This window comes from Arenibacter sp. P308M17 (assembly GCF_003426735.1).
GTDB lineage: Bacteria > Bacteroidota > Bacteroidia > Flavobacteriales > Flavobacteriaceae > Arenibacter.
Window position 1 is genome coordinate 173015 of sequence record NZ_QVON01000005.1, and the last position, 115343, is coordinate 288357.

The 115343-nt window shown below is 42.0% G+C and carries 88 protein-coding genes and 1 tRNA gene (2 of these 89 running past the window's edge); 78 read left to right on the forward strand and 11 right to left on the reverse strand.

Annotated features, from left to right (window positions below):
- The 19 genes from D0S24_RS13460 to D0S24_RS13550 form a co-directional block, all read left to right on the forward strand.
- Nucleotides 1-264, forward strand: partial view of an HAD family phosphatase gene (locus D0S24_RS13460; RefSeq protein WP_117020394.1) — the 3' end only. 468 nt of this gene lie to the left of the window's left edge; the window shows 264 of its 732 coding nt (coding positions 469-732); its start codon lies off the left edge, out of view; it ends in the stop codon at nt 262-264.
- 260 nt (nt 265-524) lie between these two features.
- Nucleotides 525-598 (forward strand) — tRNA-Arg (locus D0S24_RS13465).
- Between the two features lie 840 nt (nt 599-1438).
- Complete coding sequence (locus tag D0S24_RS13470; RefSeq protein WP_117020395.1) at nt 1439-2242, forward strand: IclR family transcriptional regulator; 804 nt, start codon at nt 1439-1441, stop codon at nt 2240-2242.
- Nucleotides 2243-2444: 202 nt separating this feature from the next.
- A complete protein-coding gene (locus D0S24_RS13475; RefSeq protein ID WP_117020396.1) occupies nt 2445-5579 on the forward strand; it encodes a TonB-dependent receptor in 3135 nt (1044 codons plus the stop codon).
- A 10-nt stretch (nt 5580-5589) separates the two neighbouring features.
- A complete protein-coding gene (locus tag D0S24_RS13480; protein WP_117020397.1) occupies nt 5590-7068 on the forward strand; it encodes a RagB/SusD family nutrient uptake outer membrane protein in 1479 nt (492 codons plus the stop codon).
- 257 nt (nt 7069-7325) lie between these two features.
- Complete coding sequence (locus D0S24_RS13485) at nt 7326-8120, forward strand: hypothetical protein (RefSeq protein WP_117020398.1); 795 nt, start codon at nt 7326-7328, stop codon at nt 8118-8120.
- 68 nt (nt 8121-8188) lie between these two features.
- Nucleotides 8189-9430: a hypothetical protein gene (locus D0S24_RS13490; RefSeq protein WP_117020399.1), complete on the forward strand. Its 1242-nt coding sequence runs from the start codon at nt 8189-8191 to the stop codon at nt 9428-9430.
- Nucleotides 9431-9683: 253 nt separating this feature from the next.
- On the forward strand, nt 9684-11540 hold the full coding sequence (locus tag D0S24_RS13495; RefSeq protein ID WP_117020400.1) for a right-handed parallel beta-helix repeat-containing protein: 1857 nt from the start codon (nt 9684-9686) through the stop codon (nt 11538-11540).
- 49 nt (nt 11541-11589) lie between these two features.
- Nucleotides 11590-12972, forward strand: a complete 1383-nt coding sequence (locus D0S24_RS13500) for a sulfatase (protein WP_181938097.1) — start codon at nt 11590-11592, stop codon at nt 12970-12972.
- 26 nt (nt 12973-12998) lie between these two features.
- Entirely contained in the window at nt 12999-13838 is an 840-nt protein-coding gene (locus D0S24_RS13505; RefSeq protein ID WP_117020402.1) for a sugar phosphate isomerase/epimerase, read from the forward strand.
- 82 nt (nt 13839-13920) lie between these two features.
- Nucleotides 13921-14673: an SDR family oxidoreductase gene (locus D0S24_RS13510; RefSeq protein ID WP_220377765.1), complete on the forward strand. Its 753-nt coding sequence runs from the start codon at nt 13921-13923 to the stop codon at nt 14671-14673.
- A gap of 86 nt (nt 14674-14759) precedes the next feature.
- Complete coding sequence (locus tag D0S24_RS13515) at nt 14760-15491, forward strand: SDR family oxidoreductase (RefSeq protein WP_117020404.1); 732 nt, start codon at nt 14760-14762, stop codon at nt 15489-15491.
- A 12-nt stretch (nt 15492-15503) separates the two neighbouring features.
- Nucleotides 15504-16955, forward strand: coding sequence for an FAD-dependent oxidoreductase (locus D0S24_RS13520; protein ID WP_117020405.1), 1452 nt, complete (start codon nt 15504-15506; stop codon nt 16953-16955).
- A gap of 15 nt (nt 16956-16970) precedes the next feature.
- Nucleotides 16971-18551 carry an SLC5 family protein gene (locus tag D0S24_RS13525; RefSeq protein ID WP_181938098.1) on the forward strand — a complete coding sequence of 527 codons (1581 nt, stop codon included), beginning with the start codon at nt 16971-16973 and terminating at the stop codon, nt 18549-18551.
- A 78-nt stretch (nt 18552-18629) separates the two neighbouring features.
- Nucleotides 18630-20324: a glycerol-3-phosphate dehydrogenase/oxidase gene (locus D0S24_RS13530; protein WP_117020407.1), complete on the forward strand. Its 1695-nt coding sequence runs from the start codon at nt 18630-18632 to the stop codon at nt 20322-20324.
- An 8-nt stretch (nt 20325-20332) separates the two neighbouring features.
- Nucleotides 20333-21190, forward strand: coding sequence for a class I fructose-bisphosphate aldolase (locus D0S24_RS13535; RefSeq protein ID WP_117020408.1), 858 nt, complete (start codon nt 20333-20335; stop codon nt 21188-21190).
- Nucleotide 21191: 1 nt separating this feature from the next.
- Nucleotides 21192-22685 carry a CoA-acylating methylmalonate-semialdehyde dehydrogenase gene (locus D0S24_RS13540; protein WP_117020409.1) on the forward strand — a complete coding sequence of 498 codons (1494 nt, stop codon included), beginning with the start codon at nt 21192-21194 and terminating at the stop codon, nt 22683-22685.
- Nucleotides 22686-22696: 11 nt separating this feature from the next.
- The gene (locus D0S24_RS13545) at nt 22697-23857 is read left to right on the forward strand and encodes an iron-containing alcohol dehydrogenase (protein WP_117020410.1); all 1161 of its coding nucleotides are present in this window, start codon (nt 22697-22699) and stop codon (nt 23855-23857) included.
- 36 nt (nt 23858-23893) lie between these two features.
- Nucleotides 23894-25417 (forward strand): FGGY-family carbohydrate kinase, encoded by a 1524-nt coding sequence (locus D0S24_RS13550; RefSeq protein ID WP_117020411.1) that lies wholly within the window; start codon nt 23894-23896, stop codon nt 25415-25417.
- Nucleotides 25418-25529: 112 nt separating this feature from the next.
- On the opposite strand, the gene D0S24_RS13555 is transcribed toward D0S24_RS13550, so the two are convergent.
- The 3 genes from D0S24_RS13555 to D0S24_RS13565 all read right to left on the reverse strand — a co-directional run bounded on the left by D0S24_RS13555 (nt 25530) and on the right by D0S24_RS13565 (nt 28648).
- The gene (locus tag D0S24_RS13555) at nt 25530-26786 is read right to left on the reverse strand and encodes a site-specific integrase (protein ID WP_117020412.1); all 1257 of its coding nucleotides are present in this window, start codon (nt 26784-26786) and stop codon (nt 25530-25532) included.
- 343 nt (nt 26787-27129) lie between these two features.
- Entirely contained in the window at nt 27130-28107 is a 978-nt protein-coding gene (locus tag D0S24_RS13560) for a GlxA family transcriptional regulator (RefSeq protein WP_117020413.1), read from the reverse strand.
- Between the two features lies 1 nt (nt 28108).
- A complete protein-coding gene (locus D0S24_RS13565; protein ID WP_117020414.1) occupies nt 28109-28648 on the reverse strand; it encodes a DUF1697 domain-containing protein in 540 nt (179 codons plus the stop codon).
- Nucleotides 28649-28809: 161 nt separating this feature from the next.
- Here D0S24_RS13565 and D0S24_RS13570 point away from each other — a divergent pair, with 161 nt between their 5' ends.
- From D0S24_RS13570 to D0S24_RS13585, 4 genes are all read left to right on the forward strand, one after another.
- Nucleotides 28810-29226, forward strand: coding sequence for a VOC family protein (locus tag D0S24_RS13570; RefSeq protein WP_117020415.1), 417 nt, complete (start codon nt 28810-28812; stop codon nt 29224-29226).
- Between the two features lie 19 nt (nt 29227-29245).
- Nucleotides 29246-30121, forward strand: a complete 876-nt coding sequence (locus D0S24_RS13575; protein ID WP_117020416.1) for an alpha/beta fold hydrolase — start codon at nt 29246-29248, stop codon at nt 30119-30121.
- Nucleotides 30122-30217: 96 nt separating this feature from the next.
- On the forward strand, nt 30218-30985 hold the full coding sequence (locus D0S24_RS13580; protein ID WP_117020417.1) for a helix-turn-helix transcriptional regulator: 768 nt from the start codon (nt 30218-30220) through the stop codon (nt 30983-30985).
- Nucleotides 30986-31071: 86 nt separating this feature from the next.
- Nucleotides 31072-31497 (forward strand): VOC family protein, encoded by a 426-nt coding sequence (locus D0S24_RS13585; RefSeq protein WP_117020418.1) that lies wholly within the window; start codon nt 31072-31074, stop codon nt 31495-31497.
- A gap of 441 nt (nt 31498-31938) precedes the next feature.
- Here D0S24_RS13585 and D0S24_RS13590 read toward each other — a convergent pair whose 3' ends face one another.
- Nucleotides 31939-32397: an SRPBCC domain-containing protein gene (locus D0S24_RS13590; protein WP_117020419.1), complete on the reverse strand. Its 459-nt coding sequence runs from the start codon at nt 32395-32397 to the stop codon at nt 31939-31941.
- A 184-nt stretch (nt 32398-32581) separates the two neighbouring features.
- On the opposite strand from D0S24_RS13590, the gene D0S24_RS13595 reads away from it, so the two are divergent.
- The 30 genes from D0S24_RS13595 to map all read left to right on the forward strand — a co-directional run bounded on the left by D0S24_RS13595 (nt 32582) and on the right by map (nt 61955).
- Nucleotides 32582-33568, forward strand: coding sequence for a GlxA family transcriptional regulator (locus D0S24_RS13595; RefSeq protein WP_117020420.1), 987 nt, complete (start codon nt 32582-32584; stop codon nt 33566-33568).
- A gap of 255 nt (nt 33569-33823) precedes the next feature.
- Nucleotides 33824-34333: a DinB family protein gene (locus D0S24_RS13600; RefSeq protein ID WP_117020421.1), complete on the forward strand. Its 510-nt coding sequence runs from the start codon at nt 33824-33826 to the stop codon at nt 34331-34333.
- 13 nt (nt 34334-34346) lie between these two features.
- Nucleotides 34347-35435: an adenylate/guanylate cyclase domain-containing protein gene (locus D0S24_RS13605; protein ID WP_117020576.1), complete on the forward strand. Its 1089-nt coding sequence runs from the start codon at nt 34347-34349 to the stop codon at nt 35433-35435.
- Between the two features lie 226 nt (nt 35436-35661).
- Nucleotides 35662-36036, forward strand: coding sequence for a DoxX family protein (locus D0S24_RS13610; RefSeq protein ID WP_117020577.1), 375 nt, complete (start codon nt 35662-35664; stop codon nt 36034-36036).
- Nucleotides 36029-36391 carry an iron chaperone gene (locus D0S24_RS13615; protein ID WP_117020422.1) on the forward strand — a complete coding sequence of 121 codons (363 nt, stop codon included), beginning with the start codon at nt 36029-36031 and terminating at the stop codon, nt 36389-36391. The genes D0S24_RS13610 and D0S24_RS13615 overlap by 8 nt, the downstream gene beginning before the upstream one ends.
- Before the next feature lie 11 nt (nt 36392-36402).
- Complete coding sequence (locus tag D0S24_RS13620) at nt 36403-36780, forward strand: DoxX family protein (RefSeq protein ID WP_117020423.1); 378 nt, start codon at nt 36403-36405, stop codon at nt 36778-36780.
- A gap of 54 nt (nt 36781-36834) precedes the next feature.
- Complete coding sequence (locus D0S24_RS13625; protein WP_117020424.1) at nt 36835-37284, forward strand: SRPBCC family protein; 450 nt, start codon at nt 36835-36837, stop codon at nt 37282-37284.
- Between the two features lie 57 nt (nt 37285-37341).
- Nucleotides 37342-37953, forward strand: coding sequence for a YdeI family protein (locus D0S24_RS13630; protein WP_117020425.1), 612 nt, complete (start codon nt 37342-37344; stop codon nt 37951-37953).
- A complete protein-coding gene (locus D0S24_RS13635) occupies nt 37953-38243 on the forward strand; it encodes an RNA polymerase alpha subunit C-terminal domain-containing protein (RefSeq protein WP_117020426.1) in 291 nt (96 codons plus the stop codon). The genes D0S24_RS13630 and D0S24_RS13635 overlap by 1 nt, the downstream gene beginning before the upstream one ends.
- Before the next feature lie 36 nt (nt 38244-38279).
- Complete coding sequence (locus D0S24_RS13640) at nt 38280-38762, forward strand: YdeI/OmpD-associated family protein (RefSeq protein ID WP_117020427.1); 483 nt, start codon at nt 38280-38282, stop codon at nt 38760-38762.
- A gap of 131 nt (nt 38763-38893) precedes the next feature.
- The gene (locus tag D0S24_RS13645) at nt 38894-39295 is read left to right on the forward strand and encodes a hypothetical protein (RefSeq protein ID WP_147321459.1); all 402 of its coding nucleotides are present in this window, start codon (nt 38894-38896) and stop codon (nt 39293-39295) included.
- Complete coding sequence (locus D0S24_RS13650) at nt 39288-39488, forward strand: helix-turn-helix transcriptional regulator (RefSeq protein ID WP_117020429.1); 201 nt, start codon at nt 39288-39290, stop codon at nt 39486-39488. Before D0S24_RS13645 ends, D0S24_RS13650 begins: the two co-directional genes overlap by 8 nt.
- 141 nt (nt 39489-39629) lie before the next feature.
- Nucleotides 39630-40193, forward strand: a complete 564-nt coding sequence (locus D0S24_RS13655) for a hypothetical protein (protein WP_117020430.1) — start codon at nt 39630-39632, stop codon at nt 40191-40193.
- 56 nt (nt 40194-40249) lie between these two features.
- A complete protein-coding gene (locus D0S24_RS13660) occupies nt 40250-40687 on the forward strand; it encodes a cytochrome c oxidase assembly factor Coa1 family protein (RefSeq protein ID WP_117020431.1) in 438 nt (145 codons plus the stop codon).
- Between the two features lie 261 nt (nt 40688-40948).
- Nucleotides 40949-42661 carry an arylsulfatase gene (locus D0S24_RS13665; RefSeq protein ID WP_117020432.1) on the forward strand — a complete coding sequence of 571 codons (1713 nt, stop codon included), beginning with the start codon at nt 40949-40951 and terminating at the stop codon, nt 42659-42661.
- Between the two features lie 65 nt (nt 42662-42726).
- The gene (locus D0S24_RS13670; RefSeq protein WP_117020433.1) at nt 42727-43701 is read left to right on the forward strand and encodes a glycoside hydrolase family 43 protein; all 975 of its coding nucleotides are present in this window, start codon (nt 42727-42729) and stop codon (nt 43699-43701) included.
- A 60-nt stretch (nt 43702-43761) separates the two neighbouring features.
- Nucleotides 43762-45159 (forward strand): sulfatase, encoded by a 1398-nt coding sequence (locus D0S24_RS13675; RefSeq protein ID WP_117020578.1) that lies wholly within the window; start codon nt 43762-43764, stop codon nt 45157-45159.
- An 807-nt stretch (nt 45160-45966) separates the two neighbouring features.
- Nucleotides 45967-46326: a BlaI/MecI/CopY family transcriptional regulator gene (locus D0S24_RS13690; protein ID WP_117020579.1), complete on the forward strand. Its 360-nt coding sequence runs from the start codon at nt 45967-45969 to the stop codon at nt 46324-46326.
- 1 nt (nt 46327) lies between these two features.
- A complete protein-coding gene (locus D0S24_RS13695) occupies nt 46328-48574 on the forward strand; it encodes a M56 family metallopeptidase (protein WP_117020436.1) in 2247 nt (748 codons plus the stop codon).
- Nucleotides 48575-48944: 370 nt separating this feature from the next.
- Nucleotides 48945-51692 (forward strand): hypothetical protein, encoded by a 2748-nt coding sequence (locus D0S24_RS13700; RefSeq protein WP_117020437.1) that lies wholly within the window; start codon nt 48945-48947, stop codon nt 51690-51692.
- 388 nt (nt 51693-52080) lie between these two features.
- The gene (locus D0S24_RS13710; protein WP_117020439.1) at nt 52081-57321 is read left to right on the forward strand and encodes a PAS domain S-box protein; all 5241 of its coding nucleotides are present in this window, start codon (nt 52081-52083) and stop codon (nt 57319-57321) included.
- 11 nt (nt 57322-57332) lie between these two features.
- Nucleotides 57333-57713 (forward strand): response regulator, encoded by a 381-nt coding sequence (locus D0S24_RS13715; RefSeq protein ID WP_117020440.1) that lies wholly within the window; start codon nt 57333-57335, stop codon nt 57711-57713.
- Nucleotides 57714-57782: 69 nt separating this feature from the next.
- Nucleotides 57783-58307: a hypothetical protein gene (locus D0S24_RS13720; RefSeq protein WP_117020441.1), complete on the forward strand. Its 525-nt coding sequence runs from the start codon at nt 57783-57785 to the stop codon at nt 58305-58307.
- 219 nt (nt 58308-58526) lie between these two features.
- On the forward strand, nt 58527-58919 hold the full coding sequence (locus D0S24_RS13725) for a DUF1398 domain-containing protein (RefSeq protein WP_117020442.1): 393 nt from the start codon (nt 58527-58529) through the stop codon (nt 58917-58919).
- Between the two features lie 272 nt (nt 58920-59191).
- Nucleotides 59192-59515 (forward strand): helix-turn-helix transcriptional regulator, encoded by a 324-nt coding sequence (locus D0S24_RS13730; protein ID WP_117020443.1) that lies wholly within the window; start codon nt 59192-59194, stop codon nt 59513-59515.
- Between the two features lie 2 nt (nt 59516-59517).
- Entirely contained in the window at nt 59518-59982 is a 465-nt protein-coding gene (locus tag D0S24_RS13735; RefSeq protein ID WP_117020444.1) for an SRPBCC domain-containing protein, read from the forward strand.
- Between the two features lie 6 nt (nt 59983-59988).
- Nucleotides 59989-60366: a DoxX family protein gene (locus tag D0S24_RS13740; protein ID WP_117020445.1), complete on the forward strand. Its 378-nt coding sequence runs from the start codon at nt 59989-59991 to the stop codon at nt 60364-60366.
- Between the two features lies 1 nt (nt 60367).
- On the forward strand, nt 60368-60724 hold the full coding sequence (locus D0S24_RS13745) for an iron chaperone (RefSeq protein ID WP_117020446.1): 357 nt from the start codon (nt 60368-60370) through the stop codon (nt 60722-60724).
- Nucleotides 60725-60764: 40 nt separating this feature from the next.
- Nucleotides 60765-61112, forward strand: a complete 348-nt coding sequence (locus D0S24_RS13750; protein WP_117020447.1) for a DUF4180 domain-containing protein — start codon at nt 60765-60767, stop codon at nt 61110-61112.
- 78 nt (nt 61113-61190) lie between these two features.
- A complete protein-coding gene (gene map, locus D0S24_RS13755; RefSeq protein ID WP_117020448.1) occupies nt 61191-61955 on the forward strand; it encodes a type I methionyl aminopeptidase in 765 nt (254 codons plus the stop codon).
- Between the two features lie 105 nt (nt 61956-62060).
- Here the strand turns inward: map and D0S24_RS13760 are convergent, their stop codons facing one another.
- Nucleotides 62061-66014, reverse strand: coding sequence for a hybrid sensor histidine kinase/response regulator transcription factor (locus D0S24_RS13760; protein WP_251795790.1), 3954 nt, complete (start codon nt 66012-66014; stop codon nt 62061-62063).
- 417 nt (nt 66015-66431) lie between these two features.
- Between D0S24_RS13760 and D0S24_RS13765 the strand changes: the two genes are divergently transcribed.
- The 12 genes from D0S24_RS13765 (at nt 66432) to D0S24_RS13820 (ending at nt 85569) form a co-directional block, all read left to right on the forward strand.
- Entirely contained in the window at nt 66432-69575 is a 3144-nt protein-coding gene (locus tag D0S24_RS13765) for a TonB-dependent receptor (RefSeq protein ID WP_117020449.1), read from the forward strand.
- Nucleotides 69576-69595: 20 nt separating this feature from the next.
- Entirely contained in the window at nt 69596-71485 is a 1890-nt protein-coding gene (locus D0S24_RS13770; RefSeq protein ID WP_117020450.1) for a RagB/SusD family nutrient uptake outer membrane protein, read from the forward strand.
- 19 nt (nt 71486-71504) lie between these two features.
- The gene (locus tag D0S24_RS13775) at nt 71505-72197 is read left to right on the forward strand and encodes a DUF3823 domain-containing protein (protein WP_117020451.1); all 693 of its coding nucleotides are present in this window, start codon (nt 71505-71507) and stop codon (nt 72195-72197) included.
- A 228-nt stretch (nt 72198-72425) separates the two neighbouring features.
- A complete protein-coding gene (locus D0S24_RS13780) occupies nt 72426-73463 on the forward strand; it encodes a family 43 glycosylhydrolase (protein ID WP_117020452.1) in 1038 nt (345 codons plus the stop codon).
- A gap of 431 nt (nt 73464-73894) precedes the next feature.
- On the forward strand, nt 73895-74968 hold the full coding sequence (locus D0S24_RS13785; RefSeq protein WP_117020453.1) for a cellulase family glycosylhydrolase: 1074 nt from the start codon (nt 73895-73897) through the stop codon (nt 74966-74968).
- A gap of 55 nt (nt 74969-75023) precedes the next feature.
- Nucleotides 75024-76205 (forward strand): aldose epimerase family protein, encoded by a 1182-nt coding sequence (locus D0S24_RS13790; protein WP_117020454.1) that lies wholly within the window; start codon nt 75024-75026, stop codon nt 76203-76205.
- Between the two features lie 102 nt (nt 76206-76307).
- Nucleotides 76308-77531 (forward strand): Tm-1-like ATP-binding domain-containing protein, encoded by a 1224-nt coding sequence (locus D0S24_RS13795; protein ID WP_220377766.1) that lies wholly within the window; start codon nt 76308-76310, stop codon nt 77529-77531.
- 269 nt (nt 77532-77800) lie between these two features.
- Nucleotides 77801-78661, forward strand: coding sequence for a phosphoenolpyruvate hydrolase family protein (locus D0S24_RS13800; protein WP_117020456.1), 861 nt, complete (start codon nt 77801-77803; stop codon nt 78659-78661).
- Between the two features lie 46 nt (nt 78662-78707).
- Nucleotides 78708-79079, forward strand: a complete 372-nt coding sequence (locus tag D0S24_RS13805) for a cupin domain-containing protein (RefSeq protein ID WP_181938099.1) — start codon at nt 78708-78710, stop codon at nt 79077-79079.
- Nucleotides 79080-79151: 72 nt separating this feature from the next.
- Complete coding sequence (locus D0S24_RS13810; protein WP_181938100.1) at nt 79152-82487, forward strand: PVC-type heme-binding CxxCH protein; 3336 nt, start codon at nt 79152-79154, stop codon at nt 82485-82487.
- Between the two features lie 19 nt (nt 82488-82506).
- Nucleotides 82507-83226 (forward strand): ThuA domain-containing protein, encoded by a 720-nt coding sequence (locus tag D0S24_RS13815; protein ID WP_147321460.1) that lies wholly within the window; start codon nt 82507-82509, stop codon nt 83224-83226.
- Between the two features lie 267 nt (nt 83227-83493).
- Entirely contained in the window at nt 83494-85569 is a 2076-nt protein-coding gene (locus tag D0S24_RS13820; RefSeq protein ID WP_117020460.1) for a hypothetical protein, read from the forward strand.
- Between the two features lie 29 nt (nt 85570-85598).
- Here D0S24_RS13820 and D0S24_RS13825 read toward each other — a convergent pair whose 3' ends face one another.
- Together D0S24_RS13825 and D0S24_RS13830 are read right to left on the reverse strand one after the other, a co-directional pair.
- Nucleotides 85599-86921 (reverse strand): vanadium-dependent haloperoxidase, encoded by a 1323-nt coding sequence (locus D0S24_RS13825; RefSeq protein WP_117020461.1) that lies wholly within the window; start codon nt 86919-86921, stop codon nt 85599-85601.
- The gene (locus D0S24_RS13830) at nt 86918-90463 is read right to left on the reverse strand and encodes a VCBS repeat-containing protein (protein ID WP_181938101.1); all 3546 of its coding nucleotides are present in this window, start codon (nt 90461-90463) and stop codon (nt 86918-86920) included. Before D0S24_RS13830 ends, D0S24_RS13825 begins: the two co-directional genes overlap by 4 nt.
- A gap of 437 nt (nt 90464-90900) precedes the next feature.
- On the opposite strand from D0S24_RS13830, the gene D0S24_RS13835 reads away from it, so the two are divergent.
- From D0S24_RS13835 to D0S24_RS13905, 13 genes are all read left to right on the forward strand, one after another.
- Nucleotides 90901-93234: a TonB-dependent receptor gene (locus D0S24_RS13835; RefSeq protein ID WP_117020463.1), complete on the forward strand. Its 2334-nt coding sequence runs from the start codon at nt 90901-90903 to the stop codon at nt 93232-93234.
- Nucleotides 93235-93586: 352 nt separating this feature from the next.
- The gene (locus D0S24_RS13840; protein ID WP_117020464.1) at nt 93587-93859 is read left to right on the forward strand and encodes a hypothetical protein; all 273 of its coding nucleotides are present in this window, start codon (nt 93587-93589) and stop codon (nt 93857-93859) included.
- 4 nt (nt 93860-93863) lie between these two features.
- The gene (locus tag D0S24_RS13845; protein WP_117020465.1) at nt 93864-94166 is read left to right on the forward strand and encodes a hypothetical protein; all 303 of its coding nucleotides are present in this window, start codon (nt 93864-93866) and stop codon (nt 94164-94166) included.
- 3 nt (nt 94167-94169) lie between these two features.
- Nucleotides 94170-95738, forward strand: a complete 1569-nt coding sequence (locus D0S24_RS13850; protein WP_117020466.1) for a PepSY domain-containing protein — start codon at nt 94170-94172, stop codon at nt 95736-95738.
- Nucleotides 95739-96026: 288 nt separating this feature from the next.
- Nucleotides 96027-97250: an efflux RND transporter periplasmic adaptor subunit gene (locus D0S24_RS13860; RefSeq protein ID WP_117020580.1), complete on the forward strand. Its 1224-nt coding sequence runs from the start codon at nt 96027-96029 to the stop codon at nt 97248-97250.
- A 125-nt stretch (nt 97251-97375) separates the two neighbouring features.
- Complete coding sequence (locus D0S24_RS13865; RefSeq protein ID WP_117020468.1) at nt 97376-100564, forward strand: efflux RND transporter permease subunit; 3189 nt, start codon at nt 97376-97378, stop codon at nt 100562-100564.
- A gap of 11 nt (nt 100565-100575) precedes the next feature.
- Nucleotides 100576-102042, forward strand: a complete 1467-nt coding sequence (locus tag D0S24_RS13870; protein WP_117020469.1) for an efflux transporter outer membrane subunit — start codon at nt 100576-100578, stop codon at nt 102040-102042.
- Between the two features lie 408 nt (nt 102043-102450).
- Nucleotides 102451-103344: an AraC family transcriptional regulator gene (locus D0S24_RS13875; protein WP_251795791.1), complete on the forward strand. Its 894-nt coding sequence runs from the start codon at nt 102451-102453 to the stop codon at nt 103342-103344.
- A gap of 130 nt (nt 103345-103474) precedes the next feature.
- On the forward strand, nt 103475-104155 hold the full coding sequence (locus tag D0S24_RS13880; RefSeq protein WP_117020471.1) for an SDR family NAD(P)-dependent oxidoreductase: 681 nt from the start codon (nt 103475-103477) through the stop codon (nt 104153-104155).
- Nucleotides 104156-104594: 439 nt separating this feature from the next.
- Nucleotides 104595-105431, forward strand: coding sequence for a lipopolysaccharide assembly protein LapB (locus D0S24_RS13885; protein ID WP_117020472.1), 837 nt, complete (start codon nt 104595-104597; stop codon nt 105429-105431).
- Nucleotides 105428-107098, forward strand: coding sequence for a metallophosphoesterase (locus tag D0S24_RS13890; RefSeq protein ID WP_117020473.1), 1671 nt, complete (start codon nt 105428-105430; stop codon nt 107096-107098). Before D0S24_RS13885 ends, D0S24_RS13890 begins: the two co-directional genes overlap by 4 nt.
- A gap of 308 nt (nt 107099-107406) precedes the next feature.
- The gene (locus tag D0S24_RS13900) at nt 107407-109293 is read left to right on the forward strand and encodes a cytochrome-c peroxidase (protein ID WP_117020475.1); all 1887 of its coding nucleotides are present in this window, start codon (nt 107407-107409) and stop codon (nt 109291-109293) included.
- A gap of 393 nt (nt 109294-109686) precedes the next feature.
- Nucleotides 109687-111126 carry a sulfatase gene (locus D0S24_RS13905; RefSeq protein ID WP_117020476.1) on the forward strand — a complete coding sequence of 480 codons (1440 nt, stop codon included), beginning with the start codon at nt 109687-109689 and terminating at the stop codon, nt 111124-111126.
- 54 nt (nt 111127-111180) lie between these two features.
- Here D0S24_RS13905 and D0S24_RS13910 read toward each other — a convergent pair whose 3' ends face one another.
- From D0S24_RS13910 to D0S24_RS13925, 4 genes are all read right to left on the reverse strand, one after another.
- Complete coding sequence (locus D0S24_RS13910) at nt 111181-112923, reverse strand: sulfatase (protein ID WP_117020477.1); 1743 nt, start codon at nt 112921-112923, stop codon at nt 111181-111183.
- Between the two features lie 380 nt (nt 112924-113303).
- Nucleotides 113304-114107, reverse strand: a complete 804-nt coding sequence (locus tag D0S24_RS13915; RefSeq protein WP_117020478.1) for a DUF1080 domain-containing protein — start codon at nt 114105-114107, stop codon at nt 113304-113306.
- A 2-nt stretch (nt 114108-114109) separates the two neighbouring features.
- Entirely contained in the window at nt 114110-114331 is a 222-nt protein-coding gene (locus tag D0S24_RS13920) for a hypothetical protein (protein WP_147321461.1), read from the reverse strand.
- 59 nt (nt 114332-114390) lie between these two features.
- Nucleotides 114391-115343, reverse strand: partial view of a c-type cytochrome gene (locus D0S24_RS13925; protein WP_117020480.1) — the 3' end only. Its footprint extends 1729 nt past the window's final position; the window shows 953 of its 2682 coding nt (coding positions 1730-2682); the start codon falls outside the window, past its right edge; the stop codon is at nt 114391-114393.

Consider the following 115343-nt stretch of genomic DNA (forward strand, 5'->3'; position numbering starts at 1 on the left):
ATTGTACAGGGAAAGCCACATCCGGAGATTTACCTTAAAGTGAAAGAGTTCCTCAAAATGGAATTCAATGAATGTTTGGTTATTGAAGATTCGGTCCACGGAATTAAGGCCGGACTTGCCGCAGGTATGCACGTCTTTGCCGTAACCAACCATATCACCAGGGATCAAGTGCATTCCGCAAATATACTTGCCCCTTCTTTTATAGTGGACCAACCCAAGGAACTTATACATAGGGTTTACCATTTTTTAGAGAAAAGTAAATAGGGAAGCCGCTGCCGGTTTGGTAAGAGGATCGAGGCCGAATGATTTGGCCAACAAGGTTTATGGCCAGGGGAAGTTTTTCTGTAGGACTTCTTTGGTGGAATGTAGTTTAAGCTGTTTCCAAAACGATGTGTAAACAATGGGTTTTTATCGTTCACTTGTTGCATTTTCTTTATTTTTTTTTATGAATTAAATTGCGCAGTAATTAATGATAATTGTATATTTGCAGCCGCTAAAGATAAAACCTATCGCAATTAGCGAATGGTCGCGTAGCTCAGCTGGATAGAGCATCTGCCTTCTAAGCAGACGGTCACACGTTCGAATCGTGTCGCGATCACATCAACAAACACGGGGCTTCCAAGAGATTGGAGGCTTTTTGTTTTTTAATTGGAAAGCCCACTTTAGGCTCACTTTTTTCCAAATCAATTGAAACTTACGGATTGAATAAATAGCTAAATACTTCATAAGTTATTGATAATCAAATAAGTATGATTTATGGTTTTTAGGACGGCTTCTATTTGATAAGTTAAAAAGCAGGGGGTCATTATTATGGATAAAGGAAAAATATGCTAGTTCTCAAGTCCATGCTAATGGAAACCCAGTTGCTTGTCTAGGTGTTTTGCCGGGGTTAGGGTATTTATTCAATTGGGAGGAGGTGAAACATAGTATGAGGAGGGAGAGTATAAGGGGGGGTATGTGATGGTTGTTTTGGATGAAATATTTGATTGTTTGAAGGGATGAAAGATTTGTATTTGTCAGTTATTAGATAAGGTTAATGGATATTGTGTATTACGAAGTTTTGGATGAAATTGAAGTTAGGAAATGGAAATGATTATAAAAAAACTACTATTATCATAATTGACTTTATCTGTAAAAAAGACAAATCGAAAAGGTTTTGTTCATATTTTTAATTTCAAAGGTCTCGGAATTCAGATTGAACTTATATATGAAATTTCAAAGGGGAAAACAGCTATTCTTAAAAAATGCCTTAATTTTATGCCTTGTGCTTTACGCATAAAGGTTTTTTGAATTTACATGTTTACTTATTTATTAATTTTCAAACTATAAATTTTTAGATTTTGAAGATCTTAGAAAGTTTCAGCAGATTTGAGTTATCATTAGCCTTGAATCAAATAAATAACATTGGGGTTTTACCCTGTTAATTATTCATCATCCAATGAAAGTTAAAAAGGAGAAAGAAGAAAATAAAGGGTCTAAACATAGTGTTCCCAATTTGGAGCGGGCCCTTAAAATACTGGAGTTACTTACCAAATATCCTGAAGGGTTGAATATTACGGATATAAGTAATCATTTGGATATACCTATGAATAGTACATTTAGGATAACTTCTACCTTGTTGGATTTTGGGTATCTTTATAGAAACGAGGGTTCAAAAGCTTTTACAATTACTGGTAAATTGTTGTCGCTTGGATATTCTGTGTTGAATGAGCAAACCTTAATTGAAAAATCTATCGATGTTATGCGATTATTAAGAGATGATATTAAGGAAACTGTATTGTTGGGAATAATGGTCAATCATGAGGGAATAGTATTGGAATTAATACCAGGTTTGCATTCTATAAAGTTTTGGGTGGATATTGGTACCGTTTTTCCTTCGAATGTTGCGGCCCCTAGTAAAGCTATGATTGCGTTTATGCCACTTAATCAGCAGAAGGAAATATTGGATAAAATGGATTTTAAGAAGTATACAAAGCAGACAATTACCAACATTACGGACTATAAAAAGGTATTAAAAGAGGTTCGAACCAATGGATTTTCTACGGACAGGGGAGAGGAAGTCACCGGAGTCCATTGTGTCGGAGCTCCAATTTTTAATAGAAATGGTTCCCCTATCGCGGCAATATGGGTTACTGGCCCCGAGGAAAGGTTACCGGAAAAATCATTTAATGCAATAGGTGTGAAAGTTAAGGAGCATGCTAAGTTGATATCGGAGCGTTTTGGCTTTTATTCGGAGTTATAACTAGGGAAATAGTTTATATTCTATTTAGGTAAAAAGGAGTTTTCATACTTGAGAAAACTCCTTTTTTTATTTTCTTAGTTTAAACATCATCATTTTAGGGTATAATTTGTTTTTTGTTAAAATATTAAAGTTTTATCAGTAACTCCTTGTTTGTAAAATTTATTATTCTATATTTGGAATAAATAACCATATATAGAATAATATGAAAAATAAAATGTTACATGTTTTTGCCTTGTTGTTCCTGTGCAGTAGCTTGGCAAATAGAGTCCATGGAAAGGTCGGAGGGAATCCTTTGTTTGAGCCTGATTATTTATCAAATAGCCAGATAGTTGTTACAGGACAGGTGTTTTCAAAAACAGATGGTAGCCCGCTGCCTGGAGTGAACATTGTTGAGAAAGGAACTACCAACGGAGTTGTTACCGACTTTGATGGTAACTTCTCCATTAATGTCAATGATGGTAATGCGGTATTGGTAGTTTCCTATATTGGCCATGCAACTTTGGAAGTTCCGATAAACGGAAGGACATCAGTGACCGTTTCTTTGGAAGAGAGTGCTACAGGATTGGATGAGGTTATAGTTTTGGGATACGGTTCGTCCAAAAAAAGTGATCTTACCGGTTCTGTTGGGCAAGTAAGTGGCGCCGAACTTACGAAAAGCTCCGGTGCTGTGCTACAACAAGCACTACAGGGTAAGGTGGCTGGTGCCCAAATTACCCAGACCAGTGGTTCTCCAGGAGCTGATTTACGAGTAAGGATCCGGGGCAGTAACTCTGTTTATTACGGTAATGATCCATTATATGTTATTGATGGGGTGCCGGTTTCGGACGGATCACTTTCTTATATAAATCCGAACGATGTAGAATCAATCTCTGTACTTAAGGATGCTTCCGCTACGGCAATTTATGGAGCCAGGGGAGCAAATGGAGTAGTCATGGTAACGACCAAAAAAGGCCGTGCTGGCATCACTGAAGTAAGTATTGATTATTATTCAGGTGTTCAAAATGTTGCCAAAAAATTGGATGTGCTAAATGCACAGGAATGGGCCACCACAGCTCGATTGTTTTGGACCCGATTTCGCGATGGAGGCCTACTAAGTAGGGCATATTCAGAAGAAGAAATAGCAAACATGGGGGAAGGTACCAATTGGCAAGATGAAATTTATAGAACGGCACCGATTCAAAATTATGACATAAGTGTGCGGGGAGGAAGTGATAAAACTAAATTTTTTGTTTCGGGAAATTATTTTGATCAACAGGGAATAGCAATAAATTCCAGATTTCAGAAAGGAACTTTAAGGGTAAACTTGGATCACACCATTAATGATAAATTTTCTATAGGGCTTCATTTGACCCCAAGCTACATCGTAAATAGGCCAATTGATTCCGATATCATTTATCAAGGGATAATTCAGAACCCGGTATTGCCGGTAAGAAATGAAGATGGCTCCTATTCATCTCAGGCTGAAATTTGGAGGACTACCGGTATATACATGTCGCCTGAACATCAAAACCCGGTTCAAATGGCCTATGAAAGGGAGAATGTAGTGGAGCGCAGCCGTTTGTTAAGCGATTTATCTATTACTTATAATATTTTGGAAGGGTTGACATATAAATCAACTTTTGGTCTATATCTGGATAATAGGACCGGTAGTTCCTTTACTCCATCCTATTTTGAATCAGAGATAACCAGAGGATCCAACGGTTCTGCAAGTCGCAATCAAACAAACAAATTTAACTGGTTACATGAGAGTATTATAAATTATACAAAGGACGTTGATAAACACCATTTTGATGCTACTGCCGGATTCACGGCCCAATCGGACAGGGATGATTATTTTTCTACTACAACTTGGGAATTCGCCAATAATAGTACCGGATATTACAATTTAGGCGCTGGTAATGATCCTCAAAATCCTAGTTCATATAGGAATCGATCTTCATTAGCCTCAGTACTTGGGAGGATAAATTACACTTTTGATCAGAAATATTTGTTGACAGTTTCTGGGCGTTATGACGGGTCAAGTAGATTTGGAGGCAATAATCAGTTCGGATTTTTCCCTTCAGCGGCATTGGCCTGGAGAGTAAATAAAGAATCCTTTTTAGAGGATGTAGAGGTAATAAGTAATATGAAACTAAGGTTAAGCGCTGGGCAAACAGGTAATCAAAGCATTCCTCTATATCAAAATGTTCAGACCTATGGTATAGGTTCCCCGGTAATCTTTGGAAATACGGAATATACAAGTATAGTGCCAGGTTCTTTGGTAAACAACGATTTACGATGGGAAAAAACCGACCAATTTGATCTGGGTCTTGATCTTGGATTTTTTGGTTGGGGCAGTAATTTTGATTTCACAGTAGACTATTACTACAAAAAGACAACTGATCTTTTATTGAATGTCCAAATCCCTAGGCAGGGCGGTTATTCATCACTTTTGAAAAATATAGGCAGTGTAGAGAACCAAGGATTGGAATTTTCTACAGGTTTGGGCTTGGATTTTGGGGAGTTGAACTGGAATTTAAACGGTAATATTTCATTTAATAAAAACAAGGTACTTCAACTTTCCGGCTCGGACAAATATTTTGGAAGTAGTATAAACCAACGTAGGGTTGGTGTTATCGGTAAAAATGGTGGTGCCGCAAGTGTCGTGATGGAAGGGCAGCCTTTGGGTGTTTTTTGGGGCAACATTTTTGATGGCCTGTGGCAGACCCAAGAGGAGTATGATAATGGACATATGGCCAATGATTCCAACTCGGGCCCTGGCTTTGAAAACTGGCGGGATATCGATGGGAATGGTGTCTTTGAAGAGGGTATAGATGAAACGGTTATAGGCGATCCAAATCCGGATTATACCTTTTCCCTTTCAAGTGACTTAATGTATAAAGATTTTGATTTTAGTTTTTCCTTTTACGGTACACAGGGTAATGATATTTTGAATGCCTATAAAATAGAAGGGCTATCACAGGTGAACAATCAAAATGTAATCACCTTGCTAAAGGAGGCTTGGGACGGTCCAGGAACTGGGAACCTTATTCCCAAAATAGATAGACCAGCAGGGCGCAGTGGGACATATCCCAATAGGGCCGCCACCAATTATATTGAGGATGGTTCTTTCATCCGCTTACAAAATGTCACCTTGGGTTATACTTTTAAAAATCTAAACTTTTTGAAAAATGCAAGGCTATACATTAGTGGTGAAAACTTATTTGTCGTGACCGGTTATTCAGGATATGATCCGGAAGTCAACTCCAGAGGAAATGACAATACCGTTTTGGGAGTGGATGATGGAGTCTATCCAAAATCCAGAACAATTCGAATTGGCGCACAATTAAAATTTTAATATAAAGATTATGAAAAATTGTTATAAAACATTTATTGGCTTTACGGTAATTATATTTTTCAATTACTCTTGCTCCGATTTTCTTGAGGAAGCACCATTTTCCAGTATAAATAGTGCTAATTTCTATAATACAAAAGACGATGCCAGTGCAGGTCTAAATGCTGTTTATAGTGGATTTAGGAGTTACTATAACTCGTCCATCTATCAACATGGCGATGTATCCGCCGATCTGGCTTCCAGTGGTGAAGGGACTGGTGGTATTAATGAATTGGATATCAATCCCACCCAATTTCAGGGAACGTGGGGATCCCTTTACACTACCATTAACTTTGCAAATACACTGATAAATAATATTGCATCCATAGAAATGGATGATGACTTAAAAACGAGGTATATAGCTGAAGCTAAGGTGCTAAGGGCCATGACCTATTTTATTTTGGTTCAATCTTTTGGGGATGTGCCATTAATTACTACCCCTACAACGGATGAGGAAAATAATTTTCTTCCCAGAACAGATAAAGAGCAAGTATATAATTTTATTATCGGGGAGATGACCGAATCCATAGGGAATTTGCCTATAGAATATCCCCCTAGTGATATTGGAAGGGTGACAAAAGGAGCGGTTCAGTCTCTTTTGGCAAGAATATACTTATTTCGCAAGGACTTTCCAGCAGCTAGGGATATGGCCCTAACGGTAATGGATTCGGAAATTTATGGATTGGAAACCAATTTAAAGGACCTTTATGATGTGGATCGGGAAAATGGTGAAGAGCACATTTTTTCCATTCAATATTCGGCGGGAACAAGGGTTCCAAGTACCTTCACCCAAAATTATGCCTCTAGAAACCCTGTTATTATTACAGGAGGGATTGGTCAACAGGCAGGAGCATCAATAGCAGCGGAACGGGATTTTTATGAAAGTTTCCCCGATCATTATCGTAAGAAGGTTATTTTGCTTGACTCTATTCCCGATCCTTTTTGGCCACAAATAATCCCGGAAAACGGAACTGGAACCGGTAAGTTGCAAGTAGGGCCAAGTTGTATGAAATTTTACGACCCGAATTTGGAGGCCATTTCTGATGGGGATGCCAATTGGCCGGTAATCAGATATGCAGAAGTAGTCTTGATATTTGCAGAGGCGGAAAATGAGGTGAACGGTCCAACGGTTGAAGCCTATAATGCTATAAATTCTATCCGTAAAAGAGCTAGGGATTCCAATGGGGACGGAATAGACGACCCTAATGATCTTCTTGAGCTGCCCGACCTTCAAGATCTTTCCAAGGACGAATTTAGGGTTGCCGTTTGGAGGGAACGGGAATTGGAACTTTGTTTTGAAGGACATCAGCGTTGGGATCTATTGCGTCAAGATCGTTTTATCCAGGCCATGACAGATAATGGAAAGAATGTTGAGGAAAAACATAAATTATTCCCAATTCCTATGCTCGAAATTGCGGCCAATCCAAATTTGACACAAAACCCAGGCTACTAAACCTATATATATATATTAATACAAAATTGTCCTGGCCAACTTACTTTCTCCCAGGCCAGGACATTATTTATGGTTAAATATTAATACTTTTTTATTTAGTGTGCGAAATTGTAAGTATTCATATGATACGATTTTTGGTTCCGATCGGTACTTATAGTTACTCAAAATAAAATTTTACCTAAATGATAGGATCGGCCTTTTAGAAATTTTTACTACTAGTAGATTTTTGAGTTGGGGTAAATGCTATAAAAAGACTAATGAAAAAATTTGATAGAGAATTCATTGTAGCCGAGCATGACACCAGACATAATAGAATAATTCATTTTGGTAATGGCAGATTGATAAAATCATTCAGTGTTGAACTTCCACTCGACATAGATTTGTTGCGGAATGGAAATCTATTACTGAGTTCCAATAGGGCCATTGTTGAAATCGATAAAAATTGGAAAGAAGTTTGGAAATTAGAGTCTGCCCGTCTGGCCTTTTTTTCTTGCCAAGAAATGCGGAACGGGAATATCTTATTTGGAGATGCGTCCAAAGCCATGATTTTAGAAGTTGACCGAAACAAAAAAATAATTAGATCCTTCGATTTTCCATATGTGAAGGAACCTTCCGATTACTTGTATGCTTTTAGACTAATACGTGAGGTAGCCGAGAATAGAATTTTGATAGCATGTTATAATTTGAAAAAGTTGGCCGTATTCGACTGGGACGGTAATGTTCATTGGGAATGTGATTTACCGGGGAGTCCTTATATGCCAGTTCAACTCGGCAATAGTAATATTTTGGTCAGTCTCGGAGAATACGGAAAAATAGTAGAGATAAATACCGATAAGGAAATAGTTTGGGAGTATGATATGGTCAGGGATAATCAGCTGTCTTTAGGGTGGATTGCCGGTATTTCTATTTTGGAGAACGGAAATATCGTCTATTCCGATTCAAAATATGATCGGTTAATAGAAATAACCAAGGACAAAGGACTAGTGAGTATTTTTAAAGATAGGAATGTACTCCTTCATCCTTCGACCCATATTATTTGTAGGATGCCATAAGTGGTTTAATGCGTCTATTGACGTTCATCAAAAATATCATAATTAATGGGTGGTTTTAAAAATGAAATATGGATATGAAGACGTTTGCTTCATTGGTTATAATCTGGAATATGGGGATTTGGCAGATACAAAGTCAATATTATGAAGCCTCCATTCAACCAAATAAACAAGACTTATATATTTCTGCAATATATCGCATTTGGATACCGGAACAGATAAAAAAAATACGTGGTATTATTATCCGGCAACATGGCTGTGGTATAAATGCAAAGGATAATGGCCTTAACCATGCGAATGATCTGCAATGGCAAGCCTTGGCCAAAAAATATAATATGGCATTACTCGGAACTGAATTGATTGGAAAGGAGGCCTGCTCGGAATGGTTCAATATTGAGGGCGGTTCTGGAAAGGCTTTATTAAAGGCCCTAAAAAAGTTGGCTAAAATGAGTAATCATTCAGAATTGGAGGAGGTGCCCTGGGCTCTGTGGGGACATTCGGGCGGAGCTTATTGGTGTACGGATATATTATTTGAATATCCTGGGAAGGTGTTATGTGCTATTCCTCGATCAGGAGGCCTGGCGTTTACCAAGCTTTGGAATCCTTTGGTTAAACAGGTGCCAGTTTTGTGGATGGCGGGTGAAAATGATCTTGTGGACGGATTTGATTATGTTCGGGAAATGACCAAGAAATCTTTTTACTCCTATAGACGGTATGGTGCCATTTGGAGTATAGCTATCGATCTAAAAGCCGATCACGGAAATAGGAAGGGTAGGAGTTTTGCCATTCGATGGATGGACGCTGTTCTTAGTATGAGATTATCCAATAATGGGAACAATCCGATCCAATTGGATTCTCATGATCATTGGCTGGGTAATTTGGAAACTAATGAAGTGAAGACAGCTCTTGAAGTCAAAAATGAACTTTCTGATTGGGGCTGGTTACCTAATGAAGATATAGCAAAAAACTGGCAAGAATTTGTTCAAACAGGTTGGGTATCAGATAGTACCCCACCACCTATTCCCTTTCAGTTAAAAATAGAAAGATCGGAAGGCAGGTGTATTTTGAGCTGGAAGTCGGAAATAGACATTGAGAGTGGAATAAAGCAATTCAATATCTATAGAGATAATGAATTGATGGGAATTGTTCATGGTCAAGAACATAATTTCCATGATGCACCTGAACCGGTGGATATTAAATTTGAATTTATTCATGATTTAGAAAATAAAGACGGCCAAATAACCATAGAATCAGAGAATTTTCAAGGAATAAAGGGCTTTAGGAGCCAAGGGGTTTATGACCATCATAACTAATTGCATTATGTCCATAAAACTGGCACTCTTATTTAAGCATCATTTTAATCCTTTTGAATTGGAATCAAAATATTTATATTCTATATTTGGAATTATTATCTATATATAGAATTATATAAAAATTATGAATGCCTTTAATGCAGATGGTAGCAAAGATACAAGTCAATCGAGAGTGAGAAATTTAAAAGGCAACAGCTAAGGGCATATTTAGATATATACAATTAAGTAATAATTAAGGTAAATAGAAAATAAAATGACTCACATAAAGAATTTAATGGTTATGGTAAAAGGGATTCTCCCAAAGTCTGACACTAAAAAAATATCATATTTTGTTTCGGCCAAGGTCTTGGCCCTGTATGTAACATTTAGTTTGCTTACTGCCTGTCAAAGTGGACAGGAATTGCATACACTTTATGTCTCTCCCAGCGGGGACGACAATGGTAAGGGAATATCTATGGATAACCCCCTTCGAACTTTGGAAAAGGCTGTGGAAATAATTCAGAACGGTTCTTCAAAGGAGAGTTACGGTTCATTTGAAATTGTACTAGGTGAAGGTAGATACGAACTATCCAAATCTATAGTCATTGATAATGGACATAATCTAAAATCTTTAAGGATAAAGGCCTATAAGGACGAGGAAGTCATTCTTAGTGGGGGTAGAATTATAGACGGCACATGGATATCCAGAGGTGATAATATTTGGGAAATACCCTTTCAGGGGCAAACCAATCAAGTGTTTGTCGAGAATAAAAGAATGACAAGGGCCCGCTGGCCAAATCTTGATGAATATCTACACCCGGAGGAGGTAGACGTGGCTAAAAAATGGATGTCCTTTGCCGATTCTATTCCTGTGGACTTTACGGTAACGGACCAAACAGAACTATTGGCTACGGGTGCCTGGCATTTTATTAGACAGAAACTTGAAAATATTGATTCAAAAAGCAATTCAATCACTACGAACACTGAGATAGGTCCGGAATGCAGTAGTACCAAGGTTAAGACATTTGATAGGATTTATTTTGAAAATAATAAAGATTTTTTGGATAGTGAAGGAGAGTGGTTCCTGAATGAAGATTCTAAAGTTTTGTCTCTTTTTACCTCTTCCAATCCAAATGATACCGTGTTTCACTATCCTGTTCTGGAAACACTTTTTGAAATTAAAGGAGATAAATCAAAACCAATCACCAATATTACTTTCGAAGGACTAACCTTTCAACATACTACTTGGAAGTTCCCTGATGAAGAGCGTAAAGGAATACAAGCTGGATTTTGGGGCACTCGGATCGGTGAACCTGTATTCTCACCAGTTGCAGCCATAATGATGTCCTATGCCGAGAACTGTGAAATAGTTGATTGCAATTTTGTCAATTTGGGTGAAGGGGCCATAGCATTGGAGAACGGTGTAAGCCATATAAATATTGGAAACAATACTTTTCAGGATATTGGTTCGAATGTAATTCAAATAGGACGAATTAGTAATTATATAGGCGAAGGCCATCCGCTTCACCTAGATTATAAGGATGAACAGGATGCCCCTGCATTCAATTCGGTGAACAATAATCATTTAAAAAATATTGCTACTGTCGATAAAGGAGGAGTGGGGGTATTGATTGCCTATTCCAACAATAATAAAATAAAAAATAATTTGATAGAGGAAGCCCCATATACGGGTATCAGCGTTGGCTGGCGATGGGGGGATGACGGTTTATTGACCAATGCCCATCATAATGAAATATCATATAATGAAATTAGAAAATGTATGCAATACCTCAGTGATGGTGGAGCAATATATACGGTAAGCAATCAGCCAGGTACCGTAATCAATAACAACTGGATCTATGACATTGGAGGTGGAGAATTAATGGCCGAAGGTATCTATGCGGATGAAGGGAGTGGAAGTATGGTTATAAGCCATAATTATGTCCATGATATTCAAGATCATGATTATAAAGGGCATCGAAACCTTTGGGAAACAATGACCGTTGAGAACAATGGATGTGATCAATGTCCAAATACACTCACAAAAAGGGACGAAAGAGTGAAATATTCTGATTTTCCGGATAATAAACCCTCAAATACGAATATTTATGGAGTGCAAAACAAAAAATAAAAACTCCGGTACCATTTTGTTATGTTGGCCAATTGCAATATTAATATTAGTGGTATTAGGTTCAACTATAATGTACGGTCAGCATAATGATAGGCCCAATGTAATATTAATTTTTGCGGATGATTTGGGATGGGGAGATTTGGGAAGCTATGGACATCGCCAATTGAAAACTCCGGCATTGGACCAATTGGCCAAGGAAGGAAAATTGTTTACGCAGTTCTATGTCAATAGTCCGGTTTGTTCACCAAGTAGGGCTTCGCTAATGACTGGGAGATTTCCTGCGGAGTTAGGTATTCATGGCCATTTCGCCACGCCGGAATCCAATAGCGATCGTGGAATGCCCAACTTTTTAGACCCAAAGACAAATACAATTACCAAAATCTTTAAGGACAATGGGTACGCTGTGGGTCATTTTGGAAAATGGCATCTAGGTCATAGTCCCGATGCTCCATTGCCAAACGAATATGGAATAGATGTAGCCAAAACAAATACCAGTAATAGTAGGGATGATTTTAAATTATGGTACCCTACAAAGAGATCTAAGGCTACAAAATTGGTGCTGGATGAAGCTACAGGGTTTATAGAGGAGAATAAGGGGAGTCCCTTTTATGTTAATGCTTGGTTGGTGGATCCCCATGCAGTACTCAATCCTTCGGAAAGACAAATGAAGAAGTATGAATCCTTGTCCCCCAATTCATATGCAACAAAGCATTATGGACAAAAGGTGAAATTTCATGGCGCGCCACAAGTTTATTATGCAACCGTTACCGAGATGGATCGTCAGATCGGAATTTTCCTAGACAAGCTCGATGCCTTGGGATTGAAGGAAAATACCATCGTAATTTTTACAAGCGATAATGGTCCGGAAGTAATGCAGATATCAAATGCGGCACATAGTGCTGCTGGGAGCTCGGGTCCATTTAGGGGTGTCAAGCGGAGCTTGTACGAAGGAGGGATCCGGGTACCATTATTGGTTAGATGGCCCAATCACATAAAGGAGAATTCCTTGGATAGTGTTTCTGTGGTAAGTTCAGTTGATTTTATCCCAACACTTGTCACAATGTGCGGTCTATCAAGTAATAATTTGGAATTGGATGGAGAAGATATGTCAAGTGCTTGGTTGGAATTTCCAAAGAAACGGTCCAAACCTTTGTTTTGGGAATGGAGGTTTGGAATTTTTGGAAGGCCTTTGGATAAAAGTCCTATGCTGGCGATGAGGAGGGATAGGTGGAAATTGTTAATGAATCCGGACAAGAGTAGGGTCGAGTTATACGATCTTATCAATGATCCGTCCGAGCTTGATAATAAAGTGTTGGATGAACCCGAATTGACCAAGTTTATGTCTGCCGAACTTCTTTCCTGGAAATCAAAATTGCCGGATGGCCCTTCGGATAAAAACGCCGGAACCAATAAGTATAACTGGCCAAAATAAAATTGTAAATAAAAATATATTAGTATATGAAAATAGGCCTTGGTTGGTGGGGATTTAGGGAAATGCCCTTTGAGGAACACTTGAATATTTGTAATCAATTTGGATTTAAGATTTTGGAAATAGGTTTAGGGGACGAATTGCCTTCAACTTTTTCAATAGGATTGGATGAAACGGCAATAGGAAAAGAAATATCTCTTGCGAGTCGGTTTGGTATAAAGTTGCCTTTTGCAACAGTGGAAAACGATTTTACCCTGACCAATTTGGAAGACCATAATAATATGATCGAACATGTTCACAACGCTATAGAACAAGCAGCATTATTTAAGGTATCGCATATTAGGATATTTGTTGGATTTATGCCAGCTGAAGATGTTACCAATAAAATATATTTTCAAGTAATCGATGCTATGAAAAGGTGTAGCCAAATCTGCAGTGAACATGATATTTCCATTTCTATTGAAACCCATGGGGGAATTATCCATAAAAATGGTATCGCATTCCATTATAATACGATGAGTACCGATCCCAAATTTCTTGAAAGACTGATGAAGGATCTGCCAGGTAATGTCGGCTTTAATTATGATCCCGGTAATATAAAGGCAGTGCGGCCTTCTGATAAAAGCTATTGCTTGGATATAATTAATGAGCGGATCAATTATTGTCATTTAAAGGATTGGAAACGGAAACAGGGGGGGTGGGAAGCAGTGGCCATCGGGGATGATGATCTGGACTTTTCGCGAATTTTTGAGAAGATGAAATTTGATGGCATTTACTTAATAGAATATGAACCCTTACATGATCTGGAAAGCGGTATAGGCAGAAGCTTAAATTACCTAAGGAGCATTGGGGTCGATTATAGTATGTAAAATAGTTAAGACTATGCTTTAATTATAAGTGGAACATGGTTCCAACGGCTTGGCATAGAACTTTTTTGAAATGTATAAAAACGTGAAGAATTTAAACAATAAGGTAGTTTTGGTTACTGGTGCCTCTAAGGGACTTGGCGCTTCAATTGCCATGTGCCTGGCGAAAAACGGCGCCAAGGTTGCTATGAATTATCTGTCGGATCATTCGAGGGCAAAAAAGGTGAAATCCACCATAGAAGCAAAAGGTGGTATAGTTAGATCCTACGCCTATGATATTACGGAGGTAACAGCCGTTTTCAAAATGGTAGATGAAATTGAAAGGGATTTCGGACCGATCGATGTAATAGTCAACAATGCCACAGGTCCACAGCCTCTTATTAAACTGGAAGATCAGATTTGGGATGACTATTTGGGACAAATGAATTTTTTTGTAAAGGCCCCTCTGTTTTTACTTAAAGCCAACCTCAAAAAAATGCAGCAAAGAAAGGTAGGTAGAATTATAAATATTGGAAGTGAGGTTGTAGAATTGGGCAACAAGGAATTTGGCCATTATGTTGCTGCAAAAGGTGCCATGCTTGCACTTACGCGCAGTTGGGCAACCGAATTGGGTCCCTTTGGAATAACATGCAATTTAGTAGCACCAGGATGGATTCCTGTTGAAAGGCACTTAGGTACTTCAGAAGAAGACCATAACTTATATACAAGTAATCTACCTCTTGGTCACCAGGGTTCCCCAAATGATATAGGGGAAGTGGTTGCCTTTTTGGCCAGCGACTCATCGAAATTTATCACCGGGCAAAAAATAGCGGTTAATGGCGGTAAGACTTTTTTATAAGAAATGTATAGGCAAACCCATTACTGACCTATTTATTTTAAAATGAAACAAGAGGAAATAAAAAGAATAAAAATACATAATAGAATATGACAAAATTACTATTGAACAAAACGGCCGTTGTAACGGGAGGTTCCAATGGATATGGATTTGGAATTGCCAAAAAATTAAAGGAAGCCGGGGCCAATGTTTGGATTACGGGTAGAAGCATTGAAAAACTTAAATTGGTCGCTTCCGAATTGAAAATAAACTACATAAAAGCCGATGTAACTAATCCTGGAGATTGGGATGATTTGGTGAAAACTATTCTTAATGAACATGGCCAATTGGATATTCTTATAAACAATGCTGGGGGTGGAATTGCTATTGCAGATATAACGGACCAGTCGGATTTGGATATTAAATCATCCATTGATTTAAACTTATTGGGAGCAATCTACGGGAGCAAAAGAGCTGCGGAAATTATGGTGAAGCAGAAGTCGGGTACAATTGTAAATATCTCTTCCATTTGTTCCACCCAAGCATGGCCGGGATTCAGTATTTATGCAGCAGCAAAGGCAGGTCTGGAACAATTTAGTAGGTCATTGTATGTAGATTTAAGGCCTCATAATGTCAGAGCCATGTGTATCACTCCATCTTGGGGAAACACTTCGTTTAATGAGGCTACCGGTCTACAAGGATTAGATGAAGAAGTAGCGAAAAAAGCGATTCAACCAGAAGACATGGGAAAAGTGGTGGTTGATGCATGTTCGTTGCCTGAACATTTAATCATCCCCGAGCTTACAATAATACCAATGGTTCAAGAAATTATCCCATTTTAAAAGTAAAAGCATATGCTCGATTACGATGTTGTTGTTATTGGGGCGGGAAGTGGTGGAATTGGAGCCGCACTGTCGGCTGGAAAGTATGGGCTTCGAACCCTTCTTGTGGAAAAAAATAATGAAATAGGCGGTAATGCTGCGGTCAGTGGTGTTTCCGTCTGGGAAATGGGCGCAGGGGGAACAGGGGTTCCTTTTGATATTTACAAAAGGCTGAAAAAGGTTAAAAATGCAGTTGGTATATATGAATTCAATCGTCATTGCGCTTGGAAAAATGAATCTGGGGAATCACAATTTCCTGCCGGGGCAGATCTAACTATAGCGCCCAATTTAAAATATATCGATAGCCTAAGAAGATTTGGGTCGGGACCATTGGCTTCCAGTGAGGAGTTCGTTCGAAAGTACTGGCATGGTGTGCCATTCGAGCCCAATATTTATCAGCATATTGTTGAGGAAATGATAAAAGAGTACCCAAAGATCGATTTGTTGAAAAATACATCATTTGTAAAAGCCGATTATGTAGATGGTCAAGTAATTTCCATTAAACTATCCAACCAAAAGGATATTAGGGCTTCTTATTATATAGATGCCACTGATGACGGCCATTTAAGTAGGGCCTGTGGGGGAGAAATACTTTTCGGTCAGGAATCAAGGAGTATGTTCAAAGAACCTAGTGCACCTTTAAATCCCACTAAAAAACTAAATGGCGTTAGTCTTATTTTTAGAATTTCTTCAATAGATAGAAATGAGGTACAACCTCTACCGGACGAAATTCCATCAGAATGTTGGTGGGCTTCAAAATTTCCACTTACTAGTCTGGTACAATATCCCAATGGCGATTATAACGTAAATATGTTGCCCACTATGTCCGGGGAAGACTTTTATAATTGGTCCAATAAAGACTTAACCGTTTATGAAGAATGTATAAGAAGAAGTCTGGCCCATTGGCACAATTTACAGACCAATTATCCAATGTTCCGATCCTTTAAAATTATATCACGTTTCATTTCATTGGGAGTCAGGGAAACGCATCGTGTAAGGGGGGAGTATGTCCTTACGGAAAACGACTTGGCCAAAGGGCTGGAACAGCAGGGCGATCCCGATATTATTGCTATCTCCGACCACCCTATGGATGTCCATGAAGAAGGTAGGTCTGGATGTACTGAATTGGATTTTCCTTATGGGATACCTTACAGGTGTTTGGTTCCCAAAGGATTTAAAAATATGCTAATGGCCTCTAGGGCAGCAAGTTTTAGTTCTATTGCTGCATCAAGCTGTAGGTTGTCCAGGACGATGATGCAATTGGGACAAGCTGCAGGTACTGCAATTTATCTGGCCAATAGGGACAAAGTGAATGTAATGGCCGTTGCATTTGAAGAACTCCGTTCGGAATTAAAGAAAAACCATGTTCAGTTGGAATGGCCAATGTCCAATGATTTAAGGGAATATATAGAAAAAGAACAGTAATAAAAAAAATAGATTTTGCAGACAAATTTAAACGGATTCGATTTTACAGTTATATTTCTTTATTTATTGGGATTGGTTATTTTGGGATTTTGGGTAGGTAGTAATCGCAAAAGTTCTGAGGATTATTTCCTTGCAGGTAGGGATTTAAATTGGAAAATTATTGGATTGTCCATTTTTGGGACTAATATAAGCCCAATGATGTTGATCAGTTCTTCGGGGGTTGCCTATGCCTATGGGATGGTGGCAAATAATTTCGAATGGCTTGCTTTTATATTTCTCATACTTATGGCGATGGTTTTTCTGCCCCACTATTTGTCAACAAGAATCAGCACCATGCCGGAATTTATTTTTAAGAGGTTTGGGGCACCAAGTAGAAACATTCTTTCCTGGATAATCTTTGTACAGATTACTATTGGTGTAGGAGCAGTATTGTTTGCCGGGTCTATATTAATGGGGCAATTGATGCAATGGCCACTTTGGGGATCCTTATTATTAATGACCTTTATTTCGGCCAGTTTCACTATTACGGGAGGGTTAAAAGCAGTTGCGATTACCGATGCCTTTCAATCATTATTGATGATTGTGGCATGCGCTCTATTGACCGGAATCGGCATCAACGAAATTGGCGGTTTTGGAAAATTGTATGATTTAGTTCCTGAAGACCATTGGAAATTGTTTAGGTCTTCTGATGATCTGGCTTATCCATGGCCTGCCATTGTATTCGGATATCCGGTAATGGCAATTTGGTATTGGTGTACCAATCAAACTATTGTGCAGAGGGCGTTAGGGGCCAAAAACCTTGAAGAGGCTCAAAAAGGGATATTATTTACCGGTTACCTCAAAATTTTAGTGCCAATTATCTTTTTTCTTCCTGGCATAATATGTCTTGCTTTACACCCTGATCTGAAAGATTCCGATGATGCCTTTATGACCATGGTGGACAATTATTTGCCCAATGGCATGATAGGATTAATTGTAGCCATGTTGATGGCGGCACTGATCAGTACGGTAAATTCAATGCTGAATTCGGCCAGTACCATTTTTACCTTGGATATTTATCAGAAGAAAATTAATAGGGAAGCAAGTGATAAGCAATTAAAAAAAACAGGACAATTGGTCACCGGGTTGGTGGCTGCTGTTGCCGTTTTCATTGCTTACGGTCTTGATTCCGTTGAAGGCATGAACCTTTTCGACCTTGTTAATTCAATTTTCTCCTTTTTAAGCCCATCCTTGGCAGCAGTATTCATCTTGGGGATATTTTGGAAGGGTGCTACCCCCAAGGCTGCCTTTTACACATTAATTATTGGCAATATTCCAAGCGTGTTCATTGGATTTTGCTATTTATCGGGTTGGCCCTCCAAGGAATACTGGCCCCACTTTTTATTAATAGCATTTTATCTTTTTGCTTTTTTAATGGTGTTCATGATCGTTATATCAATACTTACAAAGAAAACCTCTCCATCATCTCCATTACCTACTTTATTGGAAGCTTATGCATCTTTCGGAGCCAAGAACAATAAAAATATCTGGAGGGGCTGGGCTGTGTTGTCGGTAATTATGATCGGGTTATATCTCTTTTTTGAATTGATATTGTAAAAATAAAGCAGTAGGGCCTTGGCCCTGATAATTTTACCATCCAAGTTGTGTAAAGGGTGAAATTAATAAAGATAATTAATGATGGATCGTAAAGACATTCTAAATAACATAAGAAATATAAAAGAAATATCCGTTCTCATCGTAGGAGCTGGAATTAATGGTGCGGGACTTTATCGGGAACTTACACTTCAAGGTATTCCTACAATATTGATAGATAAGCATGATTTTTCATCGGGAGCAAGTGCAGCTTCTTCCCGAATGATTCATGGGGGACTTCGTTATCTGGAGAATAATGAAGCACAACTTGTAAAGGAGAGTCTAATGGAACGTAATAGGTTAATTCTTAATGCAGCCCATTATGTTAAGCCATTACCGACTACGATACCTATATTTAGTTGGTTTTCAGGGACTTTAAGTGCTTTGCCAAAATTCTTCGGTAGGCCCACAAGGAATGTTGGCCGGGGTGCTTTAATTGTTAAATTAGGCTTGAGCCTATACGATTTCTATACCCGGAAACAACGAATTTTGCCAAAACACATATTTACATCAAGAAAGAAGGCGCTTGGAAAAAGGCCTGAACTAAACCCTGGTATTATTGGTACGGCCACTTATTTTGACGCATGGATATCCTATCCCGAACGCTTGTGTCTAGAACTAATAAAGGATTCCAATTTGCTTGAGCACAACTCCTTGGCGATCAATTATATGAGCTTGGAAAAAAGCAGTTATGACACTGTTGTTGTTAAGGATAAGACAACTGGAGAATGCTTAACTCTAAAACCGGATATTGTTGTTAATGCAACGGGAGCTTGGATTGATTTAACAAATATGGCCTTAGGGAAAAAATCCCAGTTTATTGGCGGCACAAAGGGTTCCCATTTGGTTATAGATAATAAAGAGCTTATAAAGGCCACACAAGGTCAAATGTTATTTTACGAAAATGAGGATGGACGAATTTGTATACTTTTTCCATTTCAGGGTAAAGTTTTGGTTGGTTCAACAGATATTAAAATTGATAATCCTGAAGAAGCGATCTGTCACAATGATGAGGTGGAATATATGTTAAATGCCGTAAAGCAGATCTTTCCAAATATTAAAATTTCAAACTCGGATGTGGTATTTCAATTTTGTGGTGTCAGACCATTACCTAATTCCAATTCAGATGTCACAGCACAGATAAGCCGCAACCATAGTATAGAGATTATACCACCCTCAAAGGCCAATAAGTATCCTATATATAGCTTGGTTGGGGGGAAATGGACAACCTTTAGGGCTTTTTCGGAAAAGACAGCTGATGACATCTTTGCAATATTGAATGTTTCAAGAAGGATGTACACTAGGGATATTTCCATTGGAGGGGGGAAGAATTTTCCAAAGGATATGTTGGAACGAAAAAAATGGATCGATAAAATGCATAGTCAATCAGGGCTTTCACTAGGCAAACTGGAGACATTATTGGAACGTTACGGGACCGAGGCAGAACCAGTAGTTGCTTATATGGTTAAAGATAATGATCAACCCCTTGAATTTCATAAGGAATACACTTGCAGGGAAATAATGTATTTGGTACGCAATGAATATGTTGTCCATTTAGATGATCTTATCCTAAGGCGAACTACGATTGCTTTACTTGGTGAGCTTACTTATTCACTATTAAAAGAGATCGGATCCATCGTGGGCAAATTGAATAATTGGTCAGAAAACACAGTGGAAAAAGAAATAAATAGAACTGTAGAAATATTAAGCCATAAACACAATTTAAAACTTAAATAACAAATATTATGTATATATCTCCTAAGGTCAGATTAAAGAGAATGTTCAATGAATCAGGAAAATGTTTGGACGTTGCTATAGATCACGGAATTTTTAATGAATATAGTTTTTTGGACGGACTTGAAAATGTAGAAAAGGTTATTGGACAATTAGTCTTGGCCGGTCCGGATGCTATTCAAACCAATTATGGTCAAAGTGACATACTTCAGAACATCCCGGGCAAGGATAAACCGGCATTGGTCATGAGGGTGGACGTGGGGAACCCGTACAATGCTGAGGTACATAAGGTTATGTATAGTGCCCTTCAAAATGAAAATGAACCTATACTTGAAGCTCTCAAAATGGACGCTGCTTGTGTTGTCTGTAATTTATTGCTTCTTCCCGGGGAACCGGATTTACATCGCCTAAGCATTAAAAATATTAGTAAGATCAGATCGGAATGTGATAAATATGGAATGCCATTGATGATCGAGCCGTTGGTTATGAAAAGTAATGATGTTCGTGGAGGTTATCAAGTAGATGGTAATAAGAAATTAATAGTTCCACTTGTGAGACAAGCACGGGAACTGGGAGCGGATATTATAAAAGCAGATCCAACAGAACACGTGGAGGATTATCACGAGGTAGTGGAGGCTGCACGTTGTCCTGTATTGGTCCGTGGTGGGGGTAAAGAGGAATTAAATGAAATCTTTATAAAAAGTTATGGTTTTCTTCAACAAGGAACCAAGGGATTGGTTTATGGAAGAAATATTTATCAGCACCCTAATCCAGCGCAGATTGTAAAAGCGTTTATGGCTATGATTCACAACAATGCTACACCAGAGGAAGCAATGGAAATTTATCACAATAACAAAGCAAATTTGTAGTATGAAGAATTTTATTAATAATATTCCCGAGTTTGTACCCTCGTTATTCGGTGGTAAATGGAGGGTTTCGCAAGCAGATAAATATCAAAACGTTTATAACCCGGCTACCGAAGAGGTTATCAGTAAAACCCCAATGGGTAGTTCCGAAGACGTGGATGTGGCAGTGAAAAGTGCTGAAAATGCATTTAAAACATGGTCTGAAACCCCTGCAACTCGGCGTGCGGACATTTTGTTTAAATATCGTTCCTTATTGGAAGATAGATTCGAGGAACTAAGCGAATTGATTTCTCTGGAAAATGGCAAGACTTTGGATGAGGCTAGGGGCGATATGCGAAGAGGCTTCGAAGTAGTAGAATTTGCATGCGGTATAGCACATCTTAGTAAAGGTGAAAGTTTAGGGCAAGTGGCCAACCATATAGATGGGGTTACCATAAGGGAACCATTAGGTGTTTGTGCAGGAATAAGTCCATTTAACTTTCCTGCCATGGTGCCTATGTGGATGTTTCCTTTGGCCATTGCTTGTGGCAATACATTTATATTAAAACCAAGTGAAAAGGTTCCTTTAACCGTGGTAAGACTAGCGGAAATTTTTATGGAAGCCGGTTTACCTGATGGGGTTTTGAATATTGTTCATGGAGGAAAGGAAATTGTTGATGCCTTTTGTACACATCCTAAAATTGCGGCTATTAGTTTTGTTGGATCTTCCTATGTTGCGAAATATGTTTATTCTTTGGGGACAAGTCATGGCAAACGGGTGCAAGCCGGAGGTGCTGCCAAGAATGTTCTTCTGGTTATGCCCGATGCGGAGCAAGATGCAACTCTTAGGGCAATTATGGGATCCGCATTTGGTTGTGCAGGTCAACGCTGTATGGCCGGTTCATTGCTAATGGGTATTGGTGAAAGTGCCGAATTTTTAAAAGAAGGTGTAATCAATGCAATGGATGGACTTGAATTGGGCGATCCGTTGCGTCATGAAGCTACTCAAATGGGCCCGGTTATAGATTATAATAGTAAGGAACGGATTACCAAAATTATAGAGAATACAGAAAAAACGGGTGCTAAATTGGCTAGGGACGGTCGCATTGGAATTCCTGAGAAAGGTTTTTTTGTCGGCCCTACTTTATTCGAACAAGTTACACCCAATATGTCAATTTTCAGTGAGGAAATTTTTGGACCTGTCCTATCAATGCTTAATCCCAAAAATTTAGATGAAGCTATTCAATGGCTCAATAGCCTAAATTATGGAAACGGCGCTACTATTTTTACCAGTAATGGCGGTGCGGCCAGAAAGTTTATGAGGGACATTAAATGTGGTATGGTGGGCGTTAATGTCGGTGTGCCGGCACCCATGTCATTATTTCCTTTTTCTGGATGGAATGATTCCTTTTACGGAGATCTTCATATGCAAGGTACGGAAGGAATAATGTTTTACACTCGTCAAAAAGTAGTGCTTTCAAGGTGGGATAACATGTATCAAAGACAATCAGGTTGGTAAACGCATTGAAGATGGTAAATACTTTTAGTACCGCAAATAGAATAATTTCAGGGGCGGGTGCCAGCGGCCACCTTTTGGAAGAAATAAACCGAATAGGGGCAACAAGGGTTCTTTTCATTACGGATCCCTTTATGGATAAAATTGGTTTGATCGACAAATTGTCCGTTGGACTTAAGGAGGCAGGAATAACAAGTGAAACCTTTAGCAAGGTGCAACCCGATCCTACCGTTCATAATGTAGAGGAAGGATTAAAGAAACTTATTGAATCGAAATCCGATTTAATAGTAGCTGTTGGTGGAGGAAGCCCAATTGATGCAGCCAAGGCAATATCAATTGCTGTCAATAATGAATTGCCCCTTTCGCTATATATGGGTTACCAAAAAATAAGGAAATCCGGAATTCCTGTAATAGCGATACCGACAACGGCTGGAACCGGAAGTGAGGTTACCAAGGTTACGGTGATATCGGATACGAAAACTGATGTGAAGATGATGATTTTTGACGATCACTTATTGCCTGAGGTAGCATTAATTGATTATGAACTAACACTTACTATGCCAGCTGGGCTAACGGCACATGTTGGTATAGATACCTTAACTCATGGTATAGAGGCCTACGTGTCAAAAAAATCAAGTGCAATGACCGATGGTCTCGCCCTTTCTTGCATTCGACTTGTAGCCGAAAATTTGGAAAATGCATGGAACGATTTAAAAAATAAAACTGCGAGGGAAGCAATGGCAATGGCCGCCTGTCACGGAGGTATGGCGTTTACTAATAGCAGTGTATGCTTGGTTCATGGTATGAGCCGCCCTTTAGGAGTACAATTCCATTTGCCACATGGACTTTCCAATGCAGTGCTATTGCCCACTGTAACAAAGTTTTCAATTTCTGGAGCTGCAAATAAATACGCTCAAATATCCAAAGAAATGGGATTTGCCCAAAATACAGATTCTGATGAAGCTGCCAATCATAATTTGATCAAAGGGTTGGAAGCATTGAACAGGCGCTTAAAAGTACCTCGTTTAAGGGATTGTAAGGGGATGGATGAAGTAAGATTTCATGAAGTACTACATAAAATGGCCGACGATGCCTTAGCCTCTGGAAGCCCTCAGAACAATCCTATGGTTCCTAGCAAAGATGAAATAATAAAACTTTATCTGGAAGCTTGGTAAACGAAGAGAAGATCATAAAAGAATAATTTTAAGGACATGGAAAAGTTTCTTTTGGGTATAGATAACGGTAACACTGTATGCAAAGCGGTTATTTTTGATTTTACTGGACGCATGGTAGCACAGTATTCCCAAAAGATAAGAACTATTTATCCAATGCCTGGCTTTAGTGAAAGAAACTTGGAAGAGCTTTGGAAAGCTAATACGGAGACGATAAGACAAGTCATTAAAAAGTCTAAAATACATCCTAAACAGATTGTAGGAGTTGGATCAACGGGTCATGGTAATGGGCTATATGTTTTGGACAAAAAAGGCCGACCATTAAAAGGAATACAATCATTGGACACCAGAGCCCAGTCTATATGTGAGGAATGGAATAAAAATGGTTTGGATAAACGGGTAAAGCCCTTTACCTATCAAAAATTTTGGGCATCCCAGACCAATACTTTATTAAAGTGGATACAACAATTTGAACCGGTATTATATCAAGAGATAGGTACAGTATTACTTTGCAAAGATTATATCAATTACTGTCTTACGGGTGCAATAGGCTCCGATTATACAGATATGGGTGCAACTAATTTATTGGATATCAACAAAGTAACATACAATTCAGAAATTTTTGATTTATATGGAATAAAAGATATAATTTCTAGATTGCCACAATTACAAAGTTGTGAACAGGTTTTGGGCAAAATTTCCAAAAATAGTGCGGTATGCACTGGTTTGTTGGAAGGGACACCTGTCGTGACCGGCATGTTGGATGTAGATGCCTGTATGATAGGGTCTGGGGTGACAAGAACGGGACAGGCCAGTATTATAGCTGGAAGTTGGAGCGTAAATACAGTTGTCACCAAATTACCTGTTTTTAACGCCGATTTGGGAATGTCAACTACCTTTGCAGTTCCAAATTTGTGGAAATCAGTGGAGGCGAGTGCAACATCGGTTTCCAATTTAGAATGGTTTATTCGAGAATTTTGTTATAAGGAACAAATGGAAGCCAAAAGGAGAGGTGTATCTGTTCACGTATTATGTGATGAAATGGTCAATACCGTTTTGGACGATGATAAGCCTTTAATATTTCATCCTTATTTGCACGGGTCTGGAGATAGTGGGAATGCAAGGGCAGGGTTTTATGGGCTAGCAGGTTGGCATACCAAAGCGGATATGTTAAATGCAATTTATAAAGGTATCGTTTTAGGTCATTTGGAACATATCAATAAATTAAGGTATAGTGGTTCCATTTTTGAAAAAATTAGGTTAACAGGGGGTGGTTCTAGAAGCCCTGTATTGTGCCAAATGTTTGCTGATGCATTAAATTTGATAGTTGAAGTTCCCCATAGTCAAGAAACTGGAACCTGGGGAGTTGCCATGGCCGCAGGAATCGGAGTGGGTGTCTTTTTGGACTTTGAAAAAGCTAGCGATGCAACGGTAATAATTGAAAAAGTTTATACCCCCAGTACCCAAAATGCTTCATCATTTTTATCCCTTTATCAAGAGTACACACATCTTCAGACTAATTTAAATGAGTTTTGGTGTCAAAGAGAGAACATAAGAAACTAGATCATTAAGTATCATTTATCTCCTATTCATCAAAAAAGATTTGAAAGCTTAACCTATTCATTAACCCTTCACTACTTCTCTGGTTCCTTTGTGAATTTGAGATATATTGTAACTATGAAACAACAAGTTCATTAGCCTCATCTAGCACAGTATTGGTAAAGCTCCGTAAATAGATCTGGGTCGTTTTAAGGGAATTGTGGCCAAGGCCTTCACTGATGACCTCTGTGGATATTCCCATATACTTGGCGATGGTTGCCCAGGAATGGCGGATGGTATAAGTGGTAAAATTACCTTCTATACCGGCATCCCTGGCAATGGTCTTGAGGTGGCCGTTCATCCTGCGTCTAAGGGTCTTGTACTTTTCATAATGGGTCGTACTGCCATCATAATTTGCCGGGAACAGGTAATCGTCCTTTGATTTGCCCATGGTGTAATAATCCAATATATCCGCGAGTTCTTCCGTAATACGGACGGATAGCTGGTCACCGGTCTTGCTGCGGCCATAAAATATACGGTCTTGGTGTATGTCGCCCATCTTCAGTTTTACCAGATCAACAAAATTCATTCCCCTACAGTTGAACATGACCAGGGCATAATTTTTGGCATGCCATACGGGACTGCCCATGGTATAGTGTACATCCCTGATTTTTATAAAGTCGGTCTTTTCGATGGCCTTTTTCTTGGTACGCCTGGAAGTTGGTATCTTATAATGTTCGAACGGGTTCTTTTTCGTGCAGAATTGGTCCTCCTTAATGGCGCTGTTGTATACCGCCCTTATGGCCCTCAAATAGGAGCTTACCCCATTTTTGGAGTTTCCCTTCGCCTCCTGTGCAATCTGGAAATCGGTCAAAAAGGTAACGGTAATCTGGTTCAATCGCGGGTCTTTTCCCTTGTTGAATTTGGTAAGTGTCCTAATGGCCCCGGCATACCAGGCCGCGGTGCTGGGCTTGTTGGACATTCGTTTTCTTTCAATGATCACTTTTCCCCACTCCCCCAAGGTGATGCCGTTATCAACATCATCCCGTATCTTGGTATCCACTTTTTTGTCCCATGCCAACCTTAAGTATTGGACCAGGGTGCCCGCATCCACGGAGTCGATGCTGTCTCCTATATCTGTGATAATTTTATGGGCAATATGTAGTTGGTCATATATTTTTTCATTGGCCTTGTCACAATCGATATGGCTATTTTTGAAAGCGGACTTTTTCATTCGCATATACCTGTCGTCCCATCCTGATTTGGGACAATGATAGGGGAGGCGAATGATCTTTGCTTTTTTATGAAATAATCGGATGGCCACCGGGTACAGTCCATTGATCGAGCTTTTTGCCGATTTTCTGGTGTCCAATATTAACCTGACCTTTGCCATTTTCTCCTTAATTTTACTTAAATTTAATAAAAAACAAGGCTCACTTTAGGCTCACTTTTATTGGATATCATTTGATATCAAATGATATCCAATTTTATTGAAACCTAATTAAATATCTGTAAATCAATAAATTATGATGTATTTTGTATTGATTTGTAGGATGAAATTTGGGTCTTCTAAGCAGACGGTCACACGTTCGAATCGTGTCGCGATCACTTAAAACAAAAGGTCCGTTCCCCACAGGGAACGGACCTTTTGTTTTTGTGGAAATTGCAAAATGCAGTTTTGGTATTTGGAACAAAACATATTGAATTCCGTAATATATCACAATGATTGGCCATGGTTACACGGCCAGGTCCTTATTATACTTGTTTCGGTATTCAACGGGGGTTAGTCCCGTTATTTTTTTGAACACATTACGGAATGCCTTGGTGTCCGAATAGCCAACATCGAACATCACTTCATTTATGTTCCTCCGAGTGGATTCAAAACTACGTTTTGCGGCCTCTACCTTTACCCGTTGCAGGTACTCTATGACCGTGTTATCGGTAGCCTGTTTAAATCGGCGTTCAAAGCTTCTGCGGCTTATAGCCACCATTTCTGCCAGTTCCTCCACGTTGATCCTGTCCTGATAATTTTCCTCGATATATTCCTGTGCTTTTTTGACTTCCTCGTCGTTATGGTCCTTCTGTCCCGTAAACATCATAAAAGCAGCCTGACTTTCCCTATCGATATCTATGGCAAAATACTTGGATGCCAATATGGCCGTGTCCCTGTCCGTATATTTTTCTAATATATATAGTAATAGGTTCCAGAACGAGTTGGCCCCACCGCTGGAATATATGCCGTTTTCCTCGGTAATGACACCACCATCCACAATTTCCACTTCGGGAAACCGCTCCTTGAACTCATTATAGTATGCCCAATGTGTTGAACATTTCTTTCCATTGAGCAATCCTGCGGAAGCCAATAAAAAAGCGCCCACACAAAGGGAAGCTACTTCGGCCCCATTTTTATATTGGTCCGTTATCCAAGGAAAGCTGGCCTCGTTCAGCATAATGGAATTCTTCATATCCCCAAAAATGGGAGGTACGATGACTAGGTCGGTTTGCCCCGTTTCTTCCAGTAGTACGTCCGTGGCAATGGAATAGACCCCATCCTGAACCTTTATATTTTTCTGCGTGCCGACCAATTTCACATTGAACAAAGGTTCCTTGCCGGCAGCTTGCAAAAACTGGTTGGCGGTGGTGAAAAGGTAACGGGGTCCGGTAACGCCCTCCGCTACGGCGGTTTCTGGAACCAATATGGCTATGTTTTTCATTCTACGTAAGTTTTTTTCCAATTCGTTCTATCGTTTTCCAATTGCGGGTGGTCATATCCCTTCCATAATATTTTTCCAGGGCTTCCATCGCTTTTGGGGTTTTTGACACCGAAAGATCCAAAACACTAAATATAGTTTTGTCTCTCTTTTCGATAATTTCAAAGGAATCGTCAAGGCTTCTCCATGGCAGTTTTAATTTGGCATCGTGATCTTTATACAAAAATGAAACATACAATCGAATATCCTTGGTGATCTTTAGGTCTTTGAACGGATTGTTATTAAGCAATTCGCTAATTGTTCCAAATTCTATGATGACTGTTGGAATTGGAAATCCAAAGGCTTTTCCCAGGCAATCCGTTATTTTTTCTTCGAGCTGGTCTTGGTCGGTATCGAAAATAACGTTTCCAGAATTAAGTATCGTTTCTATATTCCCAAAACCGAGCTTCGCCATTTCGTTGCGCAAGTCGGCCATGGGAACCTTATGATGTCCACCAACGTTGATGCCTCGAAGAAATGCGATATATGTTTCCTTTGATTTCATTTAATTGAGCGCTTTTGCCACTGTCAACTTCCTATTATAGTTCATTTCACATTCCAAATATAATAAAATCGTTTGGCGGAATCAACCCTTTTAACTGCCGTTATTACACCCTAGATATTAACCGTTTCCTTCCCACCTTTGTATAAACCAAAAACAAAGGAATGAACCAAATCATTACATACCTGACGTTTAACGGAAATTGTAGGGAGGCGATGGGGTTTTATCATAGCTGTCTCGGTGGAGAGCTTGAAGTACAGACATTGGCGGAAACACCTGAAGGCGACAAATTTCCCCATGATTATAAAGAACTTGTCGTGAATGCCCGTCTGAAAAAAGATAATATGCTTTTGATGGGTACCGATTTACGCGACGATGAACTTGTAAGTGGCAATGCAGTGTCCATTCTAGTGGATGGCCATGATGAATCCCAAATTAGGGACTATTATACAAAATTGGGAGAAGGTGGTACGGCTACCCATCCGTTGGATAAGAACCATTGGGGCAATCTCTATGGTGGCTTGACCGATAAATTTGGCCATCAATGGCTGTTCCATTGTAGAAAACAGGATATAAAATAAACTCGAAAAATTAAAATTCATGAAGCGAATATTATTAGCAGTATTAATCCTATCTACTTTGACAATAGGCCAGGCCCAAGAGAAAATAAAGCCATTGAAATCGGGCTACGCCCCTGTGAACGGGTTGCAATTATATTATGAGGTCTATGGAGAAGGCAAGCCCATTGTTCTGATCCACGGTTCTTACATGAACATACCCTTGAACTGGTCGCATATTATACCTCTTTTGGCCCAAGACCGAAAAGTAGTTGTAGCCGAAATGCAAGGCCATGGGCGCACGAAAGATATCGGCCGTAAGTTTAGTTATGAAAATATGGCGGACGATGTATCCGGACTGCTCAAGCACCTAAAAATGGAAAAAACGGATATCCTGGGGTATAGCATGGGAGGCGGAGTAGCCTTCCAGATTGCCGTACGCCATCCTGAACAGCTGCGTAGGCTGGTGATATTGTCCGGTACCTATGCGCATGACGGCTGGTTGCCCGATGTAGAGGCCATGTACCCAACATTCAATGCAGATATGTTCAAGGGCACGCCTATTGAGGAACAGTACCTAAGCTACGGCAATGAAGTAAAGGATTTTCCTAGCTTTGTAAAAAAGGTCATTAGTATCGACTTGGAACCCTATGATTGGTCGGAAGGGGTAAAAAACATTAAAGCACCTATTTTCATGGCCATTGGCGATGCCGATGGGGTTCGGTACGAACATGCGCTTGACCTGTTCCGTGCTAAGGGCGGTGGCAAAATGGGCGATATACACGGACTACCAAAGTCTAGGTTGGCCATTCTGCCCGGTACCACCCACATTGGTATGATGCAAAAAACGGATTTGCTCATACCCATGGTTACGGACTTTTTGGATTCAGACCTCAATGCACCGCCCCCTACATTCTGATGCCATTCATAGGGATTTTAACCAATAGCATATGAATCCGTCGATGGGTACAAATGCTGCCCGATAGCAACTAAAGATATCAGTACATTGAAAGTAATGAATCCGATACCCGACGAGAAAATTTCCGACTTTGTTCAGAGTATATTGGTTATTGAGAATTTTAAAGTAAGCACTCCGTTCGTTCTGCCCTTATTCGCTAATGGGACGCCAACCTTACTGTTCCAAACGACCAAAGGAAAGATCAAAGGCAATTCAAACAACCTGACCTTGTTTGGGCAAACCGTATTTCCAGAAACATTGACCCTTGATGACAATTTCACTTTGATAGCCTATTTTTTCAAATCGTTCCCATTGTTCGCTTTGTTCGGATTATCGGCGCAGGAGCTGACCGACCGTCCCATTGACCTGAATTTATTGGAATCATCAAAAAGATTGAATTTACAGGAACAGTTGCTGAACGCCCAATCGACCAAAGACATGATGAACCTGCTTAACCATTATATTTTTACTCTGATCAAAAAAGTAAAGGTGGAGACACAACGGATACAATTTGCTACCTCCAAACTTGCGGATAACCCTTGTGAAGAAACCTTGAAAAAGATACAGGACGAACTTTATGTAACGGAAAGAACATTCCAAAGGATGTTCAAAAAACATATTGGAATCCCGCCCGATAAGTTCCGAAGAATCAGTCAGTTTAGCGCCGCATTACGGCAATTACAATACAATCGATTCAAAAATTTATCCGACATCGCCTATGATAATGCGTATGCGGACCAAAGCCATTTTATTCGCTCGTTTAGGGAGTTTACCAATATCACTCCAAAAGACTATCTCGGTCTTGAAGCCCCTTCAGGGAATTGACTTTGTCGGCATTGTTCTATTTTCAGATGGGCCCACTCTCTAATATTGTACTGTAATTAATTGTTTAACCATTAAAAAATCAAAAAATGGAAAATCAGATTTATCCATGCCTATGGTTCGATGGACAGGCCCGGGCAGCAGCAGAATTTTATTGTTCGATCTTCAAAAATTCAAAGATTACCGCAGACGATCAAATGGTCGTGACCTTTGAACTCAACGGCAAAAAATTTATGGGATTGAACGGAGGTCCGGAGTTTAAATTCAATGAAGGGATATCTTTCGTTGTGGACTGCGAAACCCAGAAAGAAATCGACCATTATTGGAAAGAACTGACCTCGGATGGGGGAAGCGAAGGCAATTGTGGCTGGTTAAAGGACAAATTCGGGGTATCATGGCAGATCGTACCCACAGTTTTACCGAAGCTATTGAGCAATCCGGACAAGGCTCAAAATGTCATGGATGCCTATATGAAAATGAAGAAGTTCAATATCAAAACTTTCGAAAACGCCTGAAGAATCATAAAAGACCAGTAGGCAATAACTTATGTAGGCCAAAACGGAGCGTACTTTCCGTTTTGGCCTACTAAATAGCGAGACCCAGATACGTGAAGTGAAGTTGTGTTCCGCTCTTTTGTTCCGAAATTTCAAAGAGAATTTTGGTTGCTTCCCAGTCATGAAGGTCGTCCAAAAATTTATTGAGATGGCTTGACACAACTTCCCAACGATTTTAGGGGAAGATAGTTCGACAATTTTAAAGATTGCAATGAGATACTTGTCACGATGCGAGAGCGTGGCGTTAAATTTATCGGCTTCACCTATCAGATTTTCTGACCACTACCCTTGAACATCGTTAATGGCTTCGAAAACTTGAGGTGGCGATTTTTCTACTTCTATAGCTGCACTGAAACTTTTTTCATTCATGGAATAATGATCTTTCTACTTAAACAACAAGAACTAATTCCAGTTGTCTATCTTTATATCATGTGGCGAGGGCTTGCCTTTGCCCGTTTCAACAAGTTCTTTGAGGCTTAGCAAGAATATGGCCCATTTCATACTACAGTGCGCGGTAAATTCTACGGCCTCACGCCAGTTCCTATGGCCAAAGAGAACGGTTGTGTAATCCTCTTCCTCATGTAATTGGAAAATCACATCCGTGCCGATCCATTCCTCTGGTCCCGCAGTAAAATGCCAATGCACCTTTTTATTGGGCTCAAGAGCCTCGACGAGCATGTCCATACTACCGACTTCTTTTCCTTCTTTTGAGTGAAAGCGTACACCTATTGTTTTTCCTACTGCAGATGTACCGGAAGTATTTTGTGTCCACCAATCCGCAATTCCTTCAATCGATGCTAATGCCCTATATACCTCTGAAACCGGGGCTTTAATACCTACTCTATGAATAATATCCGCCATTTTGTTATTTGTTTTAATGGGTTAAAAATCTGTTCCTTGTACAACTAATTGGATCGTTGTTTTTTTTATGATTACTATTGGATACAAAAGTAATACCTAAAAACAATAGTAAAGGGTCGTAATATAGACTTTGCTACGGGTTGATTTGGACATTTAATATTTTTATCTTTATAAAAAGTCAAAAGTGAAACAGCTGACCATATTGGTGCCCGAAGGCCAGAACAATTTAAGCAGTATTGTAGGTCCCTATAAAATTTTCACAAGGGCCAATGCCTATTGGAAAGAAAGGGGCAACAAGGAAATGTTTGCCATTGATTTGGCCGGGACCTCCAAAGAAGTAGATTTTTACGATGGGCTTTTTTGCGTGAGACCCCGGACCAATGTTTCGACCATAAAGAGGACCGACCTCATTATCGTTCCTTCATTGAACCACAACTATGAAAGGGCCATAGAGGGAAACCAATCGCTTATCGACTGGCTTCTACAACAGTATAAAAACGGGACAGAAATAGCCAGTATCTGCACCGGGGCGTTTCTATTGGCTGCAGCAGGTCTGTTGGATGGCAAAAACTGCTCTACCCATTGGGCCGCTTCGGAAAATTTTAGGAAAAAGTTCCCCAAGATAAACCTCCAAACAGACAAACTGATTACCGATGAGCATGGAATCTACACCAATGGGGGAGCTTATTCCTTTTTAAACCTGATGATTTACCTAGTTGAAAAATACTATGACCCCCAAACGGCAATTTTCTGTTCCAAAGTATTTCAGATTGAAATGGACCGACAAAGCCAATCTTCGTTCATTATTTTCAAAGGCCAAAAAATGCATGGTGACGAAATAGTGAAAGAAGCCCAGAACTATATCGAAAATAAACCGGAAGAAAAAATATCGATCGTGGAAATAGCATCCAGGTTCCCGGTAAGCAGGCGACAATTCGATAGGCGGTTTATTAAAGCCACCGGAAACACCCCGTTGGAATATGCGCAACGGGTAAAAATAGAGGTAGCCAAAAAATATCTGGAAACAACCCGAAAAACAATTAACGAAGTTATGTATGAAGTCGGGTATTCGGACGAAAAGGCATTTCGCGAGGTGTTCCGAAAAATTACCGGCCTAAGCCCGTTGGAATACAAGGAAAGGTATAACAAGGAAAGCGTTGTAATTATATAAAAATAGAACGACCCCAACCTCTCAATATTCACCATACTCCATATTTAGGATAAGAGTTGGGAAAGGAGTTCATATTGCCTTTTTGACTTTTCGTATCCAATTCACGGACATTGGCGCAATCAACCTTGATAACTGCCGTTTTTGCACCTTAATAATGATCTCTTTTATTCCCAACTTTGTATGGAATAAAATTCTTAACGGATGTTGTTCTTTCCGCTCACAGAAAGAATCCAGAAAGGTTAAAAAAAATAAAACATGGAAACCGAAAAAGAAATTTTGAACCGGGATATCGAAAATGCCTTCAATACACTTTTGGATGAACTATCCAAGTTTGATGAAGAAACCTTGAATCAAGTCCCTTTGGAGCGCAGTTGGACAGCAGGCCAGACCGCAGAGCATATCATCATCTGTGGTAGCGGTATTCCCGATACAAAAACTACTGTAGCCAATAGGGCCTATGACGAAAAAGTGAATGCCCTTCGGGACCTGTTCCTTAATTTTGAACTGAAGTTTGAGGCCGACCCTTCAATTGTCCCGGGCCCTCCTCCCCATAGAAAGGATACGCTGGTCCAAAAAATCAAGGAAATCAGGAACCACTTGAAAAATATCGCCGAAACCTCAGATTTGACGACTCTTTGTGTAGATATGGAGTTCCCGTCTTTCGGCCAGTTAACACGATACGAATGGCTCCGGTTTATTCTCTTCCATACGCAACGGCATACCCGACAAATTGTAAATATTGGTAAGCATTTGGCAAATGCATAAAACAGGATGTAAAATGAAAACCGCGACCCAAATAAAACTACGACAATTGGCCATCATTATGCTCTTTTGGCTTTTTTTAGGTTTTACCATTGCGGTTTACGACCACCTGCAACTTCACACCTACTATTCCTTGGGACCTTCGCCAGAGTATTCCTTTTGGAACTCGGTCATCCGGAATATGGTGCCGGGGTTTATCGGGGCCCTGCTGGGCGGTAGTCTTTTGGTGTTCTATGTGAACGAAAAGTTTAGGGACAAGCCCTATGGCCAAACCATTGCGTTCGTCGGGATATGCTTTGTACTCATTGTCGCATTCATCACAGTGGTCATGGCCGTTTCCATGGTGCCTATCCGAACGGGAAAACCGTTATCGGATCCCGAGACACAGCAAGCTTTCATGGAATTTATTACGGACCCCTATCCCTTAAAAAATGCATTGGTCTGGGCCTTTATCGTAGAGTTCACCCAACTTATGCTCCAGATAAATAGTAAGTTTGGCCACCGAACCTTTTGGAACATCCTTCGTGGACGCTACAACACCCCAAAAGAGGAAAAACGCATTTTTATGTTCCTTGACCTTGATGACTCCACCACTATGGCCGAAAGTTTGGGCAACGAAAAATATCATAGTTTGCTAAAGGATTTCTTTGCCGATATAACCGACCCGATCATTGAAAACAAGGGCAATATTTACCAATATGTTGGTGATGAAGTGGTCGTGGCCTGGGATTATAAGGAAGGTATTGAAGCGCAGCACTGTCTGAAATGTTTTTTCGACATCAAGACTATCTTGGCCGGTAAAGGAAACCATTATAAAGAACAATATGGCCGGGTTCCCTCTTTCAAGGCGGGTTTCCATTCCGGTAATGTGGTGGCGGGCGAAGTGGGTATCGTCAAAAGGGACATTACCTATTCCGGGGATGTGCTGAATACTACCGCCCGTATTCTCGGAAAGTGTAGCGAACTGAAGGAGGAAATTCTGGTAAGTTCCGATTTGTTGTCCCTATTGAACATCGGCAAGGAATATAAAAGCCAGTTGTTGGGAAATGTCGCTTTAAAGGGGAAAAGCAGGGAGGTTTCCATTCATGCGCTTTCAACGGCATAGTGGCGAGTGCATTGATTCTAATTTTGATAGATACTATATTTGGCGGAATACACCCCTTTAACCGCCGTTTTCACACCCGCTTGCCAAAGGATTTTCTTCTAAATTTGTATAAATAAGTAAAGAACCTATTGAGTCCGTGTCGGGTTTGTTCTATTTTAATGGATTTGATTTCGGAATTTTTGGGGCTGAAAAACAACGTACAATAACCATATTAAAACAACCTATTATGAAGAAAAACAAGATTATTTTTTGGGTAGCAACGATTATCATTTTCCTGTTTGAAGGAATGATGCCATTAGGCACTTTATTGTTTGCACCTGAATATGCTACAGCGGGGACCGAACCATTGGGGTACCCCGGTTACTTTGCCCATGCCCTGATTATTTGCAAAGTGTTGGGAGCAACGGCCTTGGTCATACCCAAATTGCACCCGACAATCAAGGAATGGGCGTATGCAGGATTAACGTTCAACCTTGTTTTCGCATTTATCAGCCATGCCGTGGTGGACGGTAACATTGGATATATGGCGATGCCCGTTGTAATCGGTGCCATACTTGCCATTTCGTACATATACACTGGTAAAATCAAGACCCATGGCTAAAACGGACTATAAATCAATTGACGGGTACCACAAAGTATTTCCAAAAGAAATACAGGATAGGATGCAATCCATTCGCGAGGTCGTCCACCAAATAGCACCGGAAGCGGAAGAAGTGATCAGCTATCAAATTCCCGCATTTAAAATCGGGAAAAAATACCTGATATACTATTCGGCCTATGCCAAACATATTTCATTAGCAAATCCGTGGAGCGAGGCATTTTTGAAAACGTTCGCAAAAGAATTGGTAGGGTTGAAAGTAACCAAATCCGTGATACAGTTTCCGAATGACAGACCGTTGCCCTTGAACTTTATAGAACGGATCGTGAAGTATAGAAAAAAAGAAACATTCTCCTAACATCAATAAAAATGAAAAAAAAGATTCTTTTTATCCTAGCCCTCTTGTTCGGGTTAATGTTCATCAATGCAGGATTGGACAAGTTTTTTCACTACATGCCCGTTCCGGAAGATATGCCTGAGGAAACCCTTAAGGAATTCGAAGCATTAATGCAAATCGTTTGGCTATTACCTTTGATCGCGGTCGCCGAGATCGTAAGCGGCCTATTGATCATTTTTACCAAGACAAGGGCCTTGGGAGCATTGGTCATACTACCGGTCATGATAGGCATCCTCCTGACCAACATTTGTGGGGAACCCAGTGGATTGGTCCTTACCCTTCCAATGGCCGCAATTTTGGGTTGGATATTATATGACAACCGGCATAAATACAGCCCGTTGTTCGGATAATAAGAAAACATGTAAATTTAAATAAATTAGAAATAATAACTAAAAACAAACATTATGTCGAACAATAGCGTAACACTACACAGGGTGCTGACTGCGTCCCCCGAAAAAGTATTCAAGGCCTTTTCCAACGAAGATGCCATGGCCTTTTGGCTGCCCCCATTCGGATTTACCTGCAAAGTGCATAAGTTGGATTTCAAAACCGGAGGTACCCATAAAATGTCCTTTACCAATTTTACGACGGGCAACGGACATTCGTTCGGGGGGGAATATCTAGAAATCAAGCCCAACGAGCTCATCCGATACACCGACAAATTCGATGACCCCAATCTGCCCGGGGAGATGACCGTCACGGTTAGGCTGACCAAGGTTTCCTGTGGTACCGACCTTCATATCGTACAGGAAGGCATCCCTGAGGTCATTCCTGCGGAAATGTGCTATCTGGGCTGGCAGGAATCCTTGGAAAAACTGAAAAAACTGGTGGAGCCGGAGATTCCGGATGCTTGAAAGTATCGGGTTCCCCATGAACACGGGTACATCCCTTTTTTATTTAAAACCTATAAAATGATACCATTCGATTCAAAAGTGGACGGGTACATCTCCAAATCAGAAGATTTCGCAAAACCCATATTGGAACATTGGCGGCAACTTGTCCACGTTACCTGTCCCCAAGTGGAGGAGGCCATTAAATGGGGCATTCCCCATTTTGATTACCAAGGGGATTTTATGTGCGTGATGGCTTCTTATAAAAAACATTGTTCGTTTTCATTCATAAAGGCAGAATTAATGGGCGACCCCCGATTGAAAGGGAGTAAGAACCAAAAACCTATTAAAAGGTTTTTGGGGAAGATCACTGATATTTCGGAATTACCACCCGAGCGGGAATTCCAAGCCATGCTGAAAGAGGCGATGGCCCTAAATGAAAAGGGAATAAAAAGCGAACGGCCGAAATCGGATAAACCCAAAACCATCGAGGTACCGGATTATTTTGCCAAGGAATTGGAGGCCAGCCCAAAGGCCAAGGAAGTTTTTGAATCAAAAACCCCTTCTTTCCGCAAAAACTATTTGGTCTGGATAACGGGCGCTAAAACGGAAGCAACCCGACAACAGCGAATAGAACAATCTTTGGAATGGATAGCCGCAGGAAAAGACCGGTTTTGGCAGTATAAAAAATAATGTCGAATACAACTAAAAGAACCTGTACAAAGGGGCATGACTATTACAAAAGTAGCGACTGCCCCACTTGTCCGGTCTGTGAGGAAGAGCGCAAACCGAAGGACGGTTTTCTCTCACTGCTCCCCGCACCCGCAAGGCGGGCACTGGAAAGTAAAAACATTACAAGTCTAAACGAACTTTCCAAGTTCAGTGAAGATGATATTTTGAATTTGCACGGTATAGGGCCAAGTTCCATCCCAAGGCTTCGAAAAGCATTGGAGGAAAAAGGATTGTCGTTTAGCAAAGGATAAACATGGGGTTTTAAGAACGAATAAAGTCAAATAGCATTGTACAAATTTAAGGCAAAACTGGAAATAATCGGAATCAACCCCTTTGTATTTGTCCCTGATGTAATCCTGAACGAGCTGTTCGGGCAAGTGGGAAAGGATAAAGGGCCTATTCCCATCAGTGGTTCGGTAAATGGTGAAAAGTACATACAGACGCTGGTCAAATATCGGGGGGAGTGGAGGTTGTATGTAAATACTAGGATGTTGAAAAACTCCCCGGATCGAATCGGGGAAATGTTGGAGGTTACCGTAGCGTTCGACCCGTCCGAGAGAACGGTGGACCCCCATCCTAAATTGTTGAAGGCCCTCAAAGAAAATCCGGAGGCCAAAAAGGTGTTCGATGCCCTGCCTACCTCAAGGCGAAGGGAGATCATAAAGTATATTTCCTTCCTGAAAACCGAAAAAAGCATTGAAAAGAATGTTGCCAGGGCGATTGGGTTCCTCCTTGGGAAAGAGCGGTTTATTGGAAGGGACAGGCCATAAATTGCACTTGCCACCAATCTTTTTTCAAAAATAAATATTGCAAAAAAATAAAATTTTCTTAAAAATATTTTTAGTTGTGTTATATATTTCTAACTTTGTGTTAGAAAAACATAACTTTTAATTTTTTACAAATGAAATCTGCAAAACTTTTATTCCTATGCGGGCTAGTGGGTACGATAGCGTTCAGTTTCTCGTTTTATAAGTTGTCCACCTTCATAGCCTTGGAGACCGCCCATTATTTCGTTTTTGCCCTGGTGCTATTGACCATGATCGTCAGTACCCTGTTCTATTTCAAAAGGCTTCGGGACGAGCTGAAGGGCATACCTGCCGATGACGAATTTTCCCTTGCATTGAGCAGGAATGCGGCGCGTAATTCATTTCCCTATTCCTATGGATTATGGGTCGTAATACTCATTTTTGCCATGTTTTCAGGCCAGAATGTAATCCCGATCGGTGTGGGAATCATAGGTATGGCCCTTATTTACGCCCTTTTCTGGTTGTACCATAAGGAGAAGGGGTTGAACAATGACTAACCGCATCAAGGAATTAAGGGCAAGGGACGGCCTAACACAAAAAGACTTGGCCCAAGCGGTCAATGTGCGTAGGGAAACCATTGTTTTCCTTGAACAGGACAAGTACAATCCCTCATTGAAATTGGCTTATGATATTTCACGGGTTTTCAAGATGGGTATTGAGGAAGTATTTCTGTTTAAAGATGAATTATAGTGTTATGTTAATGCCATTATGTTGGTTATTAAAACGCAAAATGATAAATTTGGATTGAAACCGGAATATCTTGGTTTTGTAAATAACCTGAATATCAATAGCTTTTTAAGATTAGTCAGCATACGATAATCATTATGGATTATGGAAAAAAGAATAGTGATAGTTGGAATAATTTTACTAACCACAAGTTTCGGATTTGGACAACATAGCTCTGAAAATTGGACTGAAAACGAATTAGCTCAATATTCAAAGCTAACCAAATTGGCAAATTACGTTTATAAGAAAGATCAATCTGAAATTCCAAGGGATAGTTTATTTAAATATTATATTTACTTCGACAACATACTAAATGATACGGTTGTTGAAAGGAAGGAAAAAAGAATTGTTGCTTTCGACAATCTTTTTTCTTTTTTTAGAAAAACCATAGACAGTATCGGAGTTCAGAATTTGGATGCAAAACCGGTAAGATTTTATAAAAATCATAAAATATATGAGCCTTTCAATGAGGAAAAGGCCGAATCGGAATTTGTTGATGGAGAAAAAATGTATACCAACGACGAGAATGTTTTTGCCTATTTTAAAAAGGAGGAACCGGAAAATCCTTTAGGGGTATTGTTATTTGATCCCGAAACCAACAAGTTACTTGCATGGATTCTGATAAATCAGCCCGGATATAGCTGGTTTTTAACTTTTAATCTCATGTAAAATTCTGTCTTGGCTTATATGATTTAACCCGATAATGTTAACCATAATTTAAAAAAATGGACGAATTAATTGAACATAGAAGTTGGTGGAAACGGAATTGGAAATGGTTTCTTCCTGTGTTTGGCATTTTGTTATTGTTGGTCGTATCTATCGGGACCTCACCAATAGGAACAAGAATTTCCAATATTGCAAAAGTTTATGTAGATCCCTACCTAATGGATAATGCCCTGTCGAAAGCCCATGAAAACAAGGAGGTTGTGGGAGTATTGGGTACCTTGGAACCCATTAATGCAATTGATATAATGCAAGGGATTGTGAACTATTCAAACAATGATACTACTATCGATATCTATGTTCAGGTCAAAGGTTCCAAGGGAAAGGGCAGAATGAGGGTTTTTGCGGATTGGAATAAGGATAAATGGAAATATAATAATATTTCAATTGTAGGCAAAAATCTTAAAGAACCGATTGTCGTTCTTGAAAATGAAGAATAAATCTGTAGGTAACGAGGTATTACCAAACCCGAATTTCATTATTCGGTATTATTGAAATTGCCAAATCCGATGATATTTCGTTCTTTAGTGCCAACCAATCCGTTTTATGTCTGTGTCCCTTAAGGATAACAAAAAAAATTCTCCAACTCCCGGTAGCGCGAGCGTCACGCTCGTCCGAACGGATACGGGCGGGCTCGTGCTGTAAAGAGCTCTACGAAACCTAATATACCAAGACCAATTATGCCTTTTCAATCCAACAAAATGAGATATAATCAATTATTCAAATCACTCGCTCTGGTTTCCTTGGGGATATTTTTGTCCCAATGTGGTGCCAATGATAAAAAAAATGATAGTGACCCGAAAAAAGAGGAAGACAGCAGGCCAAACATTGTGCTCATCATGGCCGATGACCTCGGATTTTCCGATCTGGGCTGCTACGGCGGGGAAATAAATACTCCAAACCTGGATAAGCTCGCAGCGAACGGATTGCGCTTTACCCAGTTCTACAATACATCCAGGTGCTGTCCTACCCGTGCCTCACTTTTAACGGGACTCTACAATCATCGGGCGGGTATCGGCCACATGACCACCGATACCGGCCAAGAGGGTTATCGGGGACATCTTACGGGGAATACGGTTACCTTGGCGGAAACCCTCAAAGTTTCGGGCTATCACACGGGTATGGTGGGGAAATGGCATGTTTCGAACACCTTGATCCAAGAAACTCCTGAAAAACAACTGAATTGGTTGAACCACCAAGAACAGCACGAACTGTTTTCACCCATAGAACAGTATCCGACCAAACGGGGTTTTGAGAAATACTATGGCAACATTTGGGGCGTAGTGGATTTTTTTGACCCTTTTAGTCTGGTGGACGGTACCGAACCGGTCAAGGAAGTCCCCAAGGATTATTACCATACGGATGCCATAAACGACACGGCTTCGGTATATATTAAACAGTGGAGCAGGAAAGACAGGCCGTTTTTTCTTTATGTGGCACATACTGCCCCGCATTGGCCGCTCCATGCGCTTCCCGAGGATATAGAAAAATATGGGAATACCTATAAGGTGGGGTGGCAGGCCATAAGGAAACAGCGGTACGAACGCATGACCAAATCCGGATTATTGGATCCGGACAAGTACCTTTTAACAAAAAGGTTTGGGGATGAACTGCAATGGGAAGACAACCCGCACAAGGAATGGGACGCCCGGGCCATGGCAGTCCATGCAGCCATGATAGACCGAATGGACCAAGGGATAGGCAGGATCATCAGCACATTGAAGGAAACCGGGGAACTTGAGAATACCCTGATCGTTTTTCTAAGTGATAATGGGGCCAGTTACGAAGACAGTATGCGGTATGGACCCGGATTTGACAGGCCCAGCCAAACAAGGGATGGTAGGCCTATCGCATATCCTGTGGGCAAGGATGTGATGCCGGGACCGCAGACCACATTTGCGTCCATTGGAAAGCGATGGGCCAATGTATCCAACACCCCCTTTGGTTATTGGAAAATGGAGTCCTTTGAGGGAGGTGTCCATACCCCTATGATCGCCCATTGGCCCAATGGAATCCGGGACAAAGGGGGCTTTTCGGATCAGATTGGCCATGTAATGGATTTTATGGCGACATTTTTGGATGTGGCCCATGCCTCTTACCCCCAATCTTATGCCGGTAATGAAATTTCTCCCATGGAAGGCAAAAGCCTGGTCCCAATTTTTTCGGGAAAGACCCGTACCGGCCATCCATTTCTTTTTAATGAACATGAAGGGGGACGGTCCGTCCGGACGGCCGATTGGAAATTGGTAACACCTGATGCCAAGGAACCATGGCAATTGTTCAAGATTAGCGAGGACCGATCAGAGACCCAAAATGTGGCCGACCAATATCCCGGGGTGGTGCAAAATTTGGACAGCCTCTGGAATGATTGGGCCGTGAAAAACAATGTGTTTGGAAAACCACAGGGAAAGTGAAAGGAATTCAATACTCTATTAGGGGGAAGAAAAATGAATGAAAGCTTTTGATAAAAACCATAAAAATGAAATACACTGCTCTATATTTGGTCATGTTTGTCAGTGCCATGCAATTGAGGTCACAGCAAGGCCAAGAACTATTTTTTGCGGATCCGACCGTATATGTTGATGAGGGCAAATACTACCTTACCGGAACCGGCGGAAGCAGGGGAGGACCGGCGGGATTTTCTGTTTTGGAATCCACGGACCTGAAGCACTGGGCCTTACCTGAAGGCGCCAAGGTGCATATGCTCTTGACGAAGGGAGGGCATACCTATGGCACCGAAGGCTTTTGGGCACCGCAAATATTCAAAGGAAGAGACAGCTATTATTTGACCTACACGGCCAATGAACAAACGGTACTGGCCCGATCAAAATCTGTTTTGGGCCCTTACCAACAAAAGCAAGTAGGTCCTATCGATGGATCGGAAAAGAATATCGACTCCTTCATTTTTAGGGATGATGACGGCAAGCATTACCTCTACCATGTGCGTTTTAATAATGGCAACTACCTCTGGGTGGCCGAGTTGGATATGGAAAAGGGAAAAATGAGGCCGGAGACCCTAAAGAGGTGCTTTGGCCAAACGGAACCTTGGGAGGCCACTCCGGCCTATAGGTCGGTACCCATTATGGAAGGGCCTACCGTTATCAAGCTGAAGGACAAGTATTATCTGTTTTACTCGGCCAATCATTTCAGGAACGTTGATTATTCCGTGGGCTATGCGGTTTCCGATTCCCCCTATGGCCCTTGGGTCAAGCAAAAGGACAGCCCTATCATCCACCGTTCCATTGTGGGGGAAAACGGTTCGGGGCACGGGGATCTATTTCAAGGACCGGGCGGCCAACTATATTATGTGTACCATGTCCATTTTGATGATAAACAGATAAGCCCAAGAAGGACAAGGATAGTTCCCGTTACAAAGCAATGGGATCCAAAAGAAGGACTCTATAAGTTTAGGTTGGAAGAAAACAGTATTATTGTACCTGTACTGTCCAAATAGAGTGATTTGGATAATTGGAACAACAAGCCTGTGGGTTCCGGTTTATTAATAGCGAATGGAATGAAAAACAAGAACATCAAGAAATTGGCATTGTTGTGCTGCTCCTGTCTTATCGGCCTAAACGCCATGGCCCAACAACAGAAAAGGCCCAATATTATCCTTATACTAACGGACGATATGGGCTATGGGGACATCAGTTGTTTTAACGGCGGCGACTATGTAAATACCCCCAATATAGACAGAATGGCGGCGGAAGGGACAAAAATTATGCAATATTATAGCGGTTCCCCCATCTGTTCCCCTTCCCGCGTAAGCATATTGACCGGGATGCATCCCGCCAATTGGAACTTTACCACCTTTTTGAACGATAGGCAGAGCAATTTGGAAGCCGAGCAGGCAAACTATCTTAATGTGCATGCACCTTCCATGGCCAAAATATTCAAGGATGGGGGCTATGCCACAGGCCACTTTGGAAAATGGCACATGGGGGGAGGTCGCGATGTATTGGACGCTCCCAATTTTGACCGCTATGGTTTTGATGAACATATAAGCACCTATGAAAGCCCGGCCCCTGATCCACAGATTACGGCTACCGATTGGATCTGGTCGCCACAGGATAGTATAAAACGTTGGGACAGAACAAAATACTTTGTTGATAAAACGCTGGATTTTCTCAAAAGGAACAAAGAGCGTCCCTGTTTTGTAAACCTTTGGCCGGATGACATGCACACACCCTGGGTGCCAGGGGCCGGAACGCGCCATTCAGGCAAGTTTCCCATGGACCCCACGGAGGAAAAGGCATTTAAGATGGTCCTGGATACCTATGACAAACAGATGGGAAGATTGTTGGACGGCCTCAAGGAACTTGGCATGGAAGAGAACACTATCTTGATCTTTACAAGTGACAATGGCCCCTTGCCCAGCTTTAGGGGAAGTAGGTCGGCAGGTCTTCGCGGTACCAAGCTTTCGCTGTATGAAGGAGGCATCCGCATGCCTTTCATCATCAAATGGCCGGGACATGTACCCATGGGAAAAACGGATAATAGTTCCGTAATCAGTGCTACGGATCTGCTTCCCAGTTTGGCCGCCATGGCAGGGATAGGGCTTCCCCCGAACTATAAAGGGGATGGGGAAAATAGGCAGGGCGTTTTCTTGGGAATCCCCTCGGAGAGAAAGGGCGATATTTATTGGGAATATGGCAGAAATTCCTATGGCTTCAACTATCCAAAACAGGAGAACTACAAAAGTCCGAACCTTGCCATAAGGTCGGGCCAATGGAAACTACTTGTAGATTATCGCAAGAACAATGTGGAGCTTTACAATATGGAAAAGGATAAATTTGAAACCCAAAATGTATCCGGACAACATCCTTCCCTGGTAAAGGACCTCAAGGAAAGACTATGGACCTGGAGGATGTACTTGCCCGTGCTTACCCCGGAAAGGATGAACCCCAAGTAGCAGCGGGGATAAAGAGGATTAATCCCATAGCATTGTAAGTGCAGAAACGTCACCGCTTAGTTCAATGGCGAATCCCAAAAAAAACTGCGTTTTTGGCCTACAAATCCAATCCTATGATGTTTTACCCTTTATTTTATTACTGATAGTTCAAGGCCTACGAGATGGTTTTAACGCCGGATTAAGAACTGGTTTATTCCTATTCTTAATAATTTCTGTTGGAATTTTATACTATGGAAAAGATATTTTGAAATTGATAAAATAGACGTTGAACAATGTGATATATAAATAATTGTTAGTTTTTAGCTAACTAATTTTAGTTGCCTAGCTTCTGATTTTCCATCGGAAAATCTTAGTAAAATTCAGGATGTAATTAAAAAAAGCATTTTCTAACAACCAACCCCTGTACTGGTCACAACCTGTTCCGAAAAACCTGAGACCCCCAACAAGCCCAGCGCTATTATAACCAAACCCTAGCCCAGTTTGCCATTACTATAGGCACTGCCAATTTTTAATATATTCCTGTAATAAGTACCAAACTTTCCGTTTTAATCAGTGCCACTTCAGGAAAACAAAGCAATAATTGGCCTGACCAAAGCAAAATAAAGGTATTCAGTATACCGTCCATAAGTATTGGAAATAAAGAATTCCCTCCTTGATTAGCTCCATTTTTCGCATAATTACCCAATACCCAAAAATTGTAATTCATCCCTCATTTTACCGATTGAAACTTAAAAATTAGTTAATTAACTATAAAAATAGTTTTATAACTGAAAAAATAGTTTTATGTTTGATAAAAATAATACCCGTATGGAGAAATTGACCAATAAGGAAGAAGAAGTGATGAAAGTGCTTTGGAAACTTAAAAAAGCTTTTGTCAAAGAAATTTTGGCCGAAGTGAAAGGTGAAAAGCCCCACTACAACACCATGTCCACCCTAGTGCGGCAACTGGAAGAGAAAAAATACGTGGACCATGAGGCCTTCGGGCATACACATAGGTACTATCCCTTGGTCAGCAAAGAGGAGTATCGCGCAAAGTTTATCAATTCCACTATCTCCGACTATTACGAGAATTCCTATAAAAGTCTGGTGTCCTTTTTTGCCAAGGAAGAAAAAATATCCATAGCGGAGTTAAAGGATATTATTGCCGCCATCGAAAAGAACAAATAACATGGAACAGTTTCTTATCTATCTTTTAAAGTCCTCTGGCATCACTGCTCTTTTTCTGTTGTTCTATGTGCTACTGCTAAGACGGGAAACCTTTTTTAAGGCGAACCGAATATATCTAATGGTAGGCTTGGGACTATCCATTGTGCTCCCCCTTATGGTCATCACCAAAACCGTTTGGCTGCAACCTACGCCCATAAATCCGAGCAATATGGAAAATTTTGTGATGGCACCTCTAAGCAAGGAAACTCCTTTGGATTGGTTTTCGCTCTTATTTTATGGGTATATCGCTGGCGTATTCCTATTTATGATGCGATTTGCCATCCAACTGCTATCGCTCTACAGGTTGATTTCAAATAGTATTACGTTTAAAGATGGAAAGTTCATTAAGGTAGAAACCAACAAAAATGTTTCTCCATTTTCTTTTTTTAGATATGTGGTTTATAATCCAAATCTACATAGCCCCTCGGAACTGCATACCATTTTGTTACATGAAAGGATCCATGTACAAAGAAATCATTCCCTGGATATTGTTGTGATGCACCTGTTTACCATTTTTCAATGGTGCAATCCCTTTATTTGGTGGTATAGGGCCAGTATGGACAACAATCTGGAATATATGGCGGACACCGAAACCATTGCCCTCAATACCAATAGGACGGAATATCAATACCTATTGTTAAGAACAGGGGTTGGTGAAAGGCATTACTCCTTGGTTACCCCATTTTTTAACTCATCCATCAAAAAACGAATCAACATGCTGAACAAAAACAGATCGAACCGAAAAAACGAAATCAAGTATACGTTAATGTTGCCCTTTCTTATGGCATTCATCTTCATGTTTAATATTAAGACAGAGGCCAGGGTAAAGGCATTAAACCAGTTATCATCGCCTATTGAAAGTACAGAAGCTCAATTAAAAACATTGAACCCTTTATTAATACCCTTTGGAACGTTAAAGGATTCCATTCAAAAAGTATATCAAATAAAAAAAGGTACAACCGATATAGAATTGTCTGACATGGTCGATGAAATTGCAGGTCAGGGAGGGGTACTTAAAATAAAGGATTTAAAAAGAAACAAAACTGGACTGATTGCAAAGATTGCACTATCCTATAAAATCAATGATCAAGGATTTGTGTCTGGAAACTATCAAGACCCCAATGGAATTGAGACAATCTATTTTGGAAGAAGCAAAATCAATGGCCAATTTATTGTTGGTGAAAATGAAAAACGAGATGAGAAAATAATACTTTATGGCTCCCCAAAACCAAACTCAGGCCTAAATGAAGGACTGGAAAAGGTTAACAACTATGAGTACGGTGAAGTATTGTCCGGCACAGGGGTTCGGAAAGCAGAAGGAAATAATAAATCAACAGTGATAATCCATGATTCTCTTTCGGGCCACCCCTTAGCTATAGGTAGTGCCTCTGGGGTGAAATTGGATATTGGAGATCAGGATGATTCTTTAATACTCATGGATGGAAAGGAAATTTCAAAAAATGAAATGGACAAGATAGACCCAGAAACTATTAAATCCGTCGAGATATGGAAAGGTCCCAAATCGATCGAAAAATATGGCGACAAAGGGAAGGACGGGGTTATAGAGATTACAATGAAGAAAAACAATTCGAACCTTCCAGACAACCATCCTGGGGATGGCCACAAAGCAGCTTCCATTACCCTAAAACCCCATGACTCCATCAATGTCCGCCAAACGGGGACAGACAAAACCTCTGGGATAAAATTAAGGCCCGGAAAGGAAAACCCTTTAATCATCTTGGATGGAAAAGAGACCTCCAAAAGCAATTTCGAAAAAATAAAACCGGAAGATATTGAATCCGTGGTAGTACTAAAAGGCCAAAAAGCGATAGATAAATACGGGGATACAGCCAAAGATGGGGTCATTGAAGTTAAGACCAAAAGTGCCAATGCACATTCAGCGGAAGCAAAGGCCCAAAGTCCCTGGAAGGTGAGTGCTGGACCGAATATATCAGATCCAAACGGGAACCTTTTGGAACATTACGGACAAATGGACAAAATGGCGCCTTTGGAAAGTCGTTATCCGGATATCGATAAGGCGCTGATACTCATTAACGGGATACCTTCTGCCAAAAAGGATTTGGAACTGATTTCTGTAAATCAAATCAAGATGTTTTTTCCAATACCCGCAGCTAATAAAGAAGCCATTAAAAAATATGGGGACCAAGCAAAGAATGGGGTCATTGAAATTGTATTAAAAAAGGAATAATCCATAATACTTTTGCAGGAAATCGGCACTCAGTAGCAATTGGCCATAGGAATTGGAAATCAAAATAATCCTTAGGTCATCTTCAATTCGTTTCATTAGTGGCCCGGTCAAGGTTTAAATTATTCGTAGATTTATGCTTGATCGGGCACTAAATCATTGAAAAAACTATTTTGAAATTGTTAACCCAAAACTATGACCACCGTATATATATCACAAACACACTTCCCATAAAATTCCCCGGCTTGTCGCTAAATATTATATAGAAATATATATCTTTAAGTCAAGTATGTCAGGGAAAACCCATGGGACGTCCAAATGGAATTATGGATAGCATTTTTATAATGGCGTTGGAGCATCCAAATCCCGCTAAATGAATAAATTTAAGGACCATATCATCCATTTTTTCCAATCCGTTCATACCGGGTGTTCCCTTATCATTTTATTAATTTCCATTGGCGGTTTTTCACAGAAGTATAATGGCAATCTAGACACATCCGTAGCGGAAAAGATTTACCTGCAACTCCATTCCAATGCCTATGCCATGGACCAGGACATATGGTTCAAGGCCATTGTTACCGGCACGGAAAACCATATGCCCTCCAAACTAAGTCGCTTGCTCTATGTAGACCTCATTGGGCCCAATGAACAAATTGTTGCACATAGATTGGTGAAGCTTGAACAGGGTATCGGCAATGGCGCCTTTGAGCTCCATAAGAACATGCAGCCAGGGCGTTATTTGATCCGTGCCTATACCCAATGGAACCGAAATTTCGGGGACGATTTTATGTTCAAGGCCTATGTGGACCTTTATGCCCCGGCCCAAAACGATAAGGACCCCATTGAAGACTTGACCGTAACGGAAAAGGAGGACGGAGGTTGGACCTTGACCGGCCGGTTCCTGCCACAGGTATTGGAGAGTGAAGGCGAACGGCAGATCCAGGTATATCTGGACTGGGGCAAGGGCAAGGATACGATCACGGTCAACAGGAAGGGCAGGGACCTATATCCCTTGTATTATGAAATCCCGGAAAAATTGGATTGGGTTACGCTCACCTTGGACACGGGACAAAGACCTAGGCATACCAAGACCATAGTTCTGGACACTCCGCCCTTGGACCTACAGTTCTTTCCGGAGGGCGGTGAAATCATACATGGGTTCCGCAATAAAATCGGTTTTAAGGCAGTGGGTCTGGATGGAAATGGAAAGCAGGTCCAAGGCGAGGTTTTGGATGCCTCAGGCCAAAAGGTAACCTCTTTTAGGAGCAACCATTTGGGTATGGGTTTTTTCTTTCTGGATGCCGATAGCAGTACTTCCTATAGTGCAAACATTGTTTATACGGACAGCCTGGAAACGGAGGCAACCTATCCCTTGCCCAAAACGGTTTCCAAGGGGAGCATTCTATCTGTGGGCAGGGCCAGGGACAAGATCCGTATCCAAGTGGAATCCAACATCATAAACGACCGTGTTTTTGTAAAGGCCAGTTGTAGGGGATTGGATTATTATTTAATGGAAGGGCCTTTGCGGGATGGTCGCTTTGTCTACCAGATGCCGTCCAACAAGTTGCCGGAAGGTATCATCGTATTTACCCTGATGGATTCCAATAGGAATCCCTTGGCGGAACGCCTCTACTTTAACGAATCTGGAAAGGAGGGGCTGGATATATCTTTGTCCACGGACAATATACTTTATGGCAGGAAGGAACCTACCAAGCTCCATATTGAGGTTTCAGGAGAAGGTCTTGACCCAACGAACACCGACCTTTCCATTTTGGCCATAAACAGGGAACAATGGCACCAAGGCAAGGGAGGGACCATTCGTTCCTACTTTTTGCTGTCCTCCGAACTAAGGGGGGAGGTGGAAGAGCCCGACCACTACTTCAGGGAAGATGGGCCAAATAACTACAACGATCTGGATGCATTGCTACTGACCCAAGGGTGGCGCCGTTACAAATATCCAGTAAAGGGTCAGGGCGCTCGGTTCTATTGGCCCCAACCGGCACTCGAAGTAAAGGGTACCCTACGTTCGGGCTTTCCCAAAAGGGAACTTGTCAATGCTGCCGATATCTCCCTGGTCACCTTTGGCAAGGCACCTACTTTCTATTCCCAGAAAACGGACAGTATGGGTAGGTTCCATTTTTTATTGGACGATGCCTATGGCAAACGGATGAAGGTATTGCTCAATAGCAAGGACCAAGAGGGCAAAAAAAACAATTATAACATTTTGATGGATACCCTTAACCGTCCTAAAGTGGAGTATGAACCCATTATTTCCATGCAAAAAGTGGATCCCGTTGCCCGGGCCGTAGTATGGGCCCAATGGGAACGGCAAAAAACGGAGGCCATTTTCGATTCCCTTTATGGGGTAACCCAATTGGACGAAGTAGTGGTAGAGGGCTATCGGTTGACCCCTGAACGGCAGCAGGCGTACAAACAATTTGGGGAGCCGGACGTGGTCATAGAAGGGGATGTGCTGCGTTCCAAAGAAAGAAAATGGTCCTACGGCCTGTACAGTATCCTGATGTTCGAGTATGGAGACCAGATAACCATAGAGCAGTTCTCCGATGGCTTTATGCTGGCCCACATTAAAGGGGGGCGCAGGGAACCGACCTTGCTGGTGGTGGATGGCAAATTGCTGGCAAAGGAGCAGTATGAATTTGTGCCCCACATGCCTCCCGGCATAGTGGAAAGTGTGGAACTAATAAAATATGCCAAATTTTTTACCAAACAGTATCTGACCGTTTTTCCCGATACACATCCCTTGGAGGTACCCACTTTGGGCCATATCATTTCTGTCTATACCAAGGACGGGGTAGGCATCCATGGTACCGATAGACCTGCACCTGGCACGCTCGAATCTACCATGGCGGTCTTCTCCCCGGAAAGGGAATTCTATGCCCCCAAGTATAACGCACAGGAACCTGATAGTCAAAAACCTGATCTAAGATCATTGATCCATTGGTCTCCAAGCATAAGGACCGATCAAAACGGAAGGGCATCGGTCAGTTTTTACAATGGCGATATTGCGGGGGATTATATAATTGTTGTAGAGGCCATTTCCAAGGATGGGCGTATCGGGTACCAGGAAAAAATGTACCGTGTAGGGGAGGGGGATCCTTAGAAGGTGATGGTCCTATGGAAAACCGGGAACTTATAGTTGGGGTATAATGTTTTACTTACTAAGTGGGATTTAATCCCGTAACTCTATCGGGAGCTCCGACGCATGCCCACCTTTGCCGACTGCCATGTAATTTTTATCCACTACTTTTTGCCAACTGCAACTGCCAACTAAAAAGGCCCACCTATCATCCAGTACTAAGTATTTTCTTGGAAAATAGAGTAATGCCAAATGCATAAATGCCAAACTTTTAGTGTTGGACAAGGGACTTAATAAAAGGATCTTCGGAAAAATTGGGACTCCCATTATAATTTGTAGGAATTTTAAACGTTAAAATCTTTAGTATATTTGCGGATTGGCAACAATCCTGTGTCATGTGAATTAGGATTTAATGATAGATTATAGAACACTTTTCCAATCCAGCCCCTTTTCCAATTGGATCTATGATTTGGAGAGCGGTAAAATCATTGAAGTCAATGAGGCCGCTTTGGGTCTATTTGGATATGGTAGGGAAGAATTTCTTGGCCTTTCTATTAATGAAATAGTCCTGGAGTGGGATTTGGATCAATTCTTGATTTCAAATAACGAAATAAAGCAAAACGACCAGTTTCAGAGTGTAAACATAAAAACTAAAAATAAGGCACTAAAAAATGTTAAGTTGATGTGCCAAAAACTGGTTTTTCAACAAAGAAATTGTGTGATGGTCACGGCCCATACCATGGGGCATCAGCATGTAATTGAGCCTTCTTTAAAAGAAAACCAATATAGTAAGGATGGGCAAATTTCCAATTTGGGATATTGGAAATACGATACTATAAACGACTCCCTTAATCTCTCCGATGAGGTCTTCGCCATATGGGGAAGGAACAGGGAGGAATGGCCATTGACCATAGAACATATTTTCAATTACCTGCCCAAAGGGGACCGGAAGCTTTTTTATGATAACATGACCTCTTTGTTCCACGGACAAAAAGAATTGGATTTTGTACACCGCATCCTCCTTCCCGATGGTAGTACAAGATGGGTACGGGAACAGGGAAAATTAATCAGGAATGCAGACGGAGAGCCCGATTTCTTTGAGGGGACGGTACAGTACATTACGGATAGGATAGTGGAAGGACAGCGGTTGCAATTATTGGAGAGTGTGGTAACCCATACCAATGATTCCATTATGATCACCGATGGTGGGCCTCTGGAAGAACAAGATCCAAAAATAGTATATGTAAACAGGGCATTTACCCAAATGACAGGGTATAGACCAGAAGAGGTCATTGGCAGGACCCCTGACATCTTGAGAGGTCCGAAGACCGACAGAAATGATTTGGAACTGTTTTACAACACCTTGACCAAAGGGGAATCCTGTGAGGTCACCGTTACCAATTACCGGAAAAATGGAACGCCCTTCTGGATCAACATTGCGGCTTCGCCCGTCAAGGATATCAAAGGTTCGGTATCACATTATATTGCCATCCAAAGGGATGTAACCTCAAAGATCGATGCCCAGCTGGAAAAGGATTTTCTGGCCAAGATCAGTGCCAGCTTCAAGGAAAGGCTAAGCCTTGGCAGTTCCCTTGATCGGATATGCAAATTGGTTGCCCTTTACGGGGATTTCACATTTTGTGAGGTTTGGCTGCCCAGTATCCACAAGAACAGCCTTCGGTTCGCGGCCATGTTCGGGAATGATGATGCCGGTGGGATATTTTACGAACACTCCAGGGATATCCATGAAATGGAACTGGGGGATGGGATTCCCGGTACGGTGTGGAAAACCGGACAATCGGTGCTTTGGGGCAACATTGACCGGAATCACCTTTTTGTCAGAAAAAAGGCCGCAAAACTATCGGGGATCAAGTCGGTATTGGGCATTCCCTTGAAACATCAGGGCAATTTTGTTGGTGTTATGGTTGTAGGCACCCAAGAAAATGAAAAACATTTCAAGGCCCATTATCCGGTACTTTCCAAATTGGAGGATTATCTGGGATCGGAAATCAGCCGCAAGCGTATGGAGGAGGACCTGACGTACTTGTTCGAGACCTTGCCAGACCTTATTTGCTTGTTGGATTTTAAGGGAAATTTCCTAAAAATAAACAAGGCCGGGTGCAACATATTGGGTTATGGTGAAGATGAGATCGTGGGCAATTCCTTCCAAGGGTTTATCCATTGGGAAGACAGGGAGATTTCGGAGGCACTGGTACAAAAAATAAAGGACGGGCAGGAAACCTTTGAAATTGAAAACCGCTACATCACCAAGGCGGGCAATCTGGTCTGGCTCAGCTGGCACTGCAAGGTAGTAGCGAATGAAGGCGTGATCTATGCCACCGCCAAGGATACAACCAAGGCCAAAAAATTACAGGAAGTGGTCTCCGATGCCTCGAGATTGGCAAAAATAGGTGGTTGGGAGATAGATATGATCAATAAAAAGTTGACATGGTCCGAAGGGGTGCACCAAATCTATGAGACCGACCCGGAGCACTATACGCCGGAATTGGAACATGCCATTAATTTTTATAGGGAAGATCATAGGGAAAAGGTTTGGAATAAGGTTGATCTGGCCATTGAAACAGGAGAGACGTTTGATTATGAAGCCGCCTTTATCTCCGCCAAGGGCAACGAAAAATGGGTCAGGGCCATGGGGCAGGCCGAAATGGTCAATGGAAAATGTGTCCGGCTCTATGGGAATTTTCAGGATATTACCCAACTGAAAGAGGCCGAGCATCGACTTTTGGCGCTCTCCAACGATCTTCCCGGTGTTAGCTTCCAGTATTACTTATATCCGGATGGGACGGACAAAATGTATTCCGTTAGCAAAAAAGCGTATCAAATATACAATCTTAGTCCTGAACAGTGTGAGGAAAACGCTAACCTCGTATGGGATCGCATAAAAAAAGGAGGGGATTACGAGGCGGTGATGCGGGATGTCCAAAAATCCCTTGAAACCCTTACACAATGGCACAGTCGCTGGCGGTATGTCCTGCCCAATGGCAAGATCCGTTGGCATGAAGGTTATGGTACGCCCTATAAATTGGTCGACGGCACCATTCTCTTCAATTCTATGGTCTTTGACATCACGGAAGAGGTGAAGTTGACCCATCTCCTGGAAGAAACCTCGGAACTCTCCAAAATTGGAAGCTGGGAAATGGACCTGTTGGCGGCACCGGGAAGCGATGCCATGTATTGGTCGCCGATCGTAAGAAAAATAATCGAAGTGGACGAGGATTACGATGCCTCATTGAGCGGGGGCCTGGAATTCTACTCTCCCAATAGTAGGCCCATTGTAGAAAAAAGTATTTCGGAACTTATAGAAACCGGCACGGAATATGACCAGGAGGTACTATTGAAAACCAGTATGGGAAAGGAAAAATGGGTGCGGATCATTGGAAAAAGTGAACGTGATAATGGCGTGTGCACTAAAATTTATGGAAGTATCCAGGATATTCACACCATGAAAACCACCCAACTGCAGCTCCAGGAAATCCTGGGCAGTATATCGGATGCGTTCTATGCCGTGGACAAGGATTGGAGCTTTACCTTTTTTAACAGGGAGGCCGAAAATTTGCTTGGTAAGAAAAGCGATGAGGTATTGGGGAAAAATCTTTGGGAGTTATTTGTCCCTACCTTGGGCACCGAACTGGAAACCGTATATAAAAGGGTCGCCAAAAAAGGCAGGGCCGAGAGCTTTGAATACCTTTATCCAGGAAACGGATCTTGGTACGAGATCAACACCTATCCTTCCAATGGGGGAGTTTCGGTCTATTTCAAAAATATAGACGAAAGGAAAAAGGCCGAGGTGGAATTGGAATCGGCCTACCGTGAAAAAAATATGATCCTGGAGAGTATAGGGGATGCTTTCTTCGCCATGAAGGAAGACTTCACGGTGACCTATTGGAACAAAACGGCCGAACGCTTGCTCGGGGTGAAAAGGGAAGACCTGATCGGCAAAAACCTTTGGGAGGTGTTCCCTGATGCGGTGGACCTACCCTCTTACGTTAATTATAACAAGGTACTAAAGACAAAGCAGCCTATTACCTTTGAAGACTTTTATGGTATTTGGCTGGAAGTCAACGCATATCCGTCGGAAGAGGGCATCAGTGTATTTTTTAGGGACATTACCCAAAGAAAGAAGGCCAGCCAAAAGATCCTGTACAAGACAAAACAATTGGACATTATTGCCGAAATGAATGCGGCACTGCTCAATTTTGAGGACTGGTTCAAGGTAATCGACAAAACCTTTGGCAGGGTGGGAGAGTGTATTAAAGTGGACCGAATATACTATTTCCAAAATTCGGTCAATGAAAAAACAGGGGAATTGGAAACCAGCCAACGCCTGGAATGGAGTGGTAATGGGGTGCCTTCCCAGATCAATAATCCTACTCTTCAGAATGTTCCCTTTAGCGCAGTGCAGAATTTAATACAACCCCTGTCCCAAAATAGACCTTTTAAAGCCATCGTAAGTGAGATGCAGGATAGCGAGACCAAAAGGCTGCTTATGGAACAGGACATCAAATCCGTTTTGGCATTTCCTATAGTGGTCAATAAAAAATTCTGGGGCTTTGTAGGTTTTGACGACTGTAAAAAAGAGAGGGAATGGAGCCTTGATGACATTTCCTTCCTGAAGACAATAACAAACAACCTTTCCACAGCAATAGCAACTTCAATGACCACCAAGGAGCTGGAACATTCCTATGCCGAGAAGAACCAGATTCTGGAAAGCATCGGGGATGCCTTTTTTGCGGTAGACAAGGAGTGGACGGTGACCTATTGGAACAATCAGGCAGAGCATTTGTTGGGAAGAAAAAGAGAGGACATCATCGGTAAAAATCTTTGGGAAGAATATGCCGATGCCGTTGAACTAGGTTTTTTTGTCGAATACAATAAGGCAATGACAAGCGGGGAGAAGGTAAACTTTGAGGAATTTTATCCTACCTTGCGAAAATGGTTCGAGGTATCCGCCTATCCAAGCAACGATGGACTTTCCGTCTATTTTAAGGACATCACCTTACGTAAGGAGACCGATATTCTGATCCTGCAGGCGAACGAGCGTTTTGAAAAAGTGGCCCAGGCAACCACGGATGCGATATGGGACTGGGACATAGAAAATAAGGTATATATTAGAAGTGATGGCTTTGAACGGCTATTTGGTAGCAAGGTTAAGAAGTATTTGAACGAAAGCGAGATCTGGAAAGATAGTTTTCATCCGGACGACCTGCAAAAAATACAATCCAGCCTCAAAAAGGCATTATTAGATCCTTCCAAGGAATTTTGGAGCAAGGAATATAGGATCGTGCATGAAAAGGAAGGCGTCAAAACAGTGATAGACAAAGGAGCCATTATCAGGAACGAATCCGGGGAGGCCGTCCGTATGGTAGGTGCCATAACGGACATTACAGAGAAGCAAGAATATATAGAGACGATCGAAACCCAGAATAAAAAATTAATGAATATCGCTTGGACACAGTCCCATGTAGTAAGATCTCCTTTATCCCGTATATTGGGAATAATCAATCTTTTGGATATGGAGCCCAAAGATTCCGAAGATGTCCCTTATTTACTTGAACAGATAAAAGTATCAGGTAGCGAACTGGACGAAATTATCCGTAAAATTGTAAGTGAAACACGTTCCATTAGAATTTAAGATCATTAGGGATGGATAAATTGGTAATAATTGTCGATGATGACCCCGTCTTTAGGTATATTTCGACGAAAATGATAGAAAAGGTCAGCCCTGACCTGGTCATAAATTCATATTCGAACGGAAAAGAGGCTCTGGACTTTCTCCTGGAAAATTATGTGGCCGAAAATTTCTATTATATATTTTTGGATATCAATATGCCCATCATGGATGGCTGGGAATTTCTGGGGGCACTTGAAAAAACGGCTTTTATTAAAGCAAGGAATGTTTCCATACATATTGTTTCTTCTTCCGTAGACGACAGTGATATTAAAAAGTCCAAAAGTTACGGCCTTGTCCAAGGCTTTCTCCACAAACCACTTTCGCCGGACATGATTAAATTTATCCTTATTTAGGCAACAATGGCAACGCAACCAATAAGGTTAAATCCATCTATGGTATATAGAACCTATAAACTTAAATAAATGAAAGGCAAATTCTACTTTATCATATTATTGCTCATGGCAGGCGCATCCACTTCTTGTGAAAAAGATGATTTGGAATATCAAAACAACTTTGAGGAAAGTCGCAAGGCATGGTCGGATTTTAAGGAATTGACCAATAATTCCTATAAATACAAAGTTGTTGGAGGATCATGGGCCGGCTTCTCTTGGGAAACGACCTTAACGGTGTCCAATGGAAAATTAATTAAAAGGCATTTTAAATATACGGTTACCGAAGGGTTGATCGAAAATGTTCCGGAAGAGGAATTGGAATGGATTGAAAATGAAGGGGAAATTGGAACCCATGAATCTGTAGGTGCGGAAGCGCTGACATTGGAAGAAATATACGATAAGGCCCAGACGGATTGGTTGAAAAAGAGGGAGCATACGGCAACCTATTTCGAAACGAAAAATAATGGATTGATTTCGACCTGTGGTTATGTAGAAAATGGTTGCATGGATGATTGTTTTATTGGCGTTACTATTAAGAGTATTGAAAAATTATAAAAGTTATAATGTATATTAGAGTCAAAAGGACATTAGTGTCGTGTCAATGCTACAGTATTGTTTAAGTCATCGTTAATTTTTATCCGGGCAAGGCAAAAAAAAAATAAAAGGGAATCCCAATGGCTATAGAGACTAAAATCTACATGGACCCTATCGGGTTTGGCCATTATGATGGCGGGAAATCCAACAAATTGTCCAACCATTAAAAATCAAGAAAAAATGTTTACAGTAGAAGAAATCAAAACAGCTCATAGCAAAGTGAAATCCGGTGCAGATTTTCCGTCCTACATTAAAGAAATTAAGGCTTTGGGCGTAACCCACTATGAAGCTTATGTATCCGATGGACATATTGACTATCACGGTGCAAATAATTATACCGCAAAGATTCCTGCAAAGTATGAGCCGTTGGTAGTTGCCGATATTTCAAAAGGGGAGGAATTTAAAGAGGCGTTAATTGCCCATCAGCAAGGCAAAACAGATTTCCTGACTTTCATTAAAATGTGCGCCACCTTCGGCATTGAAAAATGGGCAATCTGTATGGATGGGATGAGCTGTACTTACTATGACCGAGCAGGAAACATAATTTTGGTCGAGGAAATCCCACAAAATTAAGGCTATGAGGTAGGTAGGTTCAAGGTTCAAGGTTTGATTGAAGGGTCTTCAGTGGGCAGTGACAGTTGGCAGGGAAAAAGTTCAATGCTCAAAGTTTTAAAGTTGAAAGTTGTAAAATCACTAAACATAATTCTAACATCTAGTCTCTCAATTCTAAAATCTAGTATCTAGCATCTCACTTCTAGTATCTAGATATCAAATCCGACAAATTTCTTCAAAATATTTTTGCAGTTAAATGATTGCGTTTATATTTGCAGTCAAATAACTGCATAATGAAATTAAGAAGAGACGTATTTCAGGCTATAGCCGACCCAACGCGGAGAACCATAATAACTTTAGTGGCAATGCAGGCCTTAACACCAACGGCCATTGCCGAGAATTTTGATTATTCAAGACAAACCATTTCAAAACACATTCAGATTCTCACCGAATGTGAAATTTTGGAACAAGAGCATAGCGGGAGGGAAATTTATTATCGTCTAAATCCGGATGGAATGAAAGATATAGCCGATTTTATCGAACCTTTCAGGAAACTTTGGGACGATAGGTTCAGCAAACTGGAATCCGTAATGAAAAATCATTTATCAAATAAATAAGAATGGAACAACACACAAAAATTGACGCTTTGGAAGGCAAACAGGAACTAACAATTACGAGAGAGTTTGATCTGCCCGTGGAATTGCTTTATAAGGCCTATACCGAAGCCGATCTTATAGAACAATGGATGGGTACAAAAGTGATACAGCTAGATCACAGAAATCTAGGGAGTTACCGGTTCGAGACATCGCACAATGGCAATATTATGTTCAGGGCAAGTGGAACAATTCACAAAGTGGTAGCGAATGAAGAAATTGTTCGAACTTTTGAAATGGAAGATATGCCCATTGGGGTACAACTTGAATTTTTGAAATTTGAAAAGCTTACGGACCACAGAAGCAAGTTGAGGATCCAAATCATCTACAAGTCGGAAAAACACCGGGCGGAACAGTTAAAACTACCCTTCGCATATGGCTTGAATATGGCGCACAACAAGCTTCAGGAAATTCTCATCAACTTAAAATAAATTAAAATGAAAAAAAGAAATAAAATTATATATTGGGTGGCCACCGTTTGGCTTTCACTGGGAATGCTTTCAACAGGAATAGTCCAATTGATAAGGATGGAAGAAGAAGTTAAGAGCATGGATACATTGGGTTATCCAACCTATTTGCTATCAATTCTTGGGATATGGAAAATTTTAGGCATTTTAGCTATCTTGATTCCCAAATTTCCTTTACTCAAAGAATGGGCCTATTCCGGTTTTTTCTTCGTAATGACCGGGGCAATTGTTTCACATTTGGCCGTGGGAGATGAAATCATTACTCTCTTTGGTCCAACATTGTTGTTGGTACTTACAATTGTATCCTGGTATTTTAGACCTCCAAACAGAAAATTGGAAAAACAATAAGATGGAAGATTTAAAACCAAAAACTGTCGACGAATTTATTACTGTTTCCCCAGAGGCATCTCAAGAAATAATGAGCAAGCTTAAAAATCTGATTGAAGCAACCGCACCTAGTGCAGAGGGCGGAATAAGTTGGAACGTGCCCATATATAAGTACAGGGGAATTCTTGCAGGGTTTTCCTTGGCCAAAAAGCACGTTACTTTCGGCATAGATTCCTTAACAACGGAAGTCCGTAAAACACTGGAAGGAAAAGGGTACAAAACCGGAAAAAAAACAATTCAGATCAAGTTTGGCCAAGAAGTGCCATCGGCCGAAATAAAACAGTTGATTATGGAACAGGCCAAACGAAACGAATTGTAAAATTGTTTTTGTAGTAAGGATAAAAAGACACGGCCATAAAATGGAAATTAAGGAACATATTCAAGAGGATATAAGGGTAGCGGAAGTTATTTCAAAAGAAATAATCATCAACGGTACGGACGATGCTTTGGAGTTGATGGGCAATATGTATTATCAAGGTTTTGATAAAATCATAATGTATCAAAAAAATATCACTTCTGATTTTTTTGATCTAAAGAATGGAATGGCGGGAGACATACTTCAAAAATTTTCAAACTATCGCATGGGCTTGGCCATTATTGGCAACTTTACAGATATTCCGAGTAAAAGCTTAAAGGATTTTATTTATGAAAGCAATAAAGGCAAACATGTCAATTTTTTGCCATCGGTTAACGAGGCATTAAAATAGCACTTCCGGCCAATTGCCCCGGGATAGGGAACAAAATATCAGAATATAACAAGATCTAGCCAAATAAAAAGAAACGGAATGTCGATTACAAAAGAATCAGAATTGATCGGAATGAAGACTATTAGTGAAGTTGTTGGAACTACGCTAAAATTAATGAGGGAACACGCAAAAGTAGGAATGTCAACTAAGGAACTTGATGAATATGGAGGAAAGATTTTAAAAAGATATGGAGCAAGATCCGCTCCTTATAAAACCTATGGTTTTCCTGGGTATACTTGTATAAGCCTAAATGAGGAAGTAGCCCACGGTATTCCATCCGAAAGCAAAATATTAAAAGATGGGGATTTGATCAATATTGATGTTTCTGCCGAACTTAATGGTTTTTGGTCGGATAATGGCGGGTCATTTATTATTGGAAAGGACCTGCATAAGCACCAACCCCTTGTTGATGCTTCCAAAGAAATTTTAAGAAAAGCAATAAGTAATATTAAAGGAGGCGTGAAAATTTCAGAAATTGGCCATTTAATGGAAACCGAAGCCAAAAAGTCAGGATTTAAGGTAATTAAGAATCTAGCTGGTCACGGAGTAGGCAGAAGTTTACACGAAGCACCTGATAATATTTTAAATTATAGGGTTAAAAGCAATAGGGAACGATTTAAAAAGAACAGCACAGTGGCTATAGAAACCTTTATCTCAACAAAATCGACTGTTGCTTTGGAATTGAATGACGGTTGGACATTAGTGGGCAATAAAGGGGGATATGTAACCCAACACGAACAAACAATTCTTGTGACGGATAACTATCCAGTTATATTGACAGAATCCAATGCAATATGGGGTTAAATCACCTGCTTTCTCACTACCGGAATTATATTGGGAAGTTCGGGACAATTTTCACCAAATTGGGCTCCACCCAGAATAAAGTTGGATCTGCGCTAAGCCGATCAATTAAGAATTCATATATTCTGAGGGGGTCATGTTGAACTGTTTTTGAAAATTACGGCCAAAACTGGTCTGGGAATTATATCCTACCATTTCAGATACCTCATATATCCGGTATTCTCCTTTTTTAAGCAATTCGGCCGCCTTTTTTAATCGGGCAATATTGATCAATTCATTCGGGCTAAGGTTGGACATTTCCTTGATTTTCCTATATAGGGTAGACCTGCTCATAAACATTATTTCGCTTAGGGTCTCTACACTTAGATCCGGATCCGAGATGTGCTTGGAAATTACCTCGTCCAATTTATTTATAAAGGTCTCATCGGTTGAAGTAAGGGCAATACTCTTAAGATGGGCCAAGGGAGAACTGGAATAGTAGGCCATGATATTTTTGCGGTTCTCGATCAAATTTTTAATTTGTACCCTAAGGTGCGATATGGAAAAGGGCTTTTCCAGGTAGGCATCCGCCCCGGACTCAAGTCCTTCGATTTTTGCGTTCAGGGCTTGTTTGGAGGTTAGGAAAATTACCAGTATGTGACTGGATTCCAAGTTACGCTTAATATGTCTACAGAGGTCATAACCATCCATTACCGGCATCATTACATCGGTTACGACAAGTTGAATATTTTTTACTTCTATGATCTTTAGGGCCTCTTGTCCGTTGGTAGCCCTATATACGTTATAAAGTTCCTTAAGATCATTGGCAATAAAATCCAAAAGGTCAATACTGTCCTCTGCAATGAGTATATTAGGTTTATTCTCGTCTTCCTCCGCACAGAACGGGGCAACTTCAGGTTTGGTAATATCTAAAGATAGGTCCTGGGAATAAAGTTTAAATTCTTTTTCTTGATGAATGGGCAATTGTAGGGCAAAGGTATTCAAAGCACTATTTTTGTCTTCCATCTCCAGGTTTCCATTATGTAGTTTGGTCAGGGAGTGGGCCAGCGCCAGACCTATACCTGTTCCATTCTGGTTTTCAACCCCCGAAACCCTGAAAAAAGGTTCAAATATCTTTTTTGAAAGGTGTTTGGGGATAATTTCCCCGTCATTTTGAACCAAGAGTTTAAAGGTTTCCTCGTTGGCTTCCAAACTAACATTTACTTTTCTATGGGCGTACTTTATGGCATTTCCAAAAAGGTTGCTCAATATCTTCCTTACTGCTTCTGCATCTACATAGGCAATTAGATCGGTCTTGCCCAAATTCAATTGAAAATCAATATCCTTATCGTTGATGGCCTCGCTAAAACGGCTACATGTTTTTTTTATTAATTCGGTAATATTGCATTCAACAAAGGTGAGACTAAGACTCTCCATCTCGGTCTTTCTAAAATCCAATAGCTGATTTACCAGGTCCAAAAGCCTGGTGGTATTTTTTTTCATTATGGAAAGATGCCCCAGGGCATCAATGGAATGGTTCCCATTCTTTATTAATTTATCCAGCGGGCTTTTTATGAGGGTCAATGGGGTCCTTATTTCATGGGAAATGTTGGTGAAAAATTCAATTTTTGCCTGATAAACCTCCTTCTCTTTTTTATTGCTCAGTTCCTTTATGCGTTGATTGTTTTTGGAGACGGTCCGCATATGGTAGAATCTAATGATATAGTACCCCAAAAGGGCCAATAATATGAGATATAGGGAATAGGCCAGCTTACTTTTCCAAAAAACGGGCAACACTTCTATGGCGAGCGGATTGGAGGTGTCGCTCCAAACATCGTTATTGATCAACGATCTGATGTTAAAGCTATAATTTCCCGCGGCCAATTCCGTAAAATGAACCCTATGGTCTTTGTTCAGGGGAATCCAATCTTCGCTTATTCCCTTCATTTGATACATATACTCCGTAGATTCCGGACTTATATAACTTAAGGCGGCAAAATCCAAACTAAAGGAAGATTGGTTGGAACTAAGTACCAGATTGTCCAGAAAAGTAACCGATTTCTGCAAAGGGGAGTTCTCCATACCCACAATTGCCTCCTTATTGTTTATTTGAAGGCCGGTAATTAAAATGGGGGGTATATAGGAGTTGTTGACGAAGTTTTTCGGATTAAAACTTATCATTCCGTTAACACTTCCAAAATACATGGTACCATCAGGACTTTTATAGCCCGAGCTATAATTGAACTGATCGCTCAGCAATCCGCTTTCCTTGGTATAGATTTTTTTAAGACCGGTCTTGGGATCGTATGCTACCAATCCATTGGAGGTGGTTACCCAAAGTTCGTTGTTGTTGCCTTCCAACAGGTAATAGAAAGCATTGCTCGGGAAACCATCTTTTGTCCCATATTTCTTAAAGGATTTTTTGTTGGGGTCGTAAAGGTTCAATCCATTTTCCGTAGTGACCCAAATAGTATCGTTACGGTCTTGAAATATACCATTTATATGGTTGTTGCTTATGGCTCCAAGATTATGGCTATCATATTTAAAATTACCGTTTTCACCAGTTTTGGGATTGTAATAAAATAAGCCTTCGGAATAACTTCCTGCCCAATATACCCCATTGTTATCCTCAAAAAAACAGGTATAATGTATTTGTTCGGGAAAAGTTCCTACCAAGTCAAAATTATCGGTTTGGGGATTATAGGATTGTATGGCGGAAGTGGATACGACAATGATATTATTTGTCCGTGTTTTATATAGTGAAAATATAAAATTATTGCGGAGGGTACTCCTGCCCCCCATATTATAATGGGCTACTATTTTGTTCTGCCTAATGTCCAGTACGTCCAACCCATGGTCGAACGTGCCTATCCACACCTTGTTACCTACGGGCAGTATGCCGTGAATATTGTGATGGGACAAAATGCCACCCTTATCCTTGGAGGTGTAATTGGTGAACTTCTCCGTGGCTATGTGGAATTTATTTAATCCGGCATCCTCTGTTCCTATCCACAAATTGCCCTGGTCATCGGGTCGAATTTCACGTACGGCATTTCCGCCTATGGAATTTTCGGATGGGGAGGGGAAATATTTCTTAAAGTAATTGTATTGGTTGGGGTAGTAATTTACCCCACCAAAATAGGTGCCGGCCCAAACACTGCCCTCGTCGTCCACTGTCAGCGCATACACGGCATTATCCGCCAGGGCATAGGGATTGCTGTAGTTCTTTACCAAGTTGGTGTATGATTTTTCTTTAAAATTGTATAAATGTATACCGGATTCCGAGGCTACCCAAAGCTCCTCTTTACCCTTCATGGCAAAATCCCTTACGTAAATAGGTCCTTTCAATTCCGGGAACATATCCAGAACTTTGCCATCCTGAATGTCATAGGCAAGTACCCCATGATTTTGGGTACCCAATAGGATTACATGGTCATTTAGATTAAATAGGCGATTAATTCGGAATGGAAATTTGGGATCGCCCTCCACGTTTAGTCCATAGGCTGTAAAAGTATTGGTTACCTTATTATATTTATAGAGCTCGTTGCTGGATGACGCTATAATTTCGTTATCCTTTGTTTTTAGGACTGCCGTAGCATAAAAAAATTGGTCCGAAGGAAAGCTTAGCGTTTCCTTGGTTTCGGGATCGTACAGGTTCATGGAGCTGTTGGCAATAAACCATAAGTTGCCCTCGGCGTCATCCATTAGGCCCAAAATTTGTTTGTTCTCGGTTTCGATCAATAGATCAAAATTTTCCTGCTTTTCATTATAGCTATAAAGACCGTTATCCGTACCTACCCATAGGACACCCTTGGATTCATAGAGACATTCAATATAGGTGCCGTGCAAACTTTTGTCGTCTTCGGGATTGTTTTGAAACAATTTAAAGGTATACCCATCAAATCTGTTCAGTCCATTTTTTGTGCCAAACCACATAAACCCGTTCTTGTCCTGTAAGGAACTTAATACGGTATTATGGGACAGGCCATCCTCTACCTTATAATGTTTAAAGTAGAATTCCTGAGACCAAATGGAACAGGAGGCAAGGAAGGTTATAAGTAATAAAGCAGCACTCTTTTTCAACGCTCAACAATTTTGGGAAAATATAAAACTTTTTGTTCTACAGAATGTTTCATAATTCTACAATTTGGATCAATACGCCCAAATACTACTACAAATTCAAGATTATGCACCATTTCGGGGAACTATTGAAACAAAATTAAAGTTAAAACCTTCTTAAATTTCTTCTATTTGCTTTGTATGTCAAATTAACAGTTTTTATATACTAAGTTGATATCATTATCAATATCTGTGTTTTAAAATTATGATATCGCCAATTAATTAACCAATTTTTTGAATTGAAGCGATGGTCCATATGTAGTTGGTGATAGCTTCAAACTTATAGCTACAAATGTAAACTGTTCCATTTTGATCCATACAAAAACGATTGCCATTTTAATAACTAACTAAAAACTTAATTACATTAAAAATGAAAACAACATGAAGACAATCTTAAAAAAATTATTTCAACAGATCTGTTTGCTGGGTATCTTCTTAGTGGTTTCCCAATCCTATGCCCAGGATAAATTGAAGATCTCGGGGAATGTTAGTTCGGAAACGGACGGTATGCCCTTGCCGGGCGTATCCGTAGTTGTAAAGGGAACCAATAATGGTGTTTCCACCGATTTTGATGGAAATTATTCCATTGAGGCACCAACCAATGCGGTACTCGTGTTCAGTTATATCGGTTTTAAGACCAAGGAGGTACCGGTAAACGGCCAGACTACAATAGATCAGCAAATGTCCGATGACGTTGCGGCCTTGGATGAGGTAGTGGTTACCGGATATTCATCCCAGGAGAAAAAATCCATTACTTCCGCTATTTCTACCGTAACCAGTGAAGATCTGGAGAATGTACATGCAGGGGCCTCCGTAAGTTCCGGACTTGCAGGAAAGATTTCCGGGGTAACCTTTAAAATGCCCGATGGGCGGCCAGGAGCTACGGCTGCCATTCAAATTCGTAATATGGGCGATCCTCTCTATATAATAGATGGAATACAACAGGATGCCGGCCAGTTCAACAATATATCGCCCGGCGATATTGAGAGTATTTCCGTCCTTAAGGATGCATCTGCAGCCATTTATGGGGTTAGGGCCGCTAACGGAGCTGTGGTAGTTACCACAAAAAGAGGTAGGAAGAACACCAAAAATGTGGTGAATATCAACTCGTACTACGGAGGTCAAAACTGGTCCCGATTTCCAAAGACGGTAAACGATTCCTATGTTTATATGTCCAAAAAGGCAGAAGCGGACCTAAACGAATTTGGGGAAACCCAGATAACCAATGAGGAATTGGAAAAATATCGATTGGGGACGGAAGCCGGATATAAATCTTTCGACTGGAAGAATTTTATCATTAAAAAGGATGCTCCCTTATACAGCATAAATGTCAGTACTTCAGGAGGGTCGGACAAGATAAACTATTATATTTCCGGTACCCAATTAAAACAGGAAGCGGTATTGGGTCCCGAATTTAACTTTGAAAGAAATAATATTCAAAGTAATTTGGATGCCAGTATTACCGACCGCCTAAAGGTTGGGGTTCAGATCAATGGTAGAATTGAAACCACCGATAACCCCGGAATCCCCGGTGCCGATGATTATTGGCTGCCACGTTTTGCCATTTTGCGAAACCGCCCTTTTGAAAGGCCCTATGCCAATGACAATCCGGAATACCTAAATGATATTGGCCATAATGAGACCAATTGGGCGTTGCACAATAAGGAAATTGGAGGGTATTCTACCAATATTTGGAGAGTATTGCAAACCAACTTCAGCGGGGAGTATAAATTTGGCGGTTTTGCCGAAGGGCTTACCGTTAAGGGAATGTACTCCTATTATATAGCCGATCAGGTAATGAACGGCCATGAGTATACCTATGACGCCTATACCTATGATGAGGCCAACGATACTTACAATGCTACCGGCGGTAGTTCCAATCCTTGGAGGGAACGAAGAAACCGAAAAATCCTTAAGAACGTTTACCAAGGTCAGGCCACTTATAAGAAATCCTTTGGGGAAGATCATAATGTGGAAGGCCTTTTCATGGTGGAGCGGCAGGAACAACGGGATCAGAACCAATGGATGAGATCCGTACCGGAAACCAATATTTTGCCATTGATCTATTTTGCCAATCTAGTGGAATTTCAAGATTTGGACAATGAGGAAGCCAGAATAGGCTATATCGGCAAATTCAATTATAACTATAAGGAAAAATATTATTTGGAACTTTCAGGTAGACAGGATGCCTCATGGAAGTTTGCCCCAAGTAAGCGGAAAGGTTTCTTCCCTTCGGGGTCCATAGGTTGGAGGATTACCCAAGAGGATTGGTATAAAAATATAGCAGGGGACGATCCTTGGGTTACCGAATTTAAACTAAGGGGCTCTTATGGGGTTTTGGGGGATGATAATATTGGCATTGGTGCCTATGATTACCTGCCCGGGTATAATTATAATACTGGGACCGTTATTTTGAATGGCCAACCGGTAGTAGGTGCAAGGGACAAAGGACAGATCGTGGACAACATTTCTTGGTTTAAGAGCAAGATTACGGATATAGGGGTCGACTTTACCCTTTTTAACGGGAAGATAAACGGGTCCTACGACTATTTCTATAGATTACGAACCGGGTTAAGAGGTAGAAAGTATGATATTTTAATCCCTAGTGAACTTGGGTATGGCCTGCCCGATGAAAATGTGAATAGCGACGCCCAATCGGGTTTTGAAGGCGTATTAAGTTATAACGAAAGTTTTGGGGATTTTTACCTCACCGTTTCCGGTAATGCTTCCTATTCCCGTGGTAAGTTTATAGAGTCCTACAAACCTAGATTTGAAAATTCATGGCACGAGTACAGAAACTCCAGCGAAGGACGATTTAATGACATTAGATGGGGGTTTAATACCATAGGCCAGTTCCAGACCCAGGAAGAAATAAACAACTACCCCATAGACATAGATGGTCAAGGGAACAGAACATTGTTGCCGGGAGACTTGATCTATGAGGATTTGAATGGCGACGGAAGAATTAATGGTTACGACGAAAAGCCCATTGGTTATAGTTTTGGAAGACAGCCATCCATAAACTTTGGTCTTAGTATCCGAATGGCCTATAAAGGTTTCGATTTTACTTCCGATTTTTCTGGAGGTTCCGGATATTCATGGGCACAGGAATGGGAGACCAGATGGGCCTTCCAAAACCAGGGTGCCCTAAACACTATATTTTTGGATAGTTGGAGCCGTCAGGACCCTACGGACCCCAATAGTACCTGGGTTCCTGGGAAATATCCGGCATTGCGCTACAATGCCTCCTATCACAGTAATTATAGAGGTGGTCAGGCATCCAGTTTTTGGATGCACAATGTAACCTATTTAAGGGCGAGAACCATAGAATTGGGGTATTCGTTGCCGAAACCGGTATTGGAAAAAATTGGCCTTCAAAAAGCAAGGTTCTACATTAACGGCTATAACCTGTTCTCCTTTGACAACCTATCCAAGTTTGGTATAGACCCTGAAGTCAACGATACCAATGGCTTGCAGTACCCACAAAATAAATTTGTGAATGTTGGGGTAAACCTATCCATATAAATAGTTAAAATTTATACGCAATGAAAAAATATATTTTTACAATATTATTAGCTTTGATCCTCGCTTTGGGCTGTTCAAAGAACGACGAAGAATTTTTGGATCGTCCGCCCTCTTCCATCTTAACACAGGAACAGATCTTTACGGATCCGAGTGCCGTGCTTTCCGTATTGGGGGATCTTTATAATAGGTATAACGATTTTGGAACGGTAGAGGATTGGCCATCCTTGGCCAGGTTTAACGTAGCCTATTGGTCCGAAGCCGGTCGCTATCCCGAATTTCAGAACGATGGATGGGGTTTCGGCGAATGGGGTACGTGGGACTATGGTTATATTAGGGAAATAAACCTGTTCCTGGAACGTCTCTCGGAGGCCACGGAACTCGATGAAGAATTGAAGGCACGGTTTATGGCCGAAGCACAATTTTTAAGGGCTTCCTATTATTTTGAATTGGTAAAGCGCATGGGCGGCGTTCCGTTGATCTTGGAATCGGAGACTTATGATTTTAGCGGGGATGCTTCGTATTTGCAGCATCCGAGGGAAACTGAGGCAGCCATTTACGATTTTATAATCAGTGAAACCGATGCTTTAAAGGATATTTTGCCGACCGATGCAAATTCCAAATCAAGGGCCACTAAAGGGGCTGCCCTGGCCATGCAGGCAAGAGCGGCTTTATACGCGGCCTCCATTGCCAAGTACGGGGCAACAACGCCCCAGGTTTCATTGCCCGGTGGAGAAGTGGGGATACCGGCCTCTAGGGCGGACGAATACTATACCAAAGCATTGGATGCGGCCCAATCCATAATTGATGGGGAGGCCGGGGCCTATGACTTATATACCAATAAACCGAACCTTTCAGAAAACTTTTCCAGTCTGTTTTATGACAAGGCCAATAATCCCGAAGCTATTTTTGTGGAGGATTATTTGGTAGGGGGTGGAAAGACCCATGGGTTTACCATTGTAAACCAGCCCCGTTTTGGAGCAGAGGAGGAAGAAGGTGGAAGGATCAACCCCAGCTTGCAATTCGTCCAGTCGTTTGAATTGTTGGACGGTACCTATGCGCCTTTGGCCAACGAGATGGGAGGAGACCCTGTTTACTATGACAATATTGGGGATATTTTTCAAGGACGTGATGCCCGATTGGCAGGTACGGTCATCTTACCGGGTACCACCTTTAAATCCAAGCCCGTTGATATATGGGCCGGGGTTGTTTTGGCAGATGGATCCATTGTAAGTGGAGATTCGAGGGGACAGGAGAAAACCTTGCCGGGAGCTACCGGGCAGGTACAGGTGGTTGGCTTCGATGGCCCAATAGACGGCCTTGAATTTACCGCTCAGACCGGTTTTTACATTCGAAAATATCAAGATCCCAATACAGGATCCGGCCGTCGTGGTACACAAAGTGATGTCTGGTTCATTCGCTATAGATTTGGGGAAGTCCTTTTGAATGCAGCGGAAGCGGCCTTTGAATTGGGACAACCCGATGTGGCCGCAGGCTATTTAAACCGGGTGCGCGAGAGGGCAGGCATTACAACGCCTTTAACAGCGTCCGATGTTACTTTTGATAAAATTGCCCATGAACGTTATGTAGAGCTGGCCTTTGAAGGGCTGCATTTCTTTGATTTGAAAAGATGGAGATTGGCACATATCGTCTTGGACGGAAATCCTATAAACGAAACCGAAGTAACCCAAAATATAGGGGTGGCCACCAAAAGGGAAACCCAGCCCTACAGTATTTGGCCTTATAAATATTATAATCCGGGCGACCCTAATGACGGTAAGTATCTGTATAAAATTTCACGACTTTCCAGAATTACCGGTGCCGACCGTTTTCAGTTTGGGAACTACTATTCCGAAATAGGGCAAAACTTAATCAATAACAACCCTAAATTGGTTAGAAACCCAAATCAATAATCCATTTAAAATAAAAAAAATGAAAACTAAATTTTATATATTCATATGCAGCGCCCTATTATTGGTGACGTCTTGTTCACTGGATAATTTTGATGAACCGGATGCCATGTTCTCGGGAAATATTGTCTATAACGGGGAGGCCATACCCGTTGCAAGGAACCAAGTAAGGTTTCAATTATGGCAACCGGGCTATGCGCTTACGGCGCCTATAGACGTAGCAATTGCCCAAGATGGTAGTTACAGCAGCCGATTGTTTACTGGGGATTACAAACTCTCCTTTGTGCCCGGGCAAGGGCCTTTCAGAACCCCATCGGATACCCTGTATTTTGAATTATCAGGGGAAAGGGCAATGGATATAGAGGTGACTCCTTACCATATGATCAGGAATCCCCAATTCTCTTACGCTGCCGGGACGGTAAATGCAAGCTGTTCGGTGGAGCAGATCATTACCGGTGCCGATGCAAGGGTGGTGGAAAGGGTGACGCTGGTCATTAACAGAACATTGTTCGTGGATGTAAACAGTGGCGATGAAGGGAGTCTGGCCCAGGTCGATGCGGCCGACCTTTCCGATCTGGATAACCTCAATATGTCCGTAGAAATACCCACTGATCCCAAGAAACCGGATCAAAACTACATTTTTGCCCGTATCGGTGTTAAAATGGTGGGGATTGAAGATATGATATATACCCAGGTACAGAAATTGGAATTTTAAAATAAATAAATCCCTGAAGCCCGCCCGTGCCGTTCAGACGGGGCTTTGCTTCGGGGTATTCAATCCTCCCATGCTGGTACGGACGGGTTCACCTCTCTTTTGGAGAGGTCAGAACTGCCTGAAAAGGCAGTTCTGGGTGAGGTTAAATAAATCCCTCGGAAACCATTAATTTCCGAGGGTTCTATTGTAACAATTTTCCGTTGATGACCACTATAAATGAAATGCCGGATGCATAGACCTAAAATTACATGCCCATTATTGTTTTTTCTTCTTTTCACTTTTTCGGTGTTTTCACAAGACAAAACATTTACCAATCCTTTATTGCCCTCAGGGGCCGATCCATATAGTACCTACTATGATGGATATTATTATTATACAAATACCCTACAGAACCGTTTGGTACTTTGGAAAACAAAAAATTTGGCCGATCTTGACAGGGCCAAGAGCAAAACGATATGGACACCACCTGAAGGGACTGCATATTCCAAGGATATTTGGGCTCCGGAAGTCCATTTTATAGCCGGCAAGTGGTATGTTTATTTTGCTGCGGATGATGGCAATAATGATACCCACCGAATGTATGTGGTAGAGAACGTGTCCAAGGATCCATTTAAGGGCGAATGGGAATTTAAAGGAAAAATTGCCGCGAAGACCGATAAATGGGCCATTGATGGCAATGTGTTTGATTTCAAAGGCCAGTTGTATATGATCTGGTCCGGATGGGAAGGGGACAAAAACGGGCAACAGGATATTTTTATAGCGAAGATGAAAAGCCCACTGGAGATAGAAGGGGATAGGGTAATGATTTCCTCGCCTACTTTTGAATGGGAAAAGCACGGGGATTTGAATGATCCCGATCTTCCCCATGTCAACGTAAATGAAGGGCCTCAGTTTTTATCGCATAATGGACGTATTTTTATAGTGTTCTCTGCAAGTGGTTGTTGGACGGATAATTATAGTCTGGGACTTTTGTCCTTTAACGGCGGGGATAACTTGTTGGACGCTTCCGCATGGACAAAATTGGAGGAGCCCATTTTTACACAGGCACCGGAAAATGGAGTTTACGCCCCCGGGCATAATTCATTTTTCAAATCCCCGGATGGAAAGCAGGATTGGATTCTGTACCATGCCAACTCCAAATCCGGACAGGGCTGTGGCCGGTTCCGATCCCCAAGAATGCAAAGATTGTATTGGAACACCAATGGAATGCCATATTTGGGAGCTCCGTTGCCGGAAAATGTTATATTGGAAATACCTGGGGAGTAGTTGCTTTGGATTAAAGAATCTTTTGTTCATGACAAAAATCGTCTAGACAAGGTTTCTCGGAAAATCTGTTTACCCCAAGCCCTAAAGCCTGCCTGTCCGGTAGGCAGGGGAGTTTGATTTTCCTCGATTCCCCCTTTAGGGTCGGGGTCAAAAATTGAGGAAAATCTTGTGGAATTGAATTTTGTCATTTACTAAGAAAAAAGGCATAAAAAAAATAGTTTTGTTGAGTTAGTTTCTTAAATTATCGGGTCTCTCCATCAGGCCCGGTAATTTTGATTTATTAGGTGGAGTATGATTTATGGGAATATTATTTTAAATAAATAGAGCGTATAAGGGAATTTTAAGAAAAGTACTTTGATAATTCCATAAATAAGAATAAATTCTTCCAATATGTATTGGAGGGCAATAGCAAAATCAATAAAAAAAATAGGATGAGAAAAATAATACTGATAGCTTCCTCCCTCATTATTTCCTTTACAGGGATATCGCAAGAGGATGTTTTAATTAAGAATAAATGGTCTCTGGACAAGGCCAAGGAATGGTATTCACAGCAAAAGTGGATGACCGGTGCCAATTTTAATCCCAGTACGGCCATTAATCAATTGGAAATGTGGCAAGAGAGTACCTTCGATCCCGAAACTATAGACAAGGAATTGGGCTTTGCCGAAGGTATTGGCTTCAATACCATGAGGGTATATCTTCATAGTTTGGCATACAAAGCGGATCCGGAAGGTTTTAAGAAACGAATGGATACCTATTTGAACATCGCCGATAAGCACGGTATAAAAACAATATTTGTCTTTTTTGACGATGTTTGGGGCAAAACCCCAAAAATAGGAAAGCAACCGGAGCCTATACCCGGCACCCATAATTCCGGATGGGTACAAGATCCTGGAGACCCAGCATCCAAAGAAAAGGAAAATTTCCCGGCTCTTGAGGTTTACGTTAAGGATATCCTTAAAAGCTTTGGCAAGGATGGGCGGATCGTGATGTGGGATCTTTACAATGAACCTGGAAACACAGGAAAACTGACCACTTCCATGCCCTTGTTAAAGAATGTATTTATTTGGGCAAGGGAAATTAATCCCAGCCAGCCCCTAACTGCCGGCCTATGGGCATGGGATTTTCAGGAACTTAACGCTTTCCAAGCCTTGAACTCGGATATATTGACCTATCACAACTATGAGGATGAAAAGCACCATCAACACATCATCAATCTCTTAAAATCACATGGTAGGCCAATGGTCTGTACCGAATATATGGCAAGGACCAACAATAGCCGTTTCTCCAATATTTTGCCAATTTTACAAAGAGAAAATATCGGTGCCATCAACTGGGGATTGGTAGCGGGAAAATCCAATACCAAATATGCCTGGAATACCCCTATCAAGGATGGAGGGGAACCCATAGAGTGGTTCCATGAGGTTTTTAGACAGGATGGAACGCCCTACAGACAGGACGAGGCAGATCTGATCAAGAAATTGAATCAGGAAGCTAATCAATAAAACGGGCAGCGTCAGACACTAATACCTGAATGGATGTATTTTTAATAATTAATAAATGAAGCGAATAAATTATAGTCGGATCTGGCTTATGATAGCTGTAATGGCGCTGATGGCCTGTAAGAATACCAACAAAAAGGAAATAAATCCTGAAACGGCCAATATAAATACACGGACAGCAGTGGAAAACACTTTGCAGCAGAAGAATTTCGACACCATCATTGATGGAAAACCAGTAAAGCTATATTGGTTGGAAAATAAGGATTTAAAAATGGCCATTACCAATTATGGAGGTAGGATCGTAGCCCTTTGGACGCCCGATCAACATGGTGATTTAGTGGATGTTTCCATTGGTTATGACAACATTAAAGACTATGTGGAATCGGCCGAATCCTATTTTGGAGCAACCATAGGCCGTGTTGGCAACCGAATTGCAAAAGGTAAGTTTTCCTTGGATGGTACCGCATATTCTGTGGTACCTAACAATAATGAAAATGCCCTGCACGGTGGCGAACACGGATTTCAGGATAAGGTATGGGATGCCGAACAGCCCAACCCCAAAACCCTGGTCTTGAGATATACCTCCCCTGATATGGAGGAAGGGTTTCCGGGGAATTTGGTAGTGAAGGTGACCTATTCCTTGACCGATTCCAATACTGTTAGAATGGAGTATGAGGCCACCACGGATAAAACCACAGTGGTAAATTTGACTAATCATACCTACTTTAACCTTAACGGGGAAGGCAGTGGGAGTATCCTAAACCATTCCCTACAGCTTTACGCAGATCAATTTACACCTGTAGATCGGGGGCTGATACCCACGGGGGAATTGAAAGACGTTCAGGGAACACCTTTCGATTTTAGGGAGCCCCATACTATTGGGGAACGCATAGGGGAAGAGGATCGGCAATTGGAGTTCGGAGGAGGGTACGACCATAATTTTGTATTAAATGGTACCAAGTTCAATGGTATGAATCGTGCCGCTACCGTGGTAGGGGATGCCTCTGGTATTGTAATGGAGGTATATACCCAAGAGCCTGGAATCCAATTTTATTGTGGTAATTTTATGGCCTCGGAAAATACTTTGAAATCAGGTGCCAAAGACGATTATAGGACTGCCTTTTGTTTGGAAACCCAGCATTTTCCAGATGCTCCGAATCAACCGGAATTTCCATCCATTACATTGCGGCCGGGGGAGGTTTACCATACCGTTTCTGAATATAAATTTACGGTTAGATAGGTTTTGGGAGTATTTGATAATGGCCATCAGTATGTGTTGTGATAACCATTAAGGCCTAAAGATTTTTATAGGACAATAATGAGCTAACAAAGTAATAGAAATTTGGAAAAAGATAGAAGTATCATAATGGTAGGTTGTTTCGACACCAAAGGGGACGACTTTGGATATCTGTATAGTTGTCTTGAAGGGCTGGGGGTTAAGGTAATTGCCATCAATACAGGGGTAATGGGTTCTACCGATTTGTTTCCAGTAAATTATGAGGCCAATGAGGTGGCATTGAAAGGGGGCAGTACCCTGACCGATCTTAGGGAGAATAAAGATCGCGGCAGGGCTATTGAAGCCATGGGGAATGGTGCCGCTGCTATTGTTGAAGATCTTTACAATAAGAAAAAAGCCCATGGTATTATAGGCATGGGCGGCGGTGGAGGTACTTTTATAGCCCTAAAGGCCATGCAGACCTTAGCTTTTGGGTTTCCAAAACTGTGCATCAGTACCTTGGCTACCAAAGATCTGTCCATGCATATAGGCAGTAAGGATATCACTTTGATGCCATCTGTTGTTGATGTTGCCGGACTAAATAGTATCAGTAAGGTGGTAATGAACCAAGGGGCAGCTGCCATTGTTGCCATGGCCAAGGTCCCGCTATTGGATAATGGGGGCCAAGCCCGTTCCATTGCCATTAGTGTTTTTGGGAATACTACCCTATGTGTGGATAAGTGTACCCAATTATTGAAGGACAAAGGTTATGAAGTTCTAACTTTCCATTCCGTTGGGGTGGGGGGCAGAACCATGGAGGGCCTTACTTTGGATGGTTGCTTTAGTGCCATACTGGATATTACTACTACCGAATTGGCCGATGAGCTTTGCGGGGGAATATGTAGTGCGGGACCGGACCGGTTGACCGCTGCGTCCAAAATAGGGATTCCCCAAGTGGTAGTGCCCGGATGTTTGGATATGGTAAACTTTGGCCCTATGGAAACCGTTCCGGAAAAATATAGGGACAGACAATTATTTAGTTGGGCACCGGATGTAACCCTTATGCGGACCAATGAACAAGAGAACAGAATATTGGGAAAGGGTATAGCAGAAAAGATAAATAGGTCCCAGGCTCCTGTCACTGTATTGCTTCCTATGGGAGGGCTATCCAAAATTGGTGGGCCGGGGGAAGTTTTTCACAATCCGGCGATAGATCTGGAATTGTTCAGTTCCATCAAAGCCCATGCAAATAAAAATATCAGGATACAGGAGGTTTTGTCGAATATCGATTCCGAGGAATTTGCTGAACATGCCGTAAAACACTTACTGGAATTATTAAAAGAACCCTGATGTTATTAAATATCAATTTAAAGATTTTCCAACCCTTGGCTTGGGCCCGCCCGTGCCATTCGGACGTGTTTACCTCTCCTTGGGAGAGTCCGCCCGGATCGTTCGGACGGGCCTGCCTTTGCCGGTAGGCAGGGTCGTGACTGCTTTTTCGGCAGTCCCGATAGCTATCGGGACGGGTGAGGTAAAATATAAAATGTCAAGAAATTTAAAAAAAAACAGCTTTTAAAAATTTAAACGAAAAACAATTAAATCAAAAAATAATAGGAATTATGCCAAATCGATGGACAGGTAAGGGGAACCCTTACACAAAACAAGAAGTTAGGGACAGGCTGCAGGCAGTGGTGGACCAAAAAAAGGCCATTATAGCTGCCGGCGCGGGCACGGGCATCAGCGCGAAATTCATAGAGAAGGGGGGCGCGGACCTGATCATCATCTACAATTCGGGGAGGTTCCGGATGTCGGGCCACGGCTCCACGGCGGGGATGATGGCCTATGGTGACGCCAACGCGGTGGCCATGGAGATCGGGGAGTTCGAGGTTTTGCCCGTAGTGGAGGAAATTCCCGTAATATGCGGGGTGCACGGGAGCGACCCGAGAAGAAGGATGTGGCACTTTTTGGGAAAGGTAAGGGACATGGGCTTCTCGGGGGTCAATAATTTCCCGACACATTCCATTATAGACGGCCATTTCAGAAGGGTACTTGAGGAAACCGGAATGAGCTTTCAAAAAGAAGTGGACATGGTGGACCTGGCCACCAAAATGGACCTGTTCTCCATCGTATATGTAGGGAAACCGGAGGAGGCCGTACAGATGGCGGGTGTGGGTGCCGATGCCGTCATCGCCCATGTGGGGACCACGGTGGGGGGGTCCATAGGGGTCACCAGCGCCACGGCCAGCATGGACGATGCCCTGGAGCGCACACAACGCATTGTCGATGCCGTAAAGAAAGCGAACCCCGATACCTTCCTTCTAGCCCATGGCGGACCGATCAACACCCCTGCCGACGTGAAGTACGTACTGGAGCACTGCAAGGGCCTGCACGGCTTTGTGGGGGCGTCCTCTTTGGAACGGATGGGTATCGAACAGTCCCTGACCGATCTGACCAGGGAATTCAAGGCCCTGACCCTTTAGTATATTTATGGACAGGGATTGGAAATTCGTAAAGGACAGGGACCAAATGTTCGAAACGGCCTTCGGGCGGGACCATTACTGGCACTACCGTCCGGGTGCCCCGGAAGGGGCGGGTTCCTATATGGTGAAGGTGGTAATGCCCGAGGGCGGGGGCCACAACTTCCACGTGCACCCTGGGATGCACGAGATCCTCTATGTACTGAAAGGTACCGCGGAACAGTGGGTAGAAGGTGAAATGCAGCTGCTGGGCCCGGGCGATTCCGTTTATATAGGGGCCAACGTGGCCCACGGCACCTTCAACGCCGGGGAGGGCGATCTGGAATTTTTGGCCATCCTGTCCCCGCCGGAAGGATGGGAGGCGGGCACGGTGGACGTGAGCGAAAGCGCCCCCTATTCGGAATATCGTCCCCGGATCTGACGGCCAAAACCCGGCGCGGCCGGGGCAATTTATAACGTAAAAATCGAAATTGAAATTTTAAAGATGAAAAATATGACCGCTTACCTTTCACTGTTGTTCTGTGCAACGATGGTATTGTCCAGTTGTTCCGGGGAAAAGGCGCCCCCGCCGCCCCTGACCTATACGGGGGAGGACCCCAGGGTCCAGGACCCCTTGGGCCCCGAGGATTCCCAAAAGCACATCCAGCTTCCCGAGGGCTTTGGCGCCAGATTGTTTGCAGCGGAACCCGATATCATCAACCCCATAGCCTTTACCTGGGACGAGAGGGGCAGGCTGTGGGTGGTGCAGTCCAAGGACTATCCCCACGGACTGGCCAACGATGTCGGGGGCGATAGGATCACCATCTGCGAGGACACCGATGGGGACGGCAGGGCCGATAAATTTACCGATTTTGCCACGGGGCAAAAATTGACCACGGGGATCACCTTGGTAAAGGGCGGGGCCATTGTGGCCCAGGCCCCCGATATGGTCCTTTTGGAGGATACCGACGGGGACGACAGAATGGACGGGCGTACCGTCCTGTTCGAAGGCTTCGGGACCTTCGACACCCATGCGGGGCCGTCCAACCTGCGCTACGGGGCGGACAACATGATCTGGGGCTCGGTGGGGTATTCGGGATTTGAGAACCGGTTCGGGGGAAAACCCGTTGAATTCAAGATGGGCGTCTACAGGTTTGCCAGGGACGGCTCCTATTTTGAGCCCGTGGGCCAGTTCAACAACAATACCTGGGGGCTCGGCTTCAACGAGGACTTCGAGATATTCGGGTCCACGGCCAACAACAACCACTGCTGTTATGTGGGGATCCCTTTAAAACATTACGGTTATCTGGACAAACTGCCGTCCTGGGCGGTCAATGCCGATTTTATCCAGGGGCACTACGAAATAAGCCCCGTGGATACCGTTCCCCTGCAGCAGGTGGATGTCCGCGGGGGATATACCGCGGCCTCCGGCGCCAATTTCTACACGGCGGGGAACTATCCGGAGGAATATAGAAATCAGATGTATGTTTGCGAACCTACAGGACATTTGGTACATATTGCCAAAATAGTCAGGGACGGGGCGGGGTACAAAGAGGAGGACGGCGGCAACATCTTCGCCAGTACGGATGCCTGGACGGCCCCCGTATTCGCGGAGACCGGACCCGATGGGAACCTGTGGGTGGCGGACTGGTACAACCCGGTGATCCAGCACAACCCGGACAAGCGGGGGATGGACAACCAGATCTGGAACGCGGACAAGGGCGAGGGCAACGCCCATAAAAATAAGTTGCGCGACTATGGCCACGGCAGGATATACGTCATCGTGCACGAGGACGGCGAGGGTCCGGACATTACTTCCCTGGACCCCGGGGACGACGGGGCACTGCTGGAAGCGCTTGAAAGCGATAATATGTTCTGGCGGACCACGGCGCAACGATTGATAGTGGAGAACAAAAAAACGGCCCTTATACCGGACCTCATAGAACTGGCCGGGGACAACGGCAACATTGACAAGAGCGGTTCCAGCGCAGGCGCCCTGCACGCCCTGTGGACCTTAAAAGGTTTGGGGGCCCTTAACGGAACCAATGCCGCTGCAAGCGGGGTGGTAGAAAAAGCACTGGCCAATGGCTCCTATGCCGCAAAACGTGCGGCACTGGCGTTGTTGCCGGCCACTGTGGAAAGCAGTGAAATTCTGGCTTCGTCCGGCCTTGTAGGCAGTCCGGACCCACGGGTCAGGCTGGCGGCACTGCTCCGGGCGGGGGAACTGCCGGAATCGAACGCCCTGTATGCGGAGATAGAAAAAATTGCCCGGGATACGGCGGTCACCTCGGACAAATGGATCAATGCGGCCATTAAAATTTATTTCAGGGAATCCAACTCCGAGGCGGTGGACCCTGCCTCGGTCGAAATGGTCGTCCCCTCGGCGGAGGAAAAAAGGTCCGTTTGGAAGTATACTACCAACAAGCCGACGGACAACTGGACGAAGGCGGGGTTCGATGATTCGGCCTGGAAGAAGGGGGCGGCCAAGTTCGGGGGCGATAATATGGAGGACGTCAATACCCCATGGGGCGGCCCCGATATCTGGATGCGGAAGGAAGTGCCCATAACGGACGATATACCCGAACCGGTACTGAAGATCGCCCACGACGACGATTACGAGGTCTACGTCAACGGCCAACTTTTGATCGCGGAAGCGGGCTCCACCGAGACCTATAAGTACATAAAGCTCGATGGCGAAAAGGGGCAATTGTTCAAAAAGGGCAAAAACCTTATCGCCGTCCACTGTACCAATACCGGGGGGAACCAGTTCATCGATCTGGGCATAGGCAAGGTCGGGAAGATCAGGGCCGATGTCACCTTTGTGCTCAATACCGTAAACCAGGAAATGGCCTTCGACAAAAAGACGCTCCATGCCACCGCCGGTCAGACCGTAGAAATAGTCTTGAACAATAAGGACCAGATGTCCCATAATCTGGTGGTCGTCCAGCCCGGCAGCCTGGAGACCTTCGGGGCCATGGTGGACGGGTTCCTGAAAAATCCGGAAGCCGAGAAAATGGGCTATGTGCCCAAATCGAGGTACGTACTGGGCGCCACCGATATGTTGGCACCGGGCGTTACGGGGTCCGTAATTTTTAAACTTCCGGACACCCCGGGCATCTATCCCTATGTGTGCACCTTTCCAGGGCACTGGCGCATGATGCAGGGGGTCATCGTGGTAACGGCCCCCGGCTCCTATATTTCCGAGAACAGGGATGCCCCCAAAATTTCCGTCATGGGCGGCGGAAGCTCCCATGACTTCCTCAAATTCTTTGGAATCGCCGATGGGGAGGTCCTTAGCGGGGGCGGGAAGAACACCGTAATTTATACCGAAAACCCTATGGAACTGGGGAGCCTGCTCCCGACAACGGACGTACTGCTACTGAGCAACAACAAGCCTTTGGACAAAAATACCAGGAACGCCGTTATGGCCCGGGCAAATGCAGGGGACATGGGCATGCTAATCTACCACCCCAGTATCTGGTACAACTGGGAGGACTGGCCGGAGTACAACAAAATCCTGGTAGGCGGTGGATCCAGGTCCCATGAAGATCTACAGGAATTTGAAGTAAGGGTGGTAAGGCCCGATCACCCTATAATGAAAGGCGTTCCCTCAAACTTTAGGATCGTGGACGAACTCTACCGCTGGGAGAAGGACCCGGATGCGGAGGTAGAGGTACTGGCTGTGGGCAGGGGGCTGAAATCCGGGGAGGAATACCCCGTGGTATGGACCGTAAAACATCCCAAGGCAAGGATAGTGGGCAATACCTTGGGGCATGACGAAAGGGCGCACGGCCTAAAGGCCTACAAAACCATATTGAGGAACAGTGCGGACTGGGTTGCCAAGAAATAAAGAAAAAAAAATAAGAAAAATGAAAAAATCAGGAATTTTATTAATGTTACTGTTCGTTGCATTTAACGGAACGGCCCAAGATGGAAATTATATCTCCAAGAAAAAGAACGCCCCAAAAATTGTGGTAATGGGAGGTGGAGGTTCCCACGATTTCCGAAAATACTTTGGTATTGCCGATGGAAAAATCCTAAATAAAAAAGGAAAGAATACTGTGAATTATACCGAGGACAATACAGAATTGGGGAAACTTATCGGTGATACGGACGTACTCATGTTGACCAATAATCAACCCTTGGATGCAAATGTTAAAAGCGCAATTTTCCAAAAGGTAAATGCCGGTAATTTAAATCTTTTGATTTATCACCCCAGTACGTGGTACAATTGGAAGGATTGGCCGGAATACAACCAGCAGTTGGTTGGCGGCGGTTCCAGATCGCACGAGGAACTCCAAGAATTTGAGGTGAACGTAATTAAACCCGATCATCCTTTAATGAAAGGAGTGCCATCCAAGTTTAGAATTGTTGATGAACTATATCGCTGGGAAAAAGATCCCAATGCAGAAATAGAGGTATTGGCAGTAAGCAGGGGGTTAAAATCTGGAGAGGAATATCCCACGGTATGGATCGTAAAGCATCCCAAAGCAAAAATTGTTGGGAACACTCTGGGCCATGACGAAAGGGCCCATGGGCACGAAGCCTACAAAACCATATTAAGAAATAGTTTGGATTGGGTAGATTAAAATATTGAACCGTCCCAATACCCTAAGAACTTTATTTAAATAAGGGTTGTATACTATTTGCCCAATTTGAACGGACAGGGCCTGTTGGCACTACCAGAAAAGATGAATTTTTAGGATATTTATTGGCTATCAAGGCATTTTTTAACGATTTTGGCAGGGCCAAATGAGGAAAAAATAACGAAGAGAGGCGGAAAATAGACTCAAAGGGCACTTTGAATGTGTACTATTAACAGGCCCTAAACACATAAATCAAAAACACCGCAACAAATGAAATCTTTCCTAAATGTTGGTATACTACTCTTTGGCCTCTTTTTAAATGCCCAAATACCTGTGGTATTACCGGAAAATCCCAATGAAAATAGTACCGATATAGTATTGGATAAAAATAATCTTCAAGTGACTTGGCCTTTGGACAATGGAGATAATTGCCAATTGGTAATCAATCTGGACAAGAAAGAGCCCCTATTTCACTCTATTGCCATGGGCAAGGACGATCAATTTAAAACCATATCTTCAAATGTGGATCCTGTTTTCCTTTTAAACAGCGGTAGCCGTACGTTGAAACCGGAAAACGGTTGGACCATCTTTTTCGATAAGGTTCCCGACCGCCCTTATACTTCCCATGTTTTGAACATCAGTAAGACAAAGGCGGTCATTACTAAAAACGGGAATCGTACCTATATAAGGATCGGTGATGTAAGTGCACCAAATTTTGAAGGCTCCTTGGAAATTACCATTTATAACGGGATTCCACTTTTTAATATTGCTGCCTTGATATCGACACAAAAAGATGCAACGGCAATCTTTTATGACGCAGGTCTTGTTAAGGATAAACCTTGGAACAAAGTTTCCTTTGCCAATTTGCAGGACCAATTTGTGCAAGCGGAATCCGTTGTGGATACCAGTACCAACCTGGCCGTAAAATACCGTACTATTATTGGTCACGGAAATGAGGGAGCCATTGCTGTTTTTCCACCGCCGCACCAATATTTTTATCCTCTTGATGAAGCATTCAATTTAAAGTCCGTTTGGCATGGGCCAAATTATAGGGGTATGGTTGCCAAGTACGGTTTGGGCATAAGGCACGATCCTGAGGGCGATCATCGATTTGTGCCTTGGTTCAACGCCCCTCCGGGAAGTGAACAGCGGTTAAATTTCTTTTGCCTAATTGAAGGAGGACCGGCCGACCAATTATTGGAGGATGTAAAAAAGTATACTCACAACGACCAATATGTTCCTATAGATGGACACAAAACTATGGCAAGCCATTTTCATAATGAATTTATTATGAACGTGGTAATGAAGGATACGGCCATACCGTCGAAGCCGGAATTTGTGGATGTTTTTAAAAATATGGGGGTCGATATTGTTCATTTGGGAGAGTTTCACTATACGGCACACCCCAAAGGACCTGATGAGCTTCGTTTAAAGGAATTGTATGCACTGTTTGATCAATGTGGGCGATTGTCCGATGGGGATTTCCTGTTGTTGCCAGGTGAAGAACCAAACGAGTTTCTTGGTGGACACTGGATGTCCATATTTCCAAGCCCGGTCTACTGGATAATGTCCAATAAGGAGAATAAACCCTTTATGTCTCCCCATAGCAAGTATGGAAAGGTCTATAGGTTAAAAGATAAAAATGATATGCTCCGTTTACTGGAATTGGAAAAAGGACTGGCCTGGACGGCCCATCCACGTATTAAGGGATCTACAGGTTATCCCGATGCCTACAAAAATGAGGAATTCTTTAAATCGGACTATTTTTTTGGTGGCGCCTGGAAACCCATGCCTGCCGATCTGTCCATCCCTAAATTGGGAACAAGGGTTTTGGATCTATTGGACGATATGAACAACTGGGGCGATAAGAAGAAAATTATTGTGGAGGCAGATCTTTTTACGGTGACCTCGGAAAATGAGATGTATGCCCATATGAACATCAATTATTTAAAATTGGAAACCCTCCCAAAATTTAAGGATGGTTGGGAGCCCGTTCTTGATGCCATGACTGCAGGGTCGTTCTTTTCAACAACGGGAGAAGTTTTAATCCCAAACTTTAGCATCAACGGCAAAAAATCCGGGGAAACTTTACAATTGAATGCCGAAGGGGAGGCCCAAGTTCGTCTAGAGGTAAATTGGACATTTCCCTTGAATTTCATGGAAATAGTATCCGGTGACGGTAAAACTATATTTCGGGAAAAGGTGGATTTGAGCAAAACAGGGGCTTTTGGTTCCGAGGAATTTGAACATTCCCTAAATCTGAAAAATAGAAAATGGGCCAGGGTAGAGGTCTGGGATATAGCCGCTAACGGAGCTTTTACGCAGACTATTTATCTTTCCGAATAAATAACCCACAGAACAAACCCAAGGAGTATTTATTTTTTTCTTGTAGTAAGTCGATCAATAAAAAACTCCCCTATTTCATACCCCTCATCCTGTCCGTTGGCAATGGCGGGCATATAATGGATACCCCCATAAAACCTACTAATGGCCGCTTCTTCGGCCGCCTGTTTGAACGAAGTAAAATGGCGGGTGGGCAAACCAAATTCTTCCTCTGTAGAATCGGCAAATGCAAAATTCTCCCCGAACAACTTGGTCAACATGATGGCCGCGCTGGAGGATACAACACTGTGACCGCTGGTATATTCAGGAAATGGTGGAGTTTGAAGTACCGGTAACCAATTTGGATCGATGTAAATGTTGATATAGGTTTCCGGACGTATTACCACACTCCTGTACTTTTCGTCCCAGCAACTGATAAAGGCATCGGCCAGATTTACAGCAAGACAGGCGTAGGCCTCAGCGGATCTCACTGCCGAAGCATTCACTTGTTTACATACCAGCGAAGTGATGTTCATCCAATGGCCGTTTGGGGATATTTTTTTTGTAGCATACATAACATGTCCCCTTACGTTCATTTTAAACGGATTGCAATCCCAAAATTTTGCGATCTCGATCTCCTCTTCACTATTATTGCGGACTTGATGGTATACTGCCATGGCATCCTTATAAAAAGTACTGGTACTGTCAAGAGAAAAGGAGGGAGGGGCCACCGGTTTAAATTGGGCAGCGGAATCGATCAGGAAGGTACGGAGCCGGTTCCAGTTAGGTTCAATGGCCTTAATATAAGCCGGAGGGGTTGGTTTCCAGGAAGCGGAGTCATTTTTTATACTGTATTGGGGCAGGGATCTGGTCTCCTTAAATTTATCCGCTGCGGCCCACTTTAGGATATGTTGGGCTACTTGTTTGCCATAGGCCAGGGAGTTGTGGAATACCTCATCCGGTATTCCAATATCCTTAAATTCCTGGAGAATTCCTTTTTCAAAATCATCGATCCTTTCTTCGGAAATTACAAAGGATTTCCCCGAGGTAAGAATGGCGTGTACTGCTGCCAAGGTAAAACTGTATTCCTTGTTCTTATCAGGTACTGGGGCGGATTCGAGTCCCTTCAATTGGCCGGCCAGACTGATATAATTTTTTTGGTCCTGTATCAATGTTTCGTATGCGGCTACCGAAACATAGGCATATGTCCTACTGGTGACCGGGGGCGAATAGATATCATAGACCATAACGTCCGTAACCTGTTTGATGGCCCTATGAACAAAATCGGCATCTTCCGTTCTTGATTTCCAGTGCTGCGCCCATATTGAATTTAGCGTACCGATAATTACTATTCCCGTCCAAAATAACCTCTTCATAATACGTTCCTTTTATCTCCTTTATAATTAATGATTGTAATTTGGGCCATATCATTTTCTATGGGCAGTTTACGTGAGGATTGCGACATATAGGTAGATCCGTAATAAAATTCCAATCTTTTTTTATGGCCATCCCTATAAATAATCTCTGCCGAAAAATCGTCCGCTTTGAGATCTACCCAACGATCTATACCTTTGGGGTCTGGGTTATTTCGGCCAAATACCAAAAGATCATCTTGGTTTTGGGTAACCATTAATACAGCTTCATTTTTTGCCGTATATAATTGGGCCAGTCCTTTTGCGTCTCCCGGCACATAAAAACCGGTATTGGTGGGTGGCATGGCGTTAAAGTTACCAGCGCCATCACCGGTTAAACAAAGGCCGTTAAAGGCATCGTGCCTCCCACTATAGGGATCCATTCCATAATCGTTGCCTACCAATAGTAGATCCAGATTACCATCGTTATCAATATCGTTGGCCAACATACCATAGACCGGAGCTTCCTGTGCCTGAAGGGGTAAGGGGCTCATTTCAAACTTGCCATTGCCCTTGTTTTCAATAAAGGAAGTACGCATTTCGGTACTCTGCAGTATTATGGCGTTCTCTTTATCAGTTTCACTCCATATATCCTCTATTCTCGCCAATCCATAAGATTGATAGGTAGGAAATTTTTTGCGCATCGAAATGACCTGGCCCACCAGATCGTCCCTTGAGGCAATGGGGAAAGCGTTGCGGTTACCGTCATGTCCCTTCATATAGCAGAATACCATGGCATCCAAAGAACCGTTATTGTCCATATCTTTAGCGATTATGGTCATTGGTTCGGTTGGGCTGGCCGTATAATTGGTATTAAGCCCTAAATTACCGGCAACATAATCCATATCCCCGTCATTATCAAAATCGCCGGCAACCAAACTATTCCACCATCCGCTCCGTTTTTCTATTCCCGATTCAATTTCCACCAAGGAAGATCCCGTATTTTTCAAAAAGGTGATGGGCATCCATTCTCCTGCCAATACCAAATCGGTTTTTCCATCATGGTCAAAATCGGTCCACAAGGCATCCGTTACCATGCCTATGTTTTTTAAACCGGGAAAATACTCATCGGTGATATCGATAAACTTTCCGTTCTCATTTTTTAACAAGAAACTTCTTGGTGGTGCAGGGTAGGCTGCGGAAACTACTCTACCGCCCACAAAAAGGTCCAAATCCCCATCCCCATCAAAATCTGCCGCCTTTACACAGGATCCATTCGTGAAATCGGGAGGGAGGCTATTAATGGCCCTTTCAAACATGCCTTCACCGTTGTTTATAAATAGGCGATCGTTACTAATGGCATGATCGGCAGGGATTTCATAACTACCACTTACCATATAAAGATCAAGATCTCCATCATTGTCAACGTCAAAGAACAATACCCCCATATCTTCGTACAAAATATCCTCTTTCTGCAAAAACCTGGAAGAATCCATGGTAAACTTGGCATCGGCATCCTGCATAAAGAATACCCCCGGATTGTCCGAGGAGCCGCCAATATAAAAATCCTCGTATCCATTATTATCAATATCACCTACCGCTATCCCGGGACCAAACTGGCTTAATTTATGGGGGAGGGTACTTTGGATATTATAATCCACAAAATCCGTTTCCACTGGTTTGAAATTTATATTATGGGTATTGGCCGTGTTCTTGAATATTGTTGCAACCGCCTTGTTATTTTGGAACGAATTTACCTCATGGGAATCTTTGTAGTTAAGGATGAGTGGCGATCCCAACGAAATATTGGTCTTTAACTGCTGCATGCCATCAGGCCAATAAATCCGTAACGAATCAATTCTTTTAGTTGCTCCCAAGCCAAGGTGCGCTCTTGGGTCGTGCGTGGATAAATAGCCTCGTATAGGGTAATGTTCGTAATATTGTTGCCGATTTCCGGAATAGTATATTTTTACGGACGCACCAACACCATTGCTGTTATTTTTAGGTCCCTTAAAATTTATAGTAAGATGTCCGGCCTTGGAATTGGAAGTGTTCTTATAAACAAAGGCAGGTCCGTTAATGTTGTTAATGACTACGTCCAAATCCCCATCATTGTCCAGGTCGGCATAGGCACCGCCATTGGAAAAGGACAAATGGTCCAATCCCCATGTTTCCGATACATTCTTGAAGAGGGTTCCATTGGTATTTTTGTAGGCATAGTTGGCCAATTTTACCACGGGTAGGGAATCTGTCATGGCCAAAGTAGCGCTTTGTGAACTGCCGCTCTGTCCATTGCCATAGGCAATATAATCCAAATCCGTAACATCCCTTGGAAGGCCATTGGTAATGATTATATCGCGAAGCCCATCATTGTCGAAATCGGCGACCAAAGGGCACCAACTCCAATCCGTTTGATAAATCCCTGCCATAAATCCCATATCTTTAAAGACCGATTTGCCATTTTGGTCGGGTCCGCTATTTATTTGGAGTACATTCCTAACGTATTGATGGTTGTAGCCGTATTGGCTATTATTGATATAGTGGTAATATTCATTGCCACTAAGCATTCTTTTTTTGCGAAGATTGTTTTCGGGAAGCATTTCCAAAGAAATCAGGTCTACATATCCGTCATTATTGACATCTACCATATCGGTGCCCATGGCATTCCATGCCGTGTGTTTAAAATAGTCGTCCAGGCGATTTGTGAAGGTTCCATTTTTATTGTTAATATAGCAGAGGTCGTTGGAAATGAAGTCGTTGGCAACATATATATCGGGCCAACCATCACCATTGATATCGCTAATGGCTGCGGCATGTCCCCAACCTTCCAATCCTATACCCGCTTCCTTGGAAACATCGGAAAAGGTACCGTTACCGTTATTGCGATATAACCTATCCGTGTTTTTGGCGCTGCCGTCCGTTAATTTGGTCCGGTAATTAATAGGAGTTCTTGGATCGTATATTTCATTAGTCACTTGGTACATATCCAGATCACCGTCCCGGTCGTAATCAAAAAAGTAGGCCTGTGTACTATAACCATTGTCGGCAAGTCCGTATTCAATGGCAGATTCTTTAAATGAGGGAATACCTTTCTTGTTAATCCCCTGATTGATATATAATAGATTAGTGCGTCGGATGGTATCCGCTCTAAAGGAGGCCGACAAATAGATGTCCGGTAGACCGTCCACATTAATATCTACCACCGATACCCCGGTTATCCACCTGCCGTTTCCATCAACCTTTGCCATTTGGGTGATATCCTCAAATTGCATCTTGCCTTTGTTCAGGTACAATTTGCTGGATACCATGTTGCCTCCAAAGTAGATATCCATTAGGCCGTCCTGGTTGAAATCGCCCATTCCAACCCCGCCGCCATTATAGATATTTGCCTGATTTAAAATATTAAGGGTATCATTTTCGGATAATTGGTTCTTAAAGGCAATACCCGTTTTTGTTTCAGACAACAATTTAAAAAGAGTGGCGTCTTGCTGTGCTGATATACCGGAAACTGAGAGGATAAAAATTGTCAATACATTAAAATACAACTTCTTTCTACAAATTTTCATCTGTTTATAATTAGTTAAAAATAAATCAATTACAAAATTCATTATGAGATGTAACTGCTTCACTTTATTCATAATACATTACTTTTTTGTGTTCGTGAACCTTATGGGATAAACTTGTCACCACCTTTTTAATTGATAGAAAAGGTATATACCAAACTGTTTACATGTTAGAATGTAAAATTATAGATTTCATAAAATTGGGAAATACCATATTGTGCTATTGTTCAACAATACGTGTCAAATAGGTGGTTCATCCCAGCCTGCGTATCCGCATCCACCCCTACCTTTTATGCCTTCTTCCAGTTCTTGATCGGTGAATGGGCATTGTCCGAAATTCCATAAAAATATTATTTAAAATAATTCTAAATAAATTTGCACGGTTTATTTTCCGAAGATATATTTGCCTTATTATTCATAATCAATCTAAATAAAAATAAATGAAAAAATATGCTTTCTTTGTTGTTTTACTCCTTATAACTGTTAGGACTTTTGGCCAATCAGGAACAATTAAGGGCAAAGTGGTCACTGATGAGAAAATACCCATCCCAAATGTCAATATAACGATAGGAAATACTGGAATTGGTACTATGACCAATGACAAAGGGGAATATCAAATAAATGGCATTAGGATAGGGAACTATGTAATCAAAGCCAGCTATGTAGGTTTTGCGCCTCGATCAATAGAGGTTAATGTAGTCGGCAACACCACTACCACCGTAGCAGATTTTGTATTGCAGGAAAAACAGGAGGAACTTAATGAAGTGGTCGTTGAAGGCCATCAGAACAATTATATAACCAGGGAACCCTCAACATCACTTCGCTTAAAGACCGAAATTGCCAAACTTCCCCAAAACATTCAGGTCATCAGTGCAGCCCTTTTACAGGACCAACAGGCGACCAGTATCATGGACGGTGTAATCCGGAATGTCAGCGGGGTAACCATGTTGGAACATTGGGGACATTTTGCCCGTATAAATATGCGCGGTTTTAGATTGCCTGCCTTTAGAAATGGTGTAAATGTTCAAGATTCCTGGGGACCCCTATCCGAAGATATGGCCTTTGTAGACCGGTTGGAATTTGTCAAGGGGCCATCGGGTTTTATGATGTCCGCAGGGGAGCCGGGCGGTTTCTATAATGTAGTGACCAAAAAACCTTCCGAAGAGTTTATAGGAAATGTTTCTGTAAGTGGGGGAAGTTTTGATTTTTTTAGGGGAAGTTTTGATTTAGGGGGGAAACTCTCGGAGAACGGTAAATTGCTATACCGCTTCAATGCCCTATATCAAACTGGGGACAGTCACAGGGGCAATGAGGATGCCGAACGTTGGGGAGTAGCTCCAGCCTTGACCTACAAGTTTTCCGAGAGGACCAAGATTACTACGGAACTCAATCTACAAAAGGCGGAAAGCTATATTGGCTCGGCTTATATATTTGCCCCGGTGTCCGATGGTTATGCAAGCTTGGACCGCAATTTCAAGTTTACCGATACCAATTATCCCGCAACAGATATTCAGGAGCTGTCCCTTTTTACCAACCTAAAGCATGATTTTTCCGACAATTGGGGAGTTGAAACCCAATTTGCCTATATGAGGTACAATCAAGAAGGCCAATCGTTCTGGGCATGGTCCATAACGGATGAAGGGGACGCCGATAGGCGGGTTACCCAATGGGACGCCCTTTCCGTGGGGAAATATTTCCAGACCTATCTCTATGGCAACTTCAAAACGGGAGGAGTATCCCATAACCTATTAGGTGGGTTCGACTATACCCAGAAGACGTATTGGGCCGATTTCTCAAACACCGTAGCCATAGACCAAACCCCTTTCAATATCTATAATCCTATATATGGCAATTCAATCCCGTTGGATTTTGACCGATCTGTTGCAATACAGCACCGAAATGGGGGAGTACCTTATAACGGGAATACATTAAGGGCCTATTACCTTCAGGATGAAATTGGCTTTTGGGAGGACAAAGTTAGGCTTACCCTGGCAGGAAGGTACACAGAGCTGGTGACCAGGGGCAAGGAAGAGCAGGACAGCAAATTTTCACCTAGGATAGGCTTGAGTGTGGATATTATGCCTACCCTTGCCGCTTTTGCATTATATGACCAGTCCTTTCTACCAGCTAACGGCGTTGATTTTAATGGGGACACCTTTGATCCCATTGAAGCCAATGATATTGAAGGGGGGATTAAAAAATCGTTCTTTAACGGGATGTTAAAAACCTCCTTGGGAGCATTCCTGATTACAAAACAAAATGTGCTGGTTACCGATACCGAACACCCCGATTTTTCCATACAGTTGGGAGAGGTACAGTCCAAAGGTATTGAATTTGACCTGCAAGGCGAACTTACACCCGAACTTAACGTAATATTGAACTATGCCAACACCAATGTTGAAATAACAGAGGACACGGACGAAAGTGTAATCGGACAGCGGGTAGCCGGGCATGCCAAGCACGTCACCAACGGTTGGCTCAACTACAATTTTGCCAAGACCTCCATGTTAAAAGGTTTTGGGGCCTCTTTGGGCTATCAATACCAGGTAGATCGTTCCACCTGGGCATGGGGGGCCGATAGTCAATCCGACCTTCCAAACTATTTTCGACTGGATGGAGCGCTGTCTTGGAAAAATGATAAGCTCCGTGTACAGCTAAACCTGAACAATATATTGGACGAATACCTCTACGCCGGGGCCAATTATGGAACCTACCTATACTGGCAGTCAGAACCCGGAATCAACGGTAGAGCGACCATAACCTATAGTTTTTAAAATTTTGAGAAACTGTTTAAATTTTGTTTTTGGAATATTTTATAGAGTATTCCTGCCTGCCGGCAGGCAGGTTTGCGTCAGGCGAAGGTATTTTAAGGTGCATAGCCATAGCTATGGACCGAAAAATAGCTGAAGCATGGTGGGAAAAGACGCCTAAAAGAACCAAAGGATAAAACTTAAACAGTTTCTGAGTAGTTAGTTTGAGTTAGTTGATCAACAGTCCTTGGGTATTGCCCAAGGGCTGTTTTCCATCAAAAAAAAGATATGAAAGCGGATCACCATTAGACCAACACAGCTAAACTTGGCAAAAATATCCAAGTTTTTAACGAAGTTGAAATAGTAAAAAAACATAATGCTTTTACCGATTACTTTATTTATTTTTTTCGGGTTCTATGGTCTGTACAATACCTCAAAAAGGGCCGTACTGAACAATACCAGGCTCGATCTATGGTTGCAAAAGCACTGGAAATTCTCAAAGTTGACGGGTGTGGTATTGCTCCTTGTCGCACACATTCTTTCATGCCTGCACTATGGTACCGCTGCAGGAATTTTTGTGGCGCTTATTATCTTGATGACCATAGCTTGCCTGATAATCTTATTGTTTCCATTAATGGTCAAAAAATAATCCTATGCCGGCCAATCCTAAATATCTTACACGATCCCCTTGGCAGCGTTTTGCCAAAATAACCGCTGCCATATTGGGGAGTTATATGGTAACCACTGTACTTCATCTTGCCCTGGCCATTTGGGTGGATAAAGTGGATGTAATCATTACCAGTACCTTTTCGTCATTTATTCTCTGGGCTATTTTGATGGTACTGACCTTTTTGGCCAAAAACGGATGGAAAATTTGGGGGTTCTACATTCTGGCAACCCTTATATTAATAGGGGTCATGTATTTGGGGAAACTAGTAAATCCAACAATAGTATAAGCTATGGGACAGCGTACCTACAACATCCTCTTTCATACCCATACCGTAAGCGGTATAGTTATCAGTGTAGCCCTGTATGTTATTTTCTTTGCAGGATCTTTTTCTTTTTTTAGGGATGAGATAGCCAATTGGCAATATGGACATACTACCGAAGTGTTGGACGAGATTCCGGCCGATATCAATTCGGTAATAGCGGATATGGGACCGGAGCATAGATTATTTGGTCGGGACATCACTATTTCACACTATTATAATGAGAGGAAAATAAATGTAAGCATAGGGGCCTCCAAAGATACCCTGGTTATGGAAAATGAAGGGCAGGGATCTTTTTATTATTATGATACCAAAAATGGTAAACACTCCAATTATCAGGAAAATTATAGTCTCGGCGAGTTTCTTTATAGACTGCATTTTTTAGATCAGATACCTTATCCTTACGGTCGCTATTTGGCCGGTCTGGTGGCCTTTTTCTTTCTATTTGCAATAATTACAGGTGTAGTGGTCCATTGGAAGAAGATAGTTTCCAATTTTTATCTTTTCCGGCCCAGGGCCAAATTGAAAACGCTTTGGACCGATTCCCACACGGCCCTAGGGGTTATTGGGCTTCCTTTCCAATTGGTATACGCGGTTACTGGTGCCTTTTTTCTGCTAAAGTTCCTATTGATAGCTCCTAGCGTAATGGGACTTTATGAAGGGGATCAAAATAAATTGTTCGAGGATCTGGAGTACGACCAACCAACCTTTACGTTCATGAACAAACCTTTGCAAACAGATGTTGATCTGAATGCCTACATAGTAAAATCCAAAGAGGACTGGCCCGAATTTCATGTCACCAAGGCAGAAATATTTAATTACAGGGATGTCAACATGCACCTTTCAATAACGGGAAACTTGAATTACCGGGCTAAATTCAATGGCGTTGGGAACATTATTTACAGAATTGCGGACAATAGTATTGTTCATTTAAAAAATCCTTTAAAGAACACTACCTATCTCGATGGCGTAAAAAATGTCCTTTTCAGATTACATTTGGGAGACTATGCCGGATTGGGACTTCGGATTATTTCCTTTATTCTGGGCCTTATTTCCTGTTATGTAATCATATCCGGTATCATGATCTGGCTGGTTGCCCGGAACAAAAAGCAACTTCCTGAGAAAAAAAGACGATTTAATGAAAATGTGGTCCGTTATTATTTGGCCATTTGTTTAAGTATGTACCCAATAACCGCATTGGAATTTATCTTGGTAAAGATATTTCAGCCCAATGAGGGAAAGGTCTTTATTTATAGTACTTACTTTATTGGATGGCTATTGCTGACCATTTTCTTGATTATAAGGAATAATAATGGCTTCACCAACAAAATCACTTTGTTGATCGGTAGTGTTTTGGGTCTAATGGTACCCATTACCAATGGACTCGTTACTGGAAATTGGATTTGGACCAGTTATTCCGAAGGCTCCGAACAAATCCTGTTCATAGATGTTATGTGGATCATAATATCGCTTATAGGTTTATGGGTGGTTTTTCTATTGAATAAAAGGGAGCGGCGTAAAAAGGTAGATGTATCCTAGTGATCATATTCCCATTTACCTCCCCGGCTCCCACTCTTTCATCATATCTTATTTATTTTTAATAACAGCTATCCTAGGATTAACGGATATAGTTGTTGTTCTGGACAATTACAAAATCACCTTCCTGTACAGGGAAACGGGATCCGGGCCTTACCGGAGATTTCGGAAAAAGAATCAGGAGATTAGATTTTGGTCATTTATGAAAGCATAATGGTTAGCTATTAGAGGGCATCCCATTATAAATTTGCCATGTCAAAAACAATGATCAAACACCTTAAGAAGAAAAAAATGATGAAATTTAATTTAAATACCCGAAAAATTTCCAAAAGTATTTTGACAATAGCAGGTTTACTTGTGGTTGTAATAATGATTGTCGCTTTTGCTTCCGGTAATGGGGAAGTAAAGGAAACGGCGAATGTTCCACAGGCCTTGCCAGTAGAAGTATCCTTGCCAATTTTTGAAAAAATAACCGAATGGGATGAATATACCGGCCGTTTTGAGGCAAGTAATCGAGTGGAAGTACGGGCCCGTGTAAGCGGATTTTTGGAAAGTGTCAATTTTGTAGATGGACAAAAGGTAAAAAAAGGGGATGTGCTTTTTACAATTGATGATAGACCTTTTGAAATTGCCTTGGATCAGGCAAATGCAGATTTTAACCAAGCACGGGCATCCTTAAAAACGGCAGTGGATAATTTTGAAAGAGTAGAATCACTACGTGAATCCGGAGCGGTGTCCATTGAGGAATACGACCGTAGAAAACAGGCATTGGAATATGCTAAAGCCAGTGTTCAATTGTCCCAAGCGCGGGTAGATAATGCGAAATTGAACTTGGAATTTACAAAGGTAAGGGCGCCAATGGCCGGTTTGGTAAGTAGGGATATGGTGAACGAGGGCAATTTGATCGATGGTGGCACTGCCAATTCCACTTTGTTGACCACTATTGTTGCCACAAGCCCTATCGATTTTTATTTCACGGGAAGCGAATCCGATTATTTGCGATATGTACGTCTTGCAAGAAACGGGGAACGAAGCGCTGCCCGTTCCGAAGGAATTCCAGTATTTATTAAGCTGCAGGATGAGGAGGATTTTGTCCACGAGGCAAAAATGGATTTTGTGGACAACGAACTGGATAACGGCACCGGAACCATCGAGAGTCGCGCGGTACTTGAAAACAAGGATCATTTGTTGGAGCCGGGAATGTTCGGTAAGGCAAGGATAATGGGAAGTGCCGAACATGATGCCATAATGGTTCCGGATGAAATAATAGGAACCAACCAATCCATTCGTTTTGTATACGTTTTGGGAGATGATAATTTGGTAACCACAAAGAATGTCTCCTTGGGACCATTGCACTCCAACGGATTAAGGATTATAAGGGACGGAATATCCCGAGAGGACAAATTGATTACCAATAACATTCAAAAAATAAGGGAGGGAGTTGCCGTAACCCCAATAGAGACCCAATTGCAAAAAGACAATTCGGGAGAGTTGGCGGCTGCCAAGATGGAGTAATAGGTATCCCTTAAATAGAAACCAAAAAATATTAATGGAGTCCCCTTTGATTGCTCCTTCCACATCCATAAAATGGAGGAAGGGAAGGAGCAAGGGGGATACCATTGTTCAATTGTAGATAAATTATGAAATTCAGTCACCTATTTATAAAAAGACCCATTTTTGCTGCAGTACTGAGCGTACTCATACTCATTGTGGGCGGTCTGGCATATGTATCCTTACCAGTTTCCCAGTTTCCCGATGTGGCGCCACCAACGGTTGAAGTGGTAGCATTATATCCGGGAGCAAACGCCAAAACGCTTTCGGAAACTGTGGCAGCGCCCTTGGAAAAAGAAATCAACGGGGTAGAGGGCATGATCTACATGACCTCCCAATCTTCCGCAGATGGGCGTGTAGTGCTGCAAATAGCCTTTGAGCTCGGAACCGATCTGGATAGGGCACAGGTGCAGGTTCAGAACCGTGTCGCCATTGCGGAACCCAGGTTGCCGGAATCGGCCCGTCGATTGGGAATTACGACCAAAAAAATATCACCCGATATCCTCCTGGTGGTGAATATGTATTCACCGAACAAGACCTATGACCAGACCTATATGGGGAATTATGCCACTTTACAATTGAAGGACCAATTGGCCCGTATCAAGGGTATTGGCGATATTCAGATTTTTGGGGCTGCGGAATATGCCATGCGGATATGGTTGGATCCCGATAAAATTGCCAATTTGGATCTTACCGCCGGGGAAGTGGTAGCCTCCCTTCGCGCCCAAAATATACAGATTGCCAGTGGTACCTTGAATACCTTGCCATCTGGCCAACAATCGGCTTTCGAAATCAACATCCAGACCCAGGGGAAGCTGGTTAGCACACAAGAGTTTGAGAACATCATTATCAAGTCGGACGGCAACGGCAGAATTGTACAATTAAAGGATTTGGGAAGGGTGGAATTGGGTGCCCAAAACTATGCCACAAAGGGATATTTGGGTAAAGACCCTGCCATTGCCATGCCTATTTTTCAACAACCTGGGGGTAATGCTTTGGAGACTGCCGCGGAAATTAGGTCCAAAATGGTGGAACTGTCCAAGAATTTTCCAGAAGATCTGGAATATAAAATAGCTTATAATCCTACGGAATTCATCCAAAAATCGGTAGATGAGGTGTACCGTACTATTTTTGAAGCGGTCATTTTAGTGGTCCTGGTAATATTATTATTTCTCCAATCCTGGCGAGCGGCCATTATTCCAATTCTGGCAATACCCGTATCCCTTATCGGAACCTTTGCCGTTATGCAGGCCATAGGCTTCTCTTTGAACAACCTAACCTTGTTCGGTTTGGTATTGGCCATCGGAATTGTAGTGGATGATGCCATTGTAGTGGTTGAAAATATGGAGCGGTATCTGGCAAAGGGACTATCTCCCAAAAAGGCTGCTGTGAAGACCATGGATGAGGTAGGAGGTGCTTTGGTGGCCATTGGTCTGGTATTGATAGCGGTTTTTATTCCAACCGCATTCTTGGATGGTATTTCAGGACAATTTTACAAACAATTCGGAATGACCATTGCGGTGGCAACGGCCATTTCGGTATTCGTTTCCTTAACATTGAGCCCAGCTATGGCCGCTTTGCTGATGAGGCATGAGGAAAAAGACCATAACAAAAAGACGCCGGTGTTGCTCAAACCTTTTGTTTTTGTTGGGAATACCTTTAATAATTTTATGGAAAGGATTTCTGTAAATTATGGAAAAGCGGTACAAAAACTCATCAGAACCTCAATTATGGTATTGTTGGTGTACGGCGGACTGGTTGTGCTTACAGGAGTTGAATTCAATAGGGTGGCCAAAGGATTTATTCCGGCCATGGACCAACAGTATTTTATTACGATCGTACAATTACCGCCGGGTTCTTCCCTGTCCAGAACGGATAAAGTGATGCAGAAGGTGTTGGACATTGCATTGGATGTGGATGGAGTTGAAAATGCGGTTGCCTTTACAGGTTTTGATGCGGCCTCCTTTACGAATGCTTCCAATGCAGCCGCGGTTTTTTTACCTCTGGAAGATTTTGAGCTAAGAAGAAAAAAAGGTCTGGAGTATGAAGCCTTGTTGGGTACCCTACAGCAAAAATTGGCAGGGATAGATGATGCCGTGGTTCTGGTTATCCCTCCCCCTTCCGTGCGGGGTATCGGCAATGCCGGTGGATTTAGAATGATGGTTCAGGATAGGGGGAATGTGGGAACGGATGAACTCTTGAAAGCCACTTATGCATTGGCCGCTGCCGCCAATAATGACCCCATTATTAATAATGTATTTACTTTTTTCAACAACCAGACCCCGCAACTGTATTTGGATATAGATCGGGTCAAGGCAGAGAAATTAGGGTTGAATGTGGGCGATGTATTTCAGTCTTTGGAAATTTATATGGGTTCTGCATTTGTAAACGAATTTAATTATTTGGGGAGGACCTATCAAGTGACTGCACAGGCCGATGCACCGAACCGTTTGACACCCGATGATATATCGCGGATCAAGGTCCGTAATAAAGAGGGGGAAATGGTACCGCTTGGTACGATCACCACCCAGCAAAATATTTCAGGACCCTCAAGGATCCCAAGGTTCAACTTGTATCCTGCCGCTTCCTTAAATGGAAATATTGCTCCCGGATATAGTTCTGCGGAAGCTTTGGACAGAATGGAGCAATTGGCAAGTGAAATTCTTCCACAAGGTATTTCCTATGAGTGGACGGAATTGGCCTATCAAGAAAAACAGACGGGAAACACGGCGGGCATTGCATTCTTATTGGCAGTTGTATTTGTTTTTCTATTGCTGGCCGCACAATTTGAAAGTTTGGTGCTTCCACTGGTAGTCATATTCATTGTTCCTATGGTATTATTGTCGGCCATGATAGGCATTGACCTGGCAGGGCTGGACAATAACATAATGGTACAGATAGGGTTAATAGTGTTGGTAGGATTGGCGAGTAAGAATTCCATCCTTATCGTAGAGTTTGCCAAGCAATTGGAAGACCAGGGCAAGGATTTGAAAACTGCGGTAACGGAAGCCGCTAAATTAAGGTTAAGACCCATTTTAATGACTGCTTTGGCATTTATTTTAGGGGTTGTGCCTTTGGCCATTGCCACTGGTGCGGGTGCAGAGTTACGGGTGTCCTTGGGGATTGCGGTATTCAGCGGGATGCTGGGGGTAACCCTATTCGGGATTTTCCTGACACCGGTATTTTATTATTTGGGAAGAAAATGGACCTCCAGACCTTCCCGGTCCAGTACCATTGAACCGGCTCCATCAGGCATTGAAAATACTGAATTAACTTAAAATTTTAAAAAATGAAGAATTTAATTATAGTCGGCATATTGACATTCCTATTGGTTTCCTGTGGAATTACCAAACGCAACTTTGAAGTGGTGCCCAAAATGAATGTCCAGGAGGATTTCTTTAAAGTGGATAGTTCCAGTGTTTTTACCAAAGTGGCTACGGCCCATAATTGGTGGTCGGAATTTAACGACCCTATTTTGGACTCCTTGATAGAAAAAGCAAGAAAACACAATTTGGATATCAATGCTGCCATAGCGAACCTTTATGCCTCACGTGCTTTGTATAAAGAAACAAAATGGGATAGAGTGCCAACCGTGACGGCCAATGGAAATTATACCAGAACCCGCCTTGGAGAAAACGTTTTTGTGCAGGGAAGTAATCCTACTTATAGCAATTATAACGGTAGTTTTGATGCCTTTTGGGAGGCCGACCTGTTCGGAAGGGTTTCCAATCGCATAAAAGGGGCCTATGCAAACAACCAATTGGCGCAGGCCGATCTGCAAGGGATGTACGTACTTATTTTTGCCGAAGTGGCCATTAATTATATGGAATTGAGGGGATCGCAATACCTCTTGGATATAGCGCACCGCAACCTAAAAGGGCAGCAGGAGACTTATGATCTAACGGTCAAATTGTCGGAGGCCGGTACCAGTAATAGTCTCGACGTTTCCAGGGCGTTGGCACAATTGGAAAGCACACGGGCTACCATTCCTCCCCTACAGGCAAGGGTGGAGGCCTTGAAGAACAGTTTGAGCGTACTCATAGGGGAAGTGCCGGGCAATCTGGATGCCACCATGGTGGCCAAGCAACCTTTGCCAAGTCTGCCCTCTTCGGTAGCTTTGGGAGATGTAAACGAATTATTACGTCGCCGTCCGGATGTACGCAGGGCAGAAGCGGCATTGCAAATTCAAATTGCCAAGTACAATTTGTCCGTTGCCGAACTTTATCCCAAAATTCAATTCGGCGGATCCATAGGATTTTCGGCCGTTGATTTTTCAAATTTTGGAAGCAAGGAATCCTTTACATGGAGCGTCATGCCCAACATTAGTTGGGCCGCCTTTAATTTGGGAAGGGTAAAACAGCAGATAAAGCGGAACGATGCCCTGACCTTGGCGGCACTCAATCAATATGAAAAAACCGTATTGCAGGGACTGGAAGAAATCAGTACGGCGCTGAGCAATTATTCGAACGAATTGCAAAGAAGGGAAACCTTAAGAACCGCTTCGGAGGCCAGCGCAGAGGCCGCCAAATTTGCCAAACAGCGGTTTAATGCCGGCCTCGATAGTTTTATCGACTTTTTAAGTGCCGATAATGCGCTTCTTCGATCCGAAAACTTGTTGGCCGGAAGCGAGATTTCTTCTGCAACATCGCTAATAGCAATTTATAAGGCCTTGGGAGGTGGCTGGGAAATTATTTCCGAAAATGAATTGAACAATAAATTTGAACAAATGAAAGATGCTGGGGAGCGTTCCAAATAAGGGCCTAGTGTGGTGATCTGTAAGAAAGATAACTAAAATTTTTCTTCTATATTTTCTTTGGACTAGGCAAAATTTGCAAGCATAGCAGTAGCTACGGTGAAAAATTTTAACAAAGTACAAAGGAAAAAGAGTGGAAAATTAGTTGGCTTTTTTACGGGTCACCACCTAGTTTTATGGATTGGATCGGAACTGCCCTTTTTCTATATGGAATGGGGGCAGTTCCCTTTTTTCGTGAAAATGAATATCCTCTGAACAAAGTTTCCTCAGTTTCTCCACTGCCCGACTACTTGGTTCCCGTCCGCACCGGATACGGGCGGACAGGCGGGCTTTAGGGTCGGGGTAAAAAATTGAGGGAAATCTTGCGGAAATAATTTTTGTTATGTACTCAGCCATATTTTATACTTTTATATGATGATCAAGACCGAAATTCCAGTATTTGAAACTAGCAATGATTTTCATGAAGCTATTGGATTTCCCCATAGAAGCCATATCCCTAATTTTGATGTGTACGCATTTGAAGGGATGGAGCCTTCCGCTAGGCGGTGCATGCCGCCCTACCGACAAGGATTTTATTATATAGGTTTATTGAGCTATGTAGGGGAAAGCAAATTGAACCTGAACACGGACTGGCTAAATTTAGAAGGGTATCCGTTACTGTTTGTGGTACCTGGACAAGTTTTTTCATGGGTATGGGATTCAAAAATAGCGGGTTTTAATATCATGTTCAAAAAAGAATTTCTGATGAATGTGGTGCCCAATTTAATTGAGGATTTTCCGTTTCTGAAAATGTCCGAAAACAAAGTGTTGGTATTGACAAAAGAGGAGCATGAATCCCTTTCCTTTGATGCGGAAAGAATACATTCCGTATTTATGAACCCCCACCCTTACCAAGAGAAAATGCTGGAAGGCATGCTGCTCACATTTTTGTATTACTGTAAAGCCGTGTACGAGCGCTACAAGACCACCGAAAACCACCTAACAAGTGCTCAATTGATCACCCAAAAGTTCGAAATCCTAGTGGATAAAATGTATGTGGATACCAAGAACGTCAGTGATTATGCCGATCAACTCAATATTACGCCCAATTACCTTACCACTACGGTTAAAAAATTAACGGGTAAAAGTGCCAAGGATATCATTCAGGAAAGGCTGCTGCTGGAAAGTAAAAGCCTATTAAAATTTTCGGGTTTGGATATTGCGGAGATTGCCTATAGGCTCAATTTTCAGGAGCCTACCCATTTTACGCGGTTCTTTAAAAAGTTAAGCGGGACAACACCCAACAAATTCCGCCAATTGGACTAAGGTACGTACCATTCGAACCCCTGTGTCAGATCCCAAAGAAGAAGTCGCCATTTGGGTCATTTATAAAAGGAAAGTGGTTCTTTTTTGAGATTAATATTAGTTAAATTTGTACAATTAAACAGTTGTTGCAATGAAAGTTAAAAGAATAGCCGTCGTCACAGAATCCGGAAATGGGTTGGGAAAGGTATTTGCCAATATTTTATGGAACAATAATTATGAGGTGATCCTTGCAGCAAGTAAGAAAAGTTACGAATTGCTTTCCCGGGACGGAGGGGTCCTTCATGATTATAAGTTGGTAAAAACAGATTTTACCTCTGCGGAAAGCCTATTGGAATTAAAAACAAAGATAGAGACTGAATTTGGGCGATTGGACCTATTGGTCAACAATGCCGAAATAGCCAATGGTTTTGGTCAAAAAATAGATCAAATAGACATTGATGAAGTGAGACAGCTCTATGAGACAAACTTATTTGCCGTCATCAGGATTATCCAAATAGTTAAGCCTTTGCTTGAAAAAGGTATGGATCCCAGAATCATTAATATGACAAGTGCAATGGGCGATATTAATAAAATGAAGGATGATCGGTTCTGCTATTCCAATTATTGTATGACCGCTTATGCCACTTCAAAAGCAGCATTGAATATGTTTACACATTTGCAGTGCAAGGAGTTTAAGCCTTCAAAAATCAAAATTAATAGCTTCGACCCTATTGCCTTAAAAAATTGTACCCATAACTCCGTTACCATCTGCGATGGCATTAAGGATGATTTTATTGCACTTATACAACATGAGGCATCTTCAATTGGGTAAACGGCCCTTCAAAAGCTTTATCAAATCTGCAGCTTACCCTAAGCATTAAAAACTGATATAGGCCTTAACACCCTAAAAAAGGCCTCCGGAAAATATTCCCTAACAATTCCCAAAAATCATAATTCTTTGATCCGTTTTATCCAATTTTCCCAAGGTAGTAAATCATACTTTATTGGTGTTTTAACAAAAAATTAACAGCTAAAAAAACACATTTAATTTTTGATTCAATACGTTTGATAACGGGTCTTCAAAGCCATTCAATATGCTAATATTCCATCATAAAATGAGAACTTAAACCAAAGTTGGGAATATATTTTTTGAAAATGGCCATCAAAAAAGGAAATAGCAATGCCTATTGTATAAATTTGACCTTATTGCGTAAATTTTTATTAAAGTACGTTATGTTAACCAATTTTGATAATTAGGGATATTACATTTCATGATCAAAGGAATCCTGTTTGCAATTCTATTTTTATGGCCGGTCGCGCAGGTGTTTGCCCATGGGGATTTAAGTATGCGTATAGCTGAGAAGACTATAGAGATATCCGAAAATCCGGGCAATTTTGAACTGTACTACGAAAGGGGACTGTTGTACCAACAGCATATGGAGTACAGCAATGCCCTGGAAGATTTTATTACATCCAAATCTTTGGGAAACACTGGGAAGGCCCTATATTATGCGATTGCCGAGGTACATTATTTAATCGAAGATTATGGGGAGGCCTTAAAAAGTATCGTCTCCTATTTGGAATTGGACAGCATCAATGTAAAGGCCAAAAAGCTGGAGGCCCAAATACTCTTCCATCTAAAATCATACAAAAAATCCTTGGAGGCCTACCGTTATGTAATCCATACTATGTCCGATGCCCGCCCCGAGGATATTTTGGAATACGGTAAGCTTATACTCGCTGAAGACAATAAAAATTATTCGGGTGCCTTGGAGGCGATCCAGTACGGTCTGGAACAACTTGGTCCGCATACCATATCGCTCCAACTTAAAAAACTGGACTATTTAATAGCGTCCGGTCAAATTGAAAAAGCATTGGAACAATACAACTATTTTATCCTTGAATATAATAGAAAGGAGTTCTGGTATTTTAAGAAAGCGAAGTATTTAGCGGAAATCAATAGACCACATGAAGCCTTCATATCCCTTAAATTGGCTTCGGTTGCCATAAGGCAACTGGATACCAAGTTTAAAAATATGGACTCCGTAATTATTTTGATAGAACAGATTAAAAGCTTGGAAAACTCCCTTAACAACCAAAAATTATGATTAAAAGAAGTACCTATTTGTTAGTCGCCCTATGTTCGGCGTATTCATTAGCACAGACCTCCGTTGTAGAAAAACCCAATGTAAGTACCGTTGCATCGACGGCAAATGTAGGCCTTCCACAGCATATTGCTTCGGAAGTGGTAGAAAGAGGCCCGTATTTGCAAAGCGGTACCCCTACAAGTGTTGTTGTAAAATGGAGAACGGATGTTGCAACCGAATCCGTTGTGCGTTACGGAACAGCATTAAATTCCTTATCCAAAAAAGTATCGAATAAGCCTTTGACCACTGAACATGAAGTTACTTTATCTGGTTTAAGTCCGAACACAAAGTATTATTTCAATATTGGCAATCGAAAAGAGGTACTATCCGAAAGCACTTCGGGCGATATGTACGTTATTACGGCACCGGCCGCAGGAACCCAACAATTTGTTCGTGCATGGATCTTGGGCGATGCGGGTACTGCCAATAATAATCAAAGGAACGTACGGGATGCGTATTACGATTATGTGGATGCTGCTCCCCAAAACAAAGGCAAAACGGATATGATGTTGTTTTTAGGGGATAACGCCTATGGCAGTGGCACCGATGAAGAATATCAAAATGCGCTGTTCGACATTTATGACGATATGTTGAAAAAATCCGTAGCATGGTCCTGCTTGGGAAACCACGATGGCAAATCGGCCGATTCCGCAAAACAATCCGGTCCCTATTATGATATTTTCACCTTTCCCACTGCTGCCCAGGCCGGAGGAATTGCATCGGGAACAGAGGCGTATTATTCTTTTGATTACGCCAATATCCACTTTATAATACTGGACTCCCATCATACAGGTAGGGAAGTTGGAGGTGCTATGTACAACTGGACATTGACCGATATCCAAAACACAAAACAGGATTGGATTGTAACATTGTTCCACCATCCGGTATATACCAAAGGATCCCATGACTCCGATACAGAAGATCGACTTATAGAAATGAGGGAAAACTTTATGCCCATGATGGAAGCCAACGGGGTGGACCTTATTTTAAACGGACACAGCCACTCTTATGAACGTTCGTATTTTTTGAACGGCCATTATGGATTTTCCAATACGTTTAACCCGGATGAAATTTCCAAGGGGGGCCATACCGTTGGTCCCAATGGATTCGGGGACGGGAAAGTGGACAGCAATGGAGCCTATCTAAAAAACAGTGCAGCTTCTGAAGGTGCCGTCTATATTACCACAGGGTCTGCCGGTAAAATATCCGGGGGCGATCTAAACCACAAAGCCATGTCCGTCTCCTTGAACCAACTGGGATCCTGTGTTATGGAGGTAGAAGATGATGGTAGGGGAGGACAAAACCTGACCGTAAAGTTTATAAGGGATACCGATGGTATAGATGATTATTTCACCATCAATAAATCAGGTTTGGACCTAAAAGCCGAAGGTAAGGAATCCGGATCAAAAAGTGAAGGGCTATTATATGAGGCCGACAGGGATTTGGTCCAGTTGAAATTGGATGAAAATGAGCGACTTAAGAAAGTTAAATTCTACAACAACATAGGAAAATTGGTGAAAAAAAGTAGAAGGCAGACCATCAAGGTAGGCAAACTGCCCAAAGGCTTGTATATCATTGAGGTCATAACCAACAAAAGGGCATATAGCGAGTCAATTACGATAGAATAGTTTGGCCAATGGAGTTCCGTTTAAAATGACCTTTCAGAAGTAATCCATGGAATGGATTTACTTAAAGAAGTAAAGTAGGGACAAAGGTCAACCAACTACTCATATACAATGAAATTGGATTCCTGCCAGTAAAGGCAGGTGGTTTGTGCCGGAATGAAATTCCAGGACAAGGACCGGATAATAAGTTGGCGGTAAGCGATTGGCAGTGAAATTCAATTTTTTGCCAACTGTAAACTGCCACTGCCAACTCTGGATACCCAAAACTAGATAATAAAAACCCATAAAACGGTAAGAAGCTTTAGTTAAGAATGAAAAGGACAAGCATTTTATGGGAATCTATTTTAATTGGCCTACTGATGTTGTCCGGAGGCAGGACCACCATCCCATACCAAAAAGATACTATTCCGGAAAAGGTAGCGGCATTATATATAGCCAATTTTCACCAATTCCAAAATGAGGTAGATGCTTTGGCGGCCCAGACCAAGAATACCAATTCTATTAATGAATGGGAGGTACTGAAAAAGCAGGTTGAAAGCACCAGGATGGCCTATAAGAAGATCGAGTTTATTTTTGATTATTACCAAACCTCCTACAATGGCACTTATATCAATGGCGCACCTTTGCCCAAGGTAAACGAGTATTTTAAAGCGGATAGTGTTATTGCACCGGGGGGGTTACAGGCACTGGACGAAGCTGTTTTTGAGCCTGCTTCCGATGAAAACTTACAACACGTTCAAGTATTGGCCAATGCACTTAAGGAACGGGTAGATTTTATCGCAAAAATACATTTACCGGTGCAGTTAAAGTCGAGCCAAATTATTGAGTGCATCCGGTCCGGCATCGTCAGGATCTATACCTTGGGCCTAACAGGTTATGATACGCCAGGATCTGTAAATGGTCTGAAGGAAAGTTATGTGGCTTGGGAAAGCCTTGAAACCACATTTTTATATTTTGAATCCGGGATTTCCTTGGAAGCCAAGGCCCAAATGGACGCGATAAAAAAGTATTTTACAAAGGGTAGGAAGATGTTGGGCGCCAAGACCAATTTTAATGATTTTGATAGGTTGGGATTTTTAAAGGAGGTGGTCAACCCTTTGTATGCGGCATTGTTGGAATTTCAAAATGCAAATAACATTATCTTGGAACCTTATAAAAAGCATGCCCAGAACTATGGGGTCAAGAATATATTCGATATCGGTTTTATCAATACGGATTTTTATTCCGAATATGTTTACCTGCCATTGGACAACCCCAAGACCATCGGGTTGGGCAAACAGTTGTTCCATGATCCACAGCTTTCCAGGGACAATGTTATGTCCTGTGCCAGCTGTCATAATCCAATCAAAGGTTTTTCGGATGGTCTGCCCAAAAGTGTTTCCAATCGGGAAGGGGTTTTTACATCAAGAAATGCCCCTACTTTGGTAGATGCTAGCTATTCCACACGCTTTTTTTGGGACATGCGTGCCTTTGACCTGGAAAAGCAGGTGATACATGTTATAGATAACGATTTAGAGTTTAATACCGATTTTGATGCTATTATCGATAAGCTGAAAAGAAATGACCATTACAATAAATTATTTAAGGCCGCTTATGGGGGCATAGACAAAGAGGATATCAATCAGCGTTCCATTAGCAATGCCATAGCGGCCTATGTAAACTCTTTAAAATCCTTCAACAGCCCGTTTGATAAATATGTACGGAACCAAACGGAGGATTATTCAGAGAATGCCAAAAGGGGATTTAATTTATTTATGGGAAAGGCAGCTTGTGGAAGTTGTCATTTTGCACCGGTGTTCAATGGTACCGTTCCTCCTTTTTATATGGAATCGGAATCGGAGGTGTTGGGCATTACCCAAGGTTTTGATTCCATTGCCCCCAGGTTGGATACAGATTTGGGACGTATGGGAAATGGGCAGAAAGTGGACGATCATCCCTTTTTTAAGAATTCCTTCAAAACGGTAACGGTTAGGAATGTGGCCTTGACGGCACCGTATATGCACAACGGATTATTTAATGATTTGGAAGAAGTTATGGCATTTTATAATTTGGGGGGAGGAGCAGGAATGGGGCTGGAGGTGGAAAACCAAACTTTGCCTGAGGCGCCTTTGGAGCTGTCCCAACAAGAAATTGAAGATATCATTACTTTTTTGGAAACCCTTTCGGATCCACCTGCATACAAACTTAATGGGGATTGAATGGTCCGTGGTCAAATTGTTGTGCCTTGTCCCAAGGAAGCTGTCTACCGCCCTTTAGACAGGTGCAGTCGATATAGGAGTCGGTAAGGGGTTGGCAAAAAAAGTTAAAGGGAAGTAGGAGTCATTTCGAACGACTAGAGGGAGGAGAAATCGAAGATTCAGCACAGCTAAACCAAAGATTCACGAATACCCGTAAAATAAAAATGTCATGAGCTAAATCACACAAGTAGCTCTGATCAAATATGTGCGACTTCTCAATTGCCCGAAAATGGGCTCATGTCGAAGTGACTGCTATGTTTGGACAGACACGCCCATGCTGTTCAGGCAGGCCTGCCTTTGCCGATAGGCAGGTTTTTAATAAATTTATTATCATATTTATAAAAAATTAAACGTGTGAAAGGGAGCAATTGCTTGATTATTTTATGGGGTATTATCCTCCTTGGGAGTTGTGAAGGGAAAAAGAAAACCGAAGAAGCCCAAATTGTTTCCAAACCCAACGTGTTACTGCTTTTAACGGATCAATGGCGGGCCCATGCTACCGGCTATGCGGAGGACCCCAATATAGCTACCCCTCACCTGGATAGTTTGGCGGCCATAAGCGTTAATTTTAAAAATGCCGTTTCCGGAATGCCGGTTTGTTCCCCATTTAGGGCATCGCTTTTGACCGGGCAACGCCCATTGACCCATGGAGTATTTATGAACGACGTGCAGCTGGATACCAATGCGGTAACCCTAGCAAAAGTATTCAACAAGCAGGGGTATGATACCGGCTACATCGGGAAATGGCATTTGGATGGCCATGGCAGGTTACAAAATGTTGCCCCTGGGAAAAGGAGGCAGGGTTTCCAATTCTGGAAAGGCAACGAATGTACCCACGATTATAATAATTCCGTGTATTATGATAGCGACGACCCCAATAGAAAAATTTGGGACGGCTATGACACCTTTGAACAGACGGAGGCTGCCATAGACTATATCAAAGAACGAAACTCCTCCGAGAATCCGTTTATGATGATCCTTTCCTATGGCACACCGCACGCGCCATACCATACCGCTCCATTGGAATATAGGAACCGATTTGACCCGGAAAAGATACGGCTCAGAAGAAATGTACCGGATAGCCTTAAGCAACGTGCAAAAAAAGATCTGGCCGGTTATTATGCCCATATAGCGGCATTGGATGATATGATCGGCAAGTTGGTAAAAAGCTTAAAGGAATCCGGACAATTGGATAATACCATCATCCTATTCACATCCGATCATGGAGACTTATTGGGCTCCCATGGAGCCTATAAAAAACAACAGCCCTATGAAGAATCGGTAAGGGTACCCATGCTTTATTGTCTACCCGAAAAATTTAAAATTGCTCCAGGAGAACGGGAGGCTTTAATGAATTCGGAAGATATCATGCCCACCCTTTTGAGTCTATGCAATATTCCCATCCCCAATACTGTGGAAGGATTGGATTATAGGCCATATATGGAAGGGAAAGAGGAATTGGGGCATGCTACCCTGCTCAGCTGTGTACAACCATTTGGGCAATGGAACAGGGTGCAACATGGCGGCAGGGAGTACAGGGCCATAAAAACCTTACGGTATACCTATGCCAGGGATCTGAACGGGCCATGGCTGCTTTTCGACAATATCAATGATCCTTACCAATTGTTCAACCTTGTGGGCAATGAGGGCTATACTACCGTGCAGGACAATTTGGAAAAAGACCTCTCCCATCGATTGAAAGAAACCGGGGATGAATTTCTTCCTGGAATGGAATACGTTAAAAGGTGGGGATATCCGGTCGATGCCACAGGTACTGTGCCATATACGCACTAAAGAACAACAAACACTGTAATTTCCAACGTTGTGTATTTTTTAGGTACAGGGCTATTATTTTGGGTAGTTCATAGTGAACATCTGAGGTTTGGAATATCTTGAAAGACGATTGTCACGATCCCAAATACGCACTTTCCAATAGTAGGTCCCCCTACTGTTTAATCGGGTTCCGCCGTGTTCTATTTCTGTTGAGGAATTCGATTTTATTTGGCCACTATTCCAAACATCGCCTATGTTGTTATCTATTTTTTCAGAGGAGGAAGCTACCAGTATCTGATAGGCCGATTGCGATACGGCGCCTTCCGGTACCACCCAGCCGTATTCCGGGTTGGAATCGATTATGGTTGCCCCGGCTGTATTTTCCATCCATTCAACTATTAAATTGGATGGTCCTTTGGAATAATCGTCCGAAAGTTCAAGTAGTAGGCTATTGGTTTTTTTTCTAAAGGATGCTAGTTTATAGGCATATTTTAAATCTTTTGCAAGGTTGTTGATCTCTTTTGGATCATCTTTTAAATTATAGAGTTCCTCATAGGACCGATCATTTACATAACGGAAGTATTTCCAATCCTTGGTCCGTATACCTTCACTTGGAGGAATATCCCCAAATTCCCATAAATGTTCTATCAAAATGGTATCCCGCTCAAAACTGGTTTTGGGATTTTTAATGATGGGAATGAGACTTTTGCCGTGCCATACCTTAGGCTGTGGTATTCCGGCCAAATCCAGAATAGTGGAGGGTATGTCTATGTTCAAAGCCAAGTCATCGCTGTCCTTCTGTTTTTTGAGGCGCGGATCGAACACAATTAGGGGCACCCGTATGGAATTGTCATATAAGAGCCATTTTCCGGCCAGCTGACGCTCTCCCAAAAAATAACCATTATCGCCCATTATAATGATTACCGTGTTCTTATCAAGTCCTTTTTTTCTTAGTTCTTCCCTGATCTTGCCAATTTCCCTATCTATGTCCGAAATCATCCTGTAATAACCCTTTATGCTATGTTGGTATTTTTCGGGAGTATCAAAACGCCAGGTCCAGCGTAAACGGTTGAAGCCATCACGTACAAATTTTGGTTGTGCCTCAAAGTACTTGTCTTCCGCTAGTTCTGGTCCGGGCATATCTATGTGCTGTAGTAATACATCGGATTCAGGTTGCCAAAAATATTGATCTACAGCATTGTCATGGGCATGGGGTGCACTAAAGCTCAGTGAAAGGCAAAATGGTTTATCAGTTTTGGCGTCGGCTATAAAATCTATGGCCTGTTGACCCGTATATCGGGTAAGGTGCACCGTATCCTTGCCCAAGGTCTTATAATAATATCCCCTTCTATCAGGATAGGCACCATTCCGGTCATAGGATTCAAAAATATCGAACTGTAGGTCCAGCTGGTCATATCGTACTCCATATTTACCATAAAAACCGGTATAGTATCCATGGTTCTTTAGTATGGTGGGATATGAATTTGCCATATAACTGCCCCTGATATTTCCAGTTTGAAAATTGTAACTGTGGGTGCGTTCGTAAAGTCCGGTCAATATGCTTGCTCTACTGGCTGCGCATATCGGAGTGGTTACAATGGCATTCTTAAAATAAGTCCCTTCTTGGGCCAATTTGTCCATTTCCGGAGTAGAAATAATCGTGTTGCCTGCATAGCCCAAGGCATCAAAGCGTTGGTCGTCTGTTAAAATAAAGATGATGTTAGGTCTTTTAATTGGCTGTTGCTGTGTTACGTTTTGAGCATTCAGGGGAAGTGTGTATATGCAAAGGAGTAGTACAACAATAAATTCTGTTTTCATCGATCTGTTTTTATTGTTAATTGGTTAGGACAATTCACTAATTGTTATTTATGCCATAAAATAGGATATATCAGGTCTAACTTCAAAAATAGTTTTCCAATGGCTAATTGTAAATGATATTTCATTTTTAAAACAAAGTATTACCGCGATTGAAATGGATTTTATCAAATTTAATTTTTTTATGCCCATAACCTATCCTCTGCCGTCCTGTTTGCAATAACATTTTGTGGTTAATATTAAGGCGTTGAATTCCTTTTAACAATAAGAAAAGGGATGAAAAATTTAATTTTCACCCCCTTTCCTATGGTAACTTTTTTTAAGCTTATGTTAAAATTAAAATATTCATTATCCGTATTATATATTTATTGATAGAAAAAGTATTATAAATTCTTCAAACGGATGTTTCTATATTCCACTTTCATTGGGGGGCCCACATGCACCTGAACGCCTAAATACCCCGAGGATGTCCTATTAATGGTATCGTCGTCGATTACCTCGCTCATAAGAATACCATTGATGAAGTGCTGTAATTTGTTTCCCTTTATGATGAGGTGGGCCTCGTTCCAATCTTCGCTTTTAATTTTTGTTTTGAGTTCGTCCGATTCTCCAAGGGATTCAACAACATCACGGCTCTGCCAGGCGTTATTTGCCACATTGGCTCCCAATGACCCCGGAGTATCGGGGTTTTCTTGCGAAGTGATAATGGCCTTTTCACCCCTATAGGCCAATGTAGCCCGTTTTTTTTCTTCATAGTTCTGTCCGGTATAGCTGATTTCCCCGTCTATATCGGCCTGATAGCCCCGTAATGCATATGGAATGGTATCGATTTTTTCACTGCGATAATTGATGCCACTGTTTCCCGCTTTGGCGATACGGAACTCCAGTTTTAATTCGAAATCACTTGGTCGGCCATCCTTCCAAACAATAAAGGTATTGTTCTTAAGTAAGGTCGTGGGGGTTACCTCTCCTACAAGATTACCATTTTCTACCCTCCAATAGTTGGGATCCCCTTCCCAGTTATCGAGTGTCTTGCCATCAAAGATCGGTACAAATCCGTCTTGCCCAGTTGTGGCTTCCGCCACTTCCTGTTGGGGCTTGTTTTCTTTTTTCTCCTTACAGGACTGCAGTGTTGCAATTACAAGCAGTACTATTATATACGGTTTAAAAGTTAATTTCAAATTCATATCTATTGTTTTATGGATTCGTTGTAATAAATGTTTAGGCCATCTTTTAAGGCCACGATAATATCTCTTTCCGTTGTTGCCCCTATCGAACGCCTTACCGTTTGGTGATTTTCGGAGGCAATACTTTGCTCGGTAAACTCAAAGGGTTTAGGTTGGGCATCTAGGAGGGGAAAGACCGGGACAATATAAAACGCAGCACCGTTTATGCCAAGCGCGCTTGGCATAAACGGTGCAGGTTGCTTAAACCTGAAGGGGCCAATTTTTTCAACCAATATAGCCATTGCTAATTGCTGGCCCCTTTTTCGGTATAAATTGGATTTTCAGGATTTCCTCCGGCAACCAAATAGGCCAATAGGTCCTTCACCTCTTCTTCGTTTAGCCTGTTGATGGTTCCTGGGGGCATCCACGATATTGTTGAAAGTTTGGTAGCCACCACTTGGTCCTTTGGGATCTCCCGGGTTTGATCAGGTGCATATGGATTTTGCGAGACGATATAATTTTGCTCGGTCTCGTTCATCAATCTTCCTGCTATCGATTTTCCGTCCTTTAAAGTGTAGACAGTGGTATTGTATTGGTCCGAAATTACATCGTTGGGTTCAATTATGGCCTTAAGTATATCCTGAGGAGAAAAACGGGTTCCCAATTGGGTTAGGTCCGGGCCAATACTCTCTCCTTCTCCCTGCATGGAATGACAGGTGACACAAGTTGTAGTCGCGAACATACTTTTACCGTATTCAAAATCCCTTCCCTTTAGGCCATCCGCTACAAGTGCCTCTATGTCCTCAACTTGCCAATTGCGGCCCGGACCCTTGGGCTGAACAGTGGATTCTGCCAAATCATTGCCTGAACTGGATAGGAGATCGGCACCAGACATCTTATCGTATAATTCGAACTGATCTTTGGGCACATGGGTCAATGCCTTTTTTCTGGCCTTGTCTATGAAACCGATATAGCTTAGGCCCGCTTTAAAGGAAAAAGCCTTGTAGAACCACTTAAAATACTTTTCACGAAGTTCCGGGGTCCACCCCTTGTCTACATCTTCCAACACCATCCCGTAATAGGTGTGCTGGGCAGGAGGCATATTTTTCAGGGTGCGGGCAATATCCATACCATATTGTGGATTTCTCAAAATTAGGTCCGATGCCTCTGTGGCGGTATTGGCCATGATATCCACATTCTCTCCTGTATTCGATTCCAAGAGCGCCAATGTTTTACCGGCCACACTAGGGTCGTCCA

Bases quoted from the DNA above. Each gene is read 5' to 3' on its own strand.
- D0S24_RS13585 (WP_117020418.1), top strand. From the start codon at position 31,072: ATGGAAAATCAGATTTATCCATGCCTATGGTTCGATGGACAGGCCCGG.
- D0S24_RS13860 (WP_117020580.1), top strand. From the start codon at position 96,027: ATGATGAAATTTAATTTAAATACCCGAAAAATTTCCAAAAGTATTTTG.
- D0S24_RS13815 (WP_147321460.1), top strand. From the start codon at position 82,507: ATGAAAAAATCAGGAATTTTATTAATGTTACTGTTCGTTGCATTTAAC.
- D0S24_RS13610 (WP_117020577.1), top strand. From the start codon at position 35,662: ATGAAGAAAAACAAGATTATTTTTTGGGTAGCAACGATTATCATTTTC.
- D0S24_RS13750 (WP_117020447.1), top strand. From the start codon at position 60,765: ATGGAAATTAAGGAACATATTCAAGAGGATATAAGGGTAGCGGAAGTT.
- D0S24_RS13570 (WP_117020415.1), top strand. From the start codon at position 28,810: ATGAACCAAATCATTACATACCTGACGTTTAACGGAAATTGTAGGGAG.
- D0S24_RS13655 (WP_117020430.1), top strand. From the start codon at position 39,630: ATGGAAAAAAGAATAGTGATAGTTGGAATAATTTTACTAACCACAAGT.
- D0S24_RS13520 (WP_117020405.1), top strand. From the start codon at position 15,504: ATGCTCGATTACGATGTTGTTGTTATTGGGGCGGGAAGTGGTGGAATT.
- D0S24_RS13675 (WP_117020578.1), top strand. From the start codon at position 43,762: ATGAAAAACAAGAACATCAAGAAATTGGCATTGTTGTGCTGCTCCTGT.
- D0S24_RS13740 (WP_117020445.1), top strand. From the start codon at position 59,989: ATGAAAAAAAGAAATAAAATTATATATTGGGTGGCCACCGTTTGGCTT.
- D0S24_RS13665 (WP_117020432.1), top strand. From the start codon at position 40,949: ATGAGATATAATCAATTATTCAAATCACTCGCTCTGGTTTCCTTGGGG.
- D0S24_RS13780 (WP_117020452.1), top strand. From the start codon at position 72,426: ATGCATAGACCTAAAATTACATGCCCATTATTGTTTTTTCTTCTTTTC.
- D0S24_RS13620 (WP_117020423.1), top strand. From the start codon at position 36,403: ATGAAAAAAAAGATTCTTTTTATCCTAGCCCTCTTGTTCGGGTTAATG.
- D0S24_RS13710 (WP_117020439.1), top strand. From the start codon at position 52,081: ATGATAGATTATAGAACACTTTTCCAATCCAGCCCCTTTTCCAATTGG.
- D0S24_RS13920 (WP_147321461.1), bottom strand. From the start codon at position 114,331: ATGCCAAGCGCGCTTGGCATAAACGGTGCTGCGTTTTATATTGTCCCG.
- D0S24_RS13870 (WP_117020469.1), top strand. From the start codon at position 100,576: ATGAAGAATTTAATTATAGTCGGCATATTGACATTCCTATTGGTTTCC.
- D0S24_RS13630 (WP_117020425.1), top strand. From the start codon at position 37,342: ATGATACCATTCGATTCAAAAGTGGACGGGTACATCTCCAAATCAGAA.
- D0S24_RS13845 (WP_117020465.1), top strand. From the start codon at position 93,864: ATGCCGGCCAATCCTAAATATCTTACACGATCCCCTTGGCAGCGTTTT.
- D0S24_RS13830 (WP_181938101.1), bottom strand. From the start codon at position 90,463: ATGAAAATTTGTAGAAAGAAGTTGTATTTTAATGTATTGACAATTTTT.
- D0S24_RS13485 (WP_117020398.1), top strand. From the start codon at position 7,326: ATGAAAAAATTTGATAGAGAATTCATTGTAGCCGAGCATGACACCAGA.
- D0S24_RS13890 (WP_117020473.1), top strand. From the start codon at position 105,428: ATGATTAAAAGAAGTACCTATTTGTTAGTCGCCCTATGTTCGGCGTAT.
- D0S24_RS13580 (WP_117020417.1), top strand. From the start codon at position 30,218: ATGAATCCGATACCCGACGAGAAAATTTCCGACTTTGTTCAGAGTATA.
- D0S24_RS13775 (WP_117020451.1), top strand. From the start codon at position 71,505: ATGAAAACTAAATTTTATATATTCATATGCAGCGCCCTATTATTGGTG.
- D0S24_RS13720 (WP_117020441.1), top strand. From the start codon at position 57,783: ATGAAAGGCAAATTCTACTTTATCATATTATTGCTCATGGCAGGCGCA.
- D0S24_RS13825 (WP_117020461.1), bottom strand. From the start codon at position 86,921: ATGAAGAGGTTATTTTGGACGGGAATAGTAATTATCGGTACGCTAAAT.
- D0S24_RS13625 (WP_117020424.1), top strand. From the start codon at position 36,835: ATGTCGAACAATAGCGTAACACTACACAGGGTGCTGACTGCGTCCCCC.
- D0S24_RS13660 (WP_117020431.1), top strand. From the start codon at position 40,250: ATGGACGAATTAATTGAACATAGAAGTTGGTGGAAACGGAATTGGAAA.
- D0S24_RS13910 (WP_117020477.1), bottom strand. From the start codon at position 112,923: ATGAAAACAGAATTTATTGTTGTACTACTCCTTTGCATATACACACTT.
- D0S24_RS13915 (WP_117020478.1), bottom strand. From the start codon at position 114,107: ATGAATTTGAAATTAACTTTTAAACCGTATATAATAGTACTGCTTGTA.
- D0S24_RS13605 (WP_117020576.1), top strand. From the start codon at position 34,347: ATGAAAACCGCGACCCAAATAAAACTACGACAATTGGCCATCATTATG.
- D0S24_RS13475 (WP_117020396.1), top strand. From the start codon at position 2,445: ATGAAAAATAAAATGTTACATGTTTTTGCCTTGTTGTTCCTGTGCAGT.
- D0S24_RS13560 (WP_117020413.1), bottom strand. From the start codon at position 28,107: ATGAAAAACATAGCCATATTGGTTCCAGAAACCGCCGTAGCGGAGGGC.
- D0S24_RS13840 (WP_117020464.1), top strand. From the start codon at position 93,587: ATGCTTTTACCGATTACTTTATTTATTTTTTTCGGGTTCTATGGTCTG.
- D0S24_RS13810 (WP_181938100.1), top strand. From the start codon at position 79,152: ATGACCGCTTACCTTTCACTGTTGTTCTGTGCAACGATGGTATTGTCC.
- D0S24_RS13885 (WP_117020472.1), top strand. From the start codon at position 104,595: ATGATCAAAGGAATCCTGTTTGCAATTCTATTTTTATGGCCGGTCGCG.
- D0S24_RS13725 (WP_117020442.1), top strand. From the start codon at position 58,527: ATGTTTACAGTAGAAGAAATCAAAACAGCTCATAGCAAAGTGAAATCC.
- D0S24_RS13865 (WP_117020468.1), top strand. From the start codon at position 97,376: ATGAAATTCAGTCACCTATTTATAAAAAGACCCATTTTTGCTGCAGTA.
- D0S24_RS13565 (WP_117020414.1), bottom strand. From the start codon at position 28,648: ATGAAATCAAAGGAAACATATATCGCATTTCTTCGAGGCATCAACGTT.
- D0S24_RS13875 (WP_251795791.1), top strand. From the start codon at position 102,451: ATGATGATCAAGACCGAAATTCCAGTATTTGAAACTAGCAATGATTTT.
- D0S24_RS13490 (WP_117020399.1), top strand. From the start codon at position 8,189: ATGGATATGAAGACGTTTGCTTCATTGGTTATAATCTGGAATATGGGG.
- D0S24_RS13900 (WP_117020475.1), top strand. From the start codon at position 107,407: ATGAAAAGGACAAGCATTTTATGGGAATCTATTTTAATTGGCCTACTG.
- D0S24_RS13765 (WP_117020449.1), top strand. From the start codon at position 66,432: ATGAAGACAATCTTAAAAAAATTATTTCAACAGATCTGTTTGCTGGGT.
- D0S24_RS13835 (WP_117020463.1), top strand. From the start codon at position 90,901: ATGAAAAAATATGCTTTCTTTGTTGTTTTACTCCTTATAACTGTTAGG.
- D0S24_RS13800 (WP_117020456.1), top strand. From the start codon at position 77,801: ATGCCAAATCGATGGACAGGTAAGGGGAACCCTTACACAAAACAAGAA.
- D0S24_RS13770 (WP_117020450.1), top strand. From the start codon at position 69,596: ATGAAAAAATATATTTTTACAATATTATTAGCTTTGATCCTCGCTTTG.
- D0S24_RS13550 (WP_117020411.1), top strand. From the start codon at position 23,894: ATGGAAAAGTTTCTTTTGGGTATAGATAACGGTAACACTGTATGCAAA.
- D0S24_RS13590 (WP_117020419.1), bottom strand. From the start codon at position 32,397: ATGGCGGATATTATTCATAGAGTAGGTATTAAAGCCCCGGTTTCAGAG.
- D0S24_RS13575 (WP_117020416.1), top strand. From the start codon at position 29,246: ATGAAGCGAATATTATTAGCAGTATTAATCCTATCTACTTTGACAATA.
- D0S24_RS13650 (WP_117020429.1), top strand. From the start codon at position 39,288: ATGACTAACCGCATCAAGGAATTAAGGGCAAGGGACGGCCTAACACAA.
- D0S24_RS13690 (WP_117020579.1), top strand. From the start codon at position 45,967: ATGGAGAAATTGACCAATAAGGAAGAAGAAGTGATGAAAGTGCTTTGG.
- D0S24_RS13785 (WP_117020453.1), top strand. From the start codon at position 73,895: ATGAGAAAAATAATACTGATAGCTTCCTCCCTCATTATTTCCTTTACA.
- D0S24_RS13645 (WP_147321459.1), top strand. From the start codon at position 38,894: ATGAAATCTGCAAAACTTTTATTCCTATGCGGGCTAGTGGGTACGATA.
- D0S24_RS13470 (WP_117020395.1), top strand. From the start codon at position 1,439: ATGAAAGTTAAAAAGGAGAAAGAAGAAAATAAAGGGTCTAAACATAGT.
- D0S24_RS13555 (WP_117020412.1), bottom strand. From the start codon at position 26,786: ATGGCAAAGGTCAGGTTAATATTGGACACCAGAAAATCGGCAAAAAGC.
- D0S24_RS13850 (WP_117020466.1), top strand. From the start codon at position 94,170: ATGGGACAGCGTACCTACAACATCCTCTTTCATACCCATACCGTAAGC.
- D0S24_RS13700 (WP_117020437.1), top strand. From the start codon at position 48,945: ATGAATAAATTTAAGGACCATATCATCCATTTTTTCCAATCCGTTCAT.
- D0S24_RS13515 (WP_117020404.1), top strand. From the start codon at position 14,760: ATGACAAAATTACTATTGAACAAAACGGCCGTTGTAACGGGAGGTTCC.
- D0S24_RS13615 (WP_117020422.1), top strand. From the start codon at position 36,029: ATGGCTAAAACGGACTATAAATCAATTGACGGGTACCACAAAGTATTT.
- D0S24_RS13790 (WP_117020454.1), top strand. From the start codon at position 75,024: ATGAAGCGAATAAATTATAGTCGGATCTGGCTTATGATAGCTGTAATG.
- D0S24_RS13480 (WP_117020397.1), top strand. From the start codon at position 5,590: ATGAAAAATTGTTATAAAACATTTATTGGCTTTACGGTAATTATATTT.
- D0S24_RS13535 (WP_117020408.1), top strand. From the start codon at position 20,333: ATGTATATATCTCCTAAGGTCAGATTAAAGAGAATGTTCAATGAATCA.
- D0S24_RS13820 (WP_117020460.1), top strand. From the start codon at position 83,494: ATGAAATCTTTCCTAAATGTTGGTATACTACTCTTTGGCCTCTTTTTA.
- D0S24_RS13495 (WP_117020400.1), top strand. From the start codon at position 9,684: ATGACTCACATAAAGAATTTAATGGTTATGGTAAAAGGGATTCTCCCA.
- D0S24_RS13540 (WP_117020409.1), top strand. From the start codon at position 21,192: ATGAAGAATTTTATTAATAATATTCCCGAGTTTGTACCCTCGTTATTC.
- D0S24_RS13635 (WP_117020426.1), top strand. From the start codon at position 37,953: ATGTCGAATACAACTAAAAGAACCTGTACAAAGGGGCATGACTATTAC.
- D0S24_RS13545 (WP_117020410.1), top strand. From the start codon at position 22,697: ATGGTAAATACTTTTAGTACCGCAAATAGAATAATTTCAGGGGCGGGT.
- D0S24_RS13805 (WP_181938099.1), top strand. From the start codon at position 78,708: ATGTTCGAAACGGCCTTCGGGCGGGACCATTACTGGCACTACCGTCCG.
- D0S24_RS13530 (WP_117020407.1), top strand. From the start codon at position 18,630: ATGATGGATCGTAAAGACATTCTAAATAACATAAGAAATATAAAAGAA.
- D0S24_RS13715 (WP_117020440.1), top strand. From the start codon at position 57,333: ATGGATAAATTGGTAATAATTGTCGATGATGACCCCGTCTTTAGGTAT.
- D0S24_RS13600 (WP_117020421.1), top strand. From the start codon at position 33,824: ATGGAAACCGAAAAAGAAATTTTGAACCGGGATATCGAAAATGCCTTC.
- D0S24_RS13505 (WP_117020402.1), top strand. From the start codon at position 12,999: ATGAAAATAGGCCTTGGTTGGTGGGGATTTAGGGAAATGCCCTTTGAG.
- D0S24_RS13735 (WP_117020444.1), top strand. From the start codon at position 59,518: ATGGAACAACACACAAAAATTGACGCTTTGGAAGGCAAACAGGAACTA.
- D0S24_RS13670 (WP_117020433.1), top strand. From the start codon at position 42,727: ATGAAATACACTGCTCTATATTTGGTCATGTTTGTCAGTGCCATGCAA.
- map (WP_117020448.1), top strand. From the start codon at position 61,191: ATGTCGATTACAAAAGAATCAGAATTGATCGGAATGAAGACTATTAGT.
- D0S24_RS13880 (WP_117020471.1), top strand. From the start codon at position 103,475: ATGAAAGTTAAAAGAATAGCCGTCGTCACAGAATCCGGAAATGGGTTG.
- D0S24_RS13695 (WP_117020436.1), top strand. From the start codon at position 46,328: ATGGAACAGTTTCTTATCTATCTTTTAAAGTCCTCTGGCATCACTGCT.
- D0S24_RS13730 (WP_117020443.1), top strand. From the start codon at position 59,192: ATGAAATTAAGAAGAGACGTATTTCAGGCTATAGCCGACCCAACGCGG.
- D0S24_RS13745 (WP_117020446.1), top strand. From the start codon at position 60,368: ATGGAAGATTTAAAACCAAAAACTGTCGACGAATTTATTACTGTTTCC.